The 114,231-nt window shown below is 67.0% G+C and carries 105 protein-coding genes, 1 tRNA gene, 1 other RNA gene and 1 riboswitch (2 of these 108 running past the window's edge); of the genes, 72 read left to right on the top strand and 35 right to left on the bottom strand.

The window, feature by feature from the left end; translation table 11 throughout:
• Positions 1 to 743 carry the 5' portion of a glycosyltransferase family 2 protein gene (locus tag DMB86_RS16355; protein WP_113718720.1) on the bottom strand. It extends 394 nt beyond the left edge of the window, so only the first 743 of its 1,137 coding nucleotides appear in the window; the start codon lies at positions 741 to 743; its stop codon lies off the left edge, out of view.
• 55 nt (positions 744 to 798) lie between these two features.
• Here DMB86_RS16355 and DMB86_RS16350 point away from each other — a divergent pair, with 55 nt between their 5' ends.
• The 3 genes from DMB86_RS16350 (at position 799) to DMB86_RS16340 (ending at position 4,380) form a co-directional block, all read left to right on the top strand.
• A complete protein-coding gene (locus tag DMB86_RS16350; protein ID WP_113718719.1) occupies positions 799 to 1,908 on the top strand; it encodes a glycosyltransferase family 2 protein in 1,110 nt (369 codons plus the stop codon).
• Positions 1,909 to 1,956: 48 nt separating this feature from the next.
• On the top strand, positions 1,957 to 3,078 hold the full coding sequence (locus DMB86_RS16345) for a glycosyltransferase (protein WP_113718718.1): 1,122 nt from the start codon (positions 1,957 to 1,959) through the stop codon (positions 3,076 to 3,078).
• A 72-nt stretch (positions 3,079 to 3,150) separates the two neighbouring features.
• Positions 3,151 to 4,380 carry a glycosyltransferase gene (locus DMB86_RS16340; RefSeq protein ID WP_129545574.1) on the top strand — a complete coding sequence of 410 codons (1,230 nt, stop codon included), beginning with the start codon at positions 3,151 to 3,153 and terminating at the stop codon, positions 4,378 to 4,380.
• Between the two features lie 25 nt (positions 4,381 to 4,405).
• Here DMB86_RS16340 and DMB86_RS16335 read toward each other — a convergent pair whose 3' ends face one another.
• Positions 4,406 to 6,229, bottom strand: coding sequence for an ABC transporter ATP-binding protein (locus DMB86_RS16335; RefSeq protein WP_113718716.1), 1,824 nt, complete (start codon positions 6,227 to 6,229; stop codon positions 4,406 to 4,408).
• 120 nt (positions 6,230 to 6,349) lie between these two features.
• Here DMB86_RS16335 and DMB86_RS16330 point away from each other — a divergent pair, with 120 nt between their 5' ends.
• The 7 genes from DMB86_RS16330 to DMB86_RS16300 all read left to right on the top strand — a co-directional run bounded on the left by DMB86_RS16330 (position 6,350) and on the right by DMB86_RS16300 (position 12,592).
• Entirely contained in the window at positions 6,350 to 7,315 is a 966-nt protein-coding gene (locus tag DMB86_RS16330) for a glycosyltransferase family protein (RefSeq protein WP_129545573.1), read from the top strand.
• Positions 7,316 to 7,389: 74 nt separating this feature from the next.
• The gene (locus DMB86_RS16325) at positions 7,390 to 8,655 is read left to right on the top strand and encodes a glycosyltransferase family protein (protein WP_171814528.1); all 1,266 of its coding nucleotides are present in this window, start codon (positions 7,390 to 7,392) and stop codon (positions 8,653 to 8,655) included.
• The gene (locus DMB86_RS16320; RefSeq protein WP_113718713.1) at positions 8,652 to 9,140 is read left to right on the top strand and encodes a hypothetical protein; all 489 of its coding nucleotides are present in this window, start codon (positions 8,652 to 8,654) and stop codon (positions 9,138 to 9,140) included. Before DMB86_RS16325 ends, DMB86_RS16320 begins: the two co-directional genes overlap by 4 nt.
• An 83-nt stretch (positions 9,141 to 9,223) precedes the next feature.
• A complete protein-coding gene (locus DMB86_RS16315) occupies positions 9,224 to 9,862 on the top strand; it encodes a glycosyltransferase family 2 protein (RefSeq protein ID WP_113718712.1) in 639 nt (212 codons plus the stop codon).
• A gap of 4 nt (positions 9,863 to 9,866) precedes the next feature.
• Positions 9,867 to 10,283, top strand: a complete 417-nt coding sequence (locus tag DMB86_RS16310) for a DUF2304 domain-containing protein (RefSeq protein ID WP_113718711.1) — start codon at positions 9,867 to 9,869, stop codon at positions 10,281 to 10,283.
• A gap of 59 nt (positions 10,284 to 10,342) precedes the next feature.
• A complete protein-coding gene (locus DMB86_RS16305) occupies positions 10,343 to 11,389 on the top strand; it encodes an acyltransferase (protein ID WP_171814527.1) in 1,047 nt (348 codons plus the stop codon).
• Positions 11,390 to 11,446: 57 nt separating this feature from the next.
• Positions 11,447 to 12,592: a glycosyltransferase family protein gene (locus DMB86_RS16300; protein WP_113718709.1), complete on the top strand. Its 1,146-nt coding sequence runs from the start codon at positions 11,447 to 11,449 to the stop codon at positions 12,590 to 12,592.
• 93 nt (positions 12,593 to 12,685) lie between these two features.
• On the opposite strand, the gene DMB86_RS16295 is transcribed toward DMB86_RS16300, so the two are convergent.
• Positions 12,686 to 15,736, bottom strand: a complete 3,051-nt coding sequence (locus DMB86_RS16295) for a GH25 family lysozyme (protein WP_171814526.1) — start codon at positions 15,734 to 15,736, stop codon at positions 12,686 to 12,688.
• A 673-nt stretch (positions 15,737 to 16,409) separates the two neighbouring features.
• Positions 16,410 to 17,282, bottom strand: coding sequence for a glycosyltransferase family 2 protein (locus DMB86_RS16290; protein ID WP_129545572.1), 873 nt, complete (start codon positions 17,280 to 17,282; stop codon positions 16,410 to 16,412).
• Between the two features lie 204 nt (positions 17,283 to 17,486).
• Here DMB86_RS16290 and galE point away from each other — a divergent pair, with 204 nt between their 5' ends.
• Complete coding sequence (gene galE / locus DMB86_RS16285) at positions 17,487 to 18,500, top strand: UDP-glucose 4-epimerase GalE (protein WP_113718706.1); 1,014 nt, start codon at positions 17,487 to 17,489, stop codon at positions 18,498 to 18,500.
• Positions 18,501 to 18,572: 72 nt separating this feature from the next.
• On the opposite strand, the gene DMB86_RS16280 is transcribed toward galE, so the two are convergent.
• Positions 18,573 to 20,576: a DUF6541 family protein gene (locus tag DMB86_RS16280; RefSeq protein WP_335645014.1), complete on the bottom strand. Its 2,004-nt coding sequence runs from the start codon at positions 20,574 to 20,576 to the stop codon at positions 18,573 to 18,575.
• Positions 20,577 to 20,657: 81 nt separating this feature from the next.
• Positions 20,658 to 21,974, bottom strand: coding sequence for an alpha/beta hydrolase (locus DMB86_RS16275; RefSeq protein ID WP_171814525.1), 1,317 nt, complete (start codon positions 21,972 to 21,974; stop codon positions 20,658 to 20,660).
• A gap of 175 nt (positions 21,975 to 22,149) precedes the next feature.
• Between DMB86_RS16275 and DMB86_RS16270 the strand changes: the two genes are divergently transcribed.
• The 16 genes from DMB86_RS16270 to DMB86_RS16195 all read left to right on the top strand — a co-directional run bounded on the left by DMB86_RS16270 (position 22,150) and on the right by DMB86_RS16195 (position 35,871).
• On the top strand, positions 22,150 to 23,373 hold the full coding sequence (locus DMB86_RS16270) for a CpaF family protein (RefSeq protein ID WP_113718704.1): 1,224 nt from the start codon (positions 22,150 to 22,152) through the stop codon (positions 23,371 to 23,373).
• Positions 23,373 to 24,227 (top strand): type II secretion system F family protein, encoded by an 855-nt coding sequence (locus DMB86_RS16265; protein WP_113718703.1) that lies wholly within the window; start codon positions 23,373 to 23,375, stop codon positions 24,225 to 24,227. Before DMB86_RS16270 ends, DMB86_RS16265 begins: the two co-directional genes overlap by 1 nt.
• On the top strand, positions 24,224 to 25,162 hold the full coding sequence (locus tag DMB86_RS16260) for a type II secretion system F family protein (RefSeq protein WP_227878441.1): 939 nt from the start codon (positions 24,224 to 24,226) through the stop codon (positions 25,160 to 25,162). Before DMB86_RS16265 ends, DMB86_RS16260 begins: the two co-directional genes overlap by 4 nt.
• A 234-nt stretch (positions 25,163 to 25,396) precedes the next feature.
• On the top strand, positions 25,397 to 25,681 hold the full coding sequence (locus DMB86_RS16255) for a hypothetical protein (protein WP_227878440.1): 285 nt from the start codon (positions 25,397 to 25,399) through the stop codon (positions 25,679 to 25,681).
• An 83-nt stretch (positions 25,682 to 25,764) separates the two neighbouring features.
• Positions 25,765 to 26,112, top strand: coding sequence for a TadE family protein (locus DMB86_RS16250; RefSeq protein ID WP_113718702.1), 348 nt, complete (start codon positions 25,765 to 25,767; stop codon positions 26,110 to 26,112).
• On the top strand, positions 26,093 to 26,545 hold the full coding sequence (locus DMB86_RS16245; RefSeq protein WP_227878439.1) for a hypothetical protein: 453 nt from the start codon (positions 26,093 to 26,095) through the stop codon (positions 26,543 to 26,545). Before DMB86_RS16250 ends, DMB86_RS16245 begins: the two co-directional genes overlap by 20 nt.
• Complete coding sequence (locus DMB86_RS16240) at positions 26,542 to 27,018, top strand: pilus assembly protein TadG-related protein (RefSeq protein ID WP_227878438.1); 477 nt, start codon at positions 26,542 to 26,544, stop codon at positions 27,016 to 27,018. The genes DMB86_RS16245 and DMB86_RS16240 overlap by 4 nt, the downstream gene beginning before the upstream one ends.
• Positions 27,019 to 27,070: 52 nt before the next feature.
• Complete coding sequence (gene prfB / locus DMB86_RS16235; protein WP_113719638.1) at positions 27,071 to 28,189, top strand: peptide chain release factor 2; 1,119 nt, start codon at positions 27,071 to 27,073, stop codon at positions 28,187 to 28,189.
• A 175-nt stretch (positions 28,190 to 28,364) separates the two neighbouring features.
• Complete coding sequence (gene ftsE, locus DMB86_RS16230) at positions 28,365 to 29,297, top strand: cell division ATP-binding protein FtsE (protein ID WP_113718701.1); 933 nt, start codon at positions 28,365 to 28,367, stop codon at positions 29,295 to 29,297.
• The gene (gene ftsX, locus DMB86_RS16225; protein WP_113718700.1) at positions 29,294 to 30,208 is read left to right on the top strand and encodes a permease-like cell division protein FtsX; all 915 of its coding nucleotides are present in this window, start codon (positions 29,294 to 29,296) and stop codon (positions 30,206 to 30,208) included. The genes ftsE and ftsX overlap by 4 nt, the downstream gene beginning before the upstream one ends.
• A 76-nt stretch (positions 30,209 to 30,284) precedes the next feature.
• Complete coding sequence (locus tag DMB86_RS16220) at positions 30,285 to 31,727, top strand: M23 family metallopeptidase (protein ID WP_227878437.1); 1,443 nt, start codon at positions 30,285 to 30,287, stop codon at positions 31,725 to 31,727.
• 179 nt (positions 31,728 to 31,906) lie between these two features.
• Positions 31,907 to 32,377 carry an SsrA-binding protein SmpB gene (smpB, locus tag DMB86_RS16215; RefSeq protein ID WP_113718699.1) on the top strand — a complete coding sequence of 157 codons (471 nt, stop codon included), beginning with the start codon at positions 31,907 to 31,909 and terminating at the stop codon, positions 32,375 to 32,377.
• A gap of 3 nt (positions 32,378 to 32,380) precedes the next feature.
• Positions 32,381 to 33,265: a cytochrome c oxidase assembly protein gene (locus tag DMB86_RS16210; protein ID WP_113718698.1), complete on the top strand. Its 885-nt coding sequence runs from the start codon at positions 32,381 to 32,383 to the stop codon at positions 33,263 to 33,265.
• Positions 33,266 to 33,269: 4 nt separating this feature from the next.
• Positions 33,270 to 34,589, top strand: a complete 1,320-nt coding sequence (locus tag DMB86_RS16205) for a glycoside hydrolase family 3 N-terminal domain-containing protein (protein ID WP_227878436.1) — start codon at positions 33,270 to 33,272, stop codon at positions 34,587 to 34,589.
• A gap of 74 nt (positions 34,590 to 34,663) precedes the next feature.
• Positions 34,664 to 35,030, top strand: a transfer-messenger RNA (tmRNA) gene (gene ssrA / locus DMB86_RS16200).
• A 250-nt stretch (positions 35,031 to 35,280) separates the two neighbouring features.
• Positions 35,281 to 35,871 (top strand): GNAT family N-acetyltransferase, encoded by a 591-nt coding sequence (locus DMB86_RS16195; RefSeq protein ID WP_113718697.1) that lies wholly within the window; start codon positions 35,281 to 35,283, stop codon positions 35,869 to 35,871.
• A gap of 240 nt (positions 35,872 to 36,111) precedes the next feature.
• Here the strand turns inward: DMB86_RS16195 and DMB86_RS16190 are convergent, their stop codons facing one another.
• The 3 genes from DMB86_RS16190 to DMB86_RS16180 all read right to left on the bottom strand — a co-directional run bounded on the left by DMB86_RS16190 (position 36,112) and on the right by DMB86_RS16180 (position 38,007).
• On the bottom strand, positions 36,112 to 36,807 hold the full coding sequence (locus tag DMB86_RS16190; protein WP_113718696.1) for a hypothetical protein: 696 nt from the start codon (positions 36,805 to 36,807) through the stop codon (positions 36,112 to 36,114).
• Positions 36,804 to 37,538 (bottom strand): hypothetical protein, encoded by a 735-nt coding sequence (locus DMB86_RS16185; RefSeq protein WP_113718695.1) that lies wholly within the window; start codon positions 37,536 to 37,538, stop codon positions 36,804 to 36,806. Before DMB86_RS16185 ends, DMB86_RS16190 begins: the two co-directional genes overlap by 4 nt.
• Positions 37,539 to 37,608: 70 nt before the next feature.
• On the bottom strand, positions 37,609 to 38,007 hold the full coding sequence (locus tag DMB86_RS16180; RefSeq protein WP_113718694.1) for a hypothetical protein: 399 nt from the start codon (positions 38,005 to 38,007) through the stop codon (positions 37,609 to 37,611).
• Between the two features lie 291 nt (positions 38,008 to 38,298).
• On the opposite strand from DMB86_RS16180, the gene DMB86_RS16175 reads away from it, so the two are divergent.
• Genes DMB86_RS16175 through DMB86_RS16165 form a run of 3 tightly spaced genes read left to right on the top strand, consistent with a single transcriptional unit; the run spans position 38,299 to position 40,668 of the window.
• Positions 38,299 to 38,598, top strand: a complete 300-nt coding sequence (locus tag DMB86_RS16175) for a DUF4193 domain-containing protein (RefSeq protein WP_110503179.1) — start codon at positions 38,299 to 38,301, stop codon at positions 38,596 to 38,598.
• Between the two features lie 7 nt (positions 38,599 to 38,605).
• A complete protein-coding gene (locus DMB86_RS16170) occupies positions 38,606 to 40,264 on the top strand; it encodes an AMP-binding protein (RefSeq protein WP_113719635.1) in 1,659 nt (552 codons plus the stop codon).
• A gap of 14 nt (positions 40,265 to 40,278) precedes the next feature.
• On the top strand, positions 40,279 to 40,668 hold the full coding sequence (locus tag DMB86_RS16165) for a YrdB family protein (RefSeq protein ID WP_113718693.1): 390 nt from the start codon (positions 40,279 to 40,281) through the stop codon (positions 40,666 to 40,668).
• A 17-nt stretch (positions 40,669 to 40,685) separates the two neighbouring features.
• Here the strand turns inward: DMB86_RS16165 and DMB86_RS16160 are convergent, their stop codons facing one another.
• The 8 genes from DMB86_RS16160 to DMB86_RS16125 form a co-directional block, all read right to left on the bottom strand.
• On the bottom strand, positions 40,686 to 41,459 hold the full coding sequence (locus DMB86_RS16160; protein ID WP_113718692.1) for a metal-dependent transcriptional regulator: 774 nt from the start codon (positions 41,457 to 41,459) through the stop codon (positions 40,686 to 40,688).
• Between the two features lie 16 nt (positions 41,460 to 41,475).
• Positions 41,476 to 42,732, bottom strand: coding sequence for an Nramp family divalent metal transporter (locus tag DMB86_RS16155; RefSeq protein WP_113718691.1), 1,257 nt, complete (start codon positions 42,730 to 42,732; stop codon positions 41,476 to 41,478).
• A 95-nt stretch (positions 42,733 to 42,827) separates the two neighbouring features.
• Positions 42,828 to 43,592: a class I SAM-dependent methyltransferase gene (locus tag DMB86_RS16150; RefSeq protein ID WP_227878435.1), complete on the bottom strand. Its 765-nt coding sequence runs from the start codon at positions 43,590 to 43,592 to the stop codon at positions 42,828 to 42,830.
• A 57-nt stretch (positions 43,593 to 43,649) separates the two neighbouring features.
• A complete protein-coding gene (locus DMB86_RS16145; RefSeq protein ID WP_113718689.1) occupies positions 43,650 to 45,062 on the bottom strand; it encodes an aminotransferase class V-fold PLP-dependent enzyme in 1,413 nt (470 codons plus the stop codon).
• A 56-nt stretch (positions 45,063 to 45,118) separates the two neighbouring features.
• Positions 45,119 to 45,232, bottom strand: a riboswitch (SAM riboswitch).
• Between the two features lie 166 nt (positions 45,233 to 45,398).
• A complete protein-coding gene (hisN, locus tag DMB86_RS16140) occupies positions 45,399 to 46,214 on the bottom strand; it encodes a histidinol-phosphatase (RefSeq protein ID WP_113718688.1) in 816 nt (271 codons plus the stop codon).
• Positions 46,215 to 46,525: 311 nt separating this feature from the next.
• Positions 46,526 to 47,656, bottom strand: coding sequence for a ribosome small subunit-dependent GTPase A (gene rsgA / locus DMB86_RS16135; protein WP_113718687.1), 1,131 nt, complete (start codon positions 47,654 to 47,656; stop codon positions 46,526 to 46,528).
• Entirely contained in the window at positions 47,649 to 48,962 is a 1,314-nt protein-coding gene (gene aroA, locus DMB86_RS16130) for a 3-phosphoshikimate 1-carboxyvinyltransferase (protein WP_113718686.1), read from the bottom strand. Before aroA ends, rsgA begins: the two co-directional genes overlap by 8 nt.
• A gap of 6 nt (positions 48,963 to 48,968) precedes the next feature.
• Positions 48,969 to 49,484, bottom strand: coding sequence for a DoxX family protein (locus DMB86_RS16125; RefSeq protein WP_113718685.1), 516 nt, complete (start codon positions 49,482 to 49,484; stop codon positions 48,969 to 48,971).
• 178 nt (positions 49,485 to 49,662) lie between these two features.
• Between DMB86_RS16125 and DMB86_RS16120 the strand changes: the two genes are divergently transcribed.
• Entirely contained in the window at positions 49,663 to 50,433 is a 771-nt protein-coding gene (locus DMB86_RS16120) for a sigma-70 family RNA polymerase sigma factor (protein ID WP_227878434.1), read from the top strand.
• A 2-nt stretch (positions 50,434 to 50,435) separates the two neighbouring features.
• The gene (rsrA, locus tag DMB86_RS16115; RefSeq protein WP_113718684.1) at positions 50,436 to 50,696 is read left to right on the top strand and encodes a mycothiol system anti-sigma-R factor; all 261 of its coding nucleotides are present in this window, start codon (positions 50,436 to 50,438) and stop codon (positions 50,694 to 50,696) included.
• Between the two features lie 12 nt (positions 50,697 to 50,708).
• On the opposite strand, the gene DMB86_RS16110 is transcribed toward rsrA, so the two are convergent.
• The 5 genes from DMB86_RS16110 to DMB86_RS16095 form a co-directional block, all read right to left on the bottom strand.
• Entirely contained in the window at positions 50,709 to 51,221 is a 513-nt protein-coding gene (locus DMB86_RS16110) for a group III truncated hemoglobin (RefSeq protein WP_227878433.1), read from the bottom strand.
• Positions 51,222 to 51,227: 6 nt separating this feature from the next.
• The gene (locus tag DMB86_RS16105) at positions 51,228 to 51,695 is read right to left on the bottom strand and encodes a hypothetical protein (protein ID WP_113718682.1); all 468 of its coding nucleotides are present in this window, start codon (positions 51,693 to 51,695) and stop codon (positions 51,228 to 51,230) included.
• 255 nt (positions 51,696 to 51,950) lie between these two features.
• Positions 51,951 to 52,025 carry a 50S ribosomal protein bL37 gene (locus DMB86_RS21665; RefSeq protein ID WP_371130803.1) on the bottom strand — a complete coding sequence of 25 codons (75 nt, stop codon included), beginning with the start codon at positions 52,023 to 52,025 and terminating at the stop codon, positions 51,951 to 51,953.
• Positions 52,026 to 52,221: 196 nt separating this feature from the next.
• Complete coding sequence (locus tag DMB86_RS16100) at positions 52,222 to 52,821, bottom strand: GDSL-type esterase/lipase family protein (protein WP_113719634.1); 600 nt, start codon at positions 52,819 to 52,821, stop codon at positions 52,222 to 52,224.
• A gap of 72 nt (positions 52,822 to 52,893) precedes the next feature.
• Positions 52,894 to 56,736 carry a multifunctional oxoglutarate decarboxylase/oxoglutarate dehydrogenase thiamine pyrophosphate-binding subunit/dihydrolipoyllysine-residue succinyltransferase subunit gene (locus DMB86_RS16095; protein WP_113718681.1) on the bottom strand — a complete coding sequence of 1,281 codons (3,843 nt, stop codon included), beginning with the start codon at positions 56,734 to 56,736 and terminating at the stop codon, positions 52,894 to 52,896.
• Between the two features lie 334 nt (positions 56,737 to 57,070).
• Here DMB86_RS16095 and guaB1 point away from each other — a divergent pair, with 334 nt between their 5' ends.
• The 11 genes from guaB1 to DMB86_RS16040 all read left to right on the top strand — a co-directional run bounded on the left by guaB1 (position 57,071) and on the right by DMB86_RS16040 (position 68,415).
• Positions 57,071 to 58,570: a GMP reductase gene (gene guaB1, locus DMB86_RS16090; RefSeq protein ID WP_113718680.1), complete on the top strand. Its 1,500-nt coding sequence runs from the start codon at positions 57,071 to 57,073 to the stop codon at positions 58,568 to 58,570.
• Positions 58,571 to 59,114: 544 nt separating this feature from the next.
• On the top strand, positions 59,115 to 59,342 hold the full coding sequence (locus DMB86_RS16085; protein WP_227878432.1) for a phage tail protein: 228 nt from the start codon (positions 59,115 to 59,117) through the stop codon (positions 59,340 to 59,342).
• An 84-nt stretch (positions 59,343 to 59,426) separates the two neighbouring features.
• Positions 59,427 to 59,972: a gluconokinase gene (locus DMB86_RS16080; RefSeq protein ID WP_113719633.1), complete on the top strand. Its 546-nt coding sequence runs from the start codon at positions 59,427 to 59,429 to the stop codon at positions 59,970 to 59,972.
• Positions 59,973 to 60,004: 32 nt separating this feature from the next.
• The gene (soxR, locus tag DMB86_RS16075) at positions 60,005 to 60,502 is read left to right on the top strand and encodes a redox-sensitive transcriptional activator SoxR (RefSeq protein ID WP_335645013.1); all 498 of its coding nucleotides are present in this window, start codon (positions 60,005 to 60,007) and stop codon (positions 60,500 to 60,502) included.
• A 206-nt stretch (positions 60,503 to 60,708) separates the two neighbouring features.
• Positions 60,709 to 61,263 carry a flavin reductase family protein gene (locus DMB86_RS16070; protein ID WP_113718679.1) on the top strand — a complete coding sequence of 185 codons (555 nt, stop codon included), beginning with the start codon at positions 60,709 to 60,711 and terminating at the stop codon, positions 61,261 to 61,263.
• A gap of 354 nt (positions 61,264 to 61,617) precedes the next feature.
• The gene (locus tag DMB86_RS16065; protein ID WP_113718678.1) at positions 61,618 to 62,976 is read left to right on the top strand and encodes a hemolysin family protein; all 1,359 of its coding nucleotides are present in this window, start codon (positions 61,618 to 61,620) and stop codon (positions 62,974 to 62,976) included.
• On the top strand, positions 62,973 to 64,031 hold the full coding sequence (locus tag DMB86_RS16060) for a hemolysin family protein (RefSeq protein ID WP_113718677.1): 1,059 nt from the start codon (positions 62,973 to 62,975) through the stop codon (positions 64,029 to 64,031). The genes DMB86_RS16065 and DMB86_RS16060 overlap by 4 nt, the downstream gene beginning before the upstream one ends.
• A gap of 137 nt (positions 64,032 to 64,168) precedes the next feature.
• Positions 64,169 to 65,101, top strand: coding sequence for a metal ABC transporter solute-binding protein, Zn/Mn family (locus tag DMB86_RS16055; RefSeq protein WP_113718676.1), 933 nt, complete (start codon positions 64,169 to 64,171; stop codon positions 65,099 to 65,101).
• Entirely contained in the window at positions 65,098 to 66,009 is a 912-nt protein-coding gene (locus DMB86_RS16050) for a metal ABC transporter ATP-binding protein (protein ID WP_227878431.1), read from the top strand. The genes DMB86_RS16055 and DMB86_RS16050 overlap by 4 nt, the downstream gene beginning before the upstream one ends.
• Positions 66,006 to 66,890: a metal ABC transporter permease gene (locus tag DMB86_RS16045; protein WP_113718675.1), complete on the top strand. Its 885-nt coding sequence runs from the start codon at positions 66,006 to 66,008 to the stop codon at positions 66,888 to 66,890. The genes DMB86_RS16050 and DMB86_RS16045 overlap by 4 nt, the downstream gene beginning before the upstream one ends.
• An 82-nt stretch (positions 66,891 to 66,972) precedes the next feature.
• On the top strand, positions 66,973 to 68,415 hold the full coding sequence (locus tag DMB86_RS16040; protein ID WP_113718674.1) for a lipase maturation factor family protein: 1,443 nt from the start codon (positions 66,973 to 66,975) through the stop codon (positions 68,413 to 68,415).
• Between the two features lie 165 nt (positions 68,416 to 68,580).
• Here the strand turns inward: DMB86_RS16040 and DMB86_RS16035 are convergent, their stop codons facing one another.
• On the bottom strand, positions 68,581 to 68,988 hold the full coding sequence (locus DMB86_RS16035) for a Fur family transcriptional regulator (protein WP_113718673.1): 408 nt from the start codon (positions 68,986 to 68,988) through the stop codon (positions 68,581 to 68,583).
• Positions 68,989 to 69,134: 146 nt separating this feature from the next.
• On the opposite strand from DMB86_RS16035, the gene DMB86_RS16030 reads away from it, so the two are divergent.
• On the top strand, positions 69,135 to 69,791 hold the full coding sequence (locus DMB86_RS16030; protein ID WP_113718672.1) for an MBL fold metallo-hydrolase: 657 nt from the start codon (positions 69,135 to 69,137) through the stop codon (positions 69,789 to 69,791).
• A 35-nt stretch (positions 69,792 to 69,826) separates the two neighbouring features.
• Here the strand turns inward: DMB86_RS16030 and DMB86_RS16025 are convergent, their stop codons facing one another.
• Positions 69,827 to 70,909, bottom strand: coding sequence for a PLP-dependent cysteine synthase family protein (locus DMB86_RS16025; RefSeq protein WP_113718671.1), 1,083 nt, complete (start codon positions 70,907 to 70,909; stop codon positions 69,827 to 69,829).
• Positions 70,910 to 71,002: 93 nt separating this feature from the next.
• On the opposite strand from DMB86_RS16025, the gene DMB86_RS16020 reads away from it, so the two are divergent.
• From DMB86_RS16020 to DMB86_RS15995, 6 genes are all read left to right on the top strand, one after another.
• Positions 71,003 to 71,848 (top strand): sulfurtransferase, encoded by an 846-nt coding sequence (locus DMB86_RS16020; RefSeq protein WP_113718670.1) that lies wholly within the window; start codon positions 71,003 to 71,005, stop codon positions 71,846 to 71,848.
• Complete coding sequence (locus DMB86_RS16015; protein ID WP_113718669.1) at positions 71,845 to 72,894, top strand: NAD(P)-dependent alcohol dehydrogenase; 1,050 nt, start codon at positions 71,845 to 71,847, stop codon at positions 72,892 to 72,894. Before DMB86_RS16020 ends, DMB86_RS16015 begins: the two co-directional genes overlap by 4 nt.
• A 9-nt stretch (positions 72,895 to 72,903) precedes the next feature.
• Positions 72,904 to 73,332, top strand: a complete 429-nt coding sequence (locus DMB86_RS16010; RefSeq protein WP_113718668.1) for an HIT family protein — start codon at positions 72,904 to 72,906, stop codon at positions 73,330 to 73,332.
• Between the two features lie 51 nt (positions 73,333 to 73,383).
• On the top strand, positions 73,384 to 74,070 hold the full coding sequence (locus DMB86_RS16005; protein ID WP_113719630.1) for a nucleoside/nucleotide kinase family protein: 687 nt from the start codon (positions 73,384 to 73,386) through the stop codon (positions 74,068 to 74,070).
• 63 nt (positions 74,071 to 74,133) lie between these two features.
• Entirely contained in the window at positions 74,134 to 74,691 is a 558-nt protein-coding gene (locus tag DMB86_RS16000; protein ID WP_113718667.1) for a winged helix-turn-helix domain-containing protein, read from the top strand.
• On the top strand, positions 74,688 to 76,100 hold the full coding sequence (locus DMB86_RS15995; RefSeq protein WP_113718666.1) for an MFS transporter: 1,413 nt from the start codon (positions 74,688 to 74,690) through the stop codon (positions 76,098 to 76,100). The genes DMB86_RS16000 and DMB86_RS15995 overlap by 4 nt, the downstream gene beginning before the upstream one ends.
• On the opposite strand, the gene hrpA is transcribed toward DMB86_RS15995, so the two are convergent.
• The 3 genes from hrpA to DMB86_RS20390 all read right to left on the bottom strand — a co-directional run bounded on the left by hrpA (position 76,043) and on the right by DMB86_RS20390 (position 81,310).
• Positions 76,043 to 80,062, bottom strand: a complete 4,020-nt coding sequence (gene hrpA / locus DMB86_RS15990; RefSeq protein WP_113718665.1) for an ATP-dependent RNA helicase HrpA — start codon at positions 80,060 to 80,062, stop codon at positions 76,043 to 76,045. The genes DMB86_RS15995 and hrpA overlap by 58 nt on opposite strands.
• A gap of 21 nt (positions 80,063 to 80,083) precedes the next feature.
• A complete protein-coding gene (locus DMB86_RS15985; RefSeq protein ID WP_113718664.1) occupies positions 80,084 to 80,938 on the bottom strand; it encodes a hypothetical protein in 855 nt (284 codons plus the stop codon).
• 189 nt (positions 80,939 to 81,127) lie between these two features.
• On the bottom strand, positions 81,128 to 81,310 hold the full coding sequence (locus DMB86_RS20390; protein ID WP_129545570.1) for a hypothetical protein: 183 nt from the start codon (positions 81,308 to 81,310) through the stop codon (positions 81,128 to 81,130).
• Here DMB86_RS20390 and DMB86_RS21545 point away from each other — a divergent pair.
• From DMB86_RS21545 to DMB86_RS15970, 3 genes are all read left to right on the top strand, one after another.
• Positions 81,309 to 81,566 (top strand): hypothetical protein, encoded by a 258-nt coding sequence (locus tag DMB86_RS21545; protein WP_113718663.1) that lies wholly within the window; start codon positions 81,309 to 81,311, stop codon positions 81,564 to 81,566. The two genes, DMB86_RS20390 and DMB86_RS21545, sit on opposite strands and share 2 nt — an antisense overlap.
• Entirely contained in the window at positions 81,557 to 81,811 is a 255-nt protein-coding gene (locus DMB86_RS21540; protein ID WP_113718662.1) for a GNAT family N-acetyltransferase, read from the top strand. The genes DMB86_RS21545 and DMB86_RS21540 overlap by 10 nt, the downstream gene beginning before the upstream one ends.
• Before the next feature lie 343 nt (positions 81,812 to 82,154).
• On the top strand, positions 82,155 to 84,092 hold the full coding sequence (locus tag DMB86_RS15970; RefSeq protein WP_129545569.1) for an HNH endonuclease: 1,938 nt from the start codon (positions 82,155 to 82,157) through the stop codon (positions 84,090 to 84,092).
• Between the two features lie 145 nt (positions 84,093 to 84,237).
• Here the strand turns inward: DMB86_RS15970 and DMB86_RS15965 are convergent, their stop codons facing one another.
• The 4 genes from DMB86_RS15965 to DMB86_RS15950 all read right to left on the bottom strand — a co-directional run bounded on the left by DMB86_RS15965 (position 84,238) and on the right by DMB86_RS15950 (position 86,308).
• Positions 84,238 to 84,864: a class I SAM-dependent methyltransferase gene (locus tag DMB86_RS15965; RefSeq protein ID WP_113718660.1), complete on the bottom strand. Its 627-nt coding sequence runs from the start codon at positions 84,862 to 84,864 to the stop codon at positions 84,238 to 84,240.
• 151 nt (positions 84,865 to 85,015) lie between these two features.
• A complete protein-coding gene (locus tag DMB86_RS15960) occupies positions 85,016 to 85,474 on the bottom strand; it encodes a carboxymuconolactone decarboxylase family protein (RefSeq protein ID WP_113718659.1) in 459 nt (152 codons plus the stop codon).
• A gap of 294 nt (positions 85,475 to 85,768) precedes the next feature.
• The gene (locus DMB86_RS20655; RefSeq protein WP_171814524.1) at positions 85,769 to 85,906 is read right to left on the bottom strand and encodes a hypothetical protein; all 138 of its coding nucleotides are present in this window, start codon (positions 85,904 to 85,906) and stop codon (positions 85,769 to 85,771) included.
• A gap of 329 nt (positions 85,907 to 86,235) precedes the next feature.
• Positions 86,236 to 86,308 (bottom strand) — tRNA-Arg (locus DMB86_RS15950).
• Between the two features lie 207 nt (positions 86,309 to 86,515).
• Between DMB86_RS15950 and DMB86_RS15945 the strand changes: the two genes are divergently transcribed.
• Positions 86,516 to 87,808 (top strand): MFS transporter, encoded by a 1,293-nt coding sequence (locus DMB86_RS15945; protein ID WP_113718658.1) that lies wholly within the window; start codon positions 86,516 to 86,518, stop codon positions 87,806 to 87,808.
• Between the two features lie 85 nt (positions 87,809 to 87,893).
• Here the strand turns inward: DMB86_RS15945 and DMB86_RS15940 are convergent, their stop codons facing one another.
• Together DMB86_RS15940 and DMB86_RS15935 are read right to left on the bottom strand one after the other, a co-directional pair.
• Positions 87,894 to 89,546: a thiamine pyrophosphate-binding protein gene (locus tag DMB86_RS15940; RefSeq protein WP_227878430.1), complete on the bottom strand. Its 1,653-nt coding sequence runs from the start codon at positions 89,544 to 89,546 to the stop codon at positions 87,894 to 87,896.
• A gap of 194 nt (positions 89,547 to 89,740) precedes the next feature.
• A complete protein-coding gene (locus tag DMB86_RS15935) occupies positions 89,741 to 90,211 on the bottom strand; it encodes an Lrp/AsnC family transcriptional regulator (protein ID WP_113718657.1) in 471 nt (156 codons plus the stop codon).
• Positions 90,212 to 90,571: 360 nt separating this feature from the next.
• On the opposite strand from DMB86_RS15935, the gene argS reads away from it, so the two are divergent.
• From argS to DMB86_RS15890, 9 genes are all read left to right on the top strand, one after another.
• Entirely contained in the window at positions 90,572 to 92,224 is a 1,653-nt protein-coding gene (argS, locus tag DMB86_RS15930) for an arginine--tRNA ligase (protein WP_113718656.1), read from the top strand.
• Between the two features lie 3 nt (positions 92,225 to 92,227).
• Positions 92,228 to 93,718 (top strand): diaminopimelate decarboxylase, encoded by a 1,491-nt coding sequence (lysA, locus tag DMB86_RS15925; RefSeq protein ID WP_227878429.1) that lies wholly within the window; start codon positions 92,228 to 92,230, stop codon positions 93,716 to 93,718.
• Positions 93,715 to 95,121 carry a homoserine dehydrogenase gene (locus DMB86_RS15920; RefSeq protein WP_227878428.1) on the top strand — a complete coding sequence of 469 codons (1,407 nt, stop codon included), beginning with the start codon at positions 93,715 to 93,717 and terminating at the stop codon, positions 95,119 to 95,121. Before lysA ends, DMB86_RS15920 begins: the two co-directional genes overlap by 4 nt.
• The gene (gene thrC, locus DMB86_RS15915; protein WP_113718655.1) at positions 95,121 to 96,224 is read left to right on the top strand and encodes a threonine synthase; all 1,104 of its coding nucleotides are present in this window, start codon (positions 95,121 to 95,123) and stop codon (positions 96,222 to 96,224) included. The genes DMB86_RS15920 and thrC overlap by 1 nt, the downstream gene beginning before the upstream one ends.
• A 52-nt stretch (positions 96,225 to 96,276) precedes the next feature.
• Positions 96,277 to 97,257 (top strand): homoserine kinase, encoded by a 981-nt coding sequence (thrB, locus tag DMB86_RS15910; protein WP_113718654.1) that lies wholly within the window; start codon positions 96,277 to 96,279, stop codon positions 97,255 to 97,257.
• Between the two features lie 288 nt (positions 97,258 to 97,545).
• The gene (gene rho, locus DMB86_RS15905) at positions 97,546 to 99,822 is read left to right on the top strand and encodes a transcription termination factor Rho (protein ID WP_113718653.1); all 2,277 of its coding nucleotides are present in this window, start codon (positions 97,546 to 97,548) and stop codon (positions 99,820 to 99,822) included.
• Positions 99,823 to 99,992: 170 nt separating this feature from the next.
• Positions 99,993 to 101,066 (top strand): peptide chain release factor 1, encoded by a 1,074-nt coding sequence (gene prfA, locus DMB86_RS15900; protein WP_113718652.1) that lies wholly within the window; start codon positions 99,993 to 99,995, stop codon positions 101,064 to 101,066.
• Positions 101,067 to 101,337: 271 nt separating this feature from the next.
• Positions 101,338 to 102,195, top strand: coding sequence for a peptide chain release factor N(5)-glutamine methyltransferase (prmC, locus tag DMB86_RS15895; RefSeq protein WP_113719627.1), 858 nt, complete (start codon positions 101,338 to 101,340; stop codon positions 102,193 to 102,195).
• A 63-nt stretch (positions 102,196 to 102,258) separates the two neighbouring features.
• Positions 102,259 to 103,200 carry an L-threonylcarbamoyladenylate synthase gene (locus tag DMB86_RS15890; protein WP_113718651.1) on the top strand — a complete coding sequence of 314 codons (942 nt, stop codon included), beginning with the start codon at positions 102,259 to 102,261 and terminating at the stop codon, positions 103,198 to 103,200.
• Between the two features lie 138 nt (positions 103,201 to 103,338).
• On the opposite strand, the gene DMB86_RS15885 is transcribed toward DMB86_RS15890, so the two are convergent.
• Together DMB86_RS15885 and DMB86_RS15880 are read right to left on the bottom strand one after the other, a co-directional pair.
• A complete protein-coding gene (locus DMB86_RS15885; protein WP_171814523.1) occupies positions 103,339 to 104,298 on the bottom strand; it encodes a glycosyltransferase in 960 nt (319 codons plus the stop codon).
• A 2-nt stretch (positions 104,299 to 104,300) separates the two neighbouring features.
• Entirely contained in the window at positions 104,301 to 105,200 is a 900-nt protein-coding gene (locus DMB86_RS15880) for a glycosyltransferase (RefSeq protein ID WP_113718650.1), read from the bottom strand.
• Positions 105,201 to 105,386: 186 nt separating this feature from the next.
• Between DMB86_RS15880 and DMB86_RS15875 the strand changes: the two genes are divergently transcribed.
• The 9 genes from DMB86_RS15875 to DMB86_RS15830 form a co-directional block, all read left to right on the top strand.
• Positions 105,387 to 107,270, top strand: coding sequence for a polysaccharide biosynthesis protein (locus tag DMB86_RS15875; protein ID WP_113718649.1), 1,884 nt, complete (start codon positions 105,387 to 105,389; stop codon positions 107,268 to 107,270).
• Entirely contained in the window at positions 107,270 to 108,313 is a 1,044-nt protein-coding gene (locus DMB86_RS15870) for an MraY family glycosyltransferase (RefSeq protein WP_113718648.1), read from the top strand. Before DMB86_RS15875 ends, DMB86_RS15870 begins: the two co-directional genes overlap by 1 nt.
• Before the next feature lie 154 nt (positions 108,314 to 108,467).
• Positions 108,468 to 108,953, top strand: a complete 486-nt coding sequence (locus DMB86_RS15865) for a hypothetical protein (RefSeq protein WP_113718647.1) — start codon at positions 108,468 to 108,470, stop codon at positions 108,951 to 108,953.
• Between the two features lie 405 nt (positions 108,954 to 109,358).
• Positions 109,359 to 110,153, top strand: a complete 795-nt coding sequence (gene atpB / locus DMB86_RS15855) for a F0F1 ATP synthase subunit A (protein ID WP_113718646.1) — start codon at positions 109,359 to 109,361, stop codon at positions 110,151 to 110,153.
• A 76-nt stretch (positions 110,154 to 110,229) separates the two neighbouring features.
• Entirely contained in the window at positions 110,230 to 110,448 is a 219-nt protein-coding gene (gene atpE / locus DMB86_RS15850; protein ID WP_113718645.1) for an ATP synthase F0 subunit C, read from the top strand.
• A 48-nt stretch (positions 110,449 to 110,496) separates the two neighbouring features.
• Complete coding sequence (locus DMB86_RS15845; RefSeq protein ID WP_113718644.1) at positions 110,497 to 111,057, top strand: F0F1 ATP synthase subunit B; 561 nt, start codon at positions 110,497 to 110,499, stop codon at positions 111,055 to 111,057.
• The gene (locus DMB86_RS15840; protein ID WP_113718643.1) at positions 111,057 to 111,899 is read left to right on the top strand and encodes a F0F1 ATP synthase subunit delta; all 843 of its coding nucleotides are present in this window, start codon (positions 111,057 to 111,059) and stop codon (positions 111,897 to 111,899) included. The genes DMB86_RS15845 and DMB86_RS15840 overlap by 1 nt, the downstream gene beginning before the upstream one ends.
• A 115-nt stretch (positions 111,900 to 112,014) precedes the next feature.
• The gene (atpA, locus tag DMB86_RS15835) at positions 112,015 to 113,652 is read left to right on the top strand and encodes a F0F1 ATP synthase subunit alpha (RefSeq protein ID WP_113718642.1); all 1,638 of its coding nucleotides are present in this window, start codon (positions 112,015 to 112,017) and stop codon (positions 113,650 to 113,652) included.
• Between the two features lie 70 nt (positions 113,653 to 113,722).
• Positions 113,723 to 114,231 carry the 5' portion of a F0F1 ATP synthase subunit gamma gene (locus tag DMB86_RS15830; RefSeq protein ID WP_113718641.1) on the top strand. Its footprint extends 385 nt past the window's final position, so 509 of the gene's 894 nt are visible here — the first part of the coding sequence; it begins with the start codon at positions 113,723 to 113,725; the stop codon falls past the right edge of the window.

The following is a 114,231-nucleotide window of genomic DNA, read 5'->3' as shown; positions in this document are numbered from 1 at the left end:
GTGGCCGTGCGGATCCAGGGTGACTGGACCAGGGCGTCCAGCCACTGGAATTCCTCGGCGAGGGGGCGAACGGCGCTGGTGACCCGGCTCGGACCGGAAGAATCCGTTTGGTGGTAGGCAGGTGCGGCATATGGATACACCACAAGGCCTCCCCGGAACCACAGCTTCAACGTTGCTTCGAGGTCCTCGCCGACCAAGACGCCTTCCGCGTAGCGGAATCCGCAGGCGAGCAGCGCATCCCGGCGCAGGAGTCCGTAGGGCACGCTGCGGTAGGCCAGTCCGTCTTTGACGGCGTCCAGCACCTCCGGCTTTGCCGGGCGGATCCGGGGGGAACGGAGAATGGTGCCTTCAGGCGTGCGCAGGGGAGCGACGACGGCCGCGGCGGCGTGGGTTTCGGCAGCCTTCCACCAGGCGGCCAGCGAACCTGCCTCCACGTAGTCGTCGGAGTCCAAAAAGCACAAGAAAGTGGCTGAACTCCGGTCAAGGGCCGCGTTGCGAGGCCCGGCGGGGGACTTGACGCCGTCCATGTGCCCAAGCCAGGTGACGGCGTCGTCCGTCGCCAAACCGGGGGGCAGGCCTTCCTTGATGGCCTCGACGGGGATGTTGTGGCAGACGACGGTGGCCCCAAGTTCCACGCCGAGGGCCGCGAGCCCGGCACGCTGGGCCAGGATGGACCGCAGGCCCCGTTCCAGTGGCCGTGCCGGATCATGCACCGGTATGACAACTTCAATGCTTTGGCTCATGGCCGCGCTCTCCTGTGCAGGCTTGGTTCCTTTGGTTCCGCGATAACCTTACTGGGTGGAGAACAATTCTCAGGATTCCGTGCTGGTCGACGTGGTGGTTGCCGTGCACACCCCGGACAGGCCCATCGAGCGCACCGTCGCGTCGCTCATGGCGTCCGGACTCCCGACGGGCCCGGAGGACGCACAGAGGCTGCGGGTCACCGTGGTGTGCCACAACACTGAAGTGGAGCCGATCCGAGCCCGTGTGGCGCCCGAACACCGGGACCTTGTCCGCTTCGTGCACTATGCGGACGGGATCAAGAGTCCGGCAGGCCCCTTCAACCACGGCATTTCCCTGGCCGCCGGCACCTGGGTGTCCATCATGGGCAGCGACGATTCACTCGAGCCGGGCGCCCTGGCGCGGTGGGTGGAGGCTGCCGATCGGGACGGCGCCGACGTCTTGATCGTTCCGATGGCCCATGCCGGCGGGGCAGCCATCCGGACGCCCGTGGTCCGCCGCAACAAGAGTTCCGCACTCGATCCGGTGGCCGACAGGCTCACGTACCGCACCGCACCGCTGGGACTAATGCGCCTTTCGCTGGTTCGTTCGTTGGGCCTGGACTTCCCCACGCGGTACGCCACGGGGGAGGACCAGTCCTTCTCCGCCCAACTCTGGTTCTCCGGGGCCAGTGTGAGCTACGGCCGCGGCCTGCCCCGCTACCTGGTGCACGACGACGCGGCGGTCCGGGTGACGGCAACGCCCCGCAGCGTCACGGAGGACCTGGCCTTTGCCACGGACCTGGTGCAATCGGACTGGTTTGCCGGCCTGGGTTGCGCGCAGCGGTCCGCCATCGTGACGAAGCTCATTCGCGTCCACCTGTTTGGACACGTGCTCCTGCGGGCCGACGCCGGAACGTGGGGTGCCGCCGACGCCGCCGCGATGGCCTTGGTGGCCCGCACCCTGTTGTTCGCCGCACCCACGGCGGCACGTCCGCTCTCCGTGGCGGACCGGTCACTGCTCGATGCGGTGGCGCGCCGGGAGGCCGACCCCGCCTTGATGAAGTCCATGGCCAATGCGCGACGCACCTTCACGAACCCGCGCACGTGGCTGCCGCGCGACCTGTCGCAGCTGCTGCACCCGGAAGCCCCCTTGCGATTTATGAGCGCCTCTGCACTAGTTTCCTAACGTCTTGTCCGCCTAGCCCATTCACCGCCGAACCCCTTCAAGGAACGCATGAAGATCCTGGTCATCGCCACCTGGTACCCGCATGATGAAAACCCCGCAGAGGCGCCGTTTAACGCCGAGCATGTCGAAGCCATCCGCGGCCAGGGCCATCAGGTGCGCGTGATCCACGTCCGGCTCGGGACCGCGCTGGCCATGCCCGGCACCGCCAACGGCGAGTGGGAAGGAGTCCCGGTACGCCGTGTCCTCTCGGACCCCAGACACCCTGCAAGCGTGTTGACCTGCGAACGCCTGCTGGCACGGGAAATGGCGTGGGCCGACGTGGTCCACACCATGGCATTTTCCGCCATCCTGCTCGCCCTGCCAGCATGGGGGGCCCGCACCGCGGCGGCCCGTGGACGTCCCTGGGTGCACACCGAGCACTGGAACGGCGTGGTCAACCCCGCCAGCGTTTCGCCTCTCTGGGAGAGGCTCGCCGGATTGCGCCACGTGCTGCGATTCCCCCACGTGGTGACGGGCGTGACGGGCCAGCTCGCCGCGGAAATGCAGCGCTTTGCCCGGCCGCATGCCGCGCGGGTGGTGCCCTGTGTGGTGAAGAGCCGCGGGCAGGTCGCGGCGTCCGAGTTCGGCACCCCGCTGCGCCTGGTCGCCGTGGGCGGGCTCATCGCCCGGAAGCGCCCCCTGGCCGCCATTGAAACCGTCGGCTGGCTGCGCGACCGCGGCACGGACGTGCACCTGACCTGGGTGGGGGACGGGCCCCAACGCGCCGAGTGCGACGCGTTGGTTTCAAAGCTGAACCTGGCGGACCGGGTCGTCTTGGCGGGTTCGGTGCGGCCGGCCAAGGTGACCGAGTACCTGTCTGCAGCGAACCTGTTTTTCCTTCCCACCGCGCAGGAGAACTTTTTTACGTCCGCGGCGGAAGCGCTCGCCGCCGGCCGGCCCGTGGTGGCGACGCGCGTGGGCGGCTTCAGTGACTACGCGGACATGTCCAACAGCAGGCTCGTCGAAGAGGTCACGCCGGAAGTCCTTGGGGGAGCTGTCCTGGAGGCCGCGGAGGCATTCCGAAACGTGCCTGCTGAGGACATCGCAGCACCCATCCGGTCCAGGTTCGCGCCCGCCGCCGTGGGCGCACTTCTCGACGAGGCATATGCGTCCGCCATTGCCCGGGCCTGAGGCCGCCCAAATTCTTGTATCTGGCAACTGCCGGTCATGGAATCCAACGCATGAAATCCAGGGACAACTAACGTGACAACTCTTCGCAGGCTGGTTTTGCTGGCAAACCAATATCCCTACTCACAGGGTGACCATGTGTTTGTGGGCAGCGAAATAGCTGCCCTGGCGGCCCGCTTTGATGAAATTGAAGTATTCAATTACACGCCTGGCGCCGCCGATACGATCGTTGAGATGCCACCCAATGTTGTCTATGGCGGGAATCTCTACGGGAGCTCCCGCACAGCCAAGATTAAGGCCTGTGGCTCCCCATCGTTGCTGGCCCGGTCACTCCAGATTACGATTCACGAACTGCGGGCCCGACGGCTCGCATGCCATGCCGGGCGATTCCTTTCGGCGGCCGCCGTGGGGATGACGCTGGCGCACGATCCCCGGCTTCGGCGCTCCTTGTTGAGGCCGAATGCCGAAACGAGCGTCTACAGCTTTTGGGGCATGGGGGCGGGACTGCTGGTCCCATGGTTGCCCCGTGAAATCAGGAGTGTCAGTCTGCGCCTGCACCGCTACGACCTCTACGAAGCAGAATCCGGCTACTTGCCGTTCCGTCCCTCCTTGTTTGAACGGGCCAACCGGATCCTGGCCATTTCAGAATCCGCCCGGCGCCACCTGCTCGACACTTACCCGGGGGAACGGTTGGACAGCAAGATATTTGTGAGCCGCCTCGGAACGGCGAAGCCCGTCGAAGCCGAGGGCCCCCTGATTGAAGGATCCGGGCGAACCATCGTCAGCTGTTCGAACCTCATCGCGGTCAAGCGTGTTGACCGAATTCTGGAGTCACTGGAACAGTTGCCACTCGATTCCCCTGTGACCTGGATCCACTTTGGTGGCGGGGTGTTGGAGGACGATTTGCGCCAACGGGCGGCCCGAATCGATCGGCCAGGACTTTCCATCGACATTCGCGGGGCGACTCCGCACCAGCAGATTATGGAGTTTTACCGGACACGGCGCATCGCGGCCTTCGTCAATGTCAGCGCGTCGGAAGGCCTGCCCGTCAGCATCATGGAAGCCATATCGTATGGCATTCCCGTGGTTGCGACGGATGTGGGCGGAACCGCTGAAATCGTCGGCGCAGGGCTCAAAACGGGGGAGCTGATTCGGGCGGCATTTAAAGGCCCGGAACTAACGGAGGCGTTGGAAAGGGTCCTCACCGCCGCACCGCAAACCTACGATCCGCGGGCCCTATGGGCGCGCGACTACGATGCGGCAGTCAACGCGAGGGCTGCCGCGGCGCTCGTTGCGGGGCGCTGAGCGGGACACGGACGACCGGGGCTTATCACTTTAGGCGGGGTTCAACGGCAGTTTCCAAGGAAGTCAATCCGGCCAACGCCGCTTGCTGGGCGAAATTGGGATTCGCTGCAACGACTTCATCAAAGGTCCCCCGGGACTCAATGGTGCCCTCGCTCATGTAAAGGACCTGGGCGCTGTCGCGGATGGTGGAGAGCCGGTGGGCGACTGAAATGACGGTCACGTCCCCCTGGAGTTCGTGGATGGCCGCGGCCACCGCGGCTTCCGTGGCCGTGTCCAAGGCGCTGGTGGCTTCGTCGAGCACCAGCACCAGGGGGTCCAGGTAGAGTGCCCTGGCCATGCCAAGGCGTTGGCGCTGGCCGCCTGAGAGGGACCCGCCTCGCTCGCCCACCCGGCCGTGGATGCCCCCGCGGCGTGCCTCGATGGTCTCCAGCAGCTGGGCGCGCTGCAACGAAACGCGCACGCGGTCCTCGTCGATGTCAGAGCCCCAGGATAATGCAACGTTTTGGGCCACCGTACCGTCAAAAATGGCGACTTCCTGGGGCACGTAGCCGACGCGCTTTCGCCAGGCGGCCAGCACGTCCTCCAGCGGCACGCCGTCGAGGGTCATGGAGCCGGCGGAAGGCACCAACAGGCCTAGGAAGATGTCTATCAGCGTTGATTTACCGGCTCCAGATTGTCCCACCACGCCCACCGAGGTGCCAAGGGGAATCCGCAGGCTGACATCTGTCACGGCGGGTCGGTTTGCCCCGGGGTAGGTGAATTCAACGTTGCGCAGCTCAAGAATTTTCGGTTCACTGCTGATGGGTGTTCTGCCCAGTTTTTCGGCATTTTTACGGAAATCTTCGGCATCCCGAATGTCGGCCATGACCAGTTCCGTATAGGGAAGCGTGGACTGGACCAGCGTCACCTGGGACTGGATGGTGGTCAGCGCTGGAACCATTTTGAACCCCGCGAGGGCGAAGATCGCCACTGACGTCATCGCTGCGCCAATCCCGCCGTTGAAGAATCCGACGGTCCCGATGAGCAGAAAGCCGCCGATCAGTGCCATGTCAATGACAAATTTCGGCACAGCCGCGAGAAAACGGATGTTGGAACGGGACCTTGCGGCCTTCTCTCGGCTCAGGTAGACAACGTCGCCTACTTCATCGGCCTTGTCCTGAAGCGTAATTTCCTTCAGCGCCGCGAGCATCTCCGAAACAAGCGTCGACATTCGCATGGCCGAATCGCGGTTGACGCGGCCGGCCTCGTATGACTTCTTTGACAGGTAGAGATACAGGAATGCGGCGATGAGGCCAAGATAGAGGACCGTGATGAGAGCTGTCTGCCACGAGGCGGCGACCAGAATGACCAGCACGGATGCGAACGTCAGGGCCTGGGACGGCAGAACCACAGCGGGAAACAGCACCCCGGCGATGGTGTTGGCAATGCCCACGTCGATCATGCGCACCAATTCCGTGGTCGACCGGTTTTGGCGGGACGTCCATGGTGCCCGGATGTAGCTTTGAAAGAGGACCGTCCCGATTTCCAATTCGTAGTCGGCAAACTTGCGGGTGGACACCCACTGGAGCCAGATGTTCAGGAACGACTTCAAGATCATCACCGCGGCCGAGCACACAAGCAGAACCAGCCCGATGTTGTCGGAGATGCTGCCGAGTACCGGCAGCTTCATGGGGTTGCCAGAACTTTGCGACTGCATGATCTGGTTCAACACGAGGGCAAATACACCCAGTGCGCCTGCGTCGACTAAGACCAGCACCGACGATGACGCTGCGAAAATATACAGGAATTTTCTCGCGTTGGCGGGCAGCAGCGGCAGCAATTGGCCAAGTGTGCGTCGCAAGTTTTTCAAGTTTTACTCCAGAACTGCAGTGGAAGAATCCATCCCATACTACGGGGGTTGCCTGGGGCACGCCTTGCAGGTGTGCCCCGGGACGCTGGCGGCGGCGGGTTCAATGCGAGAATGTATGGCATGAACAAGGAAATCCGTGTGACGCAACTCTTCGACTGCGCCGATGTTGGCAAAACCTTCGTCACGGAGGGACAGCGGCAGGGGAAGCCGTGGAAGATCATCCAGGGACCTTGGACGCGCGGCGGCACTAAAGCCGCCTACTACCGCTTCCTCCTGGAGCAGGCGTCGGCCTACCCACGGACACAGTTGTGGCACGTAAATATGGGCGGCAGGGCAAAATGGGCGCGTGGCAGGTTTGCCCGCCCGTACGCGCTGACCCTCCACGGCACCGACATCCGGGAAAACTATTGGCAAGAGCAGCACCACGCCGTCATCAAGGCCGATGTGGATGGTGCCGGGCATGTCTGGTATGCCACACCGGACAACCGGGAAAAGGCGGAACGCGCACGGGCTGATGCGGAGTACATGCCCATTCCCGTCGATATTGCCGAGCTCCCCACTTGGGCGCCGGCGGAAAGGCCCCGTGTGTTTTTCCCGTCACGCTGGGACGCGTCCAAGGGCGGCGATGCATGGGTCCAGACTGCCGCCGACGTGGTAGCTGCCCTGGCTGGAATGGAGGTTGACATCGTCGGCCTGGACTGGGGCGACCGGGCGCCGGAGGTCGCAGCCATGGGCGTGCAATTGCTTCCTAAGATGCCCAAGGCAGAATACTTGCGCGAAATGTCACACGCCCACGTTGCCGTGGGGCAAATCGCCGGCATATTAGCCACCAGCGAGTTGGAAGCGATGGGAATGGGCATCCCCACCATCTTTGCCGACCAGCATGCCGGCTACTCGGCCGACGTCGCGACGGTGTCCGTGGCCCGGACGGACGTAGGGGACGCGGTGCGCGAATCGCTCTCCGACCCGCCGGCGTTGTCGCGCAGGCTCGACAGCGTGACCTACATACGTGACAACCACGGACCCGCGGCGCTTCTGCCGCGGCTCGAAGCGGGCTACAGGAAGGTATTGGAGGCTGCAGGGTGAACCGGCCGCACCTTCTCTACATATCATTTGCATTTCCGCCGAGCTCTGCATCGTCGGTCTACCGGTGCACCGCGGTGGCCAACGGCTTCGCCGAAGCAGGCTGGGACGTCACCGTCCTGACGGTGGACGCCGGCATCTGGGCCGAAGTCACGGGAACGGACAACCGCCTGCTGGAGTCCGTTGACCCCCGGATCAAGGTGGTCCACGCATCCGACGGCGGTTCGGAGGAGCCCAACCGCCGTGACCTTCGGCGCTACTCGCGGCTTCGGATCGAGGCGCCCTATATCTGGAAGGAACTTTTTCGCCGCCGCAGCCGCAAAGGTTTCCCCGAGGACTTCCACGCATCCTGGTTTGCGCCCGCCAGCGAAGCATTGCACCGGATCCACAGGCAGCACCCGGTCAACCTTGTCATGGCGTCCGCAGCCCCTTACGTGTCGTACAAAATAGCCCGCGAACTGGCAGACGTCCCCTACGTTCTCGACTACCGGGACGCCTGGTCATTCAGCACGTTCACCGGCGCGGAGATCTTCGCCACCACATCGGAGCGCGGCCTGTTGGAACATGAATATTTGAAAGGGGCGCTGCAGACGTGGTACGTGAATGACCCCATTCGCGACGAATACGCCCGCAGGTACCCCGACACAAGCGGCACCATGCGAGTGGTGCCCAACGGCTTCGACCCGCAGCCGGGCCATGGTCGCCCCGCGGCCAACGCAACCCTGGAACCACGCATCGGCTACCTGGGCACGCTTCAGTACACCGCCGTTCCCCTGGCAGAGTTCCTGATGGGATGGGACGCCGCCTTTGGCCAGGGGGCTGCGCAGATAGCCCATGCAGTCTTCCGCGGGAAACTAAGCCCCACTGGGCTGGTTCCGGCAGATGTCCTGGAAATATTCAATTCGGGAATGCACCGCGGCCTCGCTTATGAAGGACCCATCTCCAAGCGGGACGTGGCCAGCTTTTACCGGAGCGTCGATGCGCTCCTCCTCATACTGCCGCCGGGCAAGTATGTGACCGGTGGGAAGACGGCAGAATACATCGCCACTGGGCTGCCGATTGTGTCCGTTCATGCAACCGACAGTGCTGCTTCAACGATGCTCCGGCACTACCCCCTCTGGTTTGAAGCCCAAGATTTGACCCCCGGGGGAATTTCCGCAGCCCTGCTGTCTTGCGCACAAGAACTTGCCGACCCGGATCCGGCAAAGTGGGCCGCAGCGTGGGAATTCGGACAGCAGTTTGAACGGTCAACCACCCTTCGCCCCGCGATCGCAGAACTGCGCGCAGAGCTTGACCGGCGCGCCGGACACGCCGCCCAGCCCTCGGATCGGAGCAAGCCGTGAAAGAACCCCTGCAACTCGCCATCCTCCTGGGCCGGGGCGAAAGGGCCGACATGGCCATTGATGAACTGTGGCGTCGAGCCCAGTCAGCCGTAGCCGAATACGGCATCCCCGTCCATTGCGTCGCGGGCTATGCCCAACTGCCCCAAACGAGTGAAACCGTCACCCACGCCTTCGTGGACGTCGTCGGGTTGGTGGTCCCGCCTCCGGGCCGGGTGGGCAACCTCGTCACTTCCGCTGCCACAAAGCCGGGCCCGCTGGGAGTCGTGGGGCGTCTTGCAAAGTACAACCTCACCTCCCGCCGCGTGGCCCGTGCCCTGAAGGCCGATCCACAATTGACGGACATTTTTTGCCACGCTGACGTCATCGTCTCGGCGGATCCGGAGGCCGACCGGGCAGTGTGGATGCTGCGCCGGCGCACGAGCGCCCGCCTCATGCACGGCCCTTTCGCCATGGCCAACGCACTCTCCGAACTTGCCAAGGATTGAACCCGCGCGAGGCAGGCAGGCCCTTCCCTGGCCGGGGCATATGGGATACTTGTGCGGTGAGTCGAACTTGGATAGTCATCCCCATGTATAACGAGGCGTCGGTTGTCGGCGGCGTCATCACGGGGCTGCGAAAGGTGTTCCCGTACGTCGTCTGCGTCGACGACGGCAGCACCGACGGCTCCCAGGAGGCGGCCCGCCGGGCGGGTGCCGTCGTGGTCCAGCACCCGGTCAACCTCGGTCAGGGCGCGTCCCTTCAGACGGGCATCGAGTACGCGCTGAACGATCCTGAGCTGGACTGCATCATCACCTTCGACGCCGACGGCCAGCACCGGGTGGTCGACGCCCAAGCCATGGCCGAGCGCATCAAGTCCGGCGAGGCAGAGATCGTACTGGGCTCCCGATTCTTGGACAAAAGAACCAAACTCTCGCCCGCGAAGCGCCTGGTGCTGCGCACCGCGGCCGTCCAATCCCGCCTGGCCACCGGCATGGACCTGACCGACGCCCACAACGGGCTCCGTGCGCTCAGCCCCAAGGTGGCGCGGGGCATCCACCTTACCCAGAACCGCATGGCGCACGCCTCGGAACTCGTCCACCAGATTGCCGAGATGAAGCCCAAATGGGTGGAGCAGCCGGTGGAAATCATCTACACCGATTATTCCAAGGGCAAGGGCCAGTCCCTCCTGAATTCGGTCAACATCCTCGCCGACCTTTTGTTTAGGTGACATTGTGCAAATAGTTGTTCAGATTGCTCTAGTCCTCGCTGTCGTCACAGTTTCCCTGGCACTCATGCGCGGCGGATCGAACGCACGGCACCTGGCCATCCGTCGAATCATGCTCATACTGTTCGCGTGCGTGGCCGGATTGTCGATCTTCTTCCCGGAGGTGCTGACCCACATCGCCCGGTTCTTCGGCATCGGCCGCGGCACGGACCTGGTCCTGTACGGTCTTATAGTCAGCTTTCTCGTTTACATGGCGACCACCTACCAGCGGTTCCGGCACATGGAAACCACCATGACCAAGTTGTCGCGCCGCGTGGCCCTGGATGAAGTCAACCGCCGGCAGTCGCCCGCCGCTGCGGCCCGCGCGATCGCGGCCGGGACTGCCCCGTCGGAATCTGGGTCGAACGGGACTGCCACCGGATGAGCCGGGCCCCGCACGCCGGCGCATCGGTGGTGACTGCACCAGGGGCGGAACGCGCCAGGATGCAACGCAACTACGGCCTGGACATATTGCGGATCCTGAGCATTTGCGGGGTGGTGGCCATTCACGTCTTCGGGCTGCGCGTGGGGGCGGAGCCGAAGGCTGGCCGCGGCTGGTGGGCCGCCGTTGCCATCGACATCGGCTTTATTTGGGTCGTTCCGGTTTTTGTCATGATCTCCGGCGCCCTCCTGCTCGGCTCCCGGCAGGTGCTCGAGGCCCCCGCCGCGTTTTACCGCAAGCGTGCCATGCGACTCGTGCCGGCACTGATCTTCTGGAACGCCGTCTATCTGGTGGGCGTGCGCACCTGGATGAGGCACGAACACCTGACCACCGCACGCATGCTCCAACTCATCTATGACAGCTCGGTTTTCACCCAGCTGTACTTTCTGTGGCTCATTCTGGGCCTGTACGCCATCGCGCCCCTGCTGGCCACGTTCATCAGAGCGAAGGAGGGGCATCGCGCGGTTCTCACGGCGGCGAGCCTGCTCGCCGTGACCGTCCTGGCATACATGGTGCCCGGCATTTTGGCGCATTTCGGGATTTCCCGCCCCATTCCCCTGAACGTCTTTACGTACTGGATGCCTTACGTGGGCTACTTTGCTGCGGGATATGCCTTGCGCAAGGTCCGGCTCAGGGGTCTGCCGCTTGCAGCCGCGGCCGTCGTGACTGCAGCGCTGGTGGTCTTTACCATTTGGCACTTCGGGCATCCGGGCGTTCTGGCCCTGGCAGACCAGTTGGTATCCACTTCCTATTTGGGCGTGGGAGTGGCGTTGACTGCGATAGGCGTGTTCGTCGTTGGACTGTCAGGGTCCGAGTTCATCAAGGTGCCCCGCCGGGTTGGGGCGCTGCTGGTTGCCCTCTCCAACGCCTCCTTTGGCGTGTTTCTGGTGCACCTGGTGATCTTCGAGACGATTCGGCTGAATGTGCCTGCCGTCCTGGAAGCGAGATCGTTCACCGCGATTGCGGGGGCGTATATGGTGACACTGGCCGCCAGCTTCGCCGTCTCGTGGCTGGCGTCAAAGGTGCCGCTGCTTCGGAGGGTGTTTTAGAGCCTGCCATAGCACGTTGGGTCGGGGCAGGGCCTGCGATCGACAATAATGGAGGATATGACTGAGCTTCCCTCCCTGCTGATCCTGACGTTCTCGCCCATCCGCTCGGACCCCCGGGTGCTCAAGCAGGTGGAACTGTTCAAGGACAAATACCGTGTGACCACGTGCGCCTATGGTGCGGCGCCCGACGGCGTGGCGGAGCATTTTGCGCTTCCCGAGGACTCGCGGGGATGGCCATCGGACAAGGTCGGGTTGATCACGCGGCAGTACGCGAAAGTTTATGACGGCCTTCCTGCCGTGCAGTCAGCCCGGGCCGTGCTGCCCAAGGGCCGGTTTGACGTCATCTTGGCCAACGACCTCAACACACTCCCGCTGGCTCTGGACTTGGAACCCAGGCTGGGTGTCCATGCCGACCTGCATGAGTTTGCGCCCAGGGAAAAGGAAGACAACCTCAAGTGGCGGATGTTCATTGCGCCGTTCATGCGGTGGCTGTGTTCGCGCTACCTTGCCGGGGCTTCCTCTGTGACCACGGTGTCCCAGGGTATCGCAGATGAGTACCTCACGGACTATGGAACGCCGACGGGGGTCGTCACCAATGCCGCCCCCTACGCCGAAGGAACGGTCAGGATGGTGGGGGCGACGGTGCGTCTTATTCACAGCGCCGCCGGCCAGCGCTACCGAAAGCTGGAGAATTTCATCGAGGCCATGAAGGACGCCCCGGAATGGCTGTCCCTCGACATGATAGTCATGCCCAATGAACCGGACTACGTGGCCGAGCTCAAGGCCCAGGCCGCCAGCGTCCCGTCCATCAGCTTCCGGGAACCCGTGCCGTACAAGCAGTTGGTCTCCACGCTGAGCGAATATGACGTCTCCGTGGTGTTCCTGCCGCCCACCAACTTCAACCTGAAGAATGCCCTGCCCAACAAGTTCTTCGAAGCCGTCCAGGCACGGATCGGCCTGATCGTGGGGCCTTCCCCCGCCATGGTGGGCCTGGTCGAGGAATACGGGCTCGGCGCCATCACGGAGGGCTTCTCGGCGGAGTCGCTGCGCAGGACGCTTTGGGCGCTGACACCGGAATCCATTAACACCTGGAAGCGGGCCGCCGATGCCGCTGCCCGGCCGCTTTCGGCCGAATCCCAGATTGCAGTGTGGGACGCGGCAATCGCGAAAATCGCCGGCAGCAGGCACACGGCGGCAAGCTGATTTGGCGCTACCCTTCCCGGCGGTTTCGCCAGGCACCGGGGGCCGGCGCGGCGGAGCAGCCCCGCCACGCCAACGGAGGCGGCCTTGGCCGGGCTAGCCGCCGATCGTCGTTCCTGTCACGGGCTGCTTCACCACGGTGGCCGCGCCCCAGACGCGGGGTGCGGCTATCGGGTAAAAGCGGACCGTACCGTCCGGGGAATGGGCCAGCACGCCGGTGTCACGCGGACCCGCGAAACCCGTGGCCCCGGAAAACTGGCGGAAGGCCGCCCATCCGGAACCAACCAGCGGACGGGTTTCTGCGATAAACGTGCCGTTGCCGTCTGACCTGTACAGGCGCATGGCTCCTACCTGATCAATGGCCAGCAGGTCCTGTCTGCCGTCGAGATCGAAATCGACCATGACAATGCGCAGCGGGCCCCAACCGCTCCCGATCTGGAGTCCGGTTGAAAGCGTGGCGCCGGACTGGTTGGGCCAGTGGAACAGCCTACCGGCGGCATCAATCCCCACGACCCCTGGATACCGCTGGCTCGAGACCCACTTGCCAACGGCAATTCGGATGGATCCCCATCCTGAGGACCCGACGGTGACGGGGGAGCCAAACCCCGGGCCCTTGGCGCCGGCATAGACCGACATTTTTCCGGAATTCCATTGGGCCAGAACGTCCGGGATGCCGTCCTGGTTCCAGTCGACGACATGAAGGCTCGTGAGACCCTTCCACCCCACGCCGATGGGGTATGGCGCGCGCAGCTGTCCTGTCCCGGTCGCCGCGGAGTTCCAAAGTATGCCCTGGGCGTCGGCGGAAACGACGTCGTTCACGCTCGTGATTGCTTGTTGCCCCGTCAACGCCTGGCTCCCCGCAATGGTGTTTCCTCCCCACCCGGCAGCGAGGGTCGATGCTGCGCCGAAGCGCGACTGGGAGGTGGGGTAGTACAGGACCGTACCGTCGGCCGTCCTGGCCAGCAGTCCCCTCGAGCCGCTCGAGGTGAAGCCGTTGGCGGGGCCGGCGCTGGTCATGTTGTTCCAGCCGGTCCCGATGGTGGGACGCGGTTCCGCAATGAGTTGCCCCTTGCCGTTGGATCGGTAGAGCACCAGGCGCCCGATATTGTCGATTGCGGCAATGTCGGCGTTGCCATCCCCGTCAAAGTCCGTCATGATCGGGTGCATGCGCGTCATGCCCTGGGCCACGGCAGTGCCGGCCGTAAGGGAGGTTCCGTTGGTAGTGGTGAAGGATGTGAGGGAACCGTCGGAGGCCTGGGCAACGATGGCGGGGTACTTCGCGCCGCGGACCCATTGGCCGACCGTGATGTCGTAGCCGGCCCAGCCGGACCCCGCCAACGTGAGCGGCGCGGTAAACCCGCCCGCGGCGGCGCCAGGATAGAGGGTCAGCTGGCCGTTGGTCCACTGGACGAGGAGATCCGCAACGCCGTCTGCGTTCCAGTCGGTGGCGTGCACAGACTTGACGCCTATGAACCCGGAACCAATCTGGGTGCGTTCGCCGAGTCTGGCGCCGGCTGCGGGGTAGCGCCACAATGCCCCGGCTGGGTCCGCCGCCACGACGTCCGAAGCCGCCTTGATGGAGGGAGCGGGCGCGACCACCGGCGGATTGCTCGGGACGGGCTTGCCTGCTGGCGGCTGGGGCGCTGGCGGTATGTTGTTGATGTTCTCGGCGCCGGCAATGAGATACGTTCCCCACCCGCTGCCAACTACCGAAGCACTCCCAAACGACGATTTGCCCGTTAGCGGAACATAGCTCAAGGCCCCTTGTGCCGTCCGCCGGATCAGGCCGGCGGACCCCGGTGACGCGAAGCCGCTGTAGACCGTGACGCTGGTGAACGCGTTCCAGCCGGTGGCCACGGTATTCCGAGCCTCGGCCGTGAACCCCCCAATGCCGTTCGACCGGTAAAGGCGAACAGCACCCGACGGGTCCTGGGCCAGCAAGTCCTGGTTTCCGTCCCCGTCGAAGTCGACCATGGTCAGGTTCAGCGAATTCCAGCCTTGTCCGATCTGCGTTCCGGCGTCGATTCCATTGCCGGACGAGTTTCTCCACAGTTTAAGGACGCCCGAGTCGGAGCGTGTCAGGATCTGTGGATACCGGGCAGCGTTGAGCCAATAGCCGATGGTGAGCTGGTTGGTGCCCCATCCGGACGCAACCAAGGTCACGGGGGCGGCGAAGCCGCCGGCCGGCTGCCCCTTGTAGAGGGACACGCTGCCGGAATTCCATTGCGCCACGACGTCAAGGGTGCCGTCGGCGTTCCAGTCAATCACATTGACGGAGCGCAGCCCCTTCCATCCCGAGCCGATCTGCTTCCGGATGCCGAGACTTCCAGAGCCGGTCGCAGGATAGTCCCAGAGGGCTCCGTTGGCATCAACAGCCACCACGTCCGCGGGCGACGGTATCGAAGGCTTGGGCATCGGGAGGGACGGCGACGGCGCCGGGCTGGGGGCGGGTCCGTCGGCTTTCGTGGCAAAGGTCGCCAGGCTCGCCTGGGTGCCGTTCCAGGTGTTGGAGTCGCCGGCAAAGGGGCCCGTTGAGCTGTACTGCCACACGCTGTAATTGCTCCAACCGCCCGGCATCCACGGATCAGAAGTGCCGTAGGCGGCTATGTGCAGGGGCTGGCCGGTAAACGCCGTTGAGTTGCCGGTGCAGTCCTGCCACCAGTAATAATTTGTGTAGATCATGGGCAGGCGTCCCGTTCGGGCTTGGACCTGCTTGGAAAAGGCGCTGATCCAGGCCACCATCTGCGTTTGGCTCAGCCCATAGCAACTGGCGCCGTAGGGGTTGTTTTCGATGTCCAGCAAGGGAGGCATCGTTTTGCCGTCGGCGCTCCATCCCCCCCCATTGCTGGTGAAGAAGTTGGCCTGGGTCGCGCCGTCGGACTGGTTGGGGATGGCGAAGTGGTAGCCGCCGCGCAGCATGCCAACTTTGGAGGCGCCCACGAAATGTGAGGAGAACGAGCTGTCGCGGAAGGAGGTCCCTTCGGTGGCCTTGATATACACGAAGCGGGCGCCGAGCCTCCATTGCGACGCCCAGTCGACGCTGCTCTGCGTGTGCCCGGTGTCCGAGGTCTGCCAGCCACTGACGTCCATTCCCAGCACGCCACCCGGTGTGGCTGCCGAGAGCGGCTGGGCAACAGATCCCGACATGGGCGCGGCGGTTTGCCGTCGCAGCTGTGGCCGTGGCTGTTGGCCCGCGCCCTGCTCGGCGAGGCCTATGCCCATGTAGGCGCCATATTTCGCCACTTCGGCGGCTGGCGGAGCGGACGTTGGGGATGGCGTCGTACCGGGCGCTGGCGTCGGATCAGCCGGGGGTGCCGGATCAGCAGAGGGTGTTCCCGCCGCCGTCGGCGGTGCGGTGGGGCCCGGCGTGGCGGCAACCGCCGTCGGGCTCGACACCACGCCAGACGGCGTTGCCGGCACGGCCGACGTCGATGTGGCAGTCGGAACCGCATCCCCGGGGGCGGCCGTGGCAGGAACCGACCCCATCGAAACGGCCAGGCAGGCGGCGAGCAGACCCGCGCCCGCGGCTCGTGCGGCGCCAAGCGATAATTCCCTTGCCGAAAAATGGGTCAGCCTGGACCGAGTCGAAATCATGGATGGGCTCCGGTGCGGTGTTGAAGTGGTTTGGCCATCAGGAGGCAAAACACAGGAAGGAACCCAAGCGTGCCCCCAGGCCTGCTTAGCATCCAGAGTACCCCGGTGGTGCTGAAGTGATCAATGTTTCTCAGGCGACGGATGTGGCAGTACTTACGATGCGTACCAGCAGTGCCCGGCAGCAGGGCACACTTCAATCCCTGCGCGTTCCGACTGGAATAAAACCTTAGAGGCGGTAGATGGCACGAAGCCGCGCTTGAAGGATCCTGCGGTCGCCCTTGGGGAGGCGGGCGCTGGCCTCGAGCACGCCGGTCGCAAAGTCCTGGATGTCGGGATCCGTGGGGTACGGCTGGTTGGAGCGGGGACGGTTGTAGAGGACGGTGGACGCCGAACCCTTGAACCCGATGGCGACCTCGGCCAGCGCTTGGAACGACTGCTCCAGAACCACGTCGTCGCTCTTGCGGTCCCATGGGCGGGAACGGCTGAGCTGGCTTGAATGGCGGCGGTAGAGAACGGTCGGCAGCGCGTCCAGTCGGCGCATGCGAAGGCCGAGCGTCGCCGCTCGAAGCCACATGTCATAGTCTTCGGCGTGTGTCTTTTGGTACCCGTTCAGGGACTCCAGGGCGGCGCGGGTGGCGTACATCGTGGGGTTGGCCAGGACATTGCCGAGCAGCAGGTGCAGGGGGACAGCGTCAACCGAAAGGCCACGCTCCAACTGCGGGCGGAACGGCAGGTTCCGCGCGCTGATCAACAGCATGGGCGAAAACACGATGTCCGCGCCTTGGAGGGCCCGGCGTTCGACGGAGAAGCGCCATGGCAGGCAGATGTCGTCGCCGTCCATGCGCGCAACATGTTCGCCGCTCGCATGCCCGAGCAACGCGGTTCCGGCGGCTGCAACGCCAACGGATTCGTCATTACGGAAAACCTTAAGGCGCTTGTCCCGCACACCGGCCAAATATTCACCGGTGCCGTCGGTGCTGCCATCGTCCATGACCAACAGCTCCGAGTCGCGCGGCATGGCAAACAACGTGCTCGCGATGGTGGACTTTAGATACGGCATGCCGTTCTTGACGGGGATCATCACGCTCAACTGCGCCACGGCCAACCTCGGAATTCTGTTGTTGTTTCATGGGAGGAACCGCGTCGGGAGACTGGAACCAGGGGTGAACCGACTCCGCGGATGCGGCCGTGTCCGATGCAACTTTAGTTGACGGGCATCAGCCGCCGCCAATTGGGCGGCGGCTCCAACGAGCCGATGTTGGAGCGGCTTCGGCAGCGCCCCGCGCCCTATAGGCTGGAGCGCATGAAAGTTTTGGTGACCGGCGGCGCCGGCTACATAGGTTCACACACTGTTCTCTGCCTGCTGGAAGCCGGGCACAGCGTCGTCGTCCTGGACAATCTGGCCAATTCCTCGGCGGAGTCGCTGCGCCGCGTGGAGGAATTGACGGGCAGACACCCGGATTTTGTCGAACTCGACCTCCTGGACGCCGACGGGGTTGACGGCCTGTTTGCGCGGGGCGCGTTTGACGCCGTGATCCACTTTGCCGGGCTCAAGGCCGTGGGGGAGTCCGTGGCCAAGCCGCTGATGTACTACCAAAACAACATCGCCGGCACCCTGAACCTGCTGGCGTCCATGGACAGGCACGGTGTGCGCACCATCGTGTTCAGTTCCTCCGCCACCGTGTACGGCGCCAGCGAGGAGGTTCCGCTCGTCGAGAAGATGCCGCTGGACGCCACGAACCCGTACGGACGCACCAAGGAACAGATTGAGGACATCCTCACGGACCTCGGTGCCGCCGACCCCACCTGGCACGTCGCACTGCTGCGCTATTTCAATCCGGTCGGCGCCCACGAGTCCGGCCGGATCGGCGAGGACCCCAGCGGCATTCCCAACAACCTGCTGCCGTTCGTGGCCCAGGTGGCGGTGGGGCGCCGCGAGAAGGTCATGGTGTTTGGCAACGACTACCCGACGCCGGACGGCACCGGCGTGCGCGACTACATCCACGTCATGGACCTGGCCGCCGGGCACCTGGCCGCGCTGGACTACCTGCCCGCCCATCCCGGGGTCTTCCGATGGAACCTGGGCACGGGCAACGGCTCGTCGGTCCTTGAGGTCATCCAGGCGTTTGGTGACGCCGCCGGCAAGCCGGTCCCTTTCGAGTTCGCGCCCCGCCGCCCTGGCGACGCCGCGGTGAGCTACGCGGATCCGTCAGCGGCGCTGGCGGACTTGGGCTGGTCAGCACACCGGAACCTCGCCCAGATGTGCCAGGACCACTGGCGCTGGCAGCGCGAGAACCCGCAGGGGTACGGGGCCTAGCCGAGGTCCAAGGCTGTCCAAGTGTTCAGCGTCCTGCTTGACAGGTCGCCACGTCCGGAACCGGCATGGCTTTTAGCAACCAACCACCTTATATAGCTTGGCCGCGCCTTGCCGGTCCACAAGTTTCAGTGTTGAAGAAGCCTTGATGTCGACAAAAGAAGGGTAGATCCTGGCTTCAGGAAACTGGAGCATGTAAAAGGATCCAAAATCGAGTACATATTGAATGTTCGCCGCTTTTGCTGCCTTGCAAGTTTTTGACCCTGGAACGGCATTCACAAGGCCTTTGGCCGCCACTGCCACCGGTGCTGACGGGCCAGGCGAGAGGTGGTATTGAGACACCTTCCGTCCCGAGACGGCATAGGCCAGCGAGCCACCGTTAAATGGGTCGACCCCAATCACTGCATCCGCCGGAACGTCCTTGTCGAGGCGCTGCATCAATTTGTATTCGTCCGTGGACACCACCCAGCCCGGGGTCCAAGACCAGGACTGCTTGATCTTGGCGCTGATGTAGTCCAGGCCTTTGTGGTTTGCCTGCATTGAGAGGGGCGTGAGGACTGAAGCGGCCACCACCAGGGCCAGGAGGCCGCCTGCCATTCGGAGGAGGGCTGCTGGACGCAGAAGCGTTTCCTGGACAGCGGGAGAAATCCTGGCCGCGAGCCAACGGGCGCCGGCGGCGAGGGCCGAGGCGACGCCGTCGACCCCCACTCCCGCCAGAACTATCGTGAACAGGGGGACAAGGGCCGCCAGGCGGTATGGGTCCTGGTACCAGCTGCCGACCAGAAACTGGCGGAGCGGGCCAGTCGGCAGGTAGGCCGCTATGACGTAGAGACCACCGGCGGCCGCCATCGCACCTACCATCCACCAGCCCCTCCGCTTGATCATGATGACCAGCAATCCAGCTGCAGCCATAAATGATGCCAGCCAGGTGAATCTGCCCCCCAGCAGACCGCCTGTGAACACATCCTTGACAGCATCATGCAAAGACCTGGACGGCTTCCAGGCGTCAAAGCCAAGAATGAGTGCCTTCCAGATAAGCAGGACGAGGACTATGGAGGCTGCGCCCCAGGCCAAGGTGATGACTGCCTGCCGGACGCGTCGGCGGGAATGAAGTCCGTCGACAAACTGGCGGAGCCAGCGGCCGGCGACAATCGGCACGGTCAACGCCAAGAGCGCACTGAAGCCGTTGGGTTGGGTGAGGAAAAGCGCTGCGATGCCCACTGGCAGCATCATTGACAGGGTGAACATGGTGGCGATCGGCTCCCGAAGCCGGCCAAACAAGCCTGCCACGACAAGAACCGCCAGGGGCAGAAGACTATATGAGAGCGTGTTGGGGAAAAGCGGCCCCCACTGAAGCAGTTGGTAGGGAAATATCCAGAATCCGGCGGACAGGACTCCGGCGACCAGCACAGGAAGGATGCGCGGGCCGAGGATGCCACGGACCAGGCAGATGCAGGCGAAGGGCCAGAGCAACGCGGCAACGGCCACTGTCAGCGCGTTTTCCGCGACCAAGACGTTGACTGATGCCAGCTGCGCCACCAGGGCGGCGAGTGAGTGCCACACCGAGGGATAAAGGGAAATGCCATGCCCGCCAGAGAGCATGTTGCCCAAATTGAGGGTCGACGCATTGCCCGTTTCGAGGATGTATCTGATGGCGTTCAGGTGGAAGACATTGTCGTAGACCTGCCCAAAGGAGTCTGGGCTCCCCATCGCTGGCAGCAGGCGGCCCATGACCAGCGTGGCTGCGACGGCCAGGGATGCGATCACGGCAATCCAGCCCAGAAATACCGGCCCTGAAGACCTACCGACTGGGGTGGCCCCGCCATGCACGAGCCTACGGATCCCCCATGCAGCCGCCGTGCAGATAACCGTGACTCCCGCGAGAAGCCAAAGCGACCACGGAATATGTGTCACTCCGCCAATAATGCCAGCAACGCCCACTAGGCCGCAGGAGCCCAGGGGAGCCAGTGCGGCCAGGGAAAATCCCCTTGCCCCCAGTCCGCGCGCCAAGAAGAGGCCCGGCAGGAAGAGCAGTACGGCGGCTGTGCCAATTGCCGGTACTGCCTGCCACCAAGTCATGCCACTGTCCGCCGATCGTTAGAAGTCCGCCCCGAGTCTAGCAAGCGAACGTGCCAATCAACGGCACCATGTGGCGGCTGGTCAATCGACGCCGAGCCGCCCCATGAGCCACTCCATGTTGTGGTAGACGCCATAGCGCCAGGCTGGCCAGGCGTGCCCCCCGGGTGCCTCTTGCAGCCGGACGTCCATGCCGGCGTGTTCCATGGCACGGAACACCTCGACCCCCTGCGGCCGGTAGAACGTGTCGCCGGCACCCACCGTCACCACGCCCGCAACGCCCTTGTAGCGGCGGCTCTTGAGAATATTGAGCGCGTTTTGCTTGGCGAAGTCGGCAGTGCTGCCACCAAAGTACTTCTTGACTAGATAGGCATGTCCTTGTGAAATGGTGGGCTCGGATTCGCCGGAACTGTCGATGAAGGTCGGATACACCTCGGGATGGTTGACGGCCAGCGTCATGGCACAGGTGCCGCCATACGAAAACCCGCCGATGGCCCATTGCCGGGGTGAATAGGTTCCGGCCCCGAAGGTCTTCTTGATCCAGTTCGGGACGTCGCGCGTGAGGTAGGTGGCCGCCTGGCCTGCCCTGCTGTTTAGGCACGCCGACGGGTAGTACGCGCCCGAATCGCCCGCGTCGGGCATCACCACAACAGGCGCAAGGCCGTTATGGGCGGCCGCATACTGGTCCATGAACGTCGCGATCCGCCCGCCGCGCAGCCAGTCACCCGTACCGCCCGGAACGCCGTGAATGAGCACCAAGACGGGGAGGTTCGCCTTTGGTGCGGCGAGATAGGCAGGTGGGAGATAGACGTAGCCATTAGCCGTTGCCAGGTGGGAGATGGTGCCGGGGATGTGGACGAAAACGACCTCGCCGTGGTCGGGCATGTTGGCGGGTGGCCGCCACGTGGCCGGGGTGGTGGGTCCGGTGCGCGCCGGCGGCGACATCCTGCCGTAGTCGGCCTCGAACTGGCCCAAGGTTTTTACGGTGGTCCCGGTGGCGGTGAAAAGGGAACCGAGGGTGGGGTAGTACTCAAAGTTCTGGTTCGCGAGGCCCGCTGCTGAAAGAAGGACGACGGCGGCAACCGGCGCCACCAGCAGCCGTGCCCAGAGGCGACGCAGGGTTACCAGTTTCGGCACGATCATCAAAACGGCGAACAGTGCCAGTCCAGCGTAGATGTACAGCCTGCGCGGCAGCGGCTCGCCCCACAGGTTCCAGACCTTCTCGGCCAGGTACCAAAAGATGACGGTCGCGGCGACTGAAATTACCAGGGCACCGGGCACCCAGCGGGTCAGGACGCGCCTGTTCCCCCAGACCAGCCACAGCAGCGCGAGCAGGCCGGCGGCGATGAGCGCGGCGGGCACGGCGCCGTTGATGATGGGCAATTGGAGGAGCGAATTCACTCGTTCAGAATAATGGCCGTTCCATGATGGCACTCTGGGAAAAGCCTGTGAGAACACGCCCGCCCGCGGCACCGCAGGTTGTCCACAGCTGATACTGCCTCTGGCGTGTTCTCCATTCTCCGGACTAAGCTCCACTGTCAAGGGGATAAGGGCCGCAACGGGGCGGAGACGCACGATGGATGCACTTGCTTTGGTTGAGGGTGAGGTTCGCGAACTCATCCGGCGGAAGGGCCTTGACCCCTTGCGGGAGGGCAGCGAGGTCCGGCACCTGGTGGAGGCCGCGGTCAACGACTACGGAGAGCGGTCCCTCGTCGGTGCCGTCCCGCCGCTGGCCCATGCCGGGGACGCCATGCAGCACGTATACGACGCCGTTGCCGGCTTTGGCGCCCTGCAGCCGTTCCTGGACGACCCCGACATCGAGGAAATCTGGCTCAACGCCCCGGATGAGGTCTTCGTGGCCCGCAACGGCGAATCCGAGCTGACCACCCTGGCGTTTACCGCACAGCAGGTGTGCGACCTGGTCGAGAGGATGCTGAAAAGTTCGGGCCGCCGCCTTGATCTGAGCAGTCCCTTTGTCGACGCCGCGCTTCCGGACGGCTCCCGGCTGCACGTGGTCATCCCCGACATCACCGCCAGCCATTGGGCCGTGAACATCCGCAAGTTCACTGCCCGCGCCAGCCGCCTGGAACACCTTGTCGAGTTGGGCTCGCTCACGCCGCAGGCCGCCCGCTTTCTCGGCGCCGCGGTCAGCAGCGGTTTGAACATTCTCGTTTCCGGGGCCACCCAGGCCGGCAAGACCACCCTGCTGAACTGCCTCGCGGCCGGCATCGGCTCCCGCGAACGGGTGGTGACGGTGGAAGAGATTTTTGAGTTGCGGCTGCCATTGCGCGACGTGGTGGGCCTGCAGTGCCGCCAGCCCAACCTAGAAGGCGCAGGTGAAATTCCGCTGCGCCGCCTCGTCAAGGAGGCCCTGCGGATGCGACCCGACCGGCTCATTGTGGGCGAGGTCCGGGAGGCCGAGAGCCTGGACATGCTCATCGCCCTGAACAGCGGCCTCCCTGGAATGGCCAGTGTCCATGCCAACTCGGCCCACGACGCCGTCGTCAAGATTTGCACGCTGCCCCTGCTGGCCGGGGAAAACATCAGCGCGGCCTTCGTGGTTCCCACCGTTGCTGCCTGCATAGACCTGGTGGTCCACTGCGTCAGGCTGCCCAACGGAAAACGCCGCGTGGGCCAGATCCTCTCGCTGGGCCGCCGCGTGGAAAACGGCGTCATCGAATCCGGGATGGCCTTTGACACCGTCGACGGCCGGCTCGCGCCATCCGCCTCCGCCATGCCGTCACCGGAAAAGTTTGCAGCCGCCGGCTACAGCGTCGCAGCGCTCATGGGGGAGCCCTGATGTCGGCACTCGTGGGGCTGTTGGCCGGGCTGGGCCTGTTCCTGGTGTGGACGTCCTGTTGGAGCATGCCCGAACAGCGGCCAAGGACGGCCCGGCCCGGCAGGCTTGAGGAACTGCTCCAGCAGGCAGGCGTGGCCCAGGTGACGCCGTCGTCGCTGCTCGCCAGCACGCTGGGGTTTGCCGTCCTGGCCGCGCTGCTGGTGTTTGTGCTGACCGGGGCCGCGCCCATCGCCCTGTGCCTGGGCCTGTTCGCGGGGTACGTCCCCTTTGCCCTGCTGCGCTGGCGGGCACGACGCCGTTCCTCCGTCCTGCGCGAACTCTGGCCCGACGTCGTGGACCACTTGAGGTCCGCCATCCGCGCCGGACTCTCCCTCCCGGAGGCGCTGATCCAGCTGGGAGTCAAGGGACCCGTGGAACTGCGCGGTGAATTTCTCAGCTTTGGGGCCGACTACCGGTCCACGGGCCACTTCGAGGCGGCGCTGGAAAAGCTCAAGGGGCGCCTGTCCGATCCCGTCGCGGACCGTATCATCGAAGCCCTTCGGCTGACCCGCGACGTCGGCGGCACCGACCTCGGGCGCTTGCTCGGCACATTGGCGGAATTCCTCCGGGACCATGCCCGCACCCGGAGCGAACTCGAGGCCCGCCAATCCTGGACCGTCAACGCTGCCCGACTGGCCGTGGCCGCACCGTGGATCGTGCTGATGCTCATGGCCACACGGCCCGAAGCCATCGCGGCCTACAACACCGCGGCAGGCTGGCTGGTGCTGGGCGGCGGGCTGCTGGTTTCGGTCGTGTGCTACCGGCTCATGCTGCGCATTGGGGCGCTGCCCAACGAACGGCGGGTGCTGCAGTGAACGGCCACGCCGCCGCCACCCTCGCCGCAGGACTCGTTCAGGGACTGGGGCTGTGGCTGATGTTTGTCCGCCTGCCGGCCATGCGACGTCCCACTTTTGCCGAACGCGTGGAGCCGCAGCTGCGCAGCGTCGCGAGCCGCTCCGGCCTGCTCGCGCAGGAGGAAACAGGTGCTCTCTTTGGTCCGCTCGGACGCATCTTCCGCCTGCTGGTCTCCGATGCGGTCACGCGGCTCGGAAGGGCCAACATCAGTGTCAAGGGACTCGCCTCGCGGCTGGAACGTGCGGGCCGGAGTGAATCCCCGCTGGAATTCCGGGCCATCCAACTGATGTGGACCGGCGCGGGCATGGTCGTCGGATTGGCGCTCTCCCTGATCCTGCTCTGGCACGGGCATGCCAACGTCATGGGCGGGCTGGCGCTCACGGGCGGCCTCATGCTGGGCGGCTACCTTGGCTGTGACTACCTCCTCGGCGTCCGGATCAAGCGCCGCCAGTCCCTCATCCTCGCCGAATTTCCTGCCCTGGCTGAACTTATGGCGCTGGCAGTGGGCGCCGGCGAGAGCGCAGGCAGTGCCCTGGACCGGGTGGCCCGGCAATCCCGCGGCGAGCTGTCCGGCGAATTCTCCAAGATCGTCGCCCAGACCAGGGCCGGCACACCGCTGGTGGAGGCGCTGGGAGAGTTCTCCGACCGTCTCGGCATCCCGGCGCTGGCCCGCTTCGTTGACGGGATAAGCGTTGCGGTCAACAGAGGCACGCCGCTGGCCGATGTCCTGCGTGCGCAGGCACAGGACGTACGCGACGTGGCCAAGCGGGAACTGATGGAGGCGGCCGGGCGCAAGGAAATCGCCATGATGGTGCCGCTCGTTTTCGGCGTGCTGCCGCTGACCGTCATCTTTGCCGTTTTCCCCGGCCTGGCCCTGCTGCAGTTTGGCTTCTGATGCCCGCTGACCCGCCGTCGCCGCACCCGCCGGATGTGATCCGCGTGGCGGAGCAGGTCAAACGCACCCGACAGAAAGGCGTAAGACACAAAGGCGCCCAGCGCGAAGGAACTCGGCAAGAACGTGCCCGCTGCGAACGTGCCCGCCGTGGAGAGGCCGACGGCAGCGCCGGCGTCCACGGACCCACCTTTGACCACCACACTCATCGCGAACACAGCACAGAGGGGAAACACCATGGAAAAGATCCATCCGCCGGCGGAACGCGCGCTGGCACTCCAGGCGGCAGGTCAGCAGCGGCTGGCGGCAGTTCAGCAGTGGCTGGCCGCGTGGCTGTCCGGCTGGCTGGCCGGACCGAAGCAGTTCCGGCTCCGCCCGGCCACCGGAAGGACGCGCGGGGACGTGCCCGGCTGGGTGCTCATCACCCTGATGTCGGCGGTGCTCGTGGCCGGGCTCCTCGCCATCGCCGGGCCCGCCCTGGCAAAGATGTTCAACGAGGCCATGGACCAGGTCCATCCCTGATCCCGGAGCAGCCCGCGCCCAGGGACGAGCGGCCCGCGCCGTGGCCGGAGCGGGCCGCCGGCAGGGACGAACGGGGCGCGGCGGTGGTCGACTTCGTGCTGGTCTCAGCCATTGTGACGGTCATGTTCCTGGCCCTGATCCAGCTGGCACTGGTGCTGCATGTGCGCAACACCGTGGCTGACGCGGCATCGTCGGCGGCCAGATACGGTGCGCTCGCCGACCGCACCGCGCAGGACGCACGGGACCGCGCCGAACTTCTCATCGGCTCCGCGCTGGGCAACGGATTCACCCGGGAGGTCTCCGCCACCGTGTCCTCCTCGAACGGGATCCCCCTTCTGACGGTTTCCGTCTCGGCACCGCTGCCGCTGCTGGGACTGTGGGGACCGGCGCGCAGCCTGGAAATGAGCGGCCATGCCGTCATTGACAGGTAGGCCGGCCGCGGAACTGCGCGCGGGCCCCGAGCAGGGCAGCGCCATTGTCGAGTTTGTGTTCCTGGCGGTGCTGCTGATGGTTCCGGTGGCGTACCTGATCCTGACTGTGGGAGCCCTGCAGGGCGGGGCCTACGCCGTCGAAGGAGCCGCCGAACAGGCCGCCAAGGTCTTTGTCATCCAGTCCGACGACGGCGCGGCGCGGCAGGCTGCGGAAACGGCCGTCTCGATGGCCGTCACCGACATGGGCTTCGATCCCGCCGACGCGTCGCTCGCCATCACCTGCGACGGCGGCTGCCAGACGCCGGGCACGATGGTACGTGCCCTCGTTACCCTGCGCGTGGACCTTCCGTTGGTGGGAGGACTGCCCGGCACCCGCCTGTCCGCCGCCCAGGTGCAGGCTTCCGCGGCGCAAAAGGTGGGCCGCTTCAAATGAGCCAGGCCAAGGACAGCCCGCGGCAGAACTGGCGGGACGGGCAGAACCGGCAGGAAGGGCACGTCATGGTGCTCATGATCGGATATGTCCTGATCGCGCTCCTTCTCATCACCGTGGTGGCCGCCGGATCCAGCCTCTACATCGGCCACAAAAGGCTCCTGTCCATGGCCGACGGCGCGGCGCTCGCCGCTGCTGACACCTTCACGCTCAGCGGCGGGTCCGTGGACACGGACCCCGGCACCCGGCTGACCGGCCAAGGCGTCAACGCCGCGGCCCGCGACTATCTGGCCGGCGTCGAGGTGCCCAGGGCGTTGTCCGGCGTGCAGATTGTCGGGGGCACGGGGACCGCCGACGGCCGCACCGCACAGGTGCAGCTGAGCGGCGTCGTGCATCCCGTGTTCATCAATTTCCTGGTCCCGGACGGGATCGTGCTGACCGTGACCGGAACCGCCCGGGCGCATCTGGTTCTCTGAAACCAGGCGCTCCCGCCGGAGGAGCCCCGGGCATGCCGTAGGCTTGAACATCATGGCTGAGATCGACTTTTCCGCAGAAATCAAGGCGCTGCGCGCCACCTACGTCTCCATCGAACAGGTGTCCGAGGTGGACAGGCTGCTGGAAGACATCGAGGATTTATCGGACCAGGCAGGTTCGCCCAACCTGTGGGACGATCCCGCCGCGGCCCAGAAGGTGACGTCCAGGCTCAGCCACGCCCAGTCCAAGCTGGAGAAGCTGCGCACCCTGGAAGCCCGGATCGACGATCTGGAAGTCCTGGTGGAGCTGGCCCGGGAAGAGAACGACGCCGACTCCCTCGCCGAGGCGGCCAAGGACCTTCCTGTGCTGCAAAAGTCGTTGAAGGATCTGGAGATCGTGACATTGCTGGCGGGGGAGTACGACGAACGCGAGGCCGTGGTGACCATCCGGTCCGGCGCCGGCGGCGTGGACGCCGCCGACTTCGCCGAGATGCTGCTGCGCATGTACCTGCGCTGGGCCGAACGCCACGGCTACCCCACCGCCGTTTTGGACACGTCCTACGCCGAGGAGGCCGGGCTGAAGTCCGCCACCTTCGAGGTCAAGGCGCCGTACGCGTTCGGCACGCTCAGCGTGGAGGCGGGCACGCACCGGCTGGTGCGCATCAGCCCGTTCGACAACCAGGGCCGGCGCCAGACGTCCTTTGCCGCCGTCGAGGTCATCCCGTTGATCGAGCAGACGGACAGCATCGAGATCCCGGACAATGAGATCCGCGTGGACGTCTTCCGCTCCTCGGGACCCGGCGGGCAATCGGTCAACACCACTGACTCCGCCGTCCGGCTCACCCACCTTCCCACCGGCACGGTGGTGTCCATGCAGAATGAAAAGTCGCAGATCCAGAACCGCGCAGCGGCCATGCGCGTGCTGCAGTCGCGGCTGCTCCTGCTCAAAAAGGCTGAGGAAGACGCCACCAAGAAGGCCATGGCCGGCGACGTCAAGGCATCCTGGGGTGACCAGATGCGCTCCTACGTCCTCAACCCGTACCAGATGGTCAAGGACCTGCGCACGGAGTACGAGGTTGGCAACACCTCCGCCGTCCTGGACGGCGAAATCGACGACTTCATCGACGCCGGGATCCGCTGGCGCGCTGACAACCGCAACGCCGAAAACCAGTAACGGGGCGCCCTCCGGGCCGCCTTTGACAGCTTTCCCGTCGCCCGACACACCGAGCCGGGAGCGCGGAAAGACGCGACGGGACGCCTATAGTCGATACGCCGGTGGTTTCTTTCCCCAAACCTAAGCCCAGGCACCGGCATGCCAGTACCGTTCGCTGGAAGGGCAACGAAAAGTCATGATTCGTTTTGAAAATGTGAGCATCGCTTACGACCGAAAGAGCAAACCCGCGCTCGACGACGTCTCGCTGGAGGTCAACCGCGGCGAGTTTGTGTTCCTGGTCGGTTCCTCCGGCTCGGGCAAGTCCACATTCCTGCGCCTGGTCCTGCGCGAGTACAAGACCGAACACGGCCAGGTGTATGTGGCAGGCCAAAATGTGGCCAACGTGCCCAGCTGGCGCGTGCCGAAGTTCCGCCGCGGCATCGGCATTGTGTTCCAGGACTTCCGCCTCATCAACACCAAGACCGTTTTTGCCAATGTCGCCTACGCCATGCAGGTGATCGGAAAGTCCCGCGCCGCCATCCGCACCGAGGTCCCGCGCGTGCTGGAACTGGTGGGCCTGGAAGGCAAGGAACGGCGCCTGCCCACCGAACTTTCCGGTGGCGAGCAGCAGCGCGTGGCCATTGCCCGCGCCATCGTGAACCAGCCGGGCATCCTGCTGGCCGACGAGCCCACGGGAAACCTCGACCCCACCACCAGTGCCGGGATCATGGAAATCCTGGACAAGATCAACCAAAATGGCACCACGGTGGTCATGGCCACCCACGACGACGACATCGTCAACTCCATGCGCAAGCGCGTCATTGAACTGCGCCACGGCCGGGTGGTCCGCGACGAGGCCCGTGCGCAGTACACCTCCATGATGCCGATCGTGGCCGCGGCCCAGCCGCGCACGCAGCCGGACGGCCCCACAGCGGCAGGCGGGCCGTCCGCCGTCGTGCCTTCCACGGACGACGCCGAGCCCCAGACCCGCCGCCAGCGCGCCGTGAGCGCCGCGACAGCCGCCCGCGCGGGGGATGAGTCCATGCCGCCCCGGCTCGAACGCAACAGGGGGCGCGTGTATCCGGCCGGAACGCCCGAGGACAACGCGCCGAAGGGAGGGCAGCCATGAGACTGGCCTTCATCATGAGCGAGTTGGGCAGCGGCCTGCGCCGCAACCTGACCATGGTCATCTCCGTCATCCTGGTGACCTTTGTTTCCCTCACGTTCGTTGGCGCGGCCGGCGTCCTGCAGCTGCAGATCGGCCAGCTCAAGGGCTTCTGGTACGACAAGGTGCAAGTCACCATCTACCTGTGCAACGACGTGCCCACGAACGCCAACTGCGTCTCCGGCCCCGTCACCGCAGACCAGAAGAAGACCATCCAGGCCATGCTGGACTCACCCGCCGTGAAGCCGTACGTGGAGAACTGGACGTTTGAAAGCCAGGCCGAGGCACTGGTCCATTTCAAGGAACAGTTCGCCAATTCGCCCATGTCGGATTCGGTCGAGGCCGGCAACCTGCCGTCGTCGTTCCGGATCAAGCTGACCGACCCGGAAAAGTACCAGATCATCAACGAGTCCTTCTCCGCCACACCGGGCGTGGACTCGGTGGTGGACCAGCGCAAGGTCCTTGAATCGCTGTTCTCGTGGATGAACATCGCCACGATTGTGGCCGTGGGCGTCGCCGTGCTGATGATTGTCTGTGCCGCCCTGCTGATAGCCACCACCATCCGGCTCTCCGCGCAGTCGCGGGCCAAGGAGATTGACATCATGCGGCTGGTGGGAGCGTCCAAGACGGTGATCCAGCTGCCCTTTGTGCTGGAGGGTGTCATCGCCGCAACGGTCGGGGCCCTGCTGGCCTCCGGGGCGGTGTGGGCGATCGTGGAATTCTTCCTCGGCGGCTACCTCGCCAGCGGCAACAGCGGCACCCCCATCATTTCCACCACGCAGGCCCTGGTGATCTACCCGGTCCTGATCCTGCTGGGCGTGGTGCTGGCCGGCGCCGCGTCGGCCGTTTCGCTGCGAAAAAACCTCAAAGTATGATTCACCCGGGAGGGATCCCATCACTGTCCCTCCCGGCCCGGGCCGCCAGGCGCACAACGCAAGGAGCAGTTTGAGCATGGACTCGATGTCACCCGGGGGAAGCGCGGCGGGCAGACCCTCCGTGCCCTTACGACGCCGGACGGCGCGCCAGGCTGCGACCGGGCGCCTGGGCGCCGCACTCGCTGCCGTGCTCATGGCAGGCTTGCTCGGCCTGGTTCCTGCCGCCCATGCGGACAATCTCGACGACCAGGCCGCCGCCCTCAAGCAGCAGGCCAACGACGCCGCCTCGGCCCTGGAGTTTGTCGACGCCGGCCTGGCGAAGTCGGCCGCCGACCTGGTCACTTACCAGGGCCAGCTGCCGGGAGCCCAGGCGGCGCTGGCCGATGCCCAGAACCGTGTGGGGGCGGCCACCGACCTCGTCAGCTCGCTGGCGGCGCGCATTGACCTGGCGCAGACCAGCAAGGACAAGATCACCGCCCAGATTGCCCTGGACTCCAAAAAGCAGGCGGAAGCTAAGAGCAAGATCGGCCAGATCGCCGCGCAGTCCTACAAGGCCGGGGGCATACCCGCCAATCTGGCATTGATCCTCGGGGCGGGGAACTCCGGCGACCTGGCCAATTCAATCGACCTCGCCGAGCAGGCCATGCGCGGCCAGAATGCCGTGTTGGCGCAGTTGACCACGCAGAAGGCCACCAACCAGAACGCGCAGGCCCGGCTGACCGCCGTCGAGGCTGAGATCAAGGACCTGAAGGTCCAGGCGGACGCGGCCCTCGTGGCCGAGCAGGCCGCCCGCGACCAGGCGGCGGCCAAGAAGGCCGCGGTGGACAAGTTGATCAGCGATTCCGCGGCCATCAACGCCAAGCTGGAAAAGCAGAAGCCGCAGATCCAGGCCAAGGTGGCGGCGCTGCAGAAGCAGCAGGACACCGTGGCCGCCCAGATTGCCGAACGGCAGCGCAAGGAACGTGAGGCGGCGGCCGCCGCCGCCAAGGCCGAGGCGGAGCGCATCGCCCGCGAAAAGGCTGCGCAGGCCAAGGCCGCGGGCGACACCAACTACGTGTCCCCGCCCTATGTTGCGCCCGCGCCCGGCAACCCATCGGCCTTCGGGCTGCAGCACCCCTTCGCCACCAACGTTCCCATCACCTCCGGCTTTGGCTGGCGCCAGACCCCGCCCGGAACCATCGACTTTTACGGCAAGGGCGGCTACGTCCACACCGGGATTGACTTCGGAGCCCCCTGCGGCACCCCCGTGTACGCCGCGGCGGCCGGCACCGTGGTCTTTGCCGGTTGGGACGTCTACGGCGGCGGCAACGGCGTGAAGATCTCCCACGGCGTCATCCAGGGGAACGCCCTGCTGACGGCGTACTACCACAACACCTCGGTGCAGGTGTCGACCGGGCAACATGTCGGCCGGGGCCAGCTGATCGCCATCTCCGGCGGCACCGGAAACTCCACCGGCTGCCACGCGCACTTCGAAACGTGGCTCAACGGCGTGGCCGTCGACCCGATGACACTGCTGTAGCCGCGCCCGTGCCGCACCTGTCACCTGCCGCCTGGCCGCCATCCTCCGCCTTGTGCGCCGTGCGCAGCGCCAACTGTTCGCGGCGCCGGAGTTGCTAGACTGAAGTGCGCACCGCACCGGCGGTGCGCGAAGATAAATTTCACCGTCCCACGGTGCAACCACCCGTGAAGGAGTCCGCAGTGCCTAAGGAAAGTGGCCTGAAAGTGGTGGCCACCAATCGCAAGGCCCGGCACGACTACCACATCATGGACACCTATGAGGCCGGGCTGGTCCTGATGGGCACCGAGGTGAAGTCGCTGCGTGAGGGCCGCGCGTCCCTTGTGGACGGTTTTGCCACGTTCTACAATGACGAACTCTGGCTGGAAGCCGTCTACATCCCCGAGTACCTCAACGGCAGCTGGACCAACCACACGGCCCGCCGCCGCCGCAAGCTCCTGCTGCACCGCGAGGAGCTGGAGAAGATCGCGCACAAGACCCGTGAATCCGGGTTCACCATTGTGCCGCTGCAGCTGTATTTCCTGGACAGCCGGGCCAAGGTGGAGATCGCCATTGCCCGCGGCAAGAAGGACTACGACAAACGCCAGTCCCTGCGCGAGAAGCAGGACAACCGTGAGGCGCTGCGCGTCATGCGCGAGAAGAACCGGGGCTAGCCGATGCCACCCTGGGGCGTGTTCCTTGGCACCTGGAGCCTGGACCTGTGGGCCCTGGCCCTGATCGCCGCCGCCGGGGGACTCTACGGCTGGGGGCTGGTGCGGGCGGCGGCGGCCGCCGGCGTGCGGTGGCCCGCGTGGCGTGCCGCGGCGTTCTATGTCCTCGGGCTCGGACTCTACGCCTTCGTCAACCTTGGCTTCCTCGGCACGTACTCGCCGCAGCTGCGGTGGGCCTTCTCCGTGCGCATCGCCATGATGCTGTTCGTTGTCCCGGCCGGCCTTGCACTGGGACTGCCCGTCAGCCTGGCACGACAGACCATGCGTCCGGGGCGCCTGCGGACCTTCCTCGCCGCCGCGGCACGGCGGCCCATGGATCTCTTCGCCAACAGCGCCGTGGCCCCCGTGGTGGGACTCGTTGTCCTCTCCATGATGCTCACGCCGCTGGCCGGCATCTCCCGACTGAGCCCCACGCTCGAAGGCCTGCTCACGCTCGCCATTCCGCTGCTGGGCCTGCTCATGGTGCTGCCGATGGTCGAGGAGAAGACCCGCGTCAGCACGGCCTTGATCATGTTGCAGTTCGTGTTTGCCTTCATCGAGCTGCTGGCCGACGCCGCGCCGGGCCTGGTCATGCGCCTGACGCCCAACATCCTGGACGGCGCCGGGGCCCTCACCGGACCCGTGCCCGGCTGGTTTCCGGACGCCTTGCGGGACCAGCAGCTCGGCGGCGACTTCCTGTGGTTCATCGCCGAAATCATGGACCTGCCCGTCATGATCCTGCTCTTTGTCCGGTTTTCCACGTCGGACAAGGGTGAGCGGAAGATCCTCGACGAGCTCACGGACGAACAAATGGATGACCTGAACGCCGCCCACCTGCACCTGAGGGACTGAAACCGTGGCGTGGAAGGCCCGCCACTGGTGGGGCATCGGCGCGGCCTCTGCCGTCCTGGCCCTGGTGGTTGTCCTGGCCCTCACCTTTTCCTCCCCTCCGCTGAAAACGCCGGCCGCCACCTCCGTCTCCACGGCGCCGACACCGGGCCCGGCTTCGGCCACCCGCACGTCATCCCCTGCCACGCCCAGCCGGCCGCGCGGCACCGCGACGCCCGGCACGACTCCCGCGGCACCGCCGCCCGGCAGCGCAACGCAGGCGCCGCCGTCGAACGCGCCAACGACGGACCTGGCGCGGCAAAAATTGGCGTCCATGACGCTCGGGCAGCGCGTGGGCCAGGCATTCATGGTGTCCTCGCCCGTGACTGGCGCCGATGCACAATCCGTGCACGTGCTGGCGGACCTGCATGTGGGCAATGTGTTCCTCAAGGGCCGCAGCACCGCCGGCGTCGACGCGATCGCGGCCGTGGTCGCCGACGCCGCGGGACATGCGCTCGAAAATGGCGTGCGGCCCTTCGTCGCAACGGACCAGGAAGGCGGCTTCGTGCAGATCATGCGCGGGCCCGGCTTTGACACCATGCCGCAGGCCATCGAACAAGGCCTGCTGGCCCCGGCCACCCTGCAGGCCGACGCAAAGCGCTGGGGACAGCAGCTGGCCACCGCGGGCGTCAACGTTAACCTGGCGCCCGTGCTGGACACCGTGCCCGGGGCCGCCTTTGCGCCGCGGAACGCACCCATCGGCGCCTTCGGCCGCGAATACGGGTACACGCCCGCAGCCGTCTCCAGCCACGGGCTGGCGTTCGCCCGCGGCATGCTGGCCGCCGGGGTGGAGCCGGCGGTCAAGCACTTTCCCGGGCTGGGGCGGGTCACCGGCAACACGGATGTGACGGCCGGGGTGACGGACAGCGTCACGGTCCGCAACGACCCCTACGTCGCCCCGTTCCGTGACGCCGTCAACGCCGGAGTGCCGTGGCTGATGGTCTCCAACGCGTATTACCCGAAAATTGACACCCAGGACCTGGGACCTTTTTCCCACGTCATCATCCAGGGCATGGTGCGCGGCGACCTCGGCTTCAAGGGCATCATCGTCAGCGACGACATCTGCGACGCCCGGCAGGTGGCGGCCGTGCCCGCGGCCCAGCGTGGCGTGGACTTCATCAACGCCGGCGGCACCATGGTCCTGTGCACCAACCAGTCCGTGGCGCCGACCATGTATCAGGGGATGGTGGCCGCCGCGCAAAGCAATCCCGCGTTCGCCCGCAGGATCGACGCAGCGGCGCTGCTGGTGCTCGAGGCCAAGGCGGCCAAGGGACTGATCGCGGGGTAGGGAATACTTGCGCCTGCCCATGCGCTATGATGAATAGTCCACGGCCGGCACGGCGTGGGTTTGAAAACACAATAGGGGATGATCGGTTTCGACGGTGTTTGTCGAGACAGGTGAAGCGGGTCGAGGATACAGGGTTATCTCGTAAACGATCTCTGTAAAACAATAAGTGCTGACTCAAATCGCACTGACTTCGCTCTTGCTGCCTAAGCAGTAAGACAGTCCGTCAGCCCGGGAATGCTCTCGTCCCGGATCCTGGCGTCATTTAGAGGGCCACTGCTCTAAGTTCTTGTTGCAGGAACTTAGGGGACTCTTATGCAACTGGGCCTGGCAGCTACTTGTTTGCGAGATAGCTGGGGCCGAGAAAAACCGACGCAAACTGCACCCGGAGAAGCCCTGATGAAGCAACATCGGACGGGAGTTCAATTCTCCCCATCTCCACATCCCTATGGGGGCCCGTTCCACGCCATCGCGGCGGGGGACGGGCCCTGTTGTTTTCCCGGGGTGCCTCCTGCGGCCTTGAGCAGGCCGCGGCCACTCTCAGGATGCCTTGCATGCCCGACGGCCCTGGCAAAAGCTGCATGGCCGCCTCCCGGCCGGTAGCATCGGTATCACCAGCATCTGTATCACCCCGATGTCGCGGCAGCCCCCACCCCGGGTTAAGGCTCCGTCACGGGCGGGAGGCGGGAGCGGCATGGAAACGTTCTTGGAAACGGACCGGCTTTTGCTGCGGCGGTTCAGGATGTCTGACGCCTGCCTGCTGGTGCAGCTCGACGGCGACCCCCGGGTCATGCGGTACATCACCGGCGGCCCCCCGGAGTTCTCGCGACAGGAGATCGAGGCGGACGTCCTCCCCGCCTACCTGGACTATTACCGCCGCAGTGCCCGGTATGGCTTCTGGGCAGCGATCGAGAAAGGGTCACGGGATTTCCTTGGATGGTTCCACTTCCGTCCCGCTCCCGGGGCAGAAGCTGATCGGCCGGAACTCGGGTACCGGATTCGCCACGCATCGTGGGGCCGCGGCTACGCAACCGAAGGCTCGCGCGCACTGATAGCCAAAGGGTTCGCCGAACTTGGCGTCGAGCGCGTGGAGGCGTCGACCATGGCGATAAATGCCGGTTCGCGGCGGGTCATGGAAAAGTCCGGCATGCGGCGCGTGCGGGCGTTTACCGCCGATTGGCCGGTCCGCATTCCCGGTGACGAGCACGGCGACGTCGAATACGCCATCACCCGGCAGGAGTGGGCGTCGGCACGGGACCTAGGCCTGCCCCCGGTGCAGACTTAATGCGTCCCAGGAGCCCTTCAACGCACTCGACCGCTTCGTCATGCGCCTCCGTGCACGGGGCGTGGTGCGCACGCGCAGCATTCACGGGAGTCCAAACGATGGACTTAAAAAGTTAAGTGGTGGCCGCAACACGTTCCGACCACCACTTACCCCCAAAGGAAATGTGTGGCAACCAGCAACTTTGGTGTTCACACAATCATTAGTATGCCAGACGCTAATGGAAAAGTGTACCTCGCGCCTTCATTGCCTCCGGGCGCCACGCAAATATGACACCCAGACCAGCGCCAGTCCGGCAGCCACCAGCAGGACGGAGCCGAAGGAAAGCAGGCCCATCACGGCCGCCTGATGCCACGGCGTCACCTGCACCACCAGGGTGAGGCAGACGAAGGTGAAGCCCAGGCACATGGACAGCGCCGCCGCGCGGTCCAGCGGGCGGCGCCGTGACAGCGCCGCCCGCCCCGTGGGCACCACCAGACATGCCGCGGCGTACCCGAGGTAAAGCCGGCCGATCCACATGTAGGCCGCCACCGACGGCTGGCCAAAGAACCCGGACAATCCAGGGCTCGACCCCCGCAGGTCTGAGGCGAAGTACGTGGCCAAAATGCCCGCCGAGCACGCGAGCAGCACCGCCAGGCCCACCGGCCCGCGGATAAGGGCCAGTGCCCTGGGGGAGCTGTAGGCGGCCGCCACCTTGGCCGCCAGCAGGAAGAAGGTCGCGAAGAGACTTAGGCGCAGCACCACGTTGGCAAAGTTCACGCCGCCAAGTGCGCCGTCGACCGGATCGTACAGGGCCGGAATGCTCAGCCCCACGGAAACCGTGACCATGGCGAAGGCCCAAAACAGGCTTTTGTTGCGGCCATGGGCCAAGGCTGGAAGCCGCCATAGGGTGCAGGCAAGACACACCACCAAGGCGGTCCATTGCAGGATTGCGGTCATCCGAGGTTCTCCCATATTGTCTGTGCGGCGGCCGAGTCCTGTTCCGTGCGCCGCAGGGTGCGGCCGAGGGCCTCGAGCCGTTCGGCGGTCAGCGCGACCAAGGCGCTGTTGGGCGTCCTGCCCAGGGCGTCTCTGCGTGAGTGGGGGAGCCAGCCGGCCTCATCGGGAGTCAGGAAGCCGGTGGCCACCAGGCCGTTGGCCAGGCCCACCCCGGCCAGCCCGGCGGCCCGGACGGCCAGTTCGGGCGTGAGCCGGTTGGCCGTGATTTGGGCGGACAGGTTTTGCGGGGCAATCCCGGCGTCCCGGGCCAGCCGCTTCCGCAGCTCGGAAGGGCCGGCGGCGTCGAGCCAGGCTCGCACGGACGCCCGGTGCGGGATGGGGGAGAGCGTGGTCGCCGCTGCCGGGGAACCGCTCTCCGCCGCAGCGCTCCTGTTCAGGATCTCCCGCAGCAGGTCCATGTCGGAGATTTGGCTCAGAAGTTCCGCATCCGTGGGCTGTGCAACACCTTCGGCCAGGTTCCGGTACGGGGCGAACATGGAGATGGATTCAACCACGGGCAGCCGCAAGGAGCGGCTGACCGCCGCGACGGTGGCCACGGTGACGCGCCCGCGCACCAGCTGTTGCGCGAGGGTGGAGCGCTTGATGCCGGCGGCACGGCACACGGCGGCGTGGCTGGTGCCTGGGGCCGAGATGTCCAGCCAATGCAAAAAGGCCTTCGCCGGAACAGTCACGGCCGGGGAGCTCCTTAACTCTGACCCTTGATGGAACGGGCTCAAGGGAGCGGGGGGAATCTGGGTTCTGCTAGGCGGAGTCGCTGGTGTCGGTGAAGCCGCGGAAGCGGCTGCCTACGCCGTCGAACTGGCTGCGGCGCCGGCCGGGGGCCGGGGCGGGCAGCTCCCCGTCGCCGTGGAAGTCACAGATCACGTAGCTGAACTCCGGCCACCACTTTTTGGGCCGGGCCAGTTCGTGGAAGTCGCACACGTAGCAGCGCAACTCCACCCAGACGGGCCGCTTCCCGGTGGAGTTCGCCCGGGACTGGGCCAGCCACGCGGGCGGGTTGGCATCAATTTCCGCCACGTCGCTGGCAGGCATGCGCGACGGGATGCCGTTGCGCGCAGCCATCTCCGGGGGGATGTTCAGCGCCTGTGCCACCTGCCTGCGGTTGAGGGAGGGATTTGCGGAATGAGAGTTGTGTGCCATGTTCCTCCAAGGATATGGCGTAGGTGCGGCGGACAGCGAGCCGGGAGCACCGGCGTCGTGCCTTATTCAGGGCGGACGGAAGCCGCGCATGACGTGACAAAACGCACAAATTCCCCGTTTTGGCACGTAAATTCCGTGGGAAATGGCACTTCGGCATGGAAATTGGGCCACCGTACCCTATGCTGTGGGAAAACATTGGGAATTTAACGGCACGTATCCTGCTTTGAGGGGCTAGGATGGGGCGCTGAAATACCCCGCCGAAACCACGAACACCAGGAGTTTGAAAACCGCATGGCAACGGACTACGACGCACCCCGCAACAAGGACGAAGACCACGAGACAGAGTCCCTCCAGGCTCTTCAGGTCCAGCGCGGCGGTGCCCAGACGGCGCACATTGACGTCGAGGACTCGGACACGGCCGAAGGCACGGACCTGCCGGGCGCGGACCTATCCAATGAAGAACTGATCATCCAGGTCATCCCGGCGCAGGAAGACGAGTTCACCTGTGCCTCCTGCTTCCTGGTCCGGCACCGCAGCCAGGTGGCGCGGGAAAAGAACGGGCTGCTGTACTGCAAGGACTGTGAAGGCTGATTTTGCGATGACTTTCTCCGCACGGGACCGTGTTCAGGACTTGCTGGACACCTTTGCCGTGCCCGGAGCCAATGCCGCGGAATTGTTCTGCGACAGGCATCCGGCGGACCGCACCGCCTTCACGGTGGTGGGGTCCGGGCTGGACAGCAGGGACGTGACCTACGGCGAACTGCGTGAGGAATCCACGCGATTCGCCGCCGCTCTAAGCACGCTTGGCGTGCGCCGTGGCGACCACGTGGCCACCCTGATGGGCAAATCGGCGGAACTGGTGGTCGCTCTGCTGGGACTGTGGCGCCTCGGAGCCGTGGACGTGCCGCTGTTCACTGCCTTCGCCCATGACGCCATCGCGTTACGCCTCCAGGCCACGGGCGCCCGGCTGGTCATTTGCGACGCCGACCAGCGCCGCAAGCTGGTCCCGCCGGATGGCGTGCCCAACGATGCCTCGCCCCTCGTGGTCGTGGCCCGTGGCGACGCCTTCGGCTACGACGTGGCGTTCTCCGAGATGGTGGCCGGCGCGGGCGCTTTTGCCGGCCTTTCCCCGGACGACGGCGGACCGGTCGCCGTGGGCGGGGACGGCACGTTGGTGCAGCTGTTTACCTCCGGAACAACGGGCACGCCCAAGGGCGTGCCGATCCCGCTGCGCGCGGTGGCCTCCTTTGTGGGCTACCAGGAATTCGGACTGGACGTGCGCCGGGACGATGTCTTCTGGAACATGGCCGACCCCGGCTGGGCCTACGGACTCTACTTTGCGCTGCTGGCCCCGCTCGCTTCCGGCGTCCGGACACTGTTGCTGTCCGCCGGCTTCAGCCCCGCGCTGACCTGGGCGGTCATGGAAAAATTCCAGGTATCCAACGTCGCCGCCGCCCCCACTGTGTACCGTGCGCTGCGGGCAGCGTCCGGGGCGGAACCTGGGCATGCGTTGCGCCGGGCCTCCAGTGCCGGGGAGCCGCTGACCCCGGATGTCATCGAGTGGGGCCGTGGCGCATTTGGCGTCGAGGTCCGTGACCAGTACGGCCAGACAGAGCATGGCATGGTGGCCGGCAACGCGTGGCATGACGCGCTGCGCCTGCCATTGCGGCCCGGCTCGATGGGCCCGTCCCTGCCGGGATGGAGCGTGGATGTCCTGTCCGATGCGGCTGACACGCCCGCGGCCGACGATGAATTGGGGCGCGTGGCCATCAACGTTGCGCGGAGTCCGTTCTTTTGGTTCACCTCCTATGTGGACGCGCCGGGGAAGACCGCCGAAAGGTTCACCGCCGACGGCGCCTGGTACCTCACGGGCGATGCCGGCCGCCGGGACGGCGACGGCTGCCTCTACTTCAGCTCCCGTGACGACGACGTCATCATCATGGCCGGCTACCGCATTGGGCCGTTCGACGTGGAGTCGGTCCTGGCCGCGCACCCGGCAGTTGCGGAAGCCGCCGTCGTGGGCGTGCCCGATGCGATCCGCGGCGAAGTGCTTGAGGCCTGTGTGGTCTTGAACAAGGGCGGTGGCCCCACCGAGGCCCTCACCACCGAACTGCAGCAGCTGGTGAAGGAAAAGTTCGCGGCGCATTCTTACCCCCGCCGCGTGCACTACCTGGCCGAACTGCCCAAGACCCCCAGCGGGAAGGTGCAGCGGTTCGTCCTGCGCCGCGACCTGGCCGCTGCGCCAACGAACGACTGAGCGGACAAGGAACCATGGGACGTCGCACGGCGGAAGCCGCCACCACCCGCTACTCGGACCTCCACGCCGCCGCTGCAGGGATCCTGCTGCCGGCGCTCGGGTTTGTCCTGGAAATCGCCATGGTGGCTTCCTTTCTCTACTGGGGCTTCCGCCAGCCCAGCCCCTGGAACCTGGTGCTCGGCATCGGCGTCCCGGCCGTGGTGGTGGTGCTGTGGGGCATCTTCATGGCACCGAAGGGCTCCCGCCGGCTCCCGTTGAACGTGGTGTCCGGGGTGTCCCTGGTGCTGTTCATGGTGGCCGGCGCGGCGCTTCTCGCCGCCGGCGCCACGGCCCTGGGCTGGGTGATGCTGGCCGTCAGTCTCCTGTGGTTCGCGGCGTCGCGGTGGTCGAGCCTGGCGCGGTAGCGCCGGGACCTTCGCGGTCAGCCGTCGGCGCCGGGCGGGTTCATGAGGGAGCCGCCGGCGGGTTCCTGGACGGTGCAGCCGGGGTGGGTGCCGACGGTGGCGAGCCACAGCGAAACCGCGGCCTCGTCGCCCAGGTCGAGCCGGCCGGCGTCGTCCGCGGCTGACGGGGCACCCGGGGAGGGGAGCAGCGTCACCTCCAGGGTGCCGCCGAAGGGGCGCCGGCCGACAATTTGAAGTTCGGTGTCGACGCCGATCCCGTGCTGTTCCAGGTAGCGGAGGAGTTCGGGGTCGTGGTCGCTGATGCGGCTGACGCGCCCGCGGTGCCCCGGGTCGAGCTCGTCGAGGCGGTGCGACGGCGGCATGGTGATGCGCCCGCCGGCGTCCGGGATCGGATCGCCGTGGGGGTCGCGGTTGGGGTGCCCCAGCTTCGCGGACATGCGCTCGATGAAGGTCTCCGAGACTGCGTGTTCAAGCAGCTCGGCTTCTTCGTGGACCTCGTCCCAGGTGTAGCCGAGCTCGCGGACCAGGTACGTCTCCAGGAGGCGGTGGCGGCGCACCATGCCGAGGGCGAGCCTGAGGCCGGCGGCGGTGAGCCGGATGGGGCTGTAGGGTTCGTGCTCCACCAGGTCCTGGTCTTTGAGCTTGCGGACCATCTCCGACACCGAGGAATTGGCCACGCCCAGCCTGGTGGCGAGCTGAGTCGAGGTGATGGGCTTGTCCTGCCACTCCGTGAAGGAGTAAATGACCTTGACATAGTCCTCGATGCTGGAGGATGTGGCGGTGGCTTTCACCTGCCCAGCCTACCGGCTACGCCGCCCCGGTGGCGGTCAGCCACAGCAGGAGAGCGTTCAGCGCCACGATCAGGACGGCGCTGGCCAGGGCGGCGAGCCGCAAGGGCAGCCGGTCCCGGTGTTCGCCCATGAGGTCCTTGTCGGCGGTCAGGCGCAGCAGCGGAATCAGGGCAAACGGTATGCCGAAGCTCAACACCACCTGGCTGACGATCAGCGCCCATGTGGGGTCCACGCCCACGGTCAGCAGGACGATGGCCGGAATCAGGCTGACCACCCGCCGTGCCAGCAACGGGATGCGGACGTGGAGGAGACCGTGCATGATGGCGGCGCCGGCGTATGCACCCACCGACGTGGAGGCCAGTCCCGACGCCAGCAGGCCGACGGCGAACACCACGCCGGTCACCGGGCCCAGGCTTGCGGCGATGGCCGCATGGGCGCCCTCGATGGTGTCGGTGCCGGACACCCCGCCCAGCGTGGAGGCGGCGAGGAGCAGCATGCCGATGTTCACGGCACCCGCCAGGAGCAGGGCGGCAACCACGTCCCATCGGGTGGCGCGGACAATGCGGCGCAGGGATTCCCGGGTGCGGCGGGCGCCGGTGTGCCGGTCCTTGGCCAGCTGGGAGTGCAGGTAGATGGCGTGCGGCATCACGGTGGCCCCGAGCATGCCGGCGGCCAGCAGGAGGCTGTGGCTGCCCTCGAATCTCGGTACCAGACCGGAGAGGACACCGGCCGGATCCGGCGGGCTGAGCACCAGCCCGGCGAGGAATCCGACGGTGATGACCAGCAGCAGGAGGATGATGATGGCCTCAAAGTGGCGCTGCCCGTGGCGGTTTTGCACGGCCAGCAGGGCCATGGACGCGACGCCCACGATGAGCCCGCCCACGGGAAGCGGCACATGGAAGAGCAGGTTCAGGGCGATGGCGCCGCCCACCACTTCCGCCAGGTCGGTGGCCATCGCCACGAGCTCCGCCTGCGCCCAGTACAGCCGCCGTCCGGACGTCCCGAACCGCCGTCCGAGCAGCTCCGGCAGCGATTTGCCGGTCACCACGCCGAGTTTGGCTGACTGGTACTGCACCAGCATGGCCATGAGGTTCGCGGCGACCAGCACCCAGACCAGCAGGTAGCCGTACGTCGCGCCGGACGTCAGGTTGGCAGCGACGTTGCCCGGGTCCACGTAGGCGATGGCCGCCACGAAGGCCGGGCCCAGAAGAAGGAGCCGCCCGCCGCGGCTGCGCTTCGGTGAACGTGTCCTGGTCGCGGGGGATTCGAGCAATGAGCTTTCCTTCGATCATCCTAAAGGTAAAATTTAGGTATACCGAAATAGTAGCCGGTGGGAATGGTGCTGTCGAGGTTTGCGCGACACAGGGCTTACGTGTGGACGCGCCATGTCTGGCAGTAGTAGGGGAGCGCGACGTCCTCGCCGGGGACGTGCCCCAGATGCTCAAACAAATACCAGCGCAGGTTGCCCAGCACCTTGGCGCGTGTGGGCCCGTCGGCCTGGAGGTAGTAGCTTCGCGACTTGACCAGCTCCAGCAGTTCCTCGGCAGTGACCACCTGCTCCCACCGGGTCTCATGGAGGCCGAGGTCATGGAGTTCGGCGCCCACGTGGGGGCGGAAATCGGGCTTGTGGACGTCGCCGGCGTGCATGATGCGCGACAGCCGGTGCACCCAGGGGATGCTGACGTCCAGCTGGTTCCACACCAGCCCGAGCACGCCTCCGGGCCGCAGGACGCGCGCCAGCTCCGTGCTCGCCGCGACCGGATCGCACCAGTGCCAGGCCTGGGCGGCCACCGCCAGATCCACGGAACCAGCCGCCAAACCCGTGCTTTCCGCAGTTCCCGGCAGCGTCTTGACCGCCGGGAGGTTCCGCTTCAGCTGTTCGAGCATGTCGGCCGAAGGGTCGACGGCGGTCACCCGCCATCCCCGCACGGCCAGCAGTTGCGTGTACTTCCCCGTCCCGGCTCCGACATCCAGGACGTCCCGGACGTCGAGGCCGGAGGAAAGCCAGTCCAGCGACTCCTCCGGGTAGCCGGGGCGCACCTTGTCGTAATGGGCCCCGCCCTCCTGAAAAGCGTCGGCCATCGCCACCCGCCGTGCGTCGTCAAAGACCGGTCCGCCCGCGCCTGACATCATGCTCCGTTCTGGTGGTGGATTCGCCGCTCCACTCTACCCCCGCCGCCCGCCATGGCGTCAGTCGGTGGAGCAGGGGGCCGCGCCGGCCGTGCCCGGGGTGTTGGGCGCCCATTCGGGGTAACCGCGGGAGTCGTTGGCGGGCACCCAGCGGCCCGCGTCCACCACGTAGTCCCAGCCGAGGCCCTCGTTGACCAGGGCTGCCACGCCGCTGACCAGGCGGTCGGCGTCCTCACGCCGCGAGCCCACGCCGAAGCTGGCACGCAGCGAGCCCGAGGCCAGACCCAGCCGGCGCAGCAGCGGATGCGCGCAGAACCTGCCGTCCCGCACGCCCACGCCGTGTTCGGCGGAGAGATAGGCGGCGGCCAGTCCGGCGTCGTACCCTTGCACGGAAAAGTTCACCACGCCGATGGTGCCGCAGCGGGGGTGGCTCGCGGAATCGGAAAACAGCTGGTGGACGGTGACGCCGGGCAGCGCTTCCAGCCCGGCCACCAGGCGGGCGCGCAGCTCCTGCTCATGCGCGTGCCACTCGTCGGGGTCCAGGGCGGCCAGGACCTGCGTGGCCTTGGCCAGCGTCGCCGCGCCAAGGACGTTGGGCGAGCCGGCCTCGTGGCGGGCCGGGCCCTTTGTCCAGCGCACGGATTCCAGCCGCACGTCCTTCACGGCGCCCCCGCCGGCCAGGTGCGGGCGGCCGTCGTCGAGCCAGTCCGGGCGCCCCACCAACACGCCGGCACCAAACGGAGCGTAAAGCTTGTGGCCGGAGAAGGCCACGTAGTCGATGCCGTCGCGGGCAATGTGGAGGCGCCGGTGCGGGGCCAGCTGGGCGGCGTCGACCACAATCCGGGCGCCGTGCCTGTGGGCCAGCGACGCCAGCTCGGCAATGGGCAGCACCTCGCCCGTGACATTGGAGGCGCCGGTGACGGCCAGCAGCACCACGTTGCCTGCGCGCAGCTGGGTCTCCACCCGGTGCAGGGTCGACGCGACGCTGTGCCCGGCCACCACCGACCGGTGGGGCAGCGCCTGCCACGGCAGCAGGTTGGCATGGTGTTCGATGTCCAGGTAGAGGACCTCCCCGTGTCCGTGGGACGTGCCGGCGGTGCGGCCGCGCTCCGCCAGCAGCGACTCCACGCAGCCGGCCAGCAGGTTCAGGGAGTCGGTGGTGTTGCGGGTAAAAACGACGGCGTCGTCCGTCCGGGCGCCCACAAAGTCCGCCACGGCGTGCCGGGCGTTTTCGTACAGGGAGGTACTGACCTGCGAGGCGAAGCCCGCCCCGCGGTGAACGCTGGCGTAGTACGGGAGCACCTCGGACAGGTGTGCGGCCACTTCCTCCACGGCCGGGGCGGACGCCGCATAGTCAAGGTTCACGTAGCGTGTGCTGCCGCCCTGGATCAGCGGGGCAGCGAGGTCGCGGCCCACCACGGGCAGCAGGGGCGTGTCGGAAAGGCGTGCTTTTTCGAGGATTGCAGAACTCATGGGAGGCTCCCTTGGGAAGGACCTGACGCTCCGGCGAAGCCGCAGGGAACGTCAAAAGTCCGCGCTTGCCAAGACCGCTCCGGCCCGGCCAGGTCGTCACCCGGGGCACCCCGCCGCGAAAGGAGGGTTGCCGGCCAGCAAACCGGGGTTTAGCGCTGGCACTCGTGACCTATGCCCAAAAGGCTAGCCCACCGCGGCGTCGTGCGCATTTGTTACGACACATGCCGCCTCCCTGAGGCCCGGCCCCAAGCGCGAGGGTGAGAATTAAGCGCGACGGCGGTGCCGCCGTCGCACTTAACGCGCCCGTGCTTCAACCCCGGCGGGGACCTGTCCCGCTTAGGAGAGGAGGTCGTCCCAGCCGGGATTCAGGCGGCGCAGGACCTCGGCGTGCAGGATGGAGTTGGTGGCCAGGGCGTTGCCGCCGAACGGGCCGTCCACGCCGTCCAGGGAGGTGAAGCGGCCGCCGGCTTCCGTGACGATCGGCACCAGGGCGGCCATGTCGTACAGGTTCAGCTCCGGTTCGCAGGCGATGTCCACTGAGCCCTCCGCGACGAGGCAGTACGACCAGAAGTCGCCGTAGGCGCGCGTACGCCAGACCTCGTCCGTCAGGGCCAGGAACTCGTCCCGGTTGCCGCGGTCCGCCCAGCCCGTCAGCGAGGAATAGGACAGTGAGGCGTCGGCAAGTTCCGAGACGTTGGAGACGCGGATGCGGGTGGCGGAGGCCAGCGACTTGCCTGTATAGGCGCCGGTGCCCTCGGCCGCCCACCAGCGCTTGCCCAGTGCCGGCGCGCTGACCACGCCCACCACGGGCCGGCCCTCGTCCACCAGCGCGATCAGCGTGGCCCAGACAGGCACGCCGCGGACAAAGTTCTTCGTCCCGTCAATGGGATCGATGATCCACCGGCGTGAGCCATGGCCGCTGCTGCCGAACTCCTCGCCCAGCACGGCATCGCGGGGGCGCACCCGGGACAACTGACTGCGGATCGATTCCTCTGCCGTCTTGTCCGCGTCCGTGACCGGCGTCAGGTCCGGCTTCGTCTCAATCTGCAGGTCAAGGGCCTTGAAGCGCGACATCGTCAGGGAGTCGACGGTGTCGGCCAAAACGTGTGCCAGGCGGAGGTCGTCGTTGTACGTCTGGGGTTGGACAGTCATGTCCCTCACCGTATCGGTAAATTGGCCGGATATGCGGGACCATGGGGTCCTCGTGCTGGCGGCGGTCGGCTGTGGGCCGGGAACGGGATTGATGGTGCGGGATTGATGGTGCAGGTAATGCGGGCTGTGGGCCGGGAACGGGATTGATAGTGCAGGTAATGCGGGCTGTGGGCCGGGAACGGGATTGATGGTGCAGGTAATGCGGGTTGCGGGACGCCCAGGTCGCAGGAGCTGCACCGCCGATTGGGCACAGCAGCCTGGGCCCGCAGAAGCTGCACCGCCGATTCCGATCCGATCGCCCGGGGATGCTGTCAGTCGTTGTTGCCGAGCTCCTTGGCCTCGGCGCGGCCTTCGGTGCGGCTGCTGGTGCCCAGCAGGCGCCGCAGGGACGCCAGCCGGGCCGGGCCCGCGCCGCCGGCATGGCCACCGGCAACCCACGGGTCCAAGCCGCAATTGACGGCCGAGGAGTCGTGTTTGCAACCGCGTTCGCAGTCGTCGGTGCCGGGTTGCAGGTCGGGGAACGCGTGCAGGATCCGGTTCGGGTCCACGTGGGCCAGGCCGAAGGAACGGATGCCGGGGGTGTCGATGATCCACGAGCCCGCCTCCCCGTCCTGCAGCCGCAACGCGAGGGCCGAGGACGAGGTGTGGCGGCCCCGCCCCGTGACCGCGTTGACGCCGCCGGTGGCCCGCTGGGAACCCGTGAGTGCGTTGACCATGGTGGACTTGCCGACGCCGGAGTGCCCCACCAGCACGCTGACCTTGCCGTCCAGGTGGTGGTGGAGTTGTTCGACGGCGCCGCCGGCCAGGAGGGCGGAGTCGCCGTCGTCGCTGCGTGCGTCGACGGCTGAGGCGGCGTCGGCCGCGCCCGGGGCGGCGGTGCGGCTGATGATTACTGTCATGTCCAGGTGCCGGTAGTTGGCCAGCAGCTCGGCGGGGTCCTTGATGTCCGCCTTGGTGATCAGGAGGATCGGCGCAATGCCGGAATCGTAGGCGGCCACCAGGGCGCGGTCGATGAAGCCGGTGCGCGGTTCCGGGTTGGCTGCCGCGACCACGATCACGAGCTGGTCGGCGTTGGCCACCACCACGCGTTCAACGGGGTCCGTGTCGTCGGCACTGCGCCGCAGCAGGGTGCGGCGTTCCTCTACCCGGACCAGGCGTGCCAAGGTGTCCGGCTTTCCGGAGGCGTCGCCCACCAGCGCCACGAAGTCGCCGGCCACGACGGGGGAGCGGCGCAGCTCCCGGGCGCGCGCGGCGACCACCACGCGTTCTGTGGGCAGGTCCTCGTCCACGATGGCGGTGTAGCGGCCGCGGTCCACCGTGGTGATGCGGCCAATGACGGCGTCTACGTGGGCGGGGCGGTCCTTGGTGCGTGGCCGGCTGCCTTTTTTGTTGGCGCGGACGCGGACATCGGTTTCGTCCCAGTTGCTGTAGTCCTTAGCCACGCCCGGGGATCCCCGCCGCCGCCGTCTGGGCGGCCATGTCCGCCCACATTTGCGGAAATGCCGGCATGGTCTTGGCCGTGGTGGCAATGTTTTCAACCTCGACGCCGGGCACGGCCAGTCCGATGATGGCGCCTGCCGTGGCCATGCGGTGGTCCTCGTAGCTGTGGAACAGCCCGCCGTGCAGCGGGGCGGGGTTGATGGCAAGCCCGTCCTCCGTTTCGACGGCGTCCCCGCCCAGTGCGTTGATCTCGGCCACCAGCGCGGCGAGGCGGTCGGTTTCGTGGCCGCGCAGGTGTGCGATCCCGCGGAGGCGGGACGGGCCGGTTGCCAGGGCACAAAGGGCCGCGACGGACGGTGCCAGCTCACTGGTGTCCGCGAGGTCCGCGCCGAGGATCTCGGGCCCGCCGGTCACCGTGAGCAGGCCGCCCTCCAACGTCACCGTGGCGCCGAGCTGTGGCAGGATCTGGCGCCACTTGTCGCCCACCTGGGTCGTGTCCAGCGGCCAGTCCGGGATGCGGACGGTGCCGCGCGTGGCCAGGGCCGCCGCCAGGAAGGGCCCGGCGTTTGAGAGGTCCTGTTCCAGCTGCACATCAAACGCCGCAATGGGACCCGGTTGCACCTTCCAGTGGTTGGGGACGGAATTGTCCACCGTGACGCCCAGGGAGCGCAGCACCTCAACCGTCATGGAAATGTGGTCGACGCTGGGCACCGAGCTCCCGCTGTGTTCCAGATGGAGCCCGCCCTCGAAGCGTGCTGCGACCAGCAGGATCGCGGAGATGAACTGTGAGGAACCGCCGGCGTCGACGGCCACATGGCCGCCGGAGACAGTTCCGGTGCCGTGGACCGTAAACGGCATGAAGCCGTCCCCGCCTCCCTCCACGCTGACGCCCAGGCCCCGGAGCGCAGCCAGCACCGGGGCCATCGGCCGCACGCGGGCGGCGGGATCGCCGTCGAACGTCACGGCCCCCCGGAGCAGCGCGGCCAGGGGCGGCACAAAGCGCATGACGGTCCCCGCCAGGCCGCAGTCGACCGCGGCGTCGGCGGCGTGGCCGGCGGGAATGGGAGTAACCACCAGATCCGGCACGGAACCGGCCCCGGGCACCTCGTCGATCCCGGCACCGAGGGCGCGCAGCGCATCAACCATGAGGTCCGAGTCGCGGGACTGCAGCGGCGCCCGCAGCCGGGACGGGCCCTCAGCGAGTGCGCCCAGGACCAGATATCTATTGGTCAGCGACTTGGAGGCCGGGATGGTGACTGTGGCGTCCAGGGGTGCTGCGGAAAACGGCGCGGGCCAAGGTTCGGTCATGGGGGGCTATTGTCCCGTCACGTCGTGGGCGAGCGCGCGGACGTTCTTGTCTGCCGCCTTCAGCTGCCTGCTGGTGGTCTTCCGGCCGGATTCAAACATTTTTTCGGCACGCCAGGCCAGGCCCGGCCGGCCGGCCGTATCCACGCTGGCCAGCAGGGCGCCGCCCAGGAGCCCGATGTTCTTGGCCAGCTGGCTGCGGCGGTGCGCCTTGGCCTCCTTGGTGTCGGAGCTGGCGCTGCGGTACTCCACAAAGGTGGTCAGTCCTGCGGTGAGGGTCAGCAGCAGTGCCGCAGCGCGGGAAAACTTGCCGGTGGCCAGCAGGACGCCGGCGCCCACCTGGGCCCCGGCGACGGCACGGGCGAGTGTTTTCTCGTTGGTGTCGACGGGCAGGGCGGCCGAGACGCGGCCCAGCACGGGGCCGAGCTGCTGGGCGGTCCTGTCCGCGTTCCGCAGGCTGTCAAGCCCGGACAGGATGAACGACGAGGCGAGCATGGGGCGGGCGAGTACGCGAACGATGGTCAAGGTGGCCTCCTGTTGTGTGCCGTATGCCCCGTCCCACGCTGCTGCCGCCGGACCGGGCGCTTTTGCTTCATCAAGTCTCGCACCTCGGCGCCAAGTTTGCGGAATATACTGCGCGGGGTCCGGGTTTGCATTGGTATGGCAGGGCGGTCCGTCCTAACAGATTTGGCGAAAGGCGGCAATGCAGACACTGACAGTAGACTCGTCTGTGATGAACATTTCCGAGCCTGAGCAAGCCCACAACACCGCTGCATGGCCCAGCACCGCCGGCACGGCGGAAAAGATTGCCGCGCCGGCGGGTAACATTGCGGCGCCGGCGGAAAACACCGACAAAGCCGGGGTGGATGTTGCCACCGAAACTGTGGAAGCCCGCCGCGCACGGTTTGAGCGGGACGCCATGCAGTATGTGGACCAGCTGTACTCGGCGGCCATGCGCATGGCCCGCAACCCCAGCGACGCCGAGGACCTGGTCCAGGAGGCGTACACGAAGGCTTTTTCCGCGTTCCACCAATACAAGCCCGGAACCAACCTCAAGGCCTGGCTGTACCGGATCCTGACCAACACGTACATCAACCTCTACCGCAAGCGCCAGCGTGAGCCGCTGCAGTCCAACGCGGACCAGATCGAGGACTGGCAGTTGGCGCGGGCGGAGTCGCACACCTCCCGCGGGCTGCGCTCCGCCGAGGCCGATGCGCTGGACCACCTGCCGGATTCGGACGTGAAAAGTGCGTTGCAGGCCATCCCGGAGGAGTTCCGTCTGGCGGTTTACTTTGCCGATGTCGAAGGCTTTGCGTACAAGGAAATATCAGAAATCATGAACACCCCCATCGGCACCGTGATGTCACGCCTGCACCGGGGGAGGAAGCTGTTGCGGGACATGCTTTCGGACTATGCAGTGGATCGCGGCTATCTCAAGGGAGCCGGGAATGAACTTAAGGAAACGGAGAAATAGCCATGGGCGACTGCCAGAGCCTGGGTGACTGCGACGACAAACGTATTGCCCGGATTTACGAATACCTCGACGGCGCGCTGTCGCGTGAGGACCTTGTGGAGATCAAGGACCACCTGGACGGGTGCACCGACTGCGCCCATGAGTACGACCTCGAGTGCGTGATCCGCTCCGTGGTGAAGCGCTCCTGCAAGGAGGCCGCTCCCGAGACCCTCAAGGCCGCCATCCTGGCCCGGCTCCACGAAGGCCATCCCGCCGAAGTCTAGGCCAGCGGACCTCTAGCCTTCCGGTCGCCGCATGCTGATGGTGCTGTACTGGCTTGCCGGACGGCCGGTCACCCGGCGATGAAGCGAACCCGCGATGAGGTGGGCCTGGACTTTTGCCATTTCCGCCTTTTCGCCGCTGAAGAGCTCGTCCACAGTGTTCGTCCACAGCTGCAGCCAACGGTTGAAGTGCTCCAGTCCGAGCGGCGCCTTGGCGTTGATGTTGAAGTGGATGGCCAGCGCGTTGCGGCTGTAGAGGCCGGCCTTGAAAAGCACCGTCTGCCAGAAGTCGGCCATGATGGGCATGTGCCGCGCCAGGTCCATGTGGACCACCTCGGTGAAGATGGGGCCGATCAGTTCATCGGCGAAGGCCCGGGTGTAAAAGGTCTCGACCAGGTGCAGGATGTCTTCGCGCCCCGTAATGTCAGCCCGCGCCACGCTTGGCGGTGCCGCGGGCGTGTAGGAGTTTAAGTTCGACGCCGTCCTTCCGGAGTTCACGTGTTGGCGCGCAGTCCGCGTGGTGTCCACGACGGCCTAGCCCGCCACGCCGAGGACAATGAGGATGCCGGCAACAGGCAGGGCAAGCACCTTCAGTCCTTCCGACGTTATGTAGGCGATGTGGGTGGAGGTGGCGACCTTCGCCTTGACGGCCGTTCCGCCGTCGTGCGTGAGGGCCGTCAGGGACAGCGCCCGGGTGCGCCTGGCCATGGCGGGGCGCAGGATGAGCATCTGCAGGGCCAGGGCCGCGATGGCCAGCACCAACAGCGTGCCTGTGGCGGCGCTGATGGCAGCCGGGGCCAGGAGCCAGGCCAGGATGACCAACCCGGCCAGGACGGCCTCGACCGAGTTGAGCGCCTTGAAGACGAGCCGGCCAATTCCGACGCCGAGGGCGTGGGTCATGCCGGGGGCCCGGAACTTCAGGGGTGTTTCAAGGAAGGAAATCGCGAGCACCATGCCGAACCAGGTGAACGGGAGCATGGTGAGCAGTACGACGGCGGGCATGGAACGGCTTTCTTGTCTTGATGTTCGGAGTGCGGATGGCTCTAGCGTATCAATAGACCCGGTTGTTTCCGTATTTAATGACCATAACGGCCGGCGTCCTGGTCTGCGTCGTGCTGAAAACCAGCCGTGCGCGCAACGGTTTCATGCGCATCGGCCAGGCCGCCCGTTGCGCACAACAGCGCATCCCGGGCGGGCAACGCAAGGGCCCGCCCCGCCAAGAAGGCGGGACGGGCCCTTGTTTGGGTCTGTCAAGACTTAGGTGTTGGGGCGCTTACCGTGGTTTGCGCCGCCATTCTTACGGTCCCGACGCTTGCGTGAACGCTTTGACATAGCTGCCTCCAATCTTTCACAATGATCCGAATGAGATCTGCCCTCTAGTCTCCCATAGGGGGCGGCGACGAACCTAACCGAACGGCCCGGGCGGCCGCGAAAGTATAAAAGTAGCCCGCAATAGTTGTCGAAAAATCGCGCTTTCGAGGCGTTTTTCGACATCTATTGCGGGCCAGTTGCGGCGGGGGGCGGAGGGTCAGGATGACTCGGGGAGGTCCAGCCATTGGTACCAGCCGCGGTGCAGCACCAGCCAGGCCATCAGCCCGTAGCCTGCCTGGCCCGGCGAACCGGCGTTCGCGGCGACGTCGTTGCGCCACTGCTCATGGTTCTGCAGGGGCGAGAACGTGTCCACGTAATGGTGCTTGCGGCGCGTGGTGACGTCGGCAAAGGCCGTGTTCAGCTCTGCCAGCTTGCGGTTCAGCGCCGGGTCCAGCGACGGGGGAGGACCCACCACGAACACCGGAATGTTCAGCTGCGTGGCGCCGTCGAGGATGTTGGCCAGGTTCAGCCGGCTGCGCGCCGTCGTCAGGCCAAACTCGATGTCCCGCCCGGACAGGCCGACGACCAGCCGGTTCTCGTGGAAGTCGTCAAAGCGCCGTCCGGCCTCCTGCAGCCAGCGACCGGCCAGGGCCTCCGTGCCCTCGTGCGGGGTGGCAAGCACAAACGGCTCCACCGAAACATTCTCCCGGGGTGTCCGGGCGAGGACGCGGCCCAGCCAACCCAGCGCCCGCGGATCGCCGACCCCTGCCACCAGCTCGTCGCCGATGGCCACAATTCGCAGCTCCCGCTTGTCCACGGTGCCCCTTTCGTTTTTCACATCAAATGAAGGATGCCCGGCCTGTCGGGCAGACCGGGCATCTTTCAACGCCTAGTTGCGTTCGAAGGCTTGCTTGAGCAGCAGTGTCTGCTCCACGGCGTGCATCTTCGCCGAACCGGTGGACGTTGCCGCCGAGGCCCGGCGGGAAACCAGGGCCAGCTTCTTCTCGAGCACGGGCGCCAGATTCAGCGCCATGAACGGCCAGGGACCCTGGTTGGCCGGCTCATCCTGTGCCCACACGACGTCCGCGTTCGGGTACTTGGCCAGTTCAGCCTTGATCTCCGTCTCGGGAAGCGGGTACAGCTGCTCCACGCGGACGATGGCCGTCTTCGTGTCGCCGGCCTTGTCACGGGCGGCAAGGAGGTCGTAGTACAGGCGGCCGGACACCAGCAGGACCCGGTCGACGGCGTTCGCGTCCAGTGTGGCGTGGTCGCCGATGACCGGGCGGAAGCCGCCGGCGGTGAAGTCCTTCACGGAGGACGCGGCGGCCTTCAGGCGCAGCAGCTGCTTGGGCGTAAAGATGACCAGCGGCTTGCGGGGGCGGCTGTAGGCCTGGCGGCGCAACAGGTGGAAATGCGACGCCGGCGTGGTCGGGTTGGCAACCACCATGTTCTGCTCGGCACACATCTGCAGGTAGCGCTCGATCCGGGCCGAGGAGTGGTCCGGGCCCTGCCCCTCGTAGCCGTGCGGCAGCATCAGCACCAGGGAGGAGCGCTGGCCCCATTTCTGCTCGGCGGAGGAGATGAACTCGTCCATGATGGTCTGGGCGCCGTTGGCAAAATCGCCGAACTGGGCTTCCCAGATGACCAGGGCGTCCGGGCGCTCCACCGAGTAACCGTATTCAAAGCCCATGGCCGCGTATTCACTCAGCAGGGAGTCATAGATCCACAGCTTGGCCTGGTCCTCGCTGAGGCCGGCAATCGGGGTCCAGACCTGGCCGTTGGAGCGGTCGTGGAACACGGCGTGGCGCTGCACAAAGGTGCCGCGCCGGGTGTCCTGGCCGGCCATGCGGATAGGCACGCCTTCAACGAGCAGCGAGCCAAACGCAGCGAGTTCGCCAAAGCCCCAGTCAATGCCGCCTTCGCGGGACATTGCCTCGCGCTTCTGCAGGAGCGACTTCAGCTTCTGGTGGACGGTGAAGCCCTCCGGAACCGCGGTGTGGATGGCACCGATGCGCGCCAGCATGTCCGCGCTGATCGCCGTGTTCTTGGGGTCGTTGACGCCGGCGTCGGCCTGCTGCGCCGTGGGGCGCTCCAGGTCGGACACCGCGTGGGAGTCCTTGGTGATGATCGGGATGGGCGAGGTCTGGGCCGCATGGGTCTCGGCAAAGACGCGCTCCAGGCGTTCCTGGTAGTCGCGGAGCAGCTGGGAGGCTTCGTCCTCGGTGATGTCGCCGCGGCCGATCAGGGCCTCGGTGTAGAGGCGGCGCACGGAACGCTTGGCCTCGATCAGGTTGTACATGAGCGGCTGCGTCATTGAGGGGTCGTCGCCCTCATTGTGGCCGCGGCGGCGGTAGCAGACCATGTCGATGACAACGTCCTTGCGGAAGCGCTGCTGGAACTGGTAGGCCAGCTCGGCCACGCGGACCACCGCTTCGGGGTCGTCGCCGTTGACGTGGAAGATGGGGGCCTGGATCATCTTGGCCACATCGGTGGAGTACACCGAGGAGCGCGAGGACGACGGCGCCGTGGTGAAGCCCACCTGGTTGTTCACCACCACGTGGATGGTGCCGCCGGTGCGGTAGCCGCGAAGCTGGGAGAGGTTCAGTGTTTCAGCCACCACGCCCTGGCCGGCAAACGCCGCGTCGCCGTGGACCATGATCGGCAGGACGGGGAAGTTCTCGCCCTGGTCCAGACGGTCCTGCTTGGCCCGGACAATGCCCTCAAGCACGGAGTCCACGGCCTCCAGGTGCGACGGGTTGGCCGCGAGGTAGACCTTGGTTTCGTTGCCGGCGTCGGAGGTGAACGTGCCCTCGGTGCCGAGGTGGTACTTCACGTCGCCGGACCCCTGCACGCTGCGGGAGTCCAGGGTGCCCTCAAACTCGCGGAACACCTGGGCATACGTCTTGCCGGCGATGTTGGTCAGCACGTTCAGCCGGCCGCGGTGGGCCATGCCGATGGCGACCTCGTCCAGGCCGTCGTCCGCCGCGTCGGAAATGATGGAGTCCAGCAGCGGAATCAGGGATTCGCCGCCCTCCAGGGAGAAGCGCTTCTGGCCGACGAACTTGGTCTGCAGGAACGTCTCAAACGCCTCGGCCGAGTTCAGCTTGGAGACGATGCGCAGTTGCTCTTCGCGGCTCGGCTTGGAGTAGGGGTGCTCCAGTTCGTCCTGGAACCACTTGCGCTGCTCGGGTTCCTGGATGTGCATGTATTCGATGCCCGTGGTGCGGCAGTAGGCATCGCGCAGCACTCCGAGGATGTCGCGCAGCAGCAGCTTGGGCTTGCCGCCGAAGCCGCCGGTGGGCCACTCGCGGTCCAGGTCCCACAGGGTCAGTCCATACGTGAGCACGTCCAGGTCGGGGTGCTTGCGCTGGCGGAATTCGAGCGGGTCGGTGTCCGCCATGAGGTGGCCGCGCACACGGTAGGAGTGGATCAGCTGCTGGATCCGGGCAACCTTGTTGATCTCGTCGGCCGGATCGACCTGCAGGTCAAGGCTCCAGCGGATGGGTTCGTAGGGGATGCGCAGGTCTTCAAAGATGTCGTCGTAGAAGTTCTCGGCACCGAGCAGCAGCTGGTGGATCTTCTTGAGGAACTCGCCGGAGCCGGCGCCCTGGATGACGCGGTGGTCGTAGGTGGACGTCAGGGTCAGGATCTTGGAGACGGCGTTCTGGGCGATGATCTTGGCGCTGGCGCCTTGGAACTCGGCCGGGTAGTCCAGGGAGCCGACGCCGATGATGGCGGCCTGGCCCTTGGAGAGGCGGGGCACGGAGTGCACGGTGCCGATGCCGCCGGGGTTGGTCAGCGAGACGGTGGTGCCGGCGTGGTCGTCGGCGGTGAGCTTGCCGGCGCGGGCGCGCTTGATCAGGTCCTCATAGGTGTGCCAGAACTCGGCAAAGCTGAGGGTCTCGGCCTTCTTGATGTTGGGCACCATGAGCAGGCGGGTGCCGTCCGGCTTGGGCATGTCGATGGCGATGCCGAAGTTCACGTGCGGGGGCTGGACGGCCACGGGCTTGCCGTCCACCACGTCGTAGTAGACGTTCATGGACGGGAACTGGCTCAGCGCCCGGATGACGGCGTAGCCGATCAGGTGGGTGAAGGAAACCTTGCCGCCGCGGGCACGGGCCAGGTTGGAGTTGATGACCGTGCGGTTGTCAATGAGCAGCTTGGCGGGGATGGCGCGCACGCTGGTGGCGGTGGGCACCTCCAGGCTGGTGATCATGTTCGTGGCGATGGCCTTGGCCGGTCCGCGCAGCACGGTGTTGACGGCCTCGTCCGGGACCGAGGTGTCCCGGGCCGTCTTGGGCAGCTGGGCCGGGATGGGCGTGACGCCGGTGCGCGCGGCATCCTTGGCCGGGGCCGGCGGACGCGGTGCGGACGGTGCCTTGGCCGGCGCGGCGGGAGGTGCCGCGGCCGCAGCGGCGGCATCCGGCGTCGTGCCCTGCGACGGTGCGGACGGTGCCTTGGCCGGCGCGGCGGGAGCCTGGACAGACGCTGCGGGCGCAGACGGCGGCTGAGCCGCGGGCACCACGGGGATCTGCGCCGTTATCGGGGTTGAATTCGCGGCCGTGTGGCGTCCGTTCGTGGCGGATTCCTCGGCGTCGAACGACTTAAAGAGCGGCCACCACTTCGTGTCCACAGAGTTCTTGTCCGCCTGGTACCGCTCGTAAAGCTCATCGACGAGCCACTCGTTTCCGCCAAATTCCTCGGGTAGACGGTGGATGGATTGCTCTGGCACGTGTATTACGCCTCTTCCATGAGTTTTGGTTGCCCGCTGTGCATAGGCCGCACGGAGCGGATGCGCCCGCCGGAGCGGGTTCACGCGGTGCACAAACCGCAGGACCTATTTGATCGATGGATGGGTTTGTTCAAAACCCTTGCCGCCTGTAAGTCTAGTGATCAAATCCGCGTGCAGGCCAATCTTGGCGGCGGCGCGTCCCTGCCTTGTGTGATTTTCGCGACGATTTGGCGGACGGCCCGTTTTTTAGATGGCTAGACTGCTCTCTGGCGGCCGGACCTCCTTCCGGCGCGCCCGTGTGCCTGATACGTTTCCTTCACTTTTGGGAGTGCCCGTGCGATTTCTCACCCAGCCCACCACCGACCTGACATATTCGGACGTATTCCTGGTCCCGTCGCGTTCCACGATCACCTCCCGGCTGGATGTGGACCTCTCCAGCGGCGACGGCACCGGCACCACCATTCCCCTGGTCGTCTCCAACATGACCGCCGTGTCCGGCAAGCGCATGGCGGAGACGGTGGCCCGCCGCGGCGGCATGGCCGTCCTGCCCCAGGACATACCGCTCGAGGTCCTGGGTGCCGTCACGAAGTGGGTGAAGATGCGCGACACCCTTTTTGAAACGCCCCTCCTCATGGCTCCCACGGACATCGTGGTGGACGCTGTGCACCTGCTGCCCAAGCGTGCGCACAACGCAGTGGTGGTGGTCGAGGACGGCGGCTTTGCCGGCGTGGTGCGCGGCGCCGACTGCGAGGGCGTCGACAGGTTCGCGTCGCTGGGCTCCGTGATGCGCAGCAATGTGCTCACGTTGGACGCGGCACCCTTCGACGACATCCGCGCCAGCGCCGACGCCGGGACGCTGTCCGCAGCCGAGGCCCGCGAGGCCACGGAAGCCGCCCTGCGCGACGCCTTCGCCATCCTTGACACGGCGGGGACGGACTTCGCGCCGGTGCTGCGCGCTGGCAGCGTGGTCGGGGCGTTGACCCGCACCGGGGCCCTGCGCTCCACGATTTACCAGCCCGCCGTCGACGCCGCCGGGCGGCTGCGGGTCGGGGTGGCGGTGGGCATCAACGGTGACGTGGCCGGGAAGGCCGCCGCACTCCTTGACTACGGCGTCGACGCGCTGGTGGTGGACACCGCCCACGGCCACCAGAACAGGATGCTGGACGCGCTGCGGGCCGTCCGCAGCCTCTTGCCGTCCGTGCCCGTGGCCGCCGGGAACGTGGTGAGCGCCGACGGCGTCCGCGACCTGGTCGAGGCCGGCGCCGACATCATCAAGGTGGGCGTGGGTCCCGGCGCCATGTGCACCACGCGCATGATGACGGCGGTGGGCCGTCCCCAGTTCTCCGCCGTGCTGGAATGTTCGGCGGCGGCGGCGGCGGTGGGCGCGCACGTGTGGGCCGACGGCGGGGTGCGCTATCCGCGCGACGTCGCACTGGCACTGGCCGCCGGCGCGAGCCAGGTGATGATCGGATCCTGGTTCGCCGGCACCTACGAGAGTCCGGGCGACCTGCAGGTGGACGCCGGGGGAAGACTTTACAAGGAAAGCTTCGGCATGGCTTCGGCACGGGCCGTGCAAAACCGGACCTCGGGCGACCGCGCCTTTGAGCGCGCCCGCAAAGGCCTGTTTGAGGAGGGTATCTCGACCTCCAAGATGTACCTGGACGCCGCGCGCCCGGGCGTGGAGGACCTGCTGGACATGATCACGGCAGGCCTGCGCAGCTCCTTCACCTACGCCGGCGCGGCCTCGCTGGCGGAATTCCGGGAACGTGCCGTGGCAGGAGTGCAGTCCGCCGCCGGTTACGAGGAAGGCCGCCCGCTGCCGCAAAGCTGGTAACTTCGGCCGGTGGCCGGTGGCCGGTGGCCGGTGGCGTGTGGCCGGGCCGGGGCCGGGGCCGGGGCCGGGGCCGGGGCCGGGGCCGGGGCCGGGGACCCGGCATTCCCTCGGCGGCTATCCGACTAACGGCCGCAGGCGGCCTTACCGGCTCCTTTACGCCGCCTACGGAAACACCAGGTCCGCCGCCGCAGAGGTCGAGGCCCGGCTGCGGCGCGGGCTTGAAGCCGAGCGTACGGATCTGGCGACACGGGAGGGCTCGCACACACAGAACGTACTGCTTTGGCGGCCTGATCCGCCCGGGGACCACCGCCGCCGTACTCTCGGGCCCAAGTGACGGTGTTTCAGACCGCCGCAGAACGTACTGCTTTGGCGGCCTGATCCGCCCGGGGACCACCGCCGCCGTACTCTCGGGCCCCTGCTCGGCGCTTCGGGCCGCGCCGCGGCTTCGGACAGTGCGGACCACCGCCGCACGTTTGCCTTTGTCTTCGCGAACGTAAAGGGCTTCGCCAAGGAGGCAGCCATCCGGATCAAGTGGTCCACCCCGATGGCCGCGGAAATCCCGTGGTACACCACCGAGGTATCCACGGTCTTTGTCTCGCTGAACCAGCCCAACCACCTCATCGCCGTGCCCATGGTCAAGACGGCCATCCACGCACATGCCGGAACGCGGGGGGCGATCCGGGCCACGGTGGAGAAGATCCAGGGCCTTTCCGAATTTCAGGGCACCTTCAACGAAAAGGTGTTCTGCGATTTCTTCGACACCCGGCTCTGACGTCACACACGGGCGTCAGGGCCTGGTCCGGGCGGCGTGATGCAGCCGCCAGGGCCAGGTTTTGGTATACAGGAGAGTATGGACATGCCCCTGCACCACACTGAAGGCCAGGCCGCGCCCCGCGCCGCCACCCGCGTCGTCGTCATGGGGGTCTCTGGATCCGGCAAGAGCACGATCGGGGCGCTGGTGGCCGACGCCATGGACATCCCGTTCCTGGACGGCGACTCCCTGCACCCGATGGCGAACATCCACAAGATGGCCGCCGGCACCCCGCTCAACGACGATGACCGCTGGCCATGGCTGGAAATTGTCGGGAACGAGCTCGCGGACACCACGGCTTCGGGGATCGTCATTGCCTGTTCGGCGCTCAAGCGCAGCTACCGCGACGTCATCCGCGGCAAGGCCCCGGACACCATCTTCCTGCATCTGGACGGTTCCCTGGAGGTGCTGAGCTCGCGGCTGGAGGGGCGCTCCGGGCACTTCATGCCGCCCGCGCTCCTGGAATCCCAGCTCGCCACCCTGGAACCATTGGGCGAGGACGAGCGCGGCGTCGTCATCGACGTCGCGGCCGGCATCAACGACCTCCTGGCCGAGACCGTCGCCGGCATCCGGCGCGTGGCCGGTCAGTAGCGCCATCGTGGACGCTGCCTGATGGACGCTGTTTGAATGGACGCTTCCTGATGGACGACGGCGGCAGCGGGTCGCACGCCAGCGAACAGTTGAGCGTGGGCCAGCTGGCGGAACGAAGCGGCGCCAGCGTGTCAGCACTGCATTTTTACGAGCGCCGCGGGCTGATCAGCAGCGGGCGCACGGCCGGCAACCAGCGCCGCTATTCCCGGGCCGTGCTGCGCCGCGTGGCCGTCATCCGGGCGGCCCAGCGTGCCGGCATCCCACTGGCCCTTGTGGCCGAGTCGTTTGCCGAATTGCCGGCCGGCGCCGTACCCACGCGGGATGACTGGCAGCGGATGTCCGAACACTGGCGCGGCGAACTGGACGTCCGCATCGCGGCCCTGCAGCAGTTGCGGGGCAGCCTGGGCGGATGCATTGGTTGCGGCTGCCTGTCGCTGGCCGAATGCGGCTTTGTGAACCCGGAGGACGAAGGCGCCTGCGGCGGCCCCGGCGCCCGCGCGTTCGATTCCGCCGCGCCGACCGGCGGCTGACGCGGGCGGGCCGTACCCCAGCGGATGCCGATATGGATATTTGAGGCCGATATAGCGGCCTCAAATATCCATATCGGCATCCTCGGCCACTCGGAGCTGGCAGACAGTCTACAATTTGACCTTAACTTGACCTCAACCTTTGTTGAGGTTTTAGGCTGGACCATGGCCCAGCCGCGTTGGCGGGAGCATTGCGAGAGGAGCACGGCATGACGGCCCAGCCGGACATCAGGACGGCCCCGGAAGCTGCAGGCCGGGGCATCCCCTCGGACGTGGCGGGGTTCAAGGCCGCGTTTGGCGGATATCCGGCAGGGGTTTCGGTCATCACCGCGGGCTCTGCCACCGGACCGGTAGGAATCACGGCGTCGTCGGTGGCTTCCGTTTCCGCCGAGCCGCCCATCCTCGCGTTCTCCCTGGCCCAGATGTCCGGCTCCGCGGCAGCGATTGCCGCCGCCGATTCCCTGGTGGTCCACCTGCTCACGGCCGGCGACCTCGGCCTGGCCAGGGCCTTTGCAGACCCCTCCACCAAGCGCTTCACCGGCTCAATGGACTGGACACTGTTGCCCAGCGGGGAGCCGTTGCTGCGGCACGCCGGCTACGCCCTGCGGTGCCGCGTCCTCAGCCGCACGCCCGCCGGCGGTTCACTGCTGGTGGCAGCCTCCGTGGTGGAGATCATCGCCCCGCCGGCCCCGGGTGATCCCATGGTCTACCACCGGCGGGCCTTTCACGGTCTCGGCGGCCACACCGTGCTGCCGGGAAGCTGAACCGTGCTGCCGGGAAGCTGAACCGTGCGCGGTGGAACACCCCCGGCCCGCAGCCGGGGGCCCGGCTGCGGGCCCGGTGCTCATGTAGACTGAAAAACCTATGGAAAGTAAATCTAGGGGCCGGCGCAACGGTCCGCGGGGAGTCCACCGACGACCCGCAGCGACCGTTGCACAAGCCGGCAAACCCCATGCAAGAGCCCGCCACGCCGCCACGCCCACGCCTTCCGGCCCGAGCGCCGGCACCAGTGCAGCTCCCGGCGCCGACCACCCTCCACCGGCGGCCGCCCCCCGCAGCGCATCCGCTGAAACGGCGGCCGCCCCCCGCAGCGCATCCGCTGAAACGGCGGGCTTCTGATGGAGTGGCTCCTCCTGGCGGCGGGCCTGCTGCTCATACTCGGCACGGGATTCTTCGTGGCCGTGGAATTTTCCCTGGTGGCGCTGGACCCCGCCACGGTCCAGCGCGCCGTCGACAACGGCGACACGGCAGCCGAACCGCTCCTGCGCTGCCTTAAGTCCCTTTCCACCCAGCTCTCCAGCTGCCAGCTGGGCATCACGCTGACCACCCTGCTGACGGGGTTCCTCATGGAACCGTCGCTGGGCGCCCTGCTGGACGTACCGCTGGCTGCCTTGGGCGTTCCCGAGGCGGTGTCGGCCCCCGCCGCCCTCGCCGCGGCCATGGTCATCGCCACGCTGCTGTCCATGCTCATCGGCGAACTCGTGCCGAAAAACATGGCCATCGCCAAGTCCATCGAGATTGGCAAGGCCGTGGCCAGGCCCCAGTTGGTGTTCACTGCCATCTTCAAGCCCGCGGTCCTGGTGCTCAACGGCGTGGCCAACAAGGTCCTGCACCTGTTCGGCATGGAGGCCAAGGAGGAAATCTCCGGAGCCAGGTCCCCGGCCGAGCTGGCCTCCCTGGTGCGCCGCTCCGCCGCCATGGGCACCCTGGATGAAGGCACCGCACGCTTTGTGGCCCGCACGCTCAGCTTTGGCGAGCGCACGGCAGCCGACGTCATGACCCCGCGAATGCGCGTGGAGACCATCGAGTCCGAACAGTCCGTGGCGGACATTATTGATGCCGCCCGGCGCACGGGCTTTTCCCGCTTCCCCGTCATCGGTGACTCCCCGGACAACATCCTGGGCGTCGTCCACCTGAAGAAGGCCGTTTCCATCCCTTTCCGCAAGCGTGCCGACATCGAGGCCGGGGCCATCATGACCGAGGTCCTGCGCGTGCCGGAAACCGTCCACCTGGACGCGCTGATCCTGGAACTGCGCGAAGGCAACCTGCAGATGGCTGTGGTCCAGGACGAATACGGCGGCACCGCCGGCGTCACCACCCTCGAAGACCTGGTTGAGGAGATCGTCGGGGAAGTTTCCGACGAACACGACCGCACCAAGCCCGGCATCCTGCAGGGCGCGGATGGCAACTGGTTCTTCCCCGGCCTCATGCGCCCGGACGAGGTTTCCGAACGCATCGGCCCGCTTCAGGTGCCTGACGAGGCCGGCTACGAAACCGTCGGCGGCTTCATGATGGCCGAGCTGGGCCGCATCGCCGTTGTGGGTGACTCCGTGCCCGTCGAGGGTGGCACGCTCGTGGTGGACCGGCTCGAACGACACCGCATCGACAGGATCTGCTTCATCCCGGCACCTGAGCGCGACACCGGGGAACGGCCCCCGGTTTCCGGTGCGGGTCCGGCGCGGGGTGGGGTCAAGTGAGCCCCTGGTCCGGAATTGCCTGGCTGGTGGTGCTGCTGCTGGGCAATGCCTTCTTCGTCGCGGCGGAATTTGCCATCATGTCCGCGCGCCGCAGCCAGATTGAGCCGCGTGCCGACGCCGGGTCCAAGCGCGCCAAGATCACGCTGGGGGCCATGGAAAACGTCTCGCTCATGCTGGCCTGTTCCCAGCTGGGCATCACGGTGTGCTCGCTGCTGATCTTGAACGTGGCCGAGCCGTCCATCCACCACCTGCTCTCCGTGCCGCTACATGCGCTGGGCGTGGCGGAAAGCATCTCCGCCCCCGTCGCGTTCGTGGTGGCGCTTCTGCTGGTGACCTTCCTGCATGTGACGTTCGGCGAGATGGTGCCCAAGAACATGAGCGTCTCGGCCGCGGACAAGGCGGCGCTGCTGCTGGCACCGCCGCTGGTGTTCATCGGCAAGGGCGTGCGCCCCGTGATCGTGGCCCTGAACTGGAGCGCGAACCACCTTGTGCGCCTGTTTCGGATTGAGCCGCAGGACGAGGTCTCCTCCTCCTTCACCCTGGAGGAGGTGCAGTCCATCGTGGCCGAATCCACGCGCAGCGGCCTGGTGGACGACCAGACGGGGCTGATCAACGGCGCACTGGAATTCTCCACGCAAAGGGCCGGGGACATCATGGTGCCGCTGGAGCAGGTGGTGACCCTGCCGGCGTCGGCCACCCCGGTGGACTTTGAGCACAAGGTGGGCAAGACGGGGTTCTCCCGGTTCGTCTTTGCCGACGAGGCCGGCACCCTCCTCGGGTACCTGCACCTCAAGGACGTGCTTCCCATTCCGGTGGCACGGTACGAGCTGCCGATCGGGGAGGGCCGCGCGCGCTCCCTGGTCAACCTGGCCGTGGACGAGGAGATCGAGGATGCGCTGGCGATCATGCAGCGCACCGGCTCCCACGTGGCCCGCGTCATTTCCCCGGAAAATAAGACGGTCGGCGTCCTGTTCCTCGAGGACGTCATTGAGCAGCTCGTCGGGGAGATCCGCGACGCCACCCAGACGCAGGTCCAGGAGCGCCGCCGGGGTTGACCCGGACAGTGCCGGCACATGGCGCCAGCGGCTGAGGCGGCCGACCAGGCTTGATGCGAATCATTCCTAATATGGGTTAGGCTAGGACTGGAGTTATTAGTAATTATTCTCATTAGCGTCTCCTAAAGGACCTTCGCATGCCATTTCGCCGCACGACCCTGACCCTTGGACTCGCCGTTGCCGCCACCTTGGCGCTGGGCGCCTGCGGGAGCGGTTCGAACGCCGCGACGGCCACCCAGGCCGGCGGCGGCAAAATTGACGTGGTGGCCTCCACCAACGTCTATGGCAGCATTGCCGAGGCCGTGGGAGGGGACGCCGTGGATGTGCATTCCATCATTGACCGTCCCGACGCCGACCCGCACTCCTACGAGGCCACGGCGCAGGACAAGCTGGCCGTCTCCAAGGCCGCCGTCGGCATTGAAAACGGCGGCGGCTACGACGACTTCTTCAGCCGGCTCGCCAGCGGCGTCCTGGACCCGGCCAAGGTGGTCAACGCCAGCGAGCTGTCCGGCCTGGACAAGGGGGCCGACTTCAACGAGCATGTCTGGTACTCGTTGCCGGCCGTGTCCACGCTGGCCGACGAGCTCGCCAGGCGCTTTGCCGCGCTGGAACCCGCCCATGCACGCACCTTTACGGCAAACGCCGCGGCATTCAAGGAAGGGCTGAACGGGCTGGAGGCCAAGCTGTCAGCAGTGAAGTCGGCGCATCCGGGCGCCACCGCCGCCATCACCGAACCCGTGCCGCTCTACCTGCTCGCGGAGGCCGGGCTTGTCAACAAGACCCCGGCCGCGTTCAGCACCGCCATTGAAAACGGCTCCGACGTCCCCACGGCGGTCCTTCACGATACAGTGGCACTCATGAGTTCCGGAACCGTGGACCTGCTCGCGTACAACGAGCAAACGGAGGGCCCGCAGACCCTGGAGGTCAAGAAGGCAGCCCAGACGGCCGGCGTCCCCGTAGTGGACTTCGCCGAAACCCTGCCGGCCGGGGACAGCTACCTGACCTGGATGGGCGCCAACACGGCCAACATCGCCCGGGCCCTGACGCATTCCAAGGCCACCGCCAAGTGAGCCCGGCCGTCCACACCCTCCCGCCCGTGGATCCCGCCGGGCAACCCGCCGTCAGCCTGCGCGGCGCCAGGCTCGCCTACGGAAACCGGGTGCTCTGGGACGGGCTGGACCTGGACGTTGCCCCGGGCGAATTCCTGGCCGTGCTGGGCGCCAACGGCAGCGGCAAGACCAGCTTCCTGAAGGTCCTGCTGGGCCTGGCCCCCCTGAGCGCCGGGACCCTGACAGTCGACGGCGAACCCGCCCGGCGGGGGCACCGCGGCATCGGCTACGTCCCCCAGCAAAAGCACTTTGCCCCGGACACGCCCCTGCGCGCCCGCGACCTGGTGGGACTGGGCGTGGACGGGCACAAATGGGGCATCCGGATCCGCGGGCGCTCCTACCGCCGCCGCGTTGACGAACTCCTGGCACAAGTGGGCGCAACGCCGTACGCCAGGATCCCCGTGGGCCTGCTGTCCGGCGGTGAACAGCAGCGGCTGCGCATTGCCCAGGCCCTGGCGCCCGACCCACGGGTCCTGCTGTGTGACGAACCGTTGCTGTCGCTGGACCTCCACCACCAAAAGGCAGTCAGCGCGCTGGTGGGGCGCCAGGCCAAGGCCAACGGGACCGCCGTCGTCTTTGTCACGCATGAGATCAACCCGATCCTCAAGCACGTGGACCGGGTGCTGTACCTGGCCGGGGGCCGCTTCACCATCGGCACCCCGGACGAGGTCATGACCACCACGGTGCTTTCGAAGTTGTACGGAACGCACGTTGAGGTGCTCCACAGCAACGGCCGGATCGTGGTGGTGGGCATGCCCCAGGCCGTTCTTGACGGGCACCCGGAAGTGCTGGCGGCGGACGCAGCCCTGGACGCACCCCTGGACGGAGCGCGGGACGGACTGGCGGCCGGGATGGGGGACGGCGCATGAGCTGGGCGGACTTCACCAGCGCGGTGTTCAACTTCACCGACTATGCCGAACTGCTGCCGCTGTTCCGCGACTCCCTGCTGGCCGGCGCCATCCTGGGCCTGGTGGGCGGTTTGATCGGCACCTTCGTCATGATGCGCGATCTCGCCTTCGCCGTCCACGGCATCGCCGAGCTGTCCTTTGCCGGCGCGTCGTTTGCCCTGCTGGTGGGCGCCGACGTCATCTTCGGCTCCCTGGTCGGCTCCGTGCTCGCGGCGCTGCTGCTCGGCGTGATGGGCGTGCGGGCGCGCGGGAGGAATTCGGTCATTGGCGTCATCATGCCCTTTGGGCTGGGCCTGGGCATCCTGTTCCTGTCGCTCTACCAGGGGCGGGCGGCCAACAAGTTCGGCCTGCTCACCGGTCAGATCGTCTCCGTGGACTCGACCCAGTTGTCCGCCCTGGCGGTGACGGCGCTGGTGGTCATTGCCGGGCTGGTGCTCATTTGGCGGCCGCTGACCTTTGCCAGTGCCGATCCGGACATTGCCGCCGCACGCGGCGTTCCGGTCCGGACGCTGTCGGTGGCGTTCATGTTCCTGTTGGGGATTTCGGTCGCGCTGTCCATCCAGGTGGTGGGTGCGCTGCTGGTGCTGGCCCTGCTCATCACCCCGGCCGCCGCGGCCCTGCAGGTGACGGCCGCGCCGCGAATGGTGGTGCTGCTCAGCGTCGCCTTTGCCATGCTTGCCACGGTGGGCGGGATCATGCTGGCGCTGGGCGGGCGCATCCCCATTTCGCCGTACGTGACCACGTTGTCGTTCGTGATCTACCTTGTATGCCGTGCGCTGGGCGCATTGCGGCGGCGGCGGGGCTGGACGGCGCGGGCCGCGGCGCCTCCTGCGCACGCCTAGGGCCCGCCGCTATGCGCACGCAGCCGTGCTTCCTGCGCGCCGCGGGCTGACGCGGCGCAGCTCCAGGGTCTAGCGTGGGTGCATGGACTGGTTGGGCGGCTGGTTTGGCACTGCGGACTTCGGGCTGGGGCGGCTTGTGCTCCAGCGCGGCGTCGCGGCCATCTTTGTCATTGCCTTTGTCTCAGGCGCCCTGCAGTTCCCGGCGCTGCTGGGCGAGCACGGCCTGCTGCCCGTGCCGCGTTACCTGGCCCGCGTGGTGCGCCTTCCCGGCCCCACGCTCTTTCGATGGCGGTACTCGGACCGGCTCCTGCGCGCCGTGGCGTGGACGGGCGCCGTGCTGGGACTCTCGGTGGTGGCGGGGCTTCCCCAGCGCGGGCCGGCCTGGGTGCCCCTGCTGGTGTTTGCGGCGATGTGGCTGCTGTACATGTCGATCGTCAACGTCGGACAGGTGTTTTACGGGTTCGGCTGGGAAATCCTGCTGCTGGAGGCCGGCTTTGTGACCGCCTTCCTGGGCTCTGACCAGACCACGACGCCGGCCATCACCTTGTTTGCCCTCCGCTGGCTGGTGTTCCGGCTGGAGTTTGGCGCCGGACTGATCAAGATGCGCGGCGACCCCGCGTGGCGTGACTTGACGGCGCTGTACTACCACCACGAGACCCAGCCCATGCCCAACCCGCTGAGCTGGTGGTTCCACCACCTGCCCAAGCCGCTGCACAAGGCCGAGGTGCTCGGCAACCACGTCGCGCAGCTGGTGGTGCCGTTTTTCCTGTTCGCCCCGCAGCCGGTGGCCACCGTGGCCGCCGTCGTCATCATCGCCACGCAGTGCTGGCTGGTGCTTTCAGGGAACTTTGCGTGGCTGAATGCCATCACCATCATCCTGGCCTTTTCCGCGGTGTCCACGCCGGCGCTGGCGGTCTTTCCGGCGGGTGCAGCGGGGGCCGGCACGGCGGAAGGGGTGCTGGGAATGCCGGCCTGGTTCGCCGTCGTCGTGCTGGCCATGGGGGTGCTGATGCTGGCGCTGAGCTGGTGGCCGCTGCGGAACCTGTTCTCCCGGAACCAGGTGATGAACGGCAGCTTCAACCGGTGGCGGCTGGCGAATGCCTACGGCGCGTTTGGTTCCATCACGCGCGAACGCTACGAGGTGGTGGTCGAGGGGACCGCCGGGGATCCCGAGACCGGGCCGTGGCTGGAGTACGGCTTCCGGGGCAAACCGGGGGATCCGGGCCGCATGCCACGCCAATTTGCGCCCTACCACCTGCGGCTCGACTGGCTCATGTGGTTCCTGGCGTTGGGTTCGCCGGGACTGAACTGGTTTGTGCCCTTCCTGAACAAGCTGCTGGACGCCGACCCGGCCACCTTGAAGCTGCTGCGCCGCGACCCGTTTGGCGGCGAGCGGCCGGCGTGGGTGCGGGCGCGCGTGTTCAGCTGCCGCTTCACCACCTGGCGCCAGCGCCGCGAGACGGGTGACTGGTGGGTGCGCGAGCCGCTGGGCGACTTTGTGCCGCCCATCAGCCGCAGCGGGTGAGCGTCGGGCCCCCGCCCGACGATGACGCGCCGTGCGCGTGTAGGGAGCTGCGCCAGTGGACAAGCTGCGCAGGCTTCGCAGAGCTGGCGTGCGCATAAGCTGCGTCGGGGCTCTTATGCGCCGAAGCCCTGGGCTGGCGTGTGCATAAGCTGCGGGGCCCCTACGTCAGGCGGCGGCGCACTCCGGGCACAGTCCGTATATTTCCACGGTGTGCTGGACCTGGGTGAAGCCGTTGTCCTTGGCGATCCGTGCGGCCCAGCTTTCCACCGCCGGAGCCTCCACCTCCACGGTCTTTCCGCAGTTGCGGCACAGCAGGTGGTGGTGGTGGCTGGTGGCCGAGCATCGCCGGTACACGGCCTCGCCCTCGCCGTTGCGCAGGGTGTCCACCAGGCCTTCCTCGGCCATGGACGCCAGGATCCGGTAGGTGGTGGCCAGCGACACCCGGACGTCCCGTTCGTGCAGGAGGCGGTGCAGTTCCTGGGTGCTGACGAAGTCCGCCAGGCCATCCAATGCGGCGCTGATGGCCAGGCGCTGCTTGGTGACGCGCTGCTCCTTGACCGGCACTTCCGACATGCGTCCAACCTGCTTTCACTGCTTTGCCGTCGCGTTCCATCCAGTTAAACAGCCTAGCGCACCGTGCAACTCCACACCGTGGCGTGCCGCCCGGTGCCGTCCGGAGCCGCCTTGGTGCGGTGTTGCGGCAGGCATAAGCTGGCACCATGTTGCTGACCAAATACACCCACGCCTGTGTCCGGATTGAAAAAGAAGGCCGCGTTGTGGTCCTCGACCCAGGCACGTTCTCCGAAACGGACCTGGCGCTCGCCGGAGCCGACGCCATCCTCATCACCCACGAGCACGCCGACCACATCGACCAGGATGCCGTCCTGGCCGCCCTTGCCGCCAACCCCGGCACGCCCGTCCACGCTCCGGCCGTGGTGGCGGACGCCCTGCGCGCCGCCGCGCCCCAGACGTCCGGTCAGGTCCACAGCGCCGCCGCCGGCGACACCTTCACCACCGCCGGCTTCACGATCCGCTGCTTTGGCGGACAGCACGCCCTGATCCACCCGTCGATCCCCGTGGTCGCCAACGTGGGCTTCCTGGTGGACGACGCCGTCTACCACCCGGGCGATTCCCTGATCGTTCCGCCCGGGGTCCAGGTGGACACGCTGCTGGTCCCGGTGCATGCGCCGTGGTCCAAGGTGGCCGAGGTGGTGGACTTTGTGGTGTCCGTGCGCGCGCCCAGGGCCTTCCAGATCCATGACGGGCTGCTCAATGAGACGGGCCTGGGCTTCACCGAGTCGCACATCGCCCGCGTCGGCGCAGAGCACGGCACTGACTTTAGGCACTTGGCGCCCGGGGAGTCGGTCGAGCTTTAGCCCCGCCAGCTTGGCACGCCGCCGGCCGCGCATGCCTAGCCCGCCCAGACTCCGGTCTCGAAAAACGCGCGGATGGAGTCCAGATGCGGCTCGGGGCCAAGCCCCTTGGCGGCCAGCCACGCCGCGTTGTTGTAGCTGCCGGCGTACCGTTCGCCGCCGTCGCACATGAGCGTGACGATGCTGCCCTGTTCCCCGGCCGCCACCATGTCCGCCACCAGCTGCCACACGCCCCACAGGTTGGTGCCGGTGGAGGGGCCGGCGTGCAGCCCGGTCAGCTCGGTGAAGTGCAGCATGGCGGCCACGGAGGCGGCGTCGGGCACCTGGACCATGGCGTCGATGACCCCGGGCACGAAGCTGGGCTCCACCCGCGGCCGGCCGATCCCCTCGATGCGGGACGACGTGCCCGTCACGACCGACAGGTCCCCGGACTGCCAGGCCGGGTAAAACGCCGATCCCTCGGGGTCCACCACGGCCAGCCGCGTCGAGTGTCCGTGATAGCGGATGTACCGGCCGATCGTGGCCGAGGTGCCGCCCGTCCCGGCGCCAACCACCACCCACGACGGCTCCGGGAAGCGTTCATGGGAGATCTGGCTGAAGATGGACTCGGCGATGTTGTTGTTGCCTCGCCAGTCCGTGGCCCGCTCGGCGTAGGTGAACTGGTCCATGTAGTGCCCGTTGCACTCGGCGGCCATGGCCGCCGCCGCCGAATAGACCTGGTCGGCCTTGTCCACAAAGCGGCAGCGACCGCCGAAACTCTCAATCAGGGCGATCTTTTCCGGGCTGGTGCCGCCGGTCATGACCGCCACAAAGTCCAGCCCCAGCAGCTGGGCAAAGTAGGCCTCGGAGACGGCCGTGCTGCCCGAACTGGCCTCCACCACGGTGGTGCCCTCGTGGATCCAACCGTTGACGAGCGCAAACAGGAAGAGGGAGCGGGCCAGGCGGTGCTTGAGGCTGCCGGTGCGGTGGCATGATTCGTCCTTCACATACAGGTCAACGCCCCACCGCGGCGGCAGCTCCACCTTGTACAGGTGCGTGTCCGCGCTGCGGTTGTTCTCCGCCTGGACCTTCCGCATCGCCTGGTGCGTCCAGGACCATCGCGCCGCTTGCTGTGTTGTCATGAAGCCAGCGTAGCGCGCCCGCGCTGCGGCGCTCCGGGCCCGGCCGGGGATAGATTTGAGGCAAACAACCATGCCACTGCAAGGGAGCAACACATGACCGTGTTGATTAGCGTTGCCGAACTACAGCAGCGCCTGCCCGCCGGCGCGAGAACCGTCCTGCTCGACGTCCGCTGGGTCCTGGGCGACCCGCACGGGCGCCGGCACTACCTTGCGGGCCACATTCCGGGCGCCGTCTTCGTGGACCTTGGCACGGAGCTCGCCGGCCACGGGGAACCGCGCGACGGCCGGCACCCGCTGCCCGCCGAGGCTGACTTCCAGGCTTCCGTGCGGCGCTGGGGCATCAACGCCGGGGACACCGTGGTGGCCTACGACGACGCCGGTGCCACCGCCGCTGCCCGCGCCTGGTGGCTGTTGGGCCACGCGGGCATCGACCACGTCTACCTGCTCGACGGCGGCCTGGCGGCCTGGCGCGCCGCCCACCTTGCGCTCGCCCAAGGGGAGGAACAGGCGGAGACGGGGGACGCCGTCGTACATTTCGGGGCGCGGGCCACGGTGGACACGGACGGCGCGGCGGACTGGACCGGCATCCTTCTGGACGCCCGGGCGGGGGAGCGGTACCGGGGCGAAACCGAGCCGGTGGACCCCCGGGCCGGGCACATTCCGGGTGCCGTGAGCGCGCCGACCGCGCAGAACCTGGCGGCGGATGCCACGTTCCTGCCGGCGGCGGAGCTGCGGGCGCGATTTGCGGCGCTGGGCGTGGCCGAGGGCGGCGAGGTCGCCGTGTACTGCGGATCCGGCGTGACTGCGGCCCACCAGATTGCGGCGCTGGAAATTGCCGGGTTCACGGCCGCGCTGTATCCGGGCTCGTGGTCCGCGTGGTCAAACCGGCCCGAACGTCCCGTGGCGACCGGTGCCGGGGGCGATAGGGTTGAACCATGACGCAAGCGAAAGCATATGCAGCCACGTCCGCCACGTCCGGGCTCAACGCGGGCACCATTGAACGCCGCGAGCCCGGTGCGCACGACGTGGAGATCGCCATCGATTTCTGCGGGCTCTGCCACTCGGACGTGCACACCATCCGCTCCGAATGGGGGGCAGCGAAGTACCCGCTGGTGCCCGGCCACGAAATTGTCGGAACCGTCACCCGGGCGGGCGCCGACGTGGTGGCCTTTTCCGTGGGAGACACGGTGGGCGTGGGCTGCATGGTCGACTCCTGCCGCGAATGCGACTCCTGCCTGGAAGGCTTCGAGCAGTACTGCGAAAACGGGAACACCGGCACCTACGGCGTGGCCGACAGCCGCAACGGCGGCGGCATCACCCAGGGCGGCTACTCGTCGTCGATCGTGGTGGACGAGAACTACGTGCTGAACGTGCCCGCGGGACTGGACCCGGCCGGCGTCGCACCGCTGCTGTGCGCGGGCATCACCACCTACTCGCCGCTGCGCTACCTGGACGTCCAGGACGGCGACGCGGTGGGGGTGGTGGGGCTCGGTGGCCTGGGCCACGTGGCCGTCAAGATCGCCAAGGCGCTCGGCACGTCCGTCACCGTGTTCACCACCTCCGCGGGCAAGTCGTCGGCAGCCCTGGAACTGGGGGCCGACGCCGTGGTGGTCTCCTCGGATCCGGCGCAGATGGCCGGCGCGAAGGGCACCTTGAATGCCATCATCGACACGGTTGCCGCCGTCCACGACCTCAACCCGTACCTGCGCACGCTGGCCCGCGACGGCGCCCTGATCCAGCTGGGCCTGCCGCCGGCGCAGATGCCGCCCGTGGAGCCCGGACTGCTGGTCCGCAAGCGGCTGGCCTACGGCGGATCCCTGATTGGCGGCATTGCCGAAACCCAGGAAATGCTTGACTTCTGCGCCGAACACGGCATTGTCTCCGACATTGAAATGGTCACGGCGGCCGGGCTGGACGAGGCGTATGACCGCATGGTGGCCGGCGACGTCAAGTACCGCTTTGTCCTGGACAACTCGACCCTTTAGGAGCGTATCTTGAGCACCCTGTTTACCAAGATCATCAATGGCGACATCCCCGGCCGTTTCATCTGGCAGGACGATGACTGCGTGTCCTTCCTGACCATCGGCCCGCTCACGGACGGGCACGCGCTGGTGGTGCCGCGCCTGGAAGTGGACAAGTGGACCGACGCCGCCCCTGAGCTGGTGGGTCGGCTGATGGCCGTGGCGCAGACCATCGGGCAGGCGCAGGTGGCGGCGTTTGGCGCGCCGCGGGCAGGATTGACGATCGCCGGCTTCGAGGTGGAGCACCTGCACGTCCACGTCTTCCCCGCCTACAGCCTGGAAAACTTCGATTTCGGCACGGTGGACAACCATCCGGACCCCGCTGCCCTCGATGCCAACGCCGAAAGGATCCGCGCCGCCCTGCGCACCGCCGGCCACGGGGCCTTCGTCCCGGAGTCGTGACGCTCCCGCAGCCGCGGGGGTTTGTGGAGCGGCGAAAACCGGGTGGGGATCATGGTGTTGGGAATCCGTGACGAACTGGTCAACGCCCTGGCCGCCGAAACGCCTGCGTGCGCCGCGGGCTACACGCTGGCGGCCGTTGACGGCGTGGACGGCAGCGGGAAGACCGTCTTCGCCACGGCATATGCGGCCGCCCTGGAAAAGCTCGGGCGCCGCGTGGTCCTCATCCACGCCGATGATTTCCTGAACCTTCGGGAAGTGCGCCACCGCCGCGGGCGCCACTCGCCGGAAGGGTTTTGGCTGGATACCTACGATTACGCGTCGCTGGCACGGCACGTCCTCGCTCCGTTCGGCCCGCAGGGCGACGGCGTCTACCGCGCCGCCGCGACCGACCACGGCCGAGACGTCCGGCTGGACGTGCGGCCGGTGCATGCGGCCCCCGGCACGGTGTGCATCGTGGAGGGCATGTTCCTGCACCGCCGCGAGCTGGCCCGGCGGTGGGACTACTCCGTATTCCTTGACGTGCCGTTCACCGAGTCGGCCCGCCGCATGGCCCTGCGCTACGGCACACCGGAAGACCCGGACGATCCGGGCATGCGCCGGTACGTCGGGGGGCAGCGGCTGTACTTCGCCGACGCCAGCCCCTGGATGCACGCCACGAGGGTGGTGGACAACGCGGACCCGCAGGCCCCCCGCCTCGTTCAGGCGCGCGCCAGGCGGGACCCGGGGCGCCGGCAGTAGACGCAGAAAATTCTTTGCAAACATATCTTTGCAAAGAATCCTTTGCGGTCTATTGTTGGTGGCATGGACAAGTCAGAAAAGATTGTTGACGACCTTGACACGCTCAAGGCGATCGCGAGTCCGCTGCGCATGAAGATACTGGGCATTCTTCGCGAGTCCGGTCCCGCAACGGCATCCGAGCTCGGCCGGCGTCTGGGGGAGTCCAGCGGCTCCACGTCGTACCACCTGCGCCAGCTGGAACGCTACGGCTTCGTCGGCGACGACGAACAGCACTCCCGGCGGGAAAGGCGGTGGAAGGCGCTGCACGCGCAGACGAACTTCCATGCGGAAAAGTTCCGCGACGACGAGGCCGGCCGGACCCTGATGGAGTCCGCCGTACGCTACAACGTGCAATACCTGCTGGGCAATGTGGAGGAGTACCTGCGCGGGGACTTTGCCTCGGAATGGCAGGGGACCTTTGGTGTGAATGACTACCTGCTCAGGATCACCGCCGAGGACGCAGCGGAACTGCTGGCCCGGATGGAGGAGCTCGTGGAGAGCTACCGGGGCCGCGAGTCCAGCGACCCGCGGGCCAAGCCTGTCGCCTGGCACCTGCTGGCCCTGCCGAAGAAGCCGTCATGACCCTCCGGCGTAAATTCTGGGTCCTGACCGGGCTGCGCTGGCTGCCGACCGGAATGCTCATTCCCATCTATGCCCTGCTGCCGCTCGAACGCGGCCTGAGCATCGCCGAACTCGGCGCCGTGGTGGCCGTCCAGGGGATGGTGGTGCTGTTCCTGGAACTGCCCACCGGCGGCTTCGCCGATTCGCTGGGCCGGAAGCCGCTGCTGGTTGCCTCGTCCGTGTTTGCGCTGGCCTCGTACGGTGTTTTCGCCTTCGCGCACAGCCTGGGCTGGTTCATGGCGGCGTCCGCGCTGGCCGGCGTGTTCCGTGCCCTGGACAGCGGGCCGCTGAACGCGTGGTACGTCGATGAAACCATCGCGGCCGGCGAGGGGGAGACGGTGGCCGCCGGCATTTCCGGGGCAGGGACGGTGATCGGGCTGGCCATCGCCAGCGGCGCCGTCCTCGGGGGCGGCCTGGTTGCCTGGCATCCCGTGGCCGCCTTTAACGCCTTGGGCACGCCGTACCTGGTGGCGGCGGCACTGACGCTGTTCCAGATCACGCTGACCGCTCTCCTCATGCACGAGGACCGCAGCGCCCGGGCGGGGAAGCTGCTCGCTTCCATCCGCCAAACGCCCCGGGGAATTCTGGACGGGGCCCGCATTGTCGCCGGAAACCGTGCGCTGCGGGCCCTGCTGGCGGTGGGGCTGTTCTTTGGATTCGGCATGGTCGGCTTTGAACAGTTCATGCCCATCCGGCTTTCGGAACTCCTCGGCAGCGCCGACCTGGCCGCGACAATGATGGGCCCGGTGTCCGCGGCTGCGTGGGGCATTTCCGCGGCGGGCGCCGCAGCCGTCCCCCTGCTGCTGCGCCGCTGGTCCATGCCTGCCGTGTCCATGGTCCTCCTGGCCTCCCAGGGGGCCATGGTCGTGGTCATGGGCCTGGTTGCCGGTCCGCTGGGCCTGATTGCGGCGTTCTTCGCCACGTACGCCGTGCACAGCGCCTTTGGGGCGGTCTACGAGACCCTGCTCCATGGCGAGGTCGACGCCGGACACCGGGCCACGGTCCTCTCCCTCGCCTCCATGGTGCTCCAGCCCGCCGGATCGCTCGGCGCCGTCGTCCTGGGCCTGCTGGCGACCGGCGTCTCCACCGGCGTTGCCCTGGTTGTGGCAGGGATCGTCCTGGCGCTGGCAGCCCCGCTGTTCCTCGTCAGGGGCAGGCCTTCCGCTGGCACTGGGCAGGCCGCGGAGCTGGTTGGCGGTCGCCTTGACACTGCGGGAGCGTCTGGTGGGCATGCCCCTGATCTGCAGGAGCGTCGGGTGGGAATGCCCCGGACCCGCGGGAGCGTCCGAACAGGGCGTCCGGGTCCGGCTGATCAGCCGGCCATCGCCTTTGACAGGGCCACGCGGATCCGCTTTTCGGAAACGGAATAGGCCGTCCCCAGCTCCACCGCGAACAGGCTTACGCGCAGTTCCTCGAGCATCCAGCGGACGTGCTCCAATCCCGCGGTGGACCGCTGGCCGGGCAGCAGGGCCGCCATGGCGTCGTCGTACTCGTCCTCCAGCCGCTGCACCGCGGCCATCGACTGCCCGTCCCGGGCCACGTTGGACGGCAGCTTCTCCAGCCGCCGCTCGATCGCGGCCAGGTAGCGCGGCAGCTGGCTGAGCTGGGCGTAGCCAGTCTTCGCCACGAAGCCGGGGTACACCAGCAGGTCCAGCTGCTGCCTGATGTCGTTCAGCGCGCTGATCAGCGGCAGGCTGTTGCTTGCCCCCAGCGCCTTGTCGATGCGCAGCTTGGAGGCAAGGACACGTTCGACGACGGCCGTCACCGTGAACACCGTGTCAATCAGTTCCGCCCGCACCGTGTCATACAGGGCGTTGAACTCCGCCTCGTTCCACGGCAGCGCGGCTGGCGTGAGCTTGTCGATGGTGGCGAGCGTGCAGTCGGCAATCAGGTCTGTCACCGATCCGTGCGGGTTCTGGCTGAAGGTCAGCTTCTCGGTATTGCTCAGGTGGTCCAGGATATACCGGTCCGGCGAGGGCACCCGCAGCGCCAGCAGGCGGATGACGCCCGCGCGCATGGCCGATTCCTGCGCATCCTGCCGCTGGAACACGCGGACCCCGGCCGTGGCGCCCTCGTCCACCAGCGCCGGGTAGCCCGTCACGGTGTGCCCGGACACGAGCCGTTTCACCTCGCGCGGCAGCGCTCCGACGCTCCAGCCGGTGAGCCCCGAGCGTTCCTGAATGCCGGAGGTCTCCGTGTCAGGGCCCGACGCCGGGTTCCCGGCACCCGACGGCGCCGCGCCTGCCACGGTGGTCCCGGCCCGGGCCCTGCCGGTCTTTGCGCCTGGGCCGCCCGGGCCGCCCGGGCCGCCCTTGGGTCCGCCCAACGGCGGACGCCCGGACTGCGCCGTCTTCGGCGTGGCCCCCAGCTGTTCGGCAATGGCCCGCCGCGTTGCCCCCGCCAGCTGCGACTGGAGCGCCGCAAGGTCCTGGCCCTCCTCCAGGATGCGGCCGTCCTTGTCCACCACGGAAAAGGTCATGCGCAGGTGGGACGGCACCGCGTCCCAGTTCCACGATCCCGGTGGAATGATGTGTCCCTTGATCCGGCGCAGGGCTAGTTCCAGCGACGGCTCCAGCGGGTCCACGCCAGGGTCAAAGTCTGCGGCCAGCGCTGCGGCGGCCTGCCTGCCCACGTCCGGTGCCGGGATGAAGTTCTTGCGTACGGCCTTGGGCAGGGACTTGATCAGGGCCGTCACCAGCTCGGCCCGCAGCCCGGGAATCTGCCACCTGAAGGGGGCCTCGTGCAGCTGGTTCAGGAACAGCAGCGGCACCTGCACGGTCACGCCGTCGGACGGGTCGGGGACGGAGCCGGGCGCGGTGGGGTGGAACTCGTAGGAGAGGGGCAGCTCAAATTCGCCCGCGGTCCAGGTCTTGGGGAAGGCGGCCTCGTCCAGCTCCGGCTCCTCGGCCATGACCACGTGCGTGTCAAAGTCCAGCAGGGCCGGATTCTCGTGGCGGGCATTCTTCCACCACTTGTCGAAGTGCCGCTCGGAGACGACGTCGGCGCCCACGCGCTCGTCGTAAAACTCAAAGAGGGACTCGTCGTCCACGCGCAGGTCGCGGCGGCGCATGCGGGTTTCCAGTTCCTCCACCTCGGCCAGCAGCGCCTTGTTGCGGTGGAAGAACTTGTGGTTCGTGTGCCAGTCGCCTTCCACCAGTGCGTGGCGGATGAACAGCTCGCGGCTGAGCTCGGGGTCGATCCGCCCGTAGTGGATGCGGCGGTCCGGCACAATCGGCACCCCGTAGAGGGTCACCTTTTCGTGCGCCATGACGGATCCCATTTTCTTGGACCAGTGCGGCTCGCTGTACGTGCGCTTCACCAGGTCCGGGGCCACCTGCTCGGCCCACAGGGGGTCGAACTTCGCCGCCACCCGCGCCCAAAGCCGGGACGTCTCCACGAGCTCGGCGGCCATGACCCAGTCCGGGGACTTCTTGAACAGCGCCGAGCCCGGGAACACCATGAACTTCGTGCCGCGAGCGCCGGCGTACTCGCGCCTTCGCTGGTCGTAGAGGCCGATGTGGCTCAGCAGCCCGGCCAGCAGGGACATGTGGATCGCGTCGTGGTTGGCCACCGGGTCAATGTCGTTGCCGGAGACCTTGATGTCCAGCGACTTGCCCATCTGCTTGAGCTGGGTGAACAGGTCCTGCCACTCGCGCACCCGCAGGTAGTTGATGAACTCGGCCTTGCACAGGCGCCGGAACGCGCTGGAGGACAGCTCGGCCTGCTTCTCCTTAATGTAGCGCCACAGGTTCAGGAAGCCGGTGAAGTCGGAATTCGCATCCACGAAGCGCTTGTGCTTTTCCGTGGCCAGCTGCTGCTTGTCCGTGGGGCGCTCGCGCGGGTCCTGGATGGTGAGCGCGGCCGCAAGCACCATGACCTCCGCGGCCACGCCGCGTTTGGCGGCCTCCACGATCATCCGGCCCAGCCGCGGGTCCACCGGCAGTTGGGAGAGTTGGCGCCCGACGCCGGTGATGCCGCCTTGGGCTGTTAGCGCGCCCAATTCGCGCAGGAGGGTGACGCCGTCGGCGATGGCGCGGGAGTCCGGCGGCTGCACGAACGGGAACTTCTCCACGTCCTTGGGCCCCTGGGCCACGCCCATGGCGGTCATTTGCAGGATGACGGCGGCCAGGTTGGTGCGCAGGATTTCCGGGTCGGTGAATTCGCTGCGGGCCGTGAAGTCCTCCTCCGAGTACAGGCGGATGCAGATGCCGTCGGACACGCGGCCGCAGCGGCCCGAGCGCTGGTTGGCCGAGGCCTGGGAGACGCGCTCGATGGGCAGGCGCTGGACCTTGGTCCGGTGCGAGTAGCGTGAGATGCGCGCCGTGCCGGGGTCGATCACGTACTTGATGCCGGGCACCGTCAGTGAGGTTTCGGCCACATTGGTGGCCAAGACGATCCGGCGGCGCGAGCCAGGCGTGAACACGGCGTGCTGCTCCGCCAGGGAGAGCCGCGCAAACAAGGGGAGGATTTCGGCGTCGCGCAGTCGCGGGTTAGACTTGATCCGGCCGCGCAGCGCCTCGGCGGCGTCCCGGATTTCGCGCTCGCCGGAGAAGAAGATGAGGATGTCCCCGGGCGCCTCGCGGGAGAGCTCGTCCACGGCGTCGCACACGGCGTCGAGCGGGTCCCGGTCCTCCTCGCTGTTGCCCCCGTCTTCCCGGTTCCCCCCGTGTCGGTTCCGGTCCGCGCCCGAGCCGATTTCGTCGTCGTCCTCCCCGGAAGCAGGGCCGCTCAAGGGGCGGTAGCGGATTTCCACGGGGAAGGTGCGCCCGGAGACTTCGATGATGGGCGCCGGTCCGTCCGGGGAGGCGAAGTGTTCGGCGAATCGCTCGGGGTCGATCGTGGCCGAGGTGATGATGACCTTCATGTCCGGGCGCTGGGGCAGGATCTGGCGCAGGTAGCCGAGGATGAAGTCGATGTTCAGGGAGCGCTCGTGGGCCTCGTCGATGATGATGACGGAGTATTTGCGCAGGAGCTTGTCGCGCTGGATTTCCGCGAGCAGGATGCCGTCGGTCATGAGCTTGATCTTGGTCGCCGGGCCCACGTGGCCGGTGAAGCGGACCTGGAAGCCCACTTCTTCGCCGACCTTGACGTCGAGTTCGCTGGCGATGCGCTCGGCCACCGTGCGCGCGGCGAGGCGGCGCGGCTGGGTGTGGCCGATCAGGCCCTTGTCCGCCAGCCCCAGTTCCACGCACATTTTGGGGATCTGGGTGGTCTTTCCGGAGCCTGTCTCGCCGGCGATGATGGTGACCTGGTTGGCGGCGATGGCGGCCATGAGGTCCTCGCGGCGCTCCGAGACGGGCAGCGCGGCGGGGTAGGAGATAGTCAAAGTCATGGTGCCGTCCAGTTTATGCCGTCATTGGTCTGCCGGCCCTTTTGCGGGGTGGGGCGCACGGGCGGCGGTCCGGGGCGCACGGGCGGCGGCCGGCCTGGGCGTGCGCGCCCCGGACCGGATGGTCAGCGCACCCCGGGCCGCCAGCACCAAAAGTACGACGCCGGCCACGGCCAGCAGCACTCCCAGCGCACCTGTGGCGATGCCTAAGGCGAGCAGCGGCTGGAGGTGGCCGCCGGCGTCGTGCCAGGCAACGTTGACCATGGCCTGCCCGGCCAATGCCGCGGTGCCGCCACAGTAGCCGAGCAGCGCGCCGGTGGCGAGCCGGAGCACCACGCGGGCGGATATTTCGCGCCAGCGCCGGTCCAGGGCCGCCATGCGGGGATCGGGCAGGGCGGGCGTGCCGGCAATGCGGCGCAGGGCCAGCAATGCCGTGCCCGCCAGAACCAGGGTGACGAGCATCAGCGGGACCCCGTAGTACCAGCCGGGGTACGGGGTGGCCGCGCTGCCGGAGGTGGCATCCGCGACGGCCAGCACGCGGTAGCGGCCCCGGCTGTCCGGGGACGAGGTCAGGCCCGTCGCCACCAGAAGGGCCACATGGGCAAGCAGCGCGGCCAGCGGCAGTGCCAGGGCTCGGGGTTTCAGGAGGGCCCGGTCCCTGGGGGCGTTGCGTGTGCCGGTCTGACGGCTGGCGGTCTGGCGGCTGCCGGCAGGGAGGGTCGAATACAGCAGCAATCCGCCGCTTGCAGACACTCCTGCCGTCAGTGCGAGGGGCAGCCCCACTTGCCCTGTCACCCCGATGGAAACGCGGAACAGAGCCGTGAACATGACTATGGCGAAGGCGATGCCGGCCACAGCCCGCAGCTGCGCCGCCAGCATGGCCCGGTCCTCGGCGGACTTGGGCGCCGCCGCCGGGCCGGCGGTGATGGCCCTCGGGGCCTTCCGGCGCCGGCGGTGATGGCCCTCGGGGCCTTCCGGCGGGAAAACCAGGCGGCGGTGGCTGAGACGGCCATGCCCGCAACCGCAAGGACGGCGAGCAGGACGATCAGTCGGGTCATGGGGAACCTTTCATGTGGTGTTCCATAGGTACACGGTGCGGATGCCTCGTGTCATCTCGAGTGGACGTGATGACTGCCGGGCCCGTCCCGGGACCGTCTTGGGCCGGGTGGCACCGGGGTCGAGCAGACGGTGTTCGTTGGCGCGTTCCTGGCGGCCGCCGTCGTCCGCGGGGGTCTGGGAAGATGGGTCCATGACAGCGGCTAACGCGGTGCTGGCACGTTTCCCGCTCGCAGACCAGCATTTCCGGCTTCGCAGGGCCGTCGAATCCGACGTCGGCCCCATCGTGGACTTGATGGCCCGGGACCAGCTGCGAGCCGCCGTCGATTCTGCCGCGCCCGAACGTCGGGCCCCGTGTCTGGCGGCCTTCCATGCCATTGACGCCGACCCGGCGCACTTGCTGTGCGTGGTTGATGACGACGCCGGTCAGTGGTGGCAACCATGCAGCTGACTCTCCTGCCGGGATGGGCCCGCGGCGGTGCCACCCGTCTGCAGGTAGAGGCCGTCCGGGTGGACGATCGCATGCGCGGCAATGGGCTCGGCTCCGCCATGATGGAATGGGCAGTTGCGGAGGCCCGGCGCCGCGGCGCGGCCCTGGTCCAACTTACCTCCAACCTGTCCAGGCACGACGCGCACCGATTTTACGAGCGGTTGGGCTTTGTGCACTCGCACGCGGGATTCAAGCTGGTCCTTTAGCGGACCCGTTTGCGCAGAGGTGCCTGCGGCGTGCAGCCGGCTTGGGTGTCTCGGGGTGACGGCCGGTCGGGTTTCTCGGTGACGGCTGGTCGGCACCTGTTGAGTCCTCGTCTTCAGCAGGCCGCCGAGTACGTGCTGCCGCCGTGGCTTGCGCCCAAGTGCCTTGCCACTTGAGTCCTCCACAGTAGGGTCCGGGCGGGTGGTTGTTGACTTTTGGCGCTGCCTGAAGCTTCCGGGCGGGTCCCTCGTCCTAGGCTTGAAGAAACCACGGAAGTTATTGGCTTCCGAACATTTTTTCTACTTACCGGATGACGGGCTGAACTGGACGGGCAGGGGGTGTGCCATGGCTGCACCGGAGTGGCAGGACGACGCCGGCGTTTCCCCTGACCCGTCTGAGGCCAGTGCGATTCTTGGCATGGTGCCAGACGTCAGTCCTGCTTTGGCACGCTCTGCTGGTGCGGCCGACGATGTGGCGGACGCAGCGCGGGCCTTGGTGGGGGTGTGTGGCGGGTTTTTCGACCCCGCCGTTCTCGCCCAGCTGGACGCAGCCCTGGCCCACGAGCTTGCCGCCCGGGCCAGGGAACGCGCAGTGGCCGCCGCGGACCTCTTCGAAAAGGGCTTGCGGGAAGGCCGTGCGGCCGCCTTCGTGGAGCGGGCGGCCGCACATGCCGGGGCCTGCAAGGCCGCGGCGACCAAGGCGGGGAGGCTCGCCGGTGAAGCCACCGCGGTGGTGAGCGCGTTCGGCGGCACCGTCACCGCCCAGGGTTTTGACCCGGCCGTGGTCGACGCAGTGTCCGGGGCCGCCCTGATTGACGTCATCGCAGGACTGGAGGAAGCCAAGAACGCGCTCGCAGCCGCACAAATCCAGGCCGAGGCGCTGTTCACCGCCCAGCAGCGCCTCAGCCAGGCCCGCGCGGGAGTCCCCAAGGACAAGCTCGGCAAGGGCGTCGGGCTCCAGATCGGGTTCGCCCGGCACGAATCCGGTTACCGCGGCCGCCAGCTCGCCGAACTCGCCGCCGTCCTCGTGCGCGAACTCCCGCACACCATGGATGCCGTCACCGCCGGGATTATTGGGGAGGACCGGGCCCGGATCGTTGCGACCGAGACAGTGTTCCTCACCGCCGACCACCGTGCCGAGGTCGACGCCCTCATAAGCGCCGACCACGACAAGCTGGCTGCCATGGGCTCGAAGGAACTTGCGGCGGCCGCCCGGGACGCCGCCTACCGGCTCGAACCTGAGGTGTTCACCAAACGCCGGGACAAGGCCGTTACCGAACGTCACGTTTCTCTGCGTCCGGCCGCGGACGGGATGACCCTGCTTAGCGCGCTCATTCCGCTCAAACACGGCGTCACGATCCTCAAAACCCTCACGCGGGCCGCCGACACCGCCACCGCCGCCGGAGACGAACGCGGCCGCGGCCAGCTCATGGCCGACGCCCTCATCCACCGCCTCACCCAACACATCCCCTGCGATGACGGCGCCGGCACTGTGGGCTACCACCGAGGCCCCGCGATACCGCACGCACCAGCCGAAACGGCCCCGACGCGACGTCCGGGCCTGTGTACGACCGTCACCGAACCCGACATCATGATCGAACTCGTCATGACCGACCGCGCGCTCTTCGAGGGCGCCAACGACCCGGCGATCATCGTCGGCCACGAGCCCATCCCGGCACCCGAAGCCCGGGCCATGGTCCTCGGCATTCAAGTCTCCGACCCGGTTCTGGATGCCCGACCAGACGGCTCCGGTGGGGGAAGTATGAGCGGACAGGAGGGTGGCGGTGATGGCGCGAGCACCGGACCCGACGAGGTGAACGCACCCAATGCGGGCAGGCGCGGCTTTTCGCCCCGAACGTGGCTGCGTCGGCTCTTCACCCACCCAGACAGCGGAGCCCTGCTCACCATGGACTCCCGCGCCCGCATCTTCCCCGACGGGATGAAAGAATTCCTGCGCCTGCAATACCAGCGCTGCGCCAACCCGTATTGTGGAGCCCCCATCCGCCACTACGACCACATCAAGTCGTGGGCCGCCGGCGGCCCCACCAGTACCACCAATGGCCAGGGCCTCTGCGCAGCTTGCAATCAGGCCAAGGAAGCCCCCGGCTGGCTGGCCGAGCCAGCCAACGGTCCGCCGCCCGGCGCCGAATCACCCGACGCCGAATCACCCGACGCGTCGCTGCCCCGGACCACGACCTCCACGCCCACAGGCCACCGCTACACCTCGGTCGCACCGCCCCTGCCCGGTCAAACACGCGGCAGGCGGCCCGGACGACGACGTTGAAACGGCCACGGAACGCGCTTGGCAGGTCCGCCGGCGAACCGTCCCAGCGCTCCAGCCGGTGCCCGCGTGTCCCTACCAACGCAAACGGCAAAGGTTCCTTTGAGTATTGAGGGCAAGGACCGCCGTCGTCGTCCAACGACGCCGGTCACGGCAGGCGGACCGCGCGCATCACCTCGTCATGGACGGTGGCCGGTCCACCGCCGTCTCCCGCGGATCGGCGCGCCCGGGATTCTGTCAGCAGGACGTCCCAGAGCACCGGGTCCAGTGCCGACGCCGCCTCTTCCGCCGTGTAGAAGACATCTGCTCGGCGCGGTCGGTGGGCGCCGGAGTCAATGTCCGACGGCGCGTGCCCCACCACCAGCAGCGTACCGCCGCGTGCCACGGCGGCGGCCAACCGGTCAAACAGTGGCTCACGGTCCGTCCGTGGCAGCTGCATGAACTGGGCCGACACCAGGTCAAAAGACCCGGCCGGGGGAACCCATGAGAGCAGGTCGTGGTGCTCCCATTCGATCGACCCGTCCGGGCCAAGCCCGGCTGCATGCCCGGCGGCCCGTGCCAGAGCCACCGAAGAAATGTCGACCGCGACCACCCGCCACCCGCGCTTGGCCAGCCAGATGGCGTCGGCACCTTCGCCGCAACCGACGTCGAGGGCAGTCCCTGGAGGCAGTGAGGAGACCTCGGCAACGAGCTGCGGGTTGGGTTTGCCGCTCCAAATGTTGCCTTGGTTGCCGTAGCGTTCATTCCAGAACGCCTCATCAAACTTTTGCGTCATGCCAGTGTTCCTTTTCATGCGGGCTCGAAAGCGTGGAGGGCTGGCGAGGCGTTGTCGCGGCAACTTGGCGCGGGGGCTTGGCGCCATGGTCGCGCAGGCTGGGGCGCCGTCGTTCCTGTCGTGGCAGGCGCGCTGCCGGAACTGCCCGCCGTTATTCCGCGGGCAGTTCCGGCAGGTCCTGGTGGGTGCTGACGGCCAGCCGGTTCCAGACGTTGATGGCGGAGATCGCCATGAGCAGGACGGGGACCTCTGCCTCGGCAAATGTGGCCTTGACCTGTGCCCACAGAGCATCGGTCACTCCGCCGTGGCTGATCAGTGTCACGGCTTCCGTCAGTGCAAGCGCCGCCTGCTCCCGGTCGGAATACAGCGCAGGTGCCTCGTGCCAGCCAGCAAGGACGTCCAATCGGCGGTTGTCGACGCCGGCGGCCCTGGCTTCGCGTCCGTGCATGTCCAGGCAGTAGGCGCAGCCGTTGAGCTGCGACGCCCGGATCTTGACCAGCGCCAGCAGGTCCTCGCCGAGCGTGCCGGAGTGGATGTACTTTTCCATCGCGAACATTGGCTGGTAAGCCTTGGGGTCGATTTCCTGGATGTTCAGGCGCTGCGTGGACATGTGGGGTGCTTCCTTACTGGACTGTTGTTTCATCCGATTCCGGCATTTGACGCCGTCCTTTCCAGCTTCCACCCGGCCCCGGCGTTCCGCAAGGCCGGGCGCTCCTTGGCGTCAGCGGCGGAACCGGCTGGCGCGATCAAAATCGTCAGGCGCAAAACCAGGGGACGCCTGTGCGTGGTGCCTCATGTCACGATGCTCGCGAAATGCTTCCCGCGTGCCGCAGCTAAAGTGCTCGCGTAATGGTTGCACCACTCCACGGGACGGGACCGGACATGCTGCGTGGTCAATTTGGGACTAGGCCTTGGCCGCGGCCTTCCGGATGGGTTGCTGTTGGATCTCGCTGATCCGGCGGGTCAGCCCGGCCAGGTCCAGGGTGGCGTAGAGGCGGTCCATGTACCGGCGTAGGGGTTCGAGCCTGATGCCGGTGCCCATGATCCTGTCGGCCGGGGACAATTTACCGCGGAGCTTGCCCGAAGGTGCTGGGAGACCGTCGGCATTGACATTGTTCCGGCAACCATCGCGGCGGCGAAAAGCCATTAACGGGCGGTGCTCGACGACGACCCCGCCCAGACGGACGGCCTGGGCCAGCCGATGAACCGGACGCCGCCGCGGTGGTGCGGGATGCGCCGAAACGACTGACGAAAGGACTGATGAAGGGACTGGTCGGCCTGGACAGCCGCCCCGACAAAGCAGGGGCGCACAGAAAAAAATCCGAGGCCCACAGCTGGCGCTTGCCTGCGTGTGGGACCTCGGACGGTGGGTGCCCTCGATAGGATTCGAACCTACGGCCTGTTGCTCCGGAGGCAACCGCTCTATCCCCTGAGCTACGAGGGCGCGGCAACCGTGGCTGCCGAAGGGAACGAGAAAGAGCTTAGCAGGTGCCGGACGTTCCGTGTAAAACCGTGTCGGAGAACTGTCCCCAGCCTCCCGCCGCAACAGCCTGCGCGAGACGCCAGACGTGTCCTGCACCTCCCGTCCAGCGACTGGAATGACCTGCGCTGCAGCGCGCCTGGCAGGTAACGTTGGGGCAATGGTGAATACATGGTGAGGAACGTTGCACGGCCGGTGTGGATATTTGCGGTCGGCATCATCCTTACCGCGTTGACGCTCCGCGGGGCCGTGACGGTCGTTCCGCCGTTGATTTCCACCATCAACCACGACCTCCCGCTGGGCACCGCCACCATCGGCATCCTCGGCATGCTCCCCACGGCAGCCTTTGGCCTGTTCGGTTTCCTGACCCCGTACGTGATCCGCTGGGCGTCGCTGGAACGGCTCATCGTGCTCTCGATACTGGCCGGGATTGTCGGCCAGGTCGTGCGCGTTTTCGCCCCCAACACCGCCATGTTCCTGGTCTTTTCCGTGGTCGCCTTCGGCGGGCTCGGCGCCGGCAACGTCCTCCTGCCGCCGCTGGTGAAGAAGCATTTCCCCACCAGGATCGGCTTGATGACGGCCCTCTACGTCACGTCCATTTCCCTCGGAACGGCTCTTCCCGCGCAAATTTCGGTGCCCTTGGCCGACGCCGCCGGCTGGCAGTTTTCCCTCTCCTCCTGGGCCGCAGTCAGTGTGGTCGCCGTCGTGCCATGGCTGCTGGCCGCTGTTTCACCGCGGTCGGCTTCCAACGGCTCAGCTTCCCGGGGCTCGGCTTCCCCAAGCACGACGCCGGCCCCCCGCATTGCGGCCGGCCCACCAGCCGCGCCGGCGGAACTGACCGTCCATTCCCGCAGATCGCCCGAGGCTGCCGCGCCGAAGATGAACCTGTGGCGTTCGCCCACGGCCTGGGGCCTGACGTTCATGTTCGGCTGCACATCGCTGAACACGTATGCGCTGTTTGCCTGGCTGCCGGAGATCCTCACGGAATCCGGGCTGGACCGCGCCCACGCCGGTTCCATGCTGGCGTTGTTTGCCGCACTCGGACTGCCGATGAGCCTGTGCATCCCGCTGGTCGCCGCCAGGATGCGCAATCCGTTCCCGGTGGTGCTGGTCATGCTCGCCTGCTTCGTCGCGGGTTACCTGGGCCTGCTGCTCGCCCCGGCGCACGGCACCTGGCTGTGGGTGTCGCTGGCCGGCCTGGGACCGGGTACCTTCCCGCTGGCCCTGCTGCTGATCAACCACCGCACGCGCACCCAGCTGGGCGCCGGCGCCCTGTCCGGCTTTGGCCAGGGCATGGGCTACGCCCTGGCCTGCATCGGCCCGCTGTTCTTCGGCCTGTTGCGCCAGTGGACCGGTTCGTGGACGGCGCCGTTCATGTTCCTCTTTGCCACGCTGCTGCTGCTGGGCGCGGGCGCCTACGTTATTTGCCGGCCCAAAATGTTGGAGGACGACTTCGCCAGGTGAGTTCCGGCGTCGAACTTCCCCTCAAGTACGACGTTTGACGTACGACGCCGGGCTGCCGGCCCGCGATGCCCGGCTGGACTCCTGCCTAGTTGGCCCGGGCCGCAAGGATGGGAGCCATGCTTTCGCGCATGTAGTCGGCCACGACACTCTGGGACACGGCCACGTCGAGGACGAAGAGGCCGTGGGCGCCGGCGTCGAGCCAGTCGCGGAGGCTGTCGATGTCCGCCAGGGAGCGCATCTTGGTGCCGCGTGCGCCAAACGCGCCGGCCAGCGCGGCGAAGTCCACCTCCTCGATCTGCATGGCAGTGTCATCCAGGCCGCGCACGGCATACTGGTGCAGCTCGGCGCCGTAGGCCGCGTCGTTGAACACCACCATGACGCCGCTGGAAATGCTGCGCACTGCGGTATCGAGGTCGGCCAGGCCCATGAGTGCCCCGCCGTCCCCTGAGACCAGGACCGTGAGCCGCTCCGGGCGGGCGGCGGCGGCGCCGACGGCGGACGGCAGTCCCAGCCCGATGGTCTGGAACGCCGTGCCCACCATCATCAGCGCCTGCGGGTCCGGGACGCCGAGGTACATGGGCGCCCAGCTGATGAAGTGCCCGCCGTCCTGGACGATGGTGCGCCGGGCCGGCAGCACCGAGTCCAGCAGCTGCGCCACGGCGCGTGGGTTGAGCCGGCCGTCCGGGGCGAACTCCTGCGCGGGCGGCTCCTTGAACAGGGTGCGGTCGGCAACTTCCGGGTAGCCGTCCCGCCAGCCCCGACCCACCAGGCCCCGCATCGTGTCCAGCAGCGCGGAGGCAAAGGCCGCGGCGTCCGCGTGCACGAATTCGGTGGCGGCCGGGGCTGCGGCATCGCGGCTGACGTCGACCTGGATGACGGTGGCGCCGTCGGCAAACAGGCTGCCGTAGCGCGTTTGGAAGGTGTTCAGCCCTGCTCCCGCCACCAGCACCACGTCGGCGCGGCGCATGATCTCCACAGCCGGCAGGGTGGCAAAACCGCCGGCGATGCCCAGGTCCCAGGGTGAGTCAAAAAGGTTTCGGGCCATGGCCGACGTCGCGAAGAAGGCTCCGAGCCCGTCGCCCAGCCGCCGCAGCGCGGGCCCTGCCGAAGCCTCGACGGCGCCGCGGCCGCCGATGACCAGGGGACGCTCGGCGCCCAAGAGCAGGCGGGCAATGCGGCGGGTGACGGCGTCGTCCGTTGTAAGCGGCGCCCGTACGGCAAGGGGCACGGCCGGCTGCTGCGGACCGGCCTCGGCGGCGGCGAGGTCGTAGGGGATGGCCAGCAGGACCGGGCGGCTGTCGCGCGCGGCCAGCTCCCACGCCCGCTGGGTGGCCGCTTCGGCCGATTCCCGGGTCACCGTAACGGTTTCAACGCCCAGGCCGGCCGCCACCATGTCCTGGTCAATGTCCCACGGCCGGGCACCTGTGGTGGGGACCCCGCCCACGACCAGCACCAGGGGAATGCTGGCCTTGGCGGCCTCGGCGAGCGCCGTCAGCGAGTTTGTGAAGCCGGCCCCGTACGTGACGGTGGCGACCGCCACCTTGCCTGAGGCACGGAAGTAGGCGTCGGCCATCGCGACCGTGCCGGCCTCGTGGCGGGCGCTGATGTAGCGCAGCCCGCGACGGGTCACGTTGCTGGTGAAAAAGGCGTTGCCGTTGCCCATCAGCCCAAACACGGTGTCGGCGTGCCGGGCGCAAACATCGGCAACGAGGTCGGAAACGGTGGGCTGCTCGGTCACGGGACACTCTTATCGCTTGGAGGGACGCTGCGGCGCGCAGCTGTAGCCAACTCTGGAGCGCCGCGGACCGCCACGCAAGTGTCGCCAAAATCACCGTTCACGCTGTACAGAATGAGACCTGTTTGCGTCACCAGACTGCACAATTTGTACAGCGTTGGCTTGTTTTCATGGCCCGCCGAAGGTGCGGCAGGCGGTCAGGAGTCGGCGGCCGCCTTCAGCAGTGGCAGGTTGCGGTTTTCGATGTGCGTTTCGAGTGCGATCACACTCGAGGTGCGGGCCACCCCCGGCGCCTGCGACAACGCGTCAAGGACCCGCTGGAGGTCCGTGGTGGACCGGCCCACGATCTTCACCAGCAGGTCGCTGGGACCTGACACGGTGTGCATTTCCAGGATCTCCGGGATCTGTCCGATCGCTTCAAAGACCACGCCGTGGCCGATGCCCTGCGCAATTTCGACGGAGCAAAACGCGACGACGGGAAAGCCCAGCGCCGCCGGGCTCAGCTGCGGGACTATCCCCGTGATGACGCCGCCGGCGTACAGCCTGTCCAACCGGCCCTGCACCGTGGCGCGGGCCACTTTGAGCCGGCGCGAGCATTCGAGCACGCCAACCCCCGGCTCATCGGTGAACATCTCAATGATGGCGGCGTCCAGCCGGTCAACTTTCATCCCTCCATTATGGCTGTCCCTTCCGGTGACGTTCGAGATAATGCCCGCGCCTTGCCACCATTCGAAGGCCCGGCCGCTTCGGCGGCTCGCAATCCCGAGGCCTGCTCGGCGGTGGGCCGCGGCCGCGGCTCCCTCAAGCGCGCGGGCCAATCTCTAGGTGTTTCTACCTCGGCGGGCGGGGGCGTGGTGATCTCGAATCTCGGCGGGCGGGGGCGTGGTTATCTCGAATCTCGGCGGGCGGGGGCGTGGTGATCTCGAATCTCGGCGGGCGGGGGCGTGGTCATCTCGAATCTCGGCGGGCGGCGGGCAACAATTTGGGCGGATTGGGGGAGCGTGGCGCCGGAACCGTAGACTGGGGCGGTGACTCCTGAAGAACTTTCCGCCGCCATTGCCACCTGCCTTAAAGAGGCCGCCGACGCCGGCGAACTGTCCGTTCCCGCAGAGGCCCTCCCGAAGGAACTGCGGGTGGAGCGGCCCAAGAGCCGCGAGCACGGCGACTGGGCCACCAACATCGCCCTGCAGCTGGCCAAGCCGGCCGGCCTGCCGCCGCGCAAGATCGCCGAGGTCCTGCAAGGGCGCCTGGCCGGAATCCCCGGCGTCGCCAAAGTGGATATCGCCGGCCCCGGCTTCCTGAACATCACTGTGGACGCTGCCGCTGCCGGCGGACTGGCGAAGGCCATCGTCGAGTCCGGCGAAGCGTACGGCATCAACCGGGGCATGGCGGGCACCCGGATCAACCTCGAGTTCGTCTCGGCCAACCCCACCGGCCCCATCCACCTCGGCGGCACGCGGTGGGCGGCGGTGGGCGACTCGCTGGCCCGCATCTTCCAGTCGCAAGGCGCCGACGTCACGCGCGAATACTACTTCAACGACCACGGCAACCAGATCGACCGCTTCGCCCGGTCCCTGCTGGCCAGCGCCAAGGGCGAGCCCGCGCCGGAGGACGGCTACGGCGGGGCGTACATCGAGGACATCGCCAACGCGGTCACGGCGAACACCCCGGACATACTCAGCAGGGAGGACCCGCAGGAGGAATTCCGGGCCCAGGGCGTGGCGCTGATGTTCGCCTCCATCCGCGAATCCCTGCACGAATTCGGCGTCGACTTTGACGTCTACTTCCACGAAAACTCGCTGTTCGAGGACGGCGCCGTCGAAAAGCTCCTGGAGCAGCTCAAGGCCTCCGGCAACCTGTACGCCAAGGACGGCGCCTGGTGGCTGAACTCCACCGACTACGGCGACGACAAGGACCGTGTGGTCATCAAGTCCGACGGCAACGCCGCGTACATCGCCGGCGACATCGCCTACTTCAAGAACAAGCGGGACCGCGGCTTTGACCTGTGCATTTACATGCTCGGCGCCGACCACCACGGCTACGTCGCGCGCCTGAAGGCCGCCGCGGCAGCGATGGGCGACGACGCCAACCGGGTCGAGGTGCTCATCGGCCAGATGGTGAACCTGGTCAAGGACGGCGTCCCGCTGCGCATGTCCAAGCGTGCCGGCACCGTGGTCACCATGGAGGACCTGGTGGAGATTGTGGGCACGGACGCCGCCCGCTACTCCCTGGCCCGCTTCTCCTCTGACTCCAACATCGACATCGACCTGGACGTGCTGACCAAGCGCTCCAACGAGAACCCGGTGTTCTATGTCCAGTACGCCCATGCCCGCACGCGCGCCGTGGGACGCAATGCTGCGGCCGCCGGCGTGGCGCGCACGGCTTTCGACGCCGCGGCCCTCGCCCATCCCACGGAGTCCGAACTCCTTGCGGTGCTGGGCCAGTACCCGGGCGTCCTGACGCAGGCCGCCGAATTCCGCGAGCCGCACCGCGTGGCCCGCCACCTGGAGGTCATCGCCGGCGCCTACCACCGCTGGTACGATGCCTGCCGTGTCACCCCCATGGGCGAGGAGGCCATCACGGACGTGAACCGCACGCGCCTGTGGCTCAACGACGCCGTGGGCCAGGTCCTGGCCAACGGGCTGTCCCTGCTGGGCGTTTCCGCGCCGGAACGGATGTAGCACGTGGCCGAGTCACACAGCGGCACGACCGACATTGCCGGAGCGGAGCTGGCCCCGGCGTGGCTGCCACCGGCGGGAGACCTCAACGAGCTGGTGCCCGCCATGTGGGCGGACGACGTCGAACGCGGCCCGGGCGGGTCCCTCACCATCAGCGGGGTGCCGGTGGGCGAGCTCAAGGAGCAGTTCGGGACGCCGCTCTTTGTCATGAGCGAGACCGACTTCAGGGCCCGCGCGCGCACCTTCAAGGACTCCTTTGACGAGGCCTTTGCCGACATCTGCGGCGGCGTGGACGTCTACTATGCCGGAAAGTCGTTCCTTTGCACCGAGGTGGCCCGCTGGGTGGATTCCGAGGGCCTGCGCCTGGACACCTGCTCCGGCGGCGAACTGGCCGTGGCCGTCCGCGCCGGGCTGGCCGGCGGCAAGCTGGGCCTGCACGGCAACAACAAGTCCGACGCCGAAATCAACCGGGCCCTTGATTTGGGGCTGGGCCGCATTGTGGTGGACAGCCTGCACGAGCTGCGCCGCGTGGCGGACCTGGCCGCCGCCCGCAACACGCGGGCCAATGTCATGCTGCGCGTGACCCCCGGCGTCCACGCCCACACGCACGAATCCATTGCCACGGCCCACGAGGACCAAAAGTTCGGGCTCTCCCTGGTGTCCCCGGAGGATTCGCTCCCCAGCGGCTCCACCGCCGAATTGTCCGCCGCCGAGGCTGCCGCCAAGCTGGCCGTCGAGTCGGAGAACATCAACTTCCTGGGCTTCCACGCCCACATCGGCTCGCAGATCTTTGAACCGGACGGCTTTGAAATTGCCGCCCGCCGGCTGCTGGCCTTAACGCACCGGATCCAGGAAAGTTACGGGGTCGTGCTGCCCGAGCTGGACCTCGGCGGCGGTTACGGCATCGCCTACACCGCGGTGGACACCCCGCGCCCGGCGGCCGAAATCGCCCGGGCGATGGCCGCCGTCGTACGGTCCACCTGCGCGGAGCTGGGCATGCGCGCGCCACGGATCTCCATTGAGCCCGGCCGCGCCATCGTGGGCCCCTCCACGTTCACGCTGTACGAGACCGGCACGCTGAAAACCGTGCAGGTCGAGGTGGCCGGACGGGACGGTGTGACGGCTCCGCGACGTTATGTGTCGGTGGACGGCGGCATGAGCGACAACGCCCGCCCGGTGCTTTATGACGCGGATTATTCCGCCGTCGTGGCCGGCCGCGCCTCGCAGGCGGCACCCGCGCTGTCCCGAGTGGTGGGCAAACATTGCGAGAGCGGCGACATTGTTGTTAGAGATGTATATCTGCCCAATGACGTGGCGGCCGGGGACTTGCTTGCAGTCCCCGGAACGGGCGCGTACTGCTGGGCACTGGCCAGCAACTACAACTACGTGCCCCGTCCGCCCGTTGTCGCCGTCAAGGACGGCGCCGCACGCATGATTGTGCGGGGCGAAACAGAAGACGATTTGCTGGCACGCGATTTAGGGGCCCAGAACCTTTGACAGAGCGCAACACCGTGGACACCGCACTGCCGGCGTCCGCCGAAACAAAAACCTTGAAGGTGGCGCTCCTCGGTGCCGGAAACGTGGGGGCCCAGGTGGCCCGCATCCTCCTTGAGGACGCCGATGCCCTGGCCGCGCGAACCGGCGCCCGGCTGGAGCTGACCGGCATCGCGGTGCGCAACATTGACGCGCCGCGCGACGTCGAACTGCCGCGCGGGCTGCTCACCACCGATGCCTCCGCCCTGGTGCGCGGGGCCGACGTCGTCATTGAGCTCATGGGCGGCCTGGAGCCGGCGCGCTCCCTGATCCTGGAGGCGATCGAGCACGGCGCCACCGTGGTCACCGGGAACAAGGCCCTGCTGGCCGTGGACGGCCCCAGCCTGTATGAGAAGGCCGACGCCGCCGGCGTCCAGCTGTCCTACGAGGCTGCCGTGGCCGGTGCCATCCCCATCCTGCGGCCCATCCGGGATTCGCTGGCCGGGGACAAGATCACCCGCGTCATGGGCATTGTCAACGGCACCACCAACTTCATCCTCGACCAGATGGACACCACCGGAGCGTCGTTTGAGGACGCGCTGGCAGAGGCCACCCGCCTGGGGTACGCGGAGGCTGATCCGACGGCGGACATCGAGGGCCACGACGCCGCCGCCAAGGGCGCCATCCTGGCGTCACTGTCCTTTCATACGCGCTTTGCGCTCGAGGACGTCCACTGCCAGGGCATCACGCAGGTCACGGCGGCGGACATCGCGGCGGCCAAGGACGCCGGCTTTGTCATCAAGCTGCTCGCCATCGCCGAGAAGCTGGACCTCCCCGCCCGCGCGGATTCGGAGGAAGCCCGGGCCGGCGGCGCGGGAGCGGCCTCGGGCGTGAGCGTGCGCGTCCACCCCACGCTGCTCCCGCGCGAGCACCCCCTGGCCGCCGTGCATGGGGCCTTCAACGCGGTGTTCATCGAGGCCGAGTCCGCCGGCCAGCTCATGTTCTACGGCCAGGGTGCCGGCGGCATCCCGACGGCGTCGGCCGTGCTGGGCGACGTGGTCTCCGCAGCCCGCCGCCTGGTGCTCGGGGGCCCCGGCCGCACCGAAACCACCACGGGCGTGCTGCCCGTGCTGGGCATCGAAAACGTCACCACGCAGTACTACATCGGGCTGGACGCGGCGGACCAGCCCGGCGTGCTGGCCAAGATTTCCGCGCTCTTTGCCGAGAACGGCGTCTCCATTGAGACCATGCGGCAGACGGTGCACCGGGAACGCGATGCCCACGACGGCGGCGCCCCCGGCTCGGCCGAGCTGCGGATCGTCACGCACCGCGCCAGCGAGGCTGCCCTGGCAGCAACCGTGCAGGCCATCAACGGCCTGGACATCATAAATTCCGTAACGAGTGTCTTGAGGGTGGAGGGAGTCTAATGGCTCACCAGTGGCGCGGGGTAGTCCGCGAATATGCAGAGCGCCTGCCGGTGACGGCGGAAACGAAGGTCATCACGCTGGGGGAGGGCGGCACGCCGCTGGTGTACGCCCAGCAGCTTTCGGCGCTGACCGGCTCCGAGGTGTACCTGAAGGTGGAGGGCATGAACCCCACCGGCTCCTTCAAGGACCGCGGCATGACCATGGCCATGACGGCGGCCGTTGCCGCCGGCGCCAAGGCGGTGGTGTGCGCCTCCACGGGCAACACCTCCGCCTCCGCGGCCGCCTACGCCAAGCAGGCCGGGCTGACCTGTGCCGTGCTGGTGCCCGAAGGCAAGATCTCCATGGGCAAGCTCTCCCAGGCCGTGGCCCACGGCGCCACGATCCTGCAGGTGGACGGCAACTTCGACAACTGCCTGGACGTGGCGCGCAAGCTCGCGGACTCCTACCCCGTGTTCCTGGTCAACTCCGTCAACCCCGCCCGCATCGAAGGCCAGAAGACGGGCGCCTTTGAAGTGGTCGACTCCCTCGGCGACGCCCCGGACTACCATGTGCTGCCCGTCGGCAACGCCGGCAACATCAGCGCCTATTGGAAGGGCTACAAGGAATACGCGGCCCCGTACGAGTCCGCCACGGCCGGAAGGCTTCCGGCCGTGTCCACGCACACGCCCATCATGTGGGGCTTCCAGGCCGCCGGCGCGGCGCCGTTTGTGGCCGGACACCCCATCACGGAGCCCGACACCATCGCCACGGCCATCCGCATCGGCAACCCGGCATCCTGGGACCTGGCCATCGCCGCCCGCGACGAATCCGGCGGTCTCATCGACTCCGTGACCGACGACGAGATCCTCGCGGCCCACCGCTGGCTCTCGGCCAAGGAAGGCGTGTTCGTCGAGCCCGCGTCCGCGGCGGGCGTCGCGGGCATCATCAAGAAGCACGCCGCCGGCGAGGTCCCCGCGGGCAAGACGATTGTCATCACCGTCACTGGCCACGGCCTGAAGGACCCCGACTGGGCACTGAAGAACGCGGACGGCAGCTTGGTGCAACCCACCCGTGTGGAGTTCGACGTCGTGACCGTCGCCAACGCCCTCGGCCTCGCCGACTAGCCCACCTTCCCGGCCCCTCCGAACACACCCGCATCCCATGACAGGCACCGCCATGACATCCCCGCCCACCGCCACCAAGGCACCCGCCCCCGGCTTTACCGCCACGGTGCGGGTGCCCGGCACGAGCGCCAACCTCGGCCCCGGCTTCGACTCCCTGGGCCTGGCAGTTTCCCTGTACGACACGCTGGCGGTGACGACCCTCGCGACGGACGCGCTGGAATTCGACCTGCACGGCGAGGGCGTGGAGGACCTGCCCCGCGATGCCTCGCATCTGGTGGTCAAGGCCATGGACCTGGCGTTTGCCCGCCTGGGCTACGGGCGCGGCGGCCTGCGCATTTCTGCCCAAAACGTGCTGCCGCACGGCCGCGGCCTCGGCTCGTCCGCCTCGGCCATCGTCGCCGCCATCGCGGCGGCCAATGCGTTGGTGGAAGCCGCCGACCGCAAGGACCGGCAGTGGGTGCTCCAGCTGGCCTCGGAAATGGAGGGACATCCAGACAACGTGGCCCCGGCGATTTTCGGCGCCGTCGCCATCTCGTGGCAGGAAGGCGGGGCCTACGCCACAACCCGGCTCACGCCGTCGGACGCCGTAATCCCGGTCGTGGCGATCCCCGGCTTTGAGGTCAGGACGGAGCTTGCCCGCGGACTGCTGCCGGCCACCGTGACCCACGCGGACGCCGCGGCAAACGCCGGCCGGGCGGCGCTGTTGATGCATGCGCTCAAGGATGCGCCGGAACTGCTGGCTGCCGGCACGCGCGACTATCTCCACCAGGACTACCGCGCGACCGCCATGCCCGAAAGCGCGGCACTTGTCGCCGCCCTCCGCGAAGGCGGGCATGCGGCCTTTATCTCGGGCGCCGGCCCCACCGTCATGGCACTGGCCAACGGCGACGTCGAAGCGGACGCCATAGTGGAGTTCATCGGCCGCCGCGGAGGTTCGGACAATAGTGCGGCATCCGACGGCGTGTCGTGGCGCGTGCTGAGGCTCGCGGTTGACCTTGAAGGTGCTAAAGTGGAAGTGCATCCGGGTTCATAAGCAGCCGTGATTGATGCCACCCTTTCACCACGCCGTCCCGTCTGGGCCGGCCGGTAGCGCGAATCAACAATTGGCAGCCGCCAAGTTTGTTCACGAATTGATTTTATTTATAGGTTGATTCAGGGGTGAATACACCAATTCCGCATTTCCACATTGATTGGGCGAGTGCGAGTTGGAACCTCAGCTGAAGTTCTTAGCCCCTGCCAGTGCGGCAGCGGCGGGACGGCTGACAATAATCATCGCGGCCCCGCTCAAAGGGGCTCGCTTTTCGAGGGGGAAGGATCCTTCGTGACAGAAACCATGACTTCAGCCGCCGGCACCCAGGCAGCTGAGTTGGACGACACCGCCACATCCGCAGGAACGGCCAAGCCGGCCGGACTGGCCGGATTGAAGCTGGCCCAGCTGCAGGCACTCGCCGGCCAGCTCGGCATTACCGGCGGGTCGCGGATGCGCAAGGGAGACCTTGTCGCCGCCATTTCGGCCCACCAGCGCGGTTCGTCCGTGGCCGACCGCCCGACGCGCGCCGCCAAGGACGTTCCCGCCAAGGCTGAGGCCCCCGCCAAGCGGGCACCCCGCGCCAAGGCCGGTGCCGAGGCAGCCGCACAGGAAGCGCCCGCCGAGTCCGCTCCGGAGGAGCGCCCGGCTCGCGGCCGGGGCCGCAGCCGCCGCGCCGCCAGCAGCGACGGCATTATCACCACGGGAAACTCCGGCGTCCAGGCCCCTGCCGCGGACGCCCCCGCCGCCGAGACTGCGGCTGCTGCCACCGCACCCGCCACCGGGTCCGGTTCCGAAGCCCCGGCTTCCGAGCAGGGCACCGGCGGCGAGTCGCGCCGCCAGCCACGCACCCGGAACCGCCGCGCTCAGGGTGGCGGCCGTGACGGCGCCTCCGATGCTGTCCTGCAGGCGCCGGCGGACACCTCCGCCCCGCAGGGGGATGCCGGCCAGGGTTCCAACGTTTCCACCGTTTCCACCGGCCAGGATGCCGGCGGCCGGGACACCAACGTCCGGGAAGCCGGCGGGCAGGTCTCGACGGGGCAGGGCGAGCAGTCCGACAAGGGCGAAAACGCCGACGGTTCTGAACGCCACGACCGGACCCGCCGCAACCAGCGCAACCAGCGCAACAACGACCGCGTCTCCGGGAACCAGCAGTCCGGCGGCCAGCAGTCCAGCGAGCGTTCCACGAGCGACCGCAATGACGAGGAAGACGGCTCGCGCAACAACCGGAACCGCCGCAACCGCCGCGACCGCGACTCCTCCGAGCGGAACGACCGCAGCGGCAACAACCGCAACGACCGCAACGACCGCAACGACCGCAACGACCGCTTCCGCGACCGCAACGAGCGCCGCCGGGGCCGCAACGCCGGCCCGGACTTCGACGACACCGAGGTCACCGAGGACGACGTCCTGCTGCCCGTGGCCGGCATTCTGGACATCCTGGACAACTACGCGTTTGTCCGGACCTCCGGCTACCTGCCTGGTTCCAACGACGTCTACGTTTCCCTCTCCCAGGTCAAGAAGCACAACCTGCGCAAGGGCGACGCCGTCGTCGGTGCCATCCGCGCACCCCGGGAAGGCGAGGACCGCAGCCAGGGCCAGAGTGCCCGCCAGAAGTTCAATGCACTGGTGCGCGTCACCAGCGTGAACGGCAAGAACCCGGACGAACTCAAGGACCGCGTTGAATTCGCCAAGCTGGTGCCGCTGTACCCGTCCGAGCGCCTGCGCCTGGAAACCGACCCCAAGAAGATCGGCCCCCGCGTCATTGACTTGGTGGCCCCGATCGGCAAGGGCCAGCGCGGCCTGATCGTCTCCCCGCCCAAGGCCGGAAAGACGCTCATCCTGCAGTCCATCGCGAATGCCATCACCACCAACAACCCTGAGGTCCACCTCATGATGGTGCTGGTGGACGAGCGTCCCGAAGAAGTCACCGACATGCAGCGCACGGTCAAGGGCGAGGTCATTGCCTCCACCTTCGACCGTCCCGCCGACGACCACACGCAGGTTGCCGAGCTGTCCATTGAGCGGGCCAAGCGCCTCGTTGAGATGGGCATGGATGTGGTGGTCCTCCTGGACTCCATGACCCGCCTGGGCCGTGCCTACAACAACTCCGCACCGTCGTCCGGACGCATCCTCTCCGGTGGTGTCGACTCCGCGGCCCTGTACCCGCCGAAGCGCTTCTTCGGTGCAGCCCGCAACATCGAAAACGGCGGCTCGCTGACCATCCTGGCGACGGCCCTGGTGGAAACCGGCTCCAAGGCCGACGAGGTCATCTTCGAGGAGTTCAAGGGCACCGGCAACATGGAGCTCCGCCTCTCCCGCCAGCTGGCCGACAAGCGCATCTTCCCGGCCGTGGACGTCAACGCGTCCGGCACGCGCCGCGAGGAAAACCTGCTCTCCGCTGAAGAGGTGAAGATCATGTGGCGCCTGCGCCGCGTCCTCTCCGGCCTGGAAATGCAGCAGTCGCTTGAACTGCTCACGTCCAAAATCCGTGAGACGCAGTCCAACGTCGAGTTCCTCATGCAGATCCAGAAGACCACCCTGGGTTCGAAGGCGGAGCACGACAAGTAGCTGCACACAAGGGGCGGGACCGCACATCACTGTGCGGGCCCGCCCCTTCGCGTTGCCACGGTGGCCGGGCGGCGGGCGGGCCCGGGGCTTGAGCCTGTCGCGGCCCGGACCGCCGCCGGCCCGGACAGCAAGAGTAATTAGACTTGACGTACGTCGAGAGAGGTTTTGAAATGTTTGAATCCATCCACGGGTTGCTTGATGAGCATGCTGAACTGCAGATGCGGCTCAGCGACCCCGCCGTGCATGCCGACCAGTCGCTGGCACGGAAACTGGGCCGCCGGTATGCGGAATTGAGCGGCGTGGTGGAGGGATACCACCAGGTCGAACAGCTCACCGACGATCTTGAGGCGGCCAGGGAAATGGCCTCCGAGGACCCGGACTTTGCCGCCGAGGTGCCGGTCCTGCAGGGCCAGCTGGCCGCGGCCCAGGAGAAGCTGCGCCGGCTTCTGATCCCGCGCGACCCCGACGACGCCCGGGATGTCATCCTTGAGGTGAAGGCCGGCGAAGGCGGCGACGAGGCAGCGTTGTTCGCGGCCGACCTGGTCCGGATGTACACCCGTTACGCCGAATCCCGGGGCTGGAAGACGGAAATCATCTCCGCCACGGAATCCGACCTGGGCGGCTACAAGGACATTTCCATCGCCGTCAAGGGCCGTTCGAACGATCCTGCCGAGGGCGTCTTTGCCCGGCTGAAGTTCGAGGGCGGCGTGCACCGCGTACAGCGCGTGCCGGCCACGGAATCCCAGGGACGCATCCACACCTCGGCCGCCGGCGTGCTGGTGCTCCCGGAGGTCGACGAGCCGGAGGAAGTCGACATCAACCCCAACGACTTGAAGATTGACGTCTACCGTTCCTCGGGCCCCGGCGGCCAGTCCGTGAACACGACCGACTCCGCCGTGCGCATCACGCACCTTCCCACCGGCATTGTGGTGGCCATGCAGAATGAGAAGTCGCAGCTGCAGAACCGCGAGGCCGGCATGCGCGTGCTCCGAGCACGCATCCTGGCCCACCAGCAGGCAATCATCGACGCCGAAAACTCCGCTGTGCGCAAGTCGCAGATCCGCACCATGGACCGGTCCGAGCGCATCCGCACGTACAACTACCCGGAAAACCGGATCGCCGACCACCGCACCGGTTACAAGGCCTACAACCTCGATGCCGTCATGAACGGCGATCTTGAGCCCGTGGTGCACTCTGCCATCGAGATGGACGAGCAGTCACGCCTGGACGCCCTGGGTGACTGATCCCCATTCGCCGGCCGAAGAAATCGCTGGCGCGATTTCCCCGGAACCTGGCGAACGTGGGCCCAGCCATTCGCCGGCCGAAGAAATCGCTGGCGCGATTTCCCCGGAACCTGGCGAACGTGGGCCCAGCCATTCGCCGGCCGAAGAAATCGCTGGCGCGATTTCCCCGGAACCTGGCGAACGTGGGCCCAGCCATTCGCCGGCCGAAGAAATCGCTGGCGCGATTTCCCCGGAACCTGGCGAACGTGGGCCCAGCCATTCGCCGGCCGGGATGTTGCTTGCCGACGCCGTGAAGCGTGCGACGGCGGTCCTTGCGGCGGCGGGCGTTCCCTCGCCATTGGTGGACGCGCAGCTCCTTGCCGCCCACCTGCTCGGCGTGGGCCGCGGCGAACTGGCCGCGCTTTTATTTGGCACAACTGTGGCACCGGAGGGCTACGACGCGTTCGTGGCCCGGCGGGCCGCCCGCGAACCGCTGCAGCACATCACCGGGACGGCCTATTTCCGTCACCTGGAACTGGCGGTGGGCGAGGGCGTGTTTGTGCCGCGGCCGGAGACGGAATCGGTGGTGCAGCTGGCCATCGACGTCTTAACGCAGATGTGCCAGGAACGCGGCCCGGACGGCACGCTGACCGCCGTCGACCTTGGCACAGGTTCCGGAGCCATGGCCGCCTCACTGGCCGGTGAGGTCCCCGGCTGCCGGGTGTACGCCGTCGAACTGAGCGACGATGCCTACCCGTGGGCGGCGAAGAATTTGGCCGGGACAGGTGTCACACTGGTCCATGGCGACCTGCGGGACGCCTTTGCGGAGCTGGACGGCGCCGCGGATGTGGTGGTGTCCAATCCGCCCTACATCCCGGCCGGAGCCATTCCGCGGGACCCCGAAGTGCAGCTTCACGATCCGCACATGGCGCTGTACGGCGGGGGAGAGGACGGCATGGAGATGCCGTCGGCGGCGGCTTCCGCGGCTGCCCGCCTGCTGCGTCCGGGCGGATATTTTGTCATGGAGCACGCCGAGGTGCAGGCGGGGCAGATGGCGGAACTGTTGCGGGGCAGCGGCGACTGGGAGGACGTCGCAACGCACCTGGACCTCACCGGCCGCGACCGCGCCACGAGCGGCCGCCGCCGCTGACGGCCGTGCCATGTGCGGCCGTTTCGCCGGTGTGTTCAAGATCCGGGGTTTCCTGATGAAAGAATGGTCAACGTGAGTACCACTTCCTATAACTGCACGAACGACGAACAGCGTACCGAGGGCCTGGCCCATGCCCAAAAGGCCATCGCTGCCAAGCAGGTCATTGTGATGCCTACGGACACGGTCTATGGCATCGCGGCCGACGCGTTCTCGCCACAGGCCGTCGCCACGCTGCTCGCCGCCAAGGGGCGCGGGCGGAGCATGCCGCCGCCCGTGCTGATCCCGCGCATCGGCACCATGGAGGGCCTGGCCACCGACATCCCGGACGATGCCCGCAAGCTGGCCGAGAAATATTGGCCGGGGCCGTTGACGATCATCTTCCACGCCCAGCCGTCCCTGACCTGGGACTTGGGTGACACCGTCGGGACAGTGGCGCTGCGCGTGCCTGACGAGCAATTGGCGCTTGACCTGTTGACGCTGACCGGCCCGCTGGCGGTCTCCAGCGCCAACCGCACCGGCCAGCCGGCTGCGCAAACGGCCCAGGAGGCACGCGAACAGCTGGCCGAATCGGTCGAGGTTTATCTCGAGGCCGGGTTCCGACCGCTCGAGGGCACCGAAGGCGTGCCGTCCACGATCGTCGACGCCACCGGGCTGCGGCTGCGCGTCGTCCGCGAGGGAGCCATTTCGCTCGAACAGATCCAGCGCATGGTCCCGAGCGCCCTGGGCAGCGAAGCGGAACCGGAGATGTGGCAGCCGGTGGTCGAGGAGGCCGTCGAGGCCGCGCCGGAGGTCGAGCCTGTCGAGGCTGCGCCGGAGGTCGAGCCTGTCGAGGCTGCGCCGGAGGTCGAGCCTGTCGAGGCTGCGCCGGAGGTCGAGCCTGTCGAGGCTGCGCCGGAGGTCGAGCCTGTCGAGGCTGCGCCGGAGGTCGAGCCCGTCGAGGCCCCTGAGGCCGGGACCGGGTCGGGATTTCGACAGGCTCAATCACCGGAGCTGGACGCCAAATAGTCTGAGTTTTCGCCCAGCGTACAGGTGAGGCGAGCTGCGATACCGGCAGGGCGCCTCAACTGTGCACTGGGTGCCGACCGCCCCCGGCCAGGTCGCCAGATCTGTACTGTCGATCGAAAAGTACGTGTTTCCCAGCGCTTAGGCGTCCAGCTTCGCCATCGGCTGCCACTGCCTGTCCGCCAGTATTGGCCGGGACGCGCGCCAGCCGGCCCAAAGCCTGCCGACGCCATGTAGGGTGCGCTCGACGGCCACCAGGCGCACCAGTTCCTTGGCTGCGGTCAGCGCCGTGCCCAGCGCAAAGCCCGCGCGGTGGAAGCGGCCGTTGGCCCGCAGGTACTGTGCCACCAGTCCGCGGTTGCGCATGACATAGAAGCGGCTCAGGTTTGAGGAGTCGTTCAGGTGGCGGATGCGCAGGTCGACGCTGCGCTGCTCACGGGCCTTGTGCAGCACAAATTCGTTGACGTACATCACCGGCCGCTCCAGTGAAATCAGCCAGCCGTAGATGGCGTCGTCCCAGGTGATGAAGAACCGCGGATCCGGCAGCCCCACCGATGCCACCGCGTCCCGGTGGACAAGCATTCCCTCAAAACAGCCCACGTTAGTGGAAAATTCGTTGGTGTGGGCAAAAACGTTCCCGCGCACCGGCAGGTGGAGGCCCAGAAAATTGCTGAAGTTGTGCTGCCAAAAGAATGGCTGGCCCGCGGCGTCGTAGCGGCGCCCGACCAGGGCGTCGTACCTCTCCATCCACGGTCCAAAGGCGCCGATCGCCCCGGGAACGGCAATGACGTCGTCGTCCATCAGCCACATCCACTGGGCGCCTTCGGCCAGTGCGCGCTCCACCCCTGCGGAAAATCCGCCCGCGCCGCCCACATTCGTGCCCAGGGCATGGTGGTGGAGTGCAACGGGGGTGGGGAGCGCGGCAAGGCGGTCCCGGGCGGCGGCTATGACCTCCGCCGTGGTGTCGGTGCTGGCGTTGTCCACCACCACCAGGGCGTCGGGGGCCGGATCGAGCGCGGCCACGGACTCCAGCAGGTTGGCGAGGAAATCCGCCCGGTTGAACGTGGTGATCACAATGAAGAAGCGGTCACGGCGTCCCACGGCTAAAACTTCTGGTCCTTCAACGGCCCAAACTTGGCCCCGCGCAGCCCGGCCCCATAGGCCCCGGCCCATTTCGCCAGGCCCCTGACGTCACCGCGGCCCAGGAAATACAGCGGATATCCCACGGCGTCGGCCACAAAGGACTTCAGCCGTAGGTGCCGGCGCGTGAGGTAGCCGCGGTTGCGGAAGTAGTAAAAGCGCTTGAAAGGCGTCTCCGGGACCAGCACGTGGAAGCGGTCGCCCATGATTTCGTGCACCTCGCCCCAGCCCGCGGGGTGGGTCAGCGCCACGGTGGTGACGGTGCCAAACTTGATGCCGGCCCGGCGCAGGCGCAGCATGAAGTCTACTTCGTCGCCGCGGATGAACAGGCGCAGGTCCGGCAGGCCCACCTTGAAAAACACGTCGGCCCGGATCAGTGCGCCGTTGAAGAACTGGCCCACGTTTTCAATCAGGCCCAGCGGCGCCACCACGGAGCGCTCATGGGTCAGGTGGCCGTCCAGGCGGAAGGGGAACGACAGCTTGGCGGGATCGCCCGGCGCCACGATCAGCGGAACCACCACGTCCAGCCCACGGCTTTCTGCTGCTTCGAGCAGGGTCGCCAGACACGTGGGATCCTCCGGGTGCGCGTCGTCGTCCATGATCCACACCCACTCCGCGCCGGACGCCAGGGCGCTGAGGATGGCAAAGGAGAACCCGCCGGCCCCGCCCAGATTGGCCTCGGAGCGCAGGTAGGTGACGGTGACGGGCGCTTCCGCCGCGATGTGGTCCACCGGCTGCGTGCCCGAATCCACCAGTGAAATGGACCGGGGTGCATGGGTCTGCCGTGAGAGGGCCCCCAGCAACGTGCGTACGTCCCCTGGCCGGTCAAAGGTGACGGCAGCCACGGCTACGGAATTTTGCAAGTCCTTGGATCCTCTCGGCCGGGTCAGGGGCACGCGGCGCGGGTTGGCGGTGGGTCATCGCCTGAAGCGATTACTATCTTTAACAGCTACCACTTTAGTACAGCCCGCATCGAATGGGCTGTAGAGCAATTTCAGACGCAAAAGCGTACCGGTAAATTACGGGCAGAAAACGGACTACGAATCACGTTGAATACGACGAGCGACACAGCACCAGGGAAATCCGGAGCCACGCCCCCCGAAGGCGATGCCAAGCCACGGCTGTGGCTGTGGTCGCAGGCGATCCTGGATTCCCTGTCGTGGGCCGCGGCCCTGCTGCTCGCCGTGCTGCTGCGATACGAGCTCGACGTCAGGCTGATCAACCCCGGCGGCCTGGTGCTGCTCATCGTCGTGGCGGTGGCCACGCAGCTTATTGCCGGCTGGTCGCTCTCGCTCTACCGTGGCCGCTACACCTTTGGCAGCATCCACGAGGCCCGGGTGCTGGTGGCCACCACGTTGATCGTGGCCACCGTAGCCGCCGTCTTCCTGTTCCTCACCGTGCAGGAAATCCACATTGCCCGGTCCGTCAGCGCCATTGCGTTTCCTTTTGCCGCCCTGATCATGGCGGCGGTCCGCTATGCCAAGCGACTTTACGTCGAGGGCAAGCCCACCTTTGGCGAGGAAGCCCAGAAGACCCTGATCTACGGGGCAGGCTTCCTCGGCAACTCGCTCGTGACCCGCATGGTCCAGGACCGGGAATCGCCCTACGTGCCCGTGGGCCTGATCGACGACGACACCGCCAAAAAGCACCTGCGCCTGAGCTCGGTCGGGGTGCTGGGCCGCGGCGACGAACTGCCCGAGATCATCAAGCGCACCAAATCCACCGTGGTGGTGCTGGCCATGGCCCACATCGACTCGGAGCGCATCCGGGAGATCTCCGATTCCGTCTCCGGGCTGGGCGTGAAGGTGCTGGTCCTTCCGCCGCTGCAGGAAATGCTGACCGCCAATACCAACCGCGACAACACGGGCGGGCTCACCGACTTCCGCGAAATCGACGTCGAGGACCTGATCGGCCGCCGCCCGGTGGACATCCAAGTTGACCAGATCGCCGGCTACGTCACGGGCAAGCGGGTCCTGGTGACCGGCGCCGGCGGCTCGATCGGCTCCGAACTGTGCCGCCAGCTGCACGGCTTCAACCCGGCCGAGCTCATCATGCTGGACCGCGATGAAACCGGCCTGCAGCACACGCAGCTGTCCATTTTTGGCCACGGCCTGCTCAATGACAATTCCACGGTGCTGGCGGACATCCGCGACGCCGATGCCCTCGAGGAGATCTTTGCCAAGCGGCGCCCCGAGGTGGTGTTCCACGCCGCCGCCCTCAAGCACGCGCCGCTGCTGCAGATGTATCCGAAGGAAGGCTGGCAGACCAACGTCCTTGGCAGCCTCAACGTGCTGGCCGCGGCGCGCAGCGTCGACGTGGAAACGTTCGTCAACGTCTCCACGGACAAGGCTGCCAGCCCCACCACGGCACTGGGGCACTCCAAGCGGGCGGCGGAAAAGCTGACGTCATGGATGGCGGGGGAGACCGGCAAGCGCTACGTCTCCGTCCGTTTCGGCAACGTGATCGGCAGCCGCGGCTCCATGCTGCCGCTGTTCACAGACCAGATCAACAAGGGCGGCCCGGTCACGGTCACGCATCCCGATGTCACGCGCTTCTTCATGACCATCCCCGAGGCCTGCCAGCTGGTCATCCAGGCCGGTGCCATTGGACACGGCGGTGACGTGCTCATCCTGGACATGGGCGAGCCCGTGCGCATCATGGACGTGGCCCGGCGCATGATCGCCATGTCCGGGAAGAAGATCGACATCAAGATCACCGGCCTGCGCCCTTCCGAGAAGCTCCACGAGCAGCTCACCGGCGACGACGAGGTCAACAACCCCGACGGCCACCCCAAGATCTCCCACACCCACGCGCGCCCGCTGGCGCCCGCCGACCTCGACCTGGAGCTGTGGCTGAAACGCTGCCATGAAGAGGCAGGCGACGCCGCGCCCAGCATTGACGAGTCCGACGGCGACGTCGCGGCAGGTGCCTGATGGGTACCTGGACTGCCTCGGCCGCCGTGGCCGCCGTCGCCCTGATTCTCGCCGTGGGCCTGCCCGCGGTGGTCCGCCCGCTCCTGGTCCGGGCCGGCGTGCTGGACGTGCCCAACGCCCGCAGCTCACACCAGAGCCCCACCATCCGTGGCATGGGAATTACGACGGCGGTCGCCCTGCCTGCCGCCCTGGCCGTGGCCGCCTTCCTGCCCCTGGGAAGCGGCGCCGGCCAGGCCCGCGCAACGCTCGTTGTCATCCTGTCGGCCTGCCTCTGTGCGGCCGCCATCGGCTGGGTGGAGGACATCCGCGGGCTGGCCATCGGCCTGCGCGCCGGACTGCAGCTGGTGGTGGGTGCCCTGGCCACTGCGGCCGTGGCCATCATAGACCCCGGGGCCCAGCAGATGTGGTGGATTCCGGCGGGCGCCGTCGCCGTCGCCGCCTATGTGAACGTCACGAACTTCATGGACGGCATGGACGGCATCTCCGGAACCCACGGGCTGCTCGTGGGCGGCTTCTACGCCTTTGGCGGCGCCGCCACCGGCCACCAGTGGCTGGTCTACGCCGGAGTGGCGATCGCCGCGGCCTTTGCCGGGTTCCTGCCCTGGAACCTCGCGCGGAACAAGGTCTTCATGGGGGACGTGGGAAGCTACCTGCTCGGCGCCGCCATTTCCGTCACCGCGATGGCAGCCTTCCTGGCCCATGTGCCCGTGGAATACATTTTCTCGCCCGTGCTGATCTACCTCGTGGACACGTTCGTGACGTTTCTGCGCCGGCTGCTGGCAGGCGAGCGGTGGTACGCCTCGCACCGCCAGCACGTGTATCAGCGCCTGAACATCGTCGGGCTCAGCCACCTGCAGTCCACGGGAGTGGTCTGCGCGGCGACCGTGGTGGTCGGTGTGCTCGGCATTGTCGCCGCCCAGGGCGACAGCCTTGTCCAGGTGACTGCCACGGCCGTATGTGTGCTGGTGGTGCTGCTGTACCTGCGCACGCCCACCTTGTTCCAACGGCACTTTCGCCGCAAGGCCGCGGCTCGGGCGCGTTAGCGGCACGGGCCAGAAAGCGGCTCGCGCCGGACAGGGGCAGGCCCAGGGCGGGTCGGCCGCTCGTTCTATCTCGTGTAGAATTGTTTCTGGCGAATTCCGCCCTTGCGTTTCATTGGCTTTCGTGCGAAAAAAGCCTTTTGTGAAGAGAGTTTCTATGAAGGATAAGAGAGCCCCCCACGGCGCAGTTCGGGGACCCGTCCAGACGGCCGGCCCCTCTGCGACCCCGTGGCTCAACATCCTCAACAAATGCCTGCTGGTCGCAGCGGCCGCTACGGTGGCACTTGCCGTCGCCGCACTGGCCGTGACCGGCTGGTCCGGCGTCGGCAGTGTGGTTTTCGGTTCCGTGGTGGTGGTGGCCTTCTTCGGCCTCAGCCTCCTGGTGGGACACATCTACGGCCGGAAGAACCCATCCGGGGCCATCGGCGTCTTCATGGTGACCTACCTGGTGAAGGTGGTGGGCTTCGCCGTCATCCTCTTCACCCTGGGCGCCCCCACATGGCTGAACGGGCCATGGTTCGCCGCGGCCGGCGTCGTGGTGGTTTTGCTATGGCAGGCGACGGAAGTGGTCACGTTCAGCCGCCAGCGCCTGCAACTTTACAACGACCCCGTCGACCCGCCGTCCGAAACGGATCCGTCATGAGTGGTGGGGGTCCCGCGGACAAGTATTCGGCGGCGTCCGGCAGGCCCGACAGGCCCGACGGCAACGGCGGATACAACTCCGGGATGATCGTCTTTAGCTACATTATTGGCGGAATTGTCGTCTGGAGTTTGATAGGCTGGGTTCTGGATATTTTGCTCGGAACACACTGGATAGTTCTGGCCGGGGCATTCGCAGGTCTCACCGGCGGTTTCTACTTGTCCTTTGCACGTCGCTTCGGAATAACACGGTCCAAGCGTGCGGATGAACGGCCATCCGCGCCCGACGGCAATGGGACTGAGCATCCGTGACACCACACCTTTTCAATAACGTTGGGGGCATCGGGGCGTTTTCCGCCCCAGTTCCCGAAAACCAGCCCAATTATGGACTCTGCAGAGAGGAAACGCGTTGATCGCGCTTACGCTCCCCGCCCAAGATGGTGGAAGCTTCACCCCGCCCAGCGTCACCAGCCATCTGGCCCCGTTTTTCACCATCGGCGGTTTTGAATTCACCAAGCAGATGGCGCTGGTGCTGCTTTCCGTCGTGATCATCGCCTGGTTCTTCGTAGCGGCCGCCCGAAAGGGCCAGCTGGTTCCGGGCAGGCTGCAGTTTGCCGGCGAAATGGCATATGGATTTGTGCGCAACTCCGTTGGCAAGGACGTCATCGGGGCCAAGGACTTCAAGAAATACGTGCCGCTGCTGTTCTCGTTGTTCTTCTTCATCCTGCTGAACAACCTCTACGGCACCATCCCGTGGATCCAGCTCCCCAGCTTCTCGCATGTGACCGGCGCCTATTTCCTGGCACTGCTGGTCTATGTGATCTGGATCGGCGTGGGCCTGAAGGAAAACGGCCTGCGGTACTTCAAGCTGGCAGTGGTGCCCTCCGGCGTGCCGTGGTACATCCTGCCGCTCGTGGTGCCGATCGAGATCATCTCGAACTTCGTCGTCCGCCCCATGACGCACAGCCTCCGTCTCTTCGCCACGATGCTGGCCGGCCACCTGATCGTCCTGATCGCGGGCTCCGGCATCGAGTTCCTGATCGCCCAGGAAAGCTGGCTGCTGAAGGGAACCTCAATCCTGGTACTGGCCGGAGCAACGGCCATGTACATGCTCGAAGCGTTGATCATGGTCCTGCAGGCCTACGTCTTTGTCCTGCTGACCGCAATCTACATTGAAGGCGCTGTCCACGCGGACAGCCACTGACCGCACCAAAAGAATTCCCCGCGGGGGATAACTTGAACCAAACAACCTGCCTACGGGCATCTTGAAAGGAAACACAATGACGGGAAATATCAACGGCTCGCTGAACCTCATCGGTTACGGTCTGTCCGCGATTGGTGGAGCCATCGGCGTCGGCCTGGTCTTCGCCGCCTACATCAACGGCGTTGCACGCCAGCCGGAGGCCCAGCGTGTTCTCCAGCCCCTCGCGTTCCTGGGCCTGGCCCTGACCGAAGCCCTCGCCATCCTTGGCCTCGTGTTTGCGTTCGTTCTCAAGTAAAGAGAACTGCGATCCTTCAACATACGAGTAGAAAAGGACGGGTGAAATATGAATAACCTCATGGTTTTAGCCTCCGCCAACGCGGCGGATGCTGCGCCCAGCCCTCTGTCCGTCAACTGGTCTGAATTGCTGGTTGTGGCTGTCGGCTTCGCCATTCTCATGTTCATCGTGGTCAAGTTCGTTGTCCCGATGTTTGAGAAGACCTATGCGGACCGCACCGAAGCCATTGAAGGCGGAATTGCGAAGGCCGAGAAGGCGCAGGCGGAAGCCTCCGCTGCACTCGACGAGTACAAGCAGCAGCTGGTCGACGCCCGTACGGAGGCAAACCGCATCCGTGAGGAAGCCCGCGCCGAAGGTGCCCAGATCCTGGCGGACCTGAAGGAAAAGGCTGCCTCCGAGTCTGCCCGCATCACGGAACAGGCACAGACGGCGATCGCCGCCGAGCGGCAGGCCGCTGTTGTCTCGCTCCGCTCCGAGGTCGGCTCGCTGGCCACTACGCTGGCAGGACGCATTGTGGGCGAGTCACTCGACGACGACGCCCGTGCCAGCCGCGTGGTCGACCGCTTCCTGGCTGACCTGGAAAAGCAGAGCGAAGGTGCAACGAAGTAATGGCAGGCGTATCGAGCGAATCGCTGAGCACAGCATTGGGCCAGCTGGAACCGACGCTTCCGACGGCGTCGCTGTCCTTGGCCCAGGAACTTTTTTCCATCCTGGCGATTCTGGACAGCTCGGCCGGCCTGCGCCGGTCGCTCACTGACCCGTCCCGCACGGGTGCTGAAAAGTCGGCGCTGGTCACCGCACTGCTCAAGGGCAAGGTCTCCGCCGAGGCGGAGACGATCGTTGGGCGCCTGGCTGCAGCGCGCTGGAGCGATGCACGTGACCTCGGCGATGCACTCGAGACCTTGGCCGCAACTGTGGTCATTGCCGTTGCAGAAAATCGGAGCTCGTCCGTCAGCTCCGGCCACTCCGTTTCCGGCCTGAGTGCCCTGACAACGTTGGAGAACGAGCTGTTCTCCTTCAACCAGGCCGTTGAATCCAGCCACGAGGTGCAGCACGCCTTGGTGGAGCAGCAGGCAAGCGAGTCTGCAAAGGCGGACCTGGCCCTGAAATTGGTTCCCGGCGCGAGCCAGGAATCCCAGGTGCTGATCCGCCAGGCAGTGGTCAACCCGCGCGGCCTGAAGGCCGTCAAGCTCATTGAACGGTTCGCCAACTTGGCGGCGGCACGCCAGCAGCGCTGGATAGCCAACGTCACCGTGAGCCGTCCGATGGACACCGCGCAGCTGGACCGGCTGCAGCGCGGACTCAACTCCCTTTACGGCCGTGAGCTGAACGTCAACGTCCGCGTTGACCCGGCACTCATCGGCGGGGTTCGCGTCCAGGTTGGTGACGAGGTAGTGGATGCCTCCGTCATGGCCCGCTTGGGCGAACTGCGCCGCCAGCTGGCTGGATAGCCGCAGGCACAAATAGTAAGAAACCAAACCGCCCGCCCACCAGGACGGGAATGGTGCGAAAGCTAGGTCACCGCAGACTTGCGGTGATCGCGAAATAGGAGAGCAGGGACTGCAGATGGCCGAATTGACCATCAACGCCGACGACGTCCGTATTGCGTTGAATGACTTCGCGGCGTCCTACGAACCGGGCAACGCCGAACGCGTTGAGGTTGGCCGGGTTACCACGGCCGGCGATGGCATTGCCCGTGTGGAGGGACTTCCCTCCGTCATGGCCAACGAGCTGCTTCGCTTCGAAGACGGCACGCTGGGCCTGGCCCAGAACCTCGACGTCCGCGAGATCGGTGTCATCGTCCTCGGCGACTTCACCGGCATTGAAGAAGGCCAGGAAGTCCACCGCACCGGTGAAATCCTGTCCGTCCCTGTGGGCGACGCCTTCCTGGGCCGCGTGGTCGACCCCCTGGGCGCACCCATCGACGACCTGGGCGAGATCGTGGCCGAGACCACCCGCGCCCTGGAACTCCAGGCGCCCGGCGTGACCGAGCGCAAGAGCGTCCACGAGCCCATGCAGACCGGCCTGAAGGCCATCGACGCAATGATCCCGATCGGCCGTGGCCAGCGTCAGCTGATCATCGGTGACCGCCAGACGGGCAAGACCGCCCTGGCCGTTGACACGATCATCAACCAGAAGGCCAACTGGGCCACCAACGACACGAACAAGCAGGTCCGCTGCGTGTACGTTGCCATCGGCCAGAAGGCGTCGACCATCGCCGCCGTCCGCCAGACACTGGAAGACCACGGCGCACTTGAGTACACCACCATCGTGGCGTCCCCGGCCTCCGACCCCGCAGGCTTCAAGTACTTGGCCCCGTACGCCGGTTCGGCCATCGGCCAGCACTGGATGTACCAGGGCAAGCACGTGCTGGTGGTCTTTGACGACCTGTCCAAGCAGGCGGAAGCCTACCGTGCCGTGTCCCTGCTGCTGCGGCGCCCGCCGGGACGCGAGGCCTACCCGGGTGACGTGTTCTACCTGCACTCCCGCCTGCTGGAGCGTTGTGCCAAGCTCTCTGACGAGCTCGGTGCCGGGTCGATGACCGGCCTGCCGATCATCGAAACCAAGGCGAACGACGTCTCCGCCTACATCCCGACCAACGTGATATCCATCACCGATGGCCAGATCTTCCTGCAGTCTGACCTCTTCAACGCCAACCAGCGCCCCGCCGTGGATGTCGGTGTATCGGTCTCCCGCGTCGGCGGTGCTGCACAGGTGAAGTCGATGAAGAAGGTTTCCGGTACGTTGAAGCTGGAACTGGCCCAGTACCGCGACATGCAGGCATTTGCCATGTTTGCCTCGGACCTGGACGCCGCCTCCAAGCAGCAGCTGACCCGCGGTGCGCGCCTGATGGAACTGCTCAAGCAGGGCCAGTACGCACCGTTCCCGGTGGAAGACCAGGTCGTCTCCATCTGGGCCGGCACCAACGGCTATCTGGATGATATCCCGGTCCACGACGTCACGCGGTTCGAGAAGGAATTCCTGGAGCACCTGCGCCACACCACGTCCATCCTGACCACGCTCGCCCAGACCAATGTCATGGCCGACGAGACCGTCGATGCGCTCAAGACAGCCATCACGGACTTCAAGGCCGGCTTCTTCGGTGCCGGCGGCGACCAGCTGGTCGGTGCCGGACACGAGGAGCACGACGCCCTGGCCGGTTCCGACGTCGACCAAGAGAAGATCGTCAAGCAGAAGCGCTGACTTTACGTCTGTTGGTCCTGGCGGGGCACCTTCCCCGCCAGGCCAACCGGGAATTTAGGAAAGGAAAAGTATGGGAGCCCAGATCCGGGTCTACCGCCAGAAGATTGCATCGACGACCTCGATGCGCAAGATCTTCAAGGCGATGGAACTGATCGCCACCTCGCGCATTGGTAAGGCGCGCACCCGTGTGGCGGCGTCCTTGCCCTACTCGAACGCCATTACCCGTGCCGTTTCTGCCGTGGCATCGCAGAGTGTCATCGACCACCCGTTGGTGACCACACCGGAGCAGGTCCGCCGGGCAGCCGTGGTCATTGTTGCCTCCGACCGAGGCCTTGCGGGTTCCTACTCCGCCAGCGTCCTCAAGCAGGCCGAACAGCTCGCCGGGCTGCTCGGTTCGGAAGGCAAGGAAGTTTCCTACTTCCTGGTCGGCCGCAAGGCACAGGCGTACTTCGATTTCCGTGACCGCAGCTATGCGCGTGTTTGGACCGGAGGCACGGATGCCCCCGAGTTTGGCACCGCCAGGGAAATTGCCCAGGCAGTCCTTGAGGCGTTTGGCACGGACTACGAAAAGGGCGGCGT

The sequence above is a fragment of the Arthrobacter dokdonellae genome (assembly GCF_003268655.1).
Lineage (GTDB): Bacteria > Actinomycetota > Actinomycetes > Actinomycetales > Micrococcaceae > Specibacter > Specibacter dokdonellae.
The sequence above is the reverse complement of the archived record's forward strand: the minus strand, read 5'-3'. Positions and strand labels throughout refer to the sequence as shown.

Excerpts from the sequence above, each read along its gene's own strand:
- DMB86_RS16210 (WP_113718698.1), top strand. The coding sequence starts at position 32,381 with ATGCCACCCTGGGGCGTGTTCCTTGGCACCTGGAGCCTGGACCTGTGG.
- DMB86_RS16020 (WP_113718670.1), top strand. The coding sequence starts at position 71,003 with ATGACCGTGTTGATTAGCGTTGCCGAACTACAGCAGCGCCTGCCCGCC.
- DMB86_RS16005 (WP_113719630.1), top strand. The coding sequence starts at position 73,384 with ATGGTGTTGGGAATCCGTGACGAACTGGTCAACGCCCTGGCCGCCGAA.
- DMB86_RS20655 (WP_171814524.1), bottom strand. The coding sequence starts at position 85,906 with ATGGGCACCGGCATCAGGCTCGAACCCCTACGCCGGTACATGGACCGC.
- DMB86_RS16175 (WP_110503179.1), top strand. The coding sequence starts at position 38,299 with ATGGCAACGGACTACGACGCACCCCGCAACAAGGACGAAGACCACGAG.
- DMB86_RS16170 (WP_113719635.1), top strand. The coding sequence starts at position 38,606 with ATGACTTTCTCCGCACGGGACCGTGTTCAGGACTTGCTGGACACCTTT.
- DMB86_RS20390 (WP_129545570.1), bottom strand. The coding sequence starts at position 81,310 with ATGGACCCATCTTCCCAGACCCCCGCGGACGACGGCGGCCGCCAGGAA.
- DMB86_RS16000 (WP_113718667.1), top strand. The coding sequence starts at position 74,134 with ATGGACAAGTCAGAAAAGATTGTTGACGACCTTGACACGCTCAAGGCG.
- DMB86_RS16120 (WP_227878434.1), top strand. The coding sequence starts at position 49,663 with ATGCAGACACTGACAGTAGACTCGTCTGTGATGAACATTTCCGAGCCT.
- DMB86_RS16255 (WP_227878440.1), top strand. The coding sequence starts at position 25,397 with ATGGAAAAGATCCATCCGCCGGCGGAACGCGCGCTGGCACTCCAGGCG.
- ftsE (WP_113718701.1), top strand. The coding sequence starts at position 28,365 with ATGATTCGTTTTGAAAATGTGAGCATCGCTTACGACCGAAAGAGCAAA.
- aroA (WP_113718686.1), bottom strand. The coding sequence starts at position 48,962 with ATGACCGAACCTTGGCCCGCGCCGTTTTCCGCAGCACCCCTGGACGCC.
- DMB86_RS16105 (WP_113718682.1), bottom strand. The coding sequence starts at position 51,695 with ATGCCCGCCGTCGTACTGCTCACCATGCTCCCGTTCACCTGGTTCGGC.
- galE (WP_113718706.1), top strand. The coding sequence starts at position 17,487 with ATGAAAGTTTTGGTGACCGGCGGCGCCGGCTACATAGGTTCACACACT.
- prfB (WP_113719638.1), top strand. The coding sequence starts at position 27,071 with ATGGCTGAGATCGACTTTTCCGCAGAAATCAAGGCGCTGCGCGCCACC.
- DMB86_RS15845 (WP_113718644.1), top strand. The coding sequence starts at position 110,497 with ATGAATAACCTCATGGTTTTAGCCTCCGCCAACGCGGCGGATGCTGCG.
- DMB86_RS16030 (WP_113718672.1), top strand. The coding sequence starts at position 69,135 with ATGTTGCTGACCAAATACACCCACGCCTGTGTCCGGATTGAAAAAGAA.
- DMB86_RS16150 (WP_227878435.1), bottom strand. The coding sequence starts at position 43,592 with ATGATGTCAGGCGCGGGCGGACCGGTCTTTGACGACGCACGGCGGGTG.
- DMB86_RS16240 (WP_227878438.1), top strand. The coding sequence starts at position 26,542 with ATGAGCCAGGCCAAGGACAGCCCGCGGCAGAACTGGCGGGACGGGCAG.
- DMB86_RS16165 (WP_113718693.1), top strand. The coding sequence starts at position 40,279 with ATGGGACGTCGCACGGCGGAAGCCGCCACCACCCGCTACTCGGACCTC.
- DMB86_RS16220 (WP_227878437.1), top strand. The coding sequence starts at position 30,285 with ATGGACTCGATGTCACCCGGGGGAAGCGCGGCGGGCAGACCCTCCGTG.
- DMB86_RS16070 (WP_113718679.1), top strand. The coding sequence starts at position 60,709 with ATGACGGCCCAGCCGGACATCAGGACGGCCCCGGAAGCTGCAGGCCGG.
- DMB86_RS15965 (WP_113718660.1), bottom strand. The coding sequence starts at position 84,864 with ATGACGCAAAAGTTTGATGAGGCGTTCTGGAATGAACGCTACGGCAAC.
- DMB86_RS16270 (WP_113718704.1), top strand. The coding sequence starts at position 22,150 with ATGGATGCACTTGCTTTGGTTGAGGGTGAGGTTCGCGAACTCATCCGG.
- DMB86_RS16195 (WP_113718697.1), top strand. The coding sequence starts at position 35,281 with ATGGAAACGTTCTTGGAAACGGACCGGCTTTTGCTGCGGCGGTTCAGG.
- ftsX (WP_113718700.1), top strand. The coding sequence starts at position 29,294 with ATGAGACTGGCCTTCATCATGAGCGAGTTGGGCAGCGGCCTGCGCCGC.
- prfA (WP_113718652.1), top strand. The coding sequence starts at position 99,993 with ATGTTTGAATCCATCCACGGGTTGCTTGATGAGCATGCTGAACTGCAG.
- DMB86_RS16080 (WP_113719633.1), top strand. The coding sequence starts at position 59,427 with ATGCCCCTGCACCACACTGAAGGCCAGGCCGCGCCCCGCGCCGCCACC.
- atpA (WP_113718642.1), top strand. The coding sequence starts at position 112,015 with ATGGCCGAATTGACCATCAACGCCGACGACGTCCGTATTGCGTTGAAT.
- DMB86_RS16190 (WP_113718696.1), bottom strand. The coding sequence starts at position 36,807 with ATGACCGCAATCCTGCAATGGACCGCCTTGGTGGTGTGTCTTGCCTGC.
- DMB86_RS16295 (WP_171814526.1), bottom strand. The coding sequence starts at position 15,736 with ATGTCGGGATCTGTTGCCCAGCCGCTCTCGGCAGCCACACCGGGTGGC.
- thrB (WP_113718654.1), top strand. The coding sequence starts at position 96,277 with ATGACATCCCCGCCCACCGCCACCAAGGCACCCGCCCCCGGCTTTACC.
- DMB86_RS16300 (WP_113718709.1), top strand. The coding sequence starts at position 11,447 with ATGACTGAGCTTCCCTCCCTGCTGATCCTGACGTTCTCGCCCATCCGC.
- DMB86_RS15870 (WP_113718648.1), top strand. The coding sequence starts at position 107,270 with ATGGGTACCTGGACTGCCTCGGCCGCCGTGGCCGCCGTCGCCCTGATT.
- DMB86_RS16345 (WP_113718718.1), top strand. The coding sequence starts at position 1,957 with ATGAAGATCCTGGTCATCGCCACCTGGTACCCGCATGATGAAAACCCC.
- DMB86_RS16040 (WP_113718674.1), top strand. The coding sequence starts at position 66,973 with ATGGACTGGTTGGGCGGCTGGTTTGGCACTGCGGACTTCGGGCTGGGG.
- thrC (WP_113718655.1), top strand. The coding sequence starts at position 95,121 with ATGGCTCACCAGTGGCGCGGGGTAGTCCGCGAATATGCAGAGCGCCTG.
- DMB86_RS16085 (WP_227878432.1), top strand. The coding sequence starts at position 59,115 with ATGGCCGCGGAAATCCCGTGGTACACCACCGAGGTATCCACGGTCTTT.
- DMB86_RS16055 (WP_113718676.1), top strand. The coding sequence starts at position 64,169 with ATGCCATTTCGCCGCACGACCCTGACCCTTGGACTCGCCGTTGCCGCC.
- DMB86_RS16180 (WP_113718694.1), bottom strand. The coding sequence starts at position 38,007 with ATGGCACACAACTCTCATTCCGCAAATCCCTCCCTCAACCGCAGGCAG.
- DMB86_RS15890 (WP_113718651.1), top strand. The coding sequence starts at position 102,259 with ATGGTCAACGTGAGTACCACTTCCTATAACTGCACGAACGACGAACAG.
- DMB86_RS15995 (WP_113718666.1), top strand. The coding sequence starts at position 74,688 with ATGACCCTCCGGCGTAAATTCTGGGTCCTGACCGGGCTGCGCTGGCTG.
- DMB86_RS15945 (WP_113718658.1), top strand. The coding sequence starts at position 86,516 with ATGGTGAGGAACGTTGCACGGCCGGTGTGGATATTTGCGGTCGGCATC.
- DMB86_RS16065 (WP_113718678.1), top strand. The coding sequence starts at position 61,618 with ATGGAGTGGCTCCTCCTGGCGGCGGGCCTGCTGCTCATACTCGGCACG.
- DMB86_RS15970 (WP_129545569.1), top strand. The coding sequence starts at position 82,155 with ATGGCTGCACCGGAGTGGCAGGACGACGCCGGCGTTTCCCCTGACCCG.
- DMB86_RS16280 (WP_335645014.1), bottom strand. The coding sequence starts at position 20,576 with ATGACTTGGTGGCAGGCAGTACCGGCAATTGGCACAGCCGCCGTACTG.
- DMB86_RS21540 (WP_113718662.1), top strand. The coding sequence starts at position 81,557 with ATGCAGCTGACTCTCCTGCCGGGATGGGCCCGCGGCGGTGCCACCCGT.
- DMB86_RS15865 (WP_113718647.1), top strand. The coding sequence starts at position 108,468 with ATGAAGGATAAGAGAGCCCCCCACGGCGCAGTTCGGGGACCCGTCCAG.
- DMB86_RS15985 (WP_113718664.1), bottom strand. The coding sequence starts at position 80,938 with ATGCTGGCGGCGCAGCTGCGGGCTGTGGCCGGCATCGCCTTCGCCATA.
- DMB86_RS15840 (WP_113718643.1), top strand. The coding sequence starts at position 111,057 with ATGGCAGGCGTATCGAGCGAATCGCTGAGCACAGCATTGGGCCAGCTG.
- hisN (WP_113718688.1), bottom strand. The coding sequence starts at position 46,214 with ATGACTGTCCAACCCCAGACGTACAACGACGACCTCCGCCTGGCACAC.
- DMB86_RS15935 (WP_113718657.1), bottom strand. The coding sequence starts at position 90,211 with ATGAAAGTTGACCGGCTGGACGCCGCCATCATTGAGATGTTCACCGAT.
- DMB86_RS15960 (WP_113718659.1), bottom strand. The coding sequence starts at position 85,474 with ATGTCCACGCAGCGCCTGAACATCCAGGAAATCGACCCCAAGGCTTAC.
- atpE (WP_113718645.1), top strand. The coding sequence starts at position 110,230 with ATGACGGGAAATATCAACGGCTCGCTGAACCTCATCGGTTACGGTCTG.
- DMB86_RS16015 (WP_113718669.1), top strand. The coding sequence starts at position 71,845 with ATGACGCAAGCGAAAGCATATGCAGCCACGTCCGCCACGTCCGGGCTC.
- DMB86_RS16265 (WP_113718703.1), top strand. The coding sequence starts at position 23,373 with ATGTCGGCACTCGTGGGGCTGTTGGCCGGGCTGGGCCTGTTCCTGGTG.
- DMB86_RS16245 (WP_227878439.1), top strand. The coding sequence starts at position 26,093 with ATGCCGTCATTGACAGGTAGGCCGGCCGCGGAACTGCGCGCGGGCCCC.
- DMB86_RS16330 (WP_129545573.1), top strand. The coding sequence starts at position 6,350 with ATGAACAAGGAAATCCGTGTGACGCAACTCTTCGACTGCGCCGATGTT.
- DMB86_RS16045 (WP_113718675.1), top strand. The coding sequence starts at position 66,006 with ATGAGCTGGGCGGACTTCACCAGCGCGGTGTTCAACTTCACCGACTAT.
- DMB86_RS16145 (WP_113718689.1), bottom strand. The coding sequence starts at position 45,062 with ATGAGTTCTGCAATCCTCGAAAAAGCACGCCTTTCCGACACGCCCCTG.
- rsrA (WP_113718684.1), top strand. The coding sequence starts at position 50,436 with ATGGGCGACTGCCAGAGCCTGGGTGACTGCGACGACAAACGTATTGCC.
- DMB86_RS16035 (WP_113718673.1), bottom strand. The coding sequence starts at position 68,988 with ATGTCGGAAGTGCCGGTCAAGGAGCAGCGCGTCACCAAGCAGCGCCTG.
- DMB86_RS16025 (WP_113718671.1), bottom strand. The coding sequence starts at position 70,909 with ATGACAACACAGCAAGCGGCGCGATGGTCCTGGACGCACCAGGCGATG.
- prmC (WP_113719627.1), top strand. The coding sequence starts at position 101,338 with ATGTTGCTTGCCGACGCCGTGAAGCGTGCGACGGCGGTCCTTGCGGCG.
- hrpA (WP_113718665.1), bottom strand. The coding sequence starts at position 80,062 with ATGACTTTGACTATCTCCTACCCCGCCGCGCTGCCCGTCTCGGAGCGC.
- DMB86_RS16305 (WP_171814527.1), top strand. The coding sequence starts at position 10,343 with ATGCAACGCAACTACGGCCTGGACATATTGCGGATCCTGAGCATTTGC.
- DMB86_RS21545 (WP_113718663.1), top strand. The coding sequence starts at position 81,309 with ATGACAGCGGCTAACGCGGTGCTGGCACGTTTCCCGCTCGCAGACCAG.
- DMB86_RS16315 (WP_113718712.1), top strand. The coding sequence starts at position 9,224 with ATGTATAACGAGGCGTCGGTTGTCGGCGGCGTCATCACGGGGCTGCGA.